Genomic DNA, 112,811 nt, shown 5'->3' with positions numbered 1-112,811 from the left:
CCGGTGCTCGAGCATCCGTATGGCGTGCCGTCGCCGCGCGAAGCCGGCGTGGTGCGCCGAAGTGCCCGCCAATGGCCGCTGCCCGGCGCGGCTTCGTCGATGACGCCGCTTGCGGATCTGCATGGCACGATCACGCCGAACGGCCTCGTCTACGAACGTCATCACGGCGGCGTGCCCGACATCGACGCCGATCAGCATCGGCTCGCGATTCACGGCCTCGTGCGCACGCCGAAGCTCTTCACGATGGACGACCTGCTGCGGCTGCCCGCTGAATCCCGCATCCATTTCCTCGAATGTTCCGGCAATACCGGCAGCGAATGGAATGGTCCGAGCGGCTTGCCGGTGCAACTGACGCACGGTCTGCTGTCGTGTTGCGAATGGACAGGCGTGCGTCTTTCCGCCTTGCTGGAAGAGGTCGGCGGCGTGTCCGTGCAAAGCAACGCTAACGGCGGCGCGTGGCTGCTCGCGGAAGGCGCGGACGCCGCCGCGATGACGCGCAGCCTGCCGCTCGATCGCATACTCGAGCGCGCGCTCGTGGTCTATGCGCAGAACGGCGAACGCTTGCGGCCCGAGAACGGTTATCCGTTGCGGCTCATCGTGCCCGGCTTCGAGGGCAATACCAATGTGAAGTGGCTGCGCAGACTCAAGGTGGTCGACGCGCCGCTGCAAACGCGCGAGGAGACGTCGAAATATACGAGCCTGCTCGCGAACGGCACCGCGCGTCAGTTCGTGTTCGAGATGGATGCGAAGTCGGTCATCACGCGGCCGTCGCCGGGGCATCGTCTCACCACGCACGGTTATTACGCGATTAGCGGCATTGCGTGGTCGGGGCGCGGCACGATCCGCAAAGTCGAAGTTTCCACCGATGGCGGCGCGTCATGGCGGCTCGCGCGTCTTGATGGCGCGGCACGCGACCGTGCGCTGACTCGTTTCGAAGCGGATTGGCGCTGGGACGGCGCGCCGGCCGAGATACTTTCGCGCGCCACCGATTCCACCGGCTACGTGCAGCCCACGCGCGCGCAACTCGTCGCCGCGCGCGGCCTGAATTCGCAGTACCACTACAACGCGATCCAGCAATGGCGCGTGGATGCGAGCGGCGAGGTGCGCAATGCGTGAACGCCCTTCGACGCGCATCGCCGCGCTTGTTTTCATGACGACGCTCGCCGCTTGCTCGTCCATCAAGCCCGATTCCCGCGATGCAAGCGCGACCTACGGCATCGGCACGCCGCTTAACGAAACGAGCATCGCTGCCTGGAACATCGACATCGCACCCGACGGGCGCGGCCTGCCCGCCGGCAGCGGCGACGTGGCCACCGGCGCGCGCGTGTTCGCCACGAAATGCGCGGCGTGTCACGGCGCGCGCGGCGAGGGCGGTCTCGGCGACCCGCTCGTGGGCGGCCTAGGCACGTTGTCGGGCGCGAAGCCGAAGCGCACCGTGGGCAGCTACTGGCCGTACGCCACGACGCTCTTCGACTATATTCGCCGCGCGATGCCGTACAACGCGCCCGAATCCCTTTCCGCCGACGAGGTCTATGCGGTCAGCGCGTTTCTGCTGAACCAGAACGGCATTGTGCCCGCGGACACGCGGCTCGACGCGGCATCGCTGCCGCGCGTCGCGATGCCGAATCGCGATGGCTTCGTGCCCGATCCGCGTCCGGGCCAGCTCTGACATGGAGCCGTAATATCGCTCGTGCGCGTCGTCGCGCGTTAAAACATCGGGTTTATCACTCCAGCAGATAAACGTATCGGATTTGCTTCGTTGTCGTCGGGTGCGCGCGCCGGTACATTCATCTGACTGCGACCCGATACGACGAAGAGTTTCCCGTGACGACAGCCTTTGCTTCCACCGCCGCCCAGCATTCTCACGATTCCCACGCCGCCGGCGGCGCCATTGCCGGTCAGCCCATCGAGATTCGCGCTTTCGACGGCCCGCTCGGCGCCGAAGTGCTCGGCCTCGATCTGAGCAAGCCGCTTGCCCAGGCGGATTTCGCGCGCATTCATCGCGCGCATCTCGACTATCACGTGCTGGTGTTTCGCGATCAGCGCATTACGCCGGACGAGCAGATTGCTTTCAGCCGCCGCTTTGGTCCGCTGCAGATCCATGTGCTGCATCAGTTCCAGTTGCCGGACTATCCGGAAGTGCTGGTGGTGTCGAATATCGTCGAAAACGGCAAGCCAATTGGTCTCGGCGATGCCGGTCATTACTGGCATTCCGATCTGTCCTACAAGGAAAAGCCGAGCCTCGGTTCCTTGCTGCATGCGCAGGAATTGCCGGCCGAAGGCGGCGACACGCTGTTTGCCAACATGCATCTCGCGTGGGACACCTTGCCCGCGCATCTGCGCAGCGCGGTCGAAGGACGCACGGCCGAACACACGTATCTCGCGAAGTACGCTGAGTTGCAAAAGCGCAGCCCGTGGCGGCCGAATCTGTCGCCTGAGCAGATCGCGCAAGTGAAGCCGGTGGTGCATCCGATCGTGCGCACGCATCCGGAGACGGGGCGCAAGGCGCTGTTCGTGAGCGAGCATTTCACGACGCGTGTAATCGGCTTGCCCGAAGACGAAAGCCGGCAATTGCTCGAGGAAATCTTCGCGCACAGCGTGCGCGCCGAACATGTGTACCGGCATCGCTGGGCGGAACACGACATGGTGTTCTGGGACAACCGTTCGTTGATGCACCTCGCGGCCGGCACGCCGGATGACCAGCGGCGCAAGCTGTATCGCACGACGATCGAAGGCGACGTGCCTTTCTGATCTTTTGCGCGCAACCAGCGCGCCGTGCCATTCACACAACTCAAATACTTAAACGCCACTCGCCGATCGGAGTTTCGATGTTCGCCAGGTTTCATTCGACCGCTTTCAGTCATACAGTCAATCGTTTCAAGCGTCGTTTCACCGCGACGTTGCTCGCCGTTTCTATCGGCGCGGCCGGCATGAGCGCCGCTATACCCGCGCATGCCGAAGGACAGATCCGCATTGCCGAACAGTTCGGCATTGTCTATCTGCTGCTGAACGTCGCGCGCGATCAGCAGTTCATCGAAAAGCAAGGGCGCAAGCAGGGCCTCGATATCAAGGTGGATTGGGTGCAACTCTCGGGCGGGGCCGCCGTCAACGACGCCTTGCTGTCGGGCGCCGTGGATGTCGCCGGCGCGGGCGTGGGCCCGTTGCTGACCATCTGGGACCGCACGCACGGCAAGCAGAATGTGAAGGGCGTCGCTTCGCTCGGCAATCTGCCGTACTACCTCGTGAGCAACAATCCGGACGTGAAGACGATTGCCGATTTCGGCGCGAAAGACCGCATCGCTGTGCCGGCGGTAAATGTGTCGGTGCAGTCGCGCGTGTTGCAATACGCGGCCGCGAAGCGCTGGGGCGACAAGGAATACAACCGCCTCGACAAGTACACGCAGGCGCTGCCGCATCCTGATGCGGCGGCGGCGATCATCGCGGGCGGCACGGAAATTACCGGTCACTTCGGCAATCCGCCGTTTCAGGATCAGGAACTCGCGGGCAATCCGAAGGCGCATATCGTGCTGAATTCCTACGATGTGCTCGGCGGCCCGAGCTCAGCAACGGTTCTCTATGCGACGGAAAAATTCCGCGACAACAATCCGAAAACGTACCGCGCGTTCGTCGATGCACTCGCTGACGCGTCGCGTTTCATTGCCGCGAATCCGGACGCCGCCGCCGATATTTATCTGCGTGTGAACAAGTCGAAAATCGATCGCGCGCTGCTCCTGAAGATCATCAAGAATCCGCAAGTGGAGTTCAAGATCGCACCACAAAACACGCTCGGTCTCGCGCAGTTCATGTATCGCGTGGGGGCGATCAAAAACGAGCCGAAGTCGTGGAAAGACTATTTCTTCGACGACCCGGCAACCGCGGCAGGCAGTTGAGCATGACGCTTCGTGTTTCTAACTTCAGCGGAGTGCGGGGCGGTGGTGAGCCGCTCGCGCAGTCCGCAACCTGGGAGCGATCCGATGGTGGCTAATCCCACGCTACTCTTTCCCGAACGCGCTGACCGCGCCGTGCGCAGCGGTCCCGCCGTCAGCGAAAAACTGCTCGCAGTCGAGAACGTCAGCCTCGAATATCGCACGCGCGAGCGCATTGTCCGCGCGACGCACGAGGTCAGCTTCGACGTCTACGGCGGCGACCGTTTCGTGCTGCTCGGCCCGTCGGGCTGCGGCAAGTCGACGTTGCTGAAGGCCGTGGGCGGTTTCATCGAGCCGAGCTCGGGCACCATCTCGCTCGACGGTCAGATCGTGCGCGGTCCTGGCGCCGATCGCATCGTCGTATTCCAGGAGTTCGATCAGTTGCCGCCGTGGAAAACGGTGCTGCAAAACGTGGCCTTTCCGCTGCGCGTCGCGAAGAAGCTCGCGCGTGCCGAAGCAAATGAGCGTGCGTTGCATTATCTCGACAAGGTCGGCCTCGCTGCGTTTGCGAATGCGTATCCGCACACCTTGTCGGGCGGCATGAAGCAGCGCGTCGCGATTGCGCGCGCACTCGCGATGCAGCCGCGTGTATTGCTGATGGACGAACCGTTCGCCGCGCTCGACGCATTGACGCGCCGCAAGATGCAGGAAGAACTGCTGCGCTTGTGGGAAGAGGTCAATTTCACGCTGCTCTTCGTGACTCATTCAATCGAAGAAGCGCTGGTAGTGGGAAACCGCATTCTGCTGTTGTCGCCGCATCCGGGCCGCGTGCGTGCCGAGCTGAACAGTCACCAGTATTCGCATGACAGTTTCGGGCGCAACGATTTTCAGCGCAGCGTCGCGCGTATTCATCGCCTGTTGTTCGAAGAGACGGAGGCCGCGCAATGAGTTCGCCCGCCACTTTACTGCCGCCGATTCGCGACGAATACGAACGCCCGCTCGAACCGCCTGGCGACTTCGTGCTCGAAGCGCCATTGCCGCTCGGCAAACGCGTCTTCGCGCAAAGCTGGGTGCGCAAGGTGCTGATCGCGCTGGTGTTGATCGCCGTATGGGAGATCGCCGCGCGCGTCGTCAATAACGATCTGCTGCTGCCCACCTTCGGCGCGACTTTCGTCGCGTTCGCGCAAGGCGTGTTGTCCGGCGAGTTGCTGCAAAAAACGGCGGTGTCGATGTCGGTGCTGCTGCGCGGTTATCTGCTCGGTGCGGCGCTTGCGTTCGTGCTGACGTCGCTGGCTGTGTCGACGCGTGTGGGCCGCGATTTGCTGTCGATGCTCACCGCGATGTTCAACCCGCTGCCTTCCATCGCGCTGTTGCCGATCGCGTTGCTCTGGTTCGGTCTCGGCACCGGCAGTCTGTTATTCGTGCTCGTGCATTCGGTACTGTGGCCGCTCGCGCTCAACACGTACTCAGGTTTCCAGTCGGTGCCGGCGACGCTGCGCATGACCGGACGCAACTACGGCCTGACGGGAATGCGCCACGTACTGCTGATTCTGATGCCGGCCGCGTTGCCGTCGATTCTCGCCGGCTTGCGGGTGGGCTGGGCGTTTGCGTGGCGCACGCTGATCGCGGCCGAGCTGGTATTCGGCGCGAGTTCCGGCAACGGCGGACTCGGCTGGTACATTTTCCAGAATCGCAACGAGCTTTACACGGACCGCGTTTTCGCGGGACTTGCAGCGGTAATCGTGATCGGGCTGTTGATCGAACATCTCGTGTTCGATACGTTGGAACGGGTGACGGTGCGGCGCTGGGGCGTGCAGCACTAGTCAAGCGAAAGCGGCCGCGAGGCCGCTTTTTGTTTTGCAATGCGCGTTTTAACCGCGCGAGCGCGCCGCGCCTACGGACAATGGCCGGTCTTTCTCCTCGTCTTTTACTTCATTGCGTCCCGCGAGTTCGGCTGTCGTCTCCGCGCCGAACAGAAACACCGCCGCCGAAAAATACAGCCACATCATCAGCACGGCGAGCGAGCCTGCGGCACCGAAAGAACTCGCGGTGCCCGCATGCGTGAGATAAAGCCCGAACAGATGCCGTCCGACCGAAAACAGTATCGCCGCCGTCATCCCGCCGACCGCCGCATGGGGGAGACTCACCTGCGCGTCTGACATCCACCGAAGCAGGGCGGTGAACGCGGCGCCCAGCACGATCAGGCCGAGTACCGTTTGCACGATCGCGGTGACGACGACCAACGGCGAATCGCCGAATATCGCGTGTCCGGCGAACGTGATCGCCGTGTCTAGCACGAGCGACACCACGAGCAAGAAGCCGAGGCCGAGCACCATGCCGACCGACACCAGCCGCGTGCGCACGAGCCACGTAATGCTGCCCTTGCTCTTGACGTTTTTCTCCGCCTCGAGCACCACGTCGAGCGCGGTGTTCAGCGAAGTAAAAGTCGCCGACGCACCGATGATCAACAACACGACCGACACCACGGCGGCAATGCCGCTGCCGCTCGCGCGATGCGCGTGTTCGACGATGGTCTGCATCGCCTCCGCGGCGTCCTTGCCCATAATGCCGCGCACCTGCTCGAACAGACGTCCGCGCGCGGCGTCCTCGCCGAAGAACCAGCCGGCGACCGCGAGCACCATCAGCAGCGTCGGCGCAAGCGAGAACGCCGAGTAAAAGCCGACGCTCGCGGCCATCATCGGGCAGCGGTCCGACATGAAGCGCTTGCCTGCGTTGACCACGGTGGTGAAAGCGCCGCGCAGCTTTCCGTGTTTTTTTGGCGCCGCAGCGGGTGAAGAGACCTTGTTCATAAACGCCTCGCCATTGAGCGTGATTGCGCGCCGCATTCGATTCGACTAGCCGATGACCGGGCCGCCGAAGCCGCAGCGCTGGATTGCACGCCGCATGTCGCGTGCCCGCCAGGCGGGCGTGTCACGGTGGCCGGTGCGTTCGGCACGACCGTTTAGCCATCGGCATCCAGAACCGCCGTAGTTTTTCTTTCCCGCCGACGCAAATCTTCTCGTTTGTTTAATGCCTGCGCAAAGCCGATAGTTCAGTCACCGAGGGCGCACTGCAAGACTCGCGGCACACAGCGGCAGCCGGCCAGGCAACCGCTCTCATTTCTGAATTGCATGACAACAACTCTGGAGCACAACATGAATACGTCGGAAAAAGTGGCGATCGTTACTGGCGCATCGCAAGGCATCGGCGCGGAACTGGTGAAGGCGTTTCGTCAGCGCGGCTATCGCGTGGTTGCGACGGCTCGCGGCATCACACCGTTCGACGATCCGAACATCGCGACGGTGGCGGGCGACATCGCCGATCCGGCCACCGCACGCCGCGTGATTGCAGAGGCGGTGACGCGTTTCGGGCGCGTCGATACGCTCGTCAACAACGCGGGCGTGTTTGTCGCGAAGCCGTTCACGAGCTATACGTCTGAAGACTACGCATTGGTGAAGGGCGTCAACCTCGACGGCTTCTTCAATATCACGCAGCTCGCGATTGCGGAAATGGAGAAGCACGAAAGCGGCCACATCGTCACGATCACGACGAGTCTCACCGATCATGCGATTTGCGGCGTGCCTTCGGTGCTGGCGTCGTTGACGAAGGGCGGGTTGAATGCGGCGACGAAGTCCATCGCGATCGAGTACGCTAAAGCCGGGATTCGCGCGAACGCGGTCTCGCCTGGCATCATCAAATCGCCGATGCACGCGCCGGAAACGCATGCGGGGCTCGGCGCATTGCATCCGATGGGTCATATGGGCGAAATGGACGACATCGTGCAAGCGGTGCTGTATCTGGATTCGGCGCCGTTCGTGACGGGCGAGATCCTGCACGTCGACGGCGGCCAGAGCGCCGGCCACTAAGCGCGGCCTTTAACAACAGCGGAACAACGGGCGCCGATTCGCGGCGCCCGCCTTTGCCACGGAGAACGACATGCCTATCGTCACGATTCAGGTCACGCGCGAGGGAACGAAGCCTGGCGCAACCGCCGTCACGGCCGAAGAAAAAGCGCGCTTGATCAGCGGTGTCAGCCATGTACTGCTCGATGTCCTGAACAAGCCGCTCGAAGCGACGTTCGTCGTGATCGAAGAAGTCGATATGGATAACTGGGGCTGGGGCGGCTTGCCTGTGGAGCAATACCGCAAGCAACTGGCGCTGAAGGTGTCGGGCGGCGAGAAAACGGATTAGAGAGTACTAACGCGGCGCGCGGCTATCGCGCGTTCGCCTCGGCAAGCAGCCACTCCTTGAACGCGACCACAGCCGGCTCGTTGCCGTTGTCCTTTCTATGCACCACGTAATAGGCGAGCTCGCACGTCTGCGCGTCGGGGAACGGCCGCACCAGCCGGCCTTCTGCGATGTCGCGCTCGACGAGGCACGTTCTGCCGAGCGCGACGCCGTTGCCCGAGATAGCCGTATGAATCGCGGCGGCGGAGTCGTTGATCTGCAGACCGCGATCGCAATCGACACGCCCTGCGTTGCCCGTCTTTTGCACCCATGATCGCCAGGTGGGAAACGTGGGCGCCGCGCGCATCGATATGTCGTGAATCAACGGATGGTAGTTGAGATCCGCCGGTGTTCTGAGCGGATGCTCGCCTTCGAGCAGCGCGGGGCTGCACACAGGGAAGAACTCGTCGCGCATCAGGAAGGTCGCGGCGAGATCCGGCCACTGACCGGTGCCGTAGCGGATGCCGGCGTCCACTCTATCCGCGACAAAGTCGACGAGTTTCAGCGACAGGTCGATGCGCAAATCGTAGCGCGGATACTTGCGCTGAAACCGCTCCACGCGATGCAAAAACCACTTGTCGGCAAGCGCTGGCGGCACTGTCACGGTGACCGTTATGCGCGCCTTGCTGGCCTTCAGCCTTTCGACCGCCTGCGCGAGCAGTTCAAAGCCGCCCTGCAATTCCGGCATGGCGGCGCGCGCCGCGTCGGTGAGCACGAGGCGCGACGCACCCGACGTTGAGCGATGAAACAGCTCGATTTCCAGCGTCTCCTCGAGTCCGCGAATCATCTGGCCGATTGCCGCGGGCGTCACATGCAGTTCTTCCGCAGCGGCGACATAACTCAGATGCCGGCCGACGGCCTCGAAGGCACGCAGTGCATTGAGATGATTGGGTGCTCGCATGGGCCGCTCGACAGGCTGATTGATTTCGATTGCCGCATGCTCGCAGGCGGGCATGGCGGCGTCAACACTTCAATGCGGCGCTGCATCAGCCCGGTTGCGCCAACAGCTCGCGAATCTTCGCTTCGGTCTGCGCATAGTCGCCCTCGCCGAAGTGGCTGTACACGACATGTCCTGTCTTGTCGAACAGATACACCGCGGGCCAATACTGGTTATTGAACGCGTTCCAGGTCGCGTACTGATTGTCGAGCGCGACCGGATACTGAATATCGAACTTCTTCACGGCAGCGCGCACATGCCCGGCATCGCGTTCGAACGGGTACTCCGGCGTGTGCACGCCGATCACTTGCAGCCCCTGGTTGCCGTACTGCTTATACCAGTTCTTCACGTACGGCAGCGTGTTCACGCAGTTGATGCACGAGTAGGTCCAGAAATCGACCAGCACGACCTTGCCGCGCAGTTGCGAAAGCGTCAGCGGCGAGCCGTTGATCCATGTGTCGATGCCGGTTATTTGCGGCGCAACCGGCGTATTCCGTTCGGCGGCAGTGAGCGCGCTGCCGCGCGTCGCAAGCAGGCTGGCGAGCAACGCGAGCGCGATGAAGGAGCCGATAGTGGCGAGGGTTTTGAGTCGGGCGTGCATGATGGAATCGTCCTTTGCATGAGAGGCGCGGTGCGCGCGAGGGTTGATCGGCAAGCGCGATGTCTTTGGATAGTCATTGGACGCCGTGGACGTATCTGGCGTGTGTCGCTTGCGGCTGCCTGTGCAACGTTCTGTGTCCGCGCCGCTGTGCGATACGTTGGGATACAAACCCGTGTGTGCGTGTGTGCGTGTGTGTGCCGCTCGTATGCCTCGCCGGACGCGTTTTGTATCGCACTGTATCTACGCAGCAGGCCGATACACGAGCTTGCACAACGCCGCGTTCGCCGACACAAGCGCGATACGTCCCGGTAGTTCAATGCATGAATGCCGTAACACGCTCATTGAACAAAAAGGACACCGTTATGCTGCTCACACTTCTCGCCTTCGCCGGCGGCATGCTTACCATCCTGAGTCCGTGCATTCTTCCGGTCGTGCCGCTCGTGTTCGCGCGCGTCGATCAGTCGTTCGTGCGTCACGGCGTGCCGCTTCTCGCCGGCATGGCGCTGACGTTCGCCGCCGTCGCGAGCCTCGCGGTGGCCGGCGGCGCGTGGGTCGCGCACGTCAACGAATACGGCCGCTGGATCGCGCTCGCGTTCTTCGCCGTGTTCGGCGCGTCGCTGCTGTTTCCGTCGATGGCCGAGCGGCTCACGCATCCGCTCGTGAACCTCGGCAATCGTCTGGATGGCGCGGTGCGCCGCGACGGTGGCGAGCCTCGCGTGATGTCGTCGGTGGTACTCGGCGTTGCGACCGGCTTGCTGTGGGCGCCGTGCGCGGGACCGATCCTCGGTCTTGTGATGACGGGCGTGATCCTGCATCGGCCAGGCGGCGCGGGCGTGTTGCCGTTGCTCGCGTTCGCAGCGGGCGCGGCGGCATCGCTTGCGATCGTGCTCGCAATCGGCGGACGCGTCGTCGCGTCGCTCAGGCGCTCGTATGCGGTGAGCGAGCGCGTGCGTCAGGTGCTCGGCGCGGCCGTGGTGCTGTCCGCTGCGGCCATTGCGCTCGGCTTCGATACGCGCGTGCTGGCGCTGTTGCCGTCGCTGAATACGACCGGTATCGAAGAGAAACTGGTGCAGCGCTGGTCGCCGCGTGCGGGTTCGCGGGGTGTTCAAGCGGAGAAGGTGAATGCACAACAGGTCGATTCAAAGGCCGGCGATTCACAGGCTGCTGATTCACAGGCTGCTGATTCGCAAGCCATGAATGCAGAGCAGCCAAACGCTGGCGCGCTTCTGAAAGTGAGCATGACCGCAGAACCCGCGGCCGCGACAAACCCGGTGCCCGCAGCCGCAAAACTTTCGTTACCGGCCGAAGGCGCGATGCCGTCGCTGTCCGGCGCCGTCGACTGGCTCAATTCGCCGCCGCTGAAAACCAGCGATCTGCGCGGCAAAGTGGTGATCGTCAATTTCTGGACGTACTCGTGCATCAACTGTCTGCGCACGTTGCCGTATCTGAAGGCGTGGTCGAACAGGTATCGCGATCAGGGGCTCGTCGTGATCGGCGTGCACGCGCCCGAGTTCGCGTTCGAGCACAACATCGCCAATGTGAAGCGCGCGGCGGCCGATCTGCATATCGACTATCCGATTGCCATCGATAACAAACTCGCCGTGTGGCAGGCCTTCGACAATCAGTATTGGCCGGCCTTTTATATCGTCGATGCGCGCGGCGAGATTCGCTATCACCATTTTGGCGAAGGCGGATACGACGAGTCGGAACAGGTCATCCGTCAATTGCTCGCGGACGCCGGGCATTCGAAACTGCCGGCATCCGCTGGCGCCGCGAAAGCGTCGGGCGTCGAGGCCGCCGCCGATCCGCAGGATTTGCGCTCGGGCGAGACGTACGTCGGTTATCGCCAGGCAGAAGGTTTTGCGTCGCCGGAAACATTGGCGCCCGACATGCTCCGCGCGTACAGCAGCCCCGCGCGGCTGCGTACAGGAAGCTGGAGTCTCGACGGCGAATGGAACGTTGCCGGCGAGCGCGCGCAATCCGGCGCGAGCGGCGCGAAGATCGCGTACCGTTTTCACGCGCGCGATCTGCATCTCGTGCTGGGGCCGATGGCGGACGGCAAGCCGGTGCGTTTCAGAGTGACGCTCGACGGCAAGCCGCCGGGCGCTTCGCACGGCGCCGACACGGATGCAAACGGCGTGGGCGTCGTCGATAAAGAGCGGCTTTACCAGCTCGTGCGCCAAAGCGGCGCGGTTCAGGATCGAACGTTTGAAATCGAGTTTCTGGATGCCGGCGCGAGCGCGTATGCGTTCACGTTTGGTTAGCCAAACGCGACGAGCCGTGCGCTACTCGCATACGGGCTAATGCGCCGACGGCTTATGCAGGGACTGCGCGTGCGCATAGGCCGGATGCCAGCCGCCGAGCAGACGGTCGACCGCTTCGCGCGCATCGCGCAGGGCGTTGGTCAGCAATTCATGCGAGGTGTCAGTCGAATACGCAGTCGTGTCGCAACGCGTATCGACGGTAAGCATGCGCTCGCCGAGCTTTCGCGTAATCGTGCGTTTTACGCGAATGCGTTGCGCGTCATCAGCGGGAAGGGCTTCGATCAGCAGATCGAAGCCGCGATAAATTTCGCTGAGGGGTTGCGTCATGTCGTGCCGTTTCATGTCACGCACGCTTTGCCGTCGAAGAGAATCGACCCTCGCGACGTTCGCGAAGTTCGCGCCGCTCACGCCGCCACCTGAACCGGCCGCTTAAGCACACCGACCGCAAGCGCCGTGACGACGGTGCCCACCGCGATCGCCAGCACATACATGCCGAGATGCGTGACCGCGTTCGGAATCGGCAGCACGAAGATGCCGCCGTGCGGCACTTTCAGATCGACCGCCGACGCCATCGAAATCGCGCCCGTAATCGCCGAGCCGATCACGCACGCCGGAATGATCCGCATCGGATCGCGCGCGGCGAACGGAATTGCGCCTTCGGTGATGAACGCCATGCCGAGCACCGCGGCCGCGTTGCCCGCTTCGCGCTCGTCGGCGACGAAGCGGTTGCGGAAAATCCACGTCGCGAGCGCGATGCCGAGCGGCGGCGTCATGCCCGCGGCCATCGCCGCCGCCATCGGCGTGTAGACCTGGCTCGCAATCAACCCGGTGCTGAACGCATACGCGGCCTTGTTGACCGGGCCGCCCATGTCGAAGGCCATCATCGCGCCGAGCAGCAGGCCGAGCGTGACGGCGCTGCCGGTTTGCATCGAGCGAAGCCAGTTTTCGAGGCCGTGCAGCGCGGTCGCGACGGGCGTGCCGACCACGTAGATCATCAGCAGACCGACGACGAGCGTCGAGACTAGCGGGATGATGAGCACCGGCTTGAGACCCTCCAGGTTGCGATGCAGCTTGAGCTTGCGGCTGATCAGCAACGCCGTGTAGCCCGCGAGAAAGCCCGAAATAATGCCGCCGAGAAAACCCGCGCCGAGGCTCGCGGCGAGCATGCCGCCGACCATGCCCGGCGTGATGCCCGGACGGTCCGCGATCGAATACGCGATGTAGCCCGACAGCACCGGCACCATCAGCGCAAACGCGGACTTTGCGCCGATCTGGAACAGCGCCCACGCGAGTGTGCCTTTGTGCGCGTCGTCGAATGCGTAGATGCCGCCGAGCGCGAACGAAATCGCAATCAGCAGGCCGCCCGCCACCACGAACGGCAACATGAACGACACGCCGGTCATCAGATGCCGGTACGGTCCCGACGCTTTCGCCGAGCGCTGCTTCTTCGCTGCGGCGACCTGATCGGCGAGCGCGCCGCCCGCCGCCGATTGACCGTTTGCGCTTGCGCTTGCGCTTGCTTGCGAAGCGGGCGCGTTGCCATCGACGGACGCTTCGGCAATCGCACGTTCAATCAACGCCGCGCCTTTGCCGATCGCGCCCTTCGTGCCGGTTTCGTAGATGGGCTTGCCGCGAAAGCGGCTTTTGTCGACCTGCGTATCGGCGGCGATCACGACGAGGTCGGCAACTGCGATCTGCTCGTCGCTCAGCGTGTTTTGCGCGCCGACCGAGCCCTGCGTTTCGACGTGAATCTCGTGACCGAGCGACTTCGCGCCTTGCGCCAATCCTTCGGCGGCCATGAAGGTGTGCGCGATGCCGGTCGGGCACGATGTGATCGCAACGATTTTCAGCGCGCGTGGCGAGGCTTGCGGGCCTTGCGCGGCGTGTGCATTGCCTGCGCCTTGCGCCGTATTCGAAGCCACATTCGCGCCCGCGTTCGCCGCGACGCGTGCGAGCACCGCATCGGCTTCGCGGATCGCGTCGTCGAGCGACACGCGGTGAATCGTCTTGCCCGCAAACGGCGTTTCGTCGATGCGCTCATCGGCGTCCGCGGCGATCAGTACCGCTTGCGCCGCGTCGATCTGCGCCGCATTCAACGGATGCTGGACGCCGAGCGCGCTGCGCGTTTCGACGGCGAGCGAAGCGCCGCGTCTTTGCGCCGCGCGGTTCAAGGCCTGCGCCGCGACCATCGGCGACGCGCTTTGTTGCGGGGACGATACCAGTCCAATCAGCTTGTCCATTGCTCTTCCTGGCTTACACGGCTTGATGTTGGGTCACGCGCAGCGGGTTCGCGGCGACGCTGAAGGTGCGCAATTCGACTTGCGCGGCGAGCGCGTCGAGCGTCGCGCGATCCGGCAGATGCGGACCGACGCGCGCGAGCTTGCCCGCGGCGAACGCGGTGGCGCGCCGGCCGACCTCGTGCCACGGACGCTTTTCCGCGAGACTCGCGACGAGCCCTGCGACGAGCGCGTCGCCGGCACCGACGGTGCTTGCCACCGGCACGCGCAGCGGCGCGGCGCGCCAGCCTTCATAGGCTCCGGCACTTGCCGCTGCTTGGGAGTGCGCTTGCGAAGAATGCGCTTCGGATTGCAAGCGCGTCACGCCGAGCGCACCACGCTCGCCGAGCGAAACGACCACGTACTTGACGCCGCGTTCGGCCAGCTCGCACGCGGCCTCGATCAACGCGTCGTCGTCGGCGAGCGAACGGTCGAGCGCGGCTTCCAGTTCCGCGCGATTCGGCTTGACGAGATCCGGCAGCGCGCCGGGCTCGTTCGCCGCGAGCGCGTCGGCGAGCGGCGCGCCGCTCGTGTCGAGCGCGACCTGCGCGCCCGCCGCGTGCAATGCGCGCGTGAGCCGCCGATAGAACGACACGTCCACGCCCGGCGGCAAGCTGCCCGCCAGCACGAACCAGCGGCCCGGCGCGGCGAGTTCGATCACGCGCCGTTCCAGTGCGTCGACGTCGGCCGCGTTCGGCAGCGAGGTCGCGAGATTGATGTCGGTGGTTTGATCGCGTGCGGTATCGACCAGCTTCACGTTAATGCGCGGACGCCCCGCGATTCGCACGAAGCGGTCGACGATCTGCTTGTCGGCGAACATCGCGTCGAACGCGGTTGCGTCGTCGCGACCGAGCAGGCCCGTGACGATGGTCGCGATGCCGTAGTCGGCGAGACAGCCCGCGACATTCACGCCCTTGCCGCCCGCGTTGAATTCGAGCGATGCCGCGAGATTGACCTCGCCGAGCGCGAGATTCGCGACGCGCACGGTCTGATCGAGCGCCGGGTTCGGCGTGACGGTGACGACCGTGTTCATGCGGCCGCCTTGATCTCGGTGGCTTCGAGCGCGCGAACCGCGTCGACGTCCTCGCAATCCAGCGCGCGGCGCGCGAGCGCCTGCAATGCGTCGAGACGCGACGCGCGCAGCCGCGACTTCACGGCGGGAATGTCGCGCGAGCTCATCGACAGTTCATCGACGCCCAAGCCCGCGAGAATCGACGCGCCGAGCGGATCGCCCGCAAGGCCGCCGCATACGCCGACCCACTTGCGATGGCGCCGCGCGCCGTCGACGGTCTGCTTGATCATGCGCAGCACGGCGGGATGCAGGCTCTCGGCCATGCGCGCGAGTTCGGGATGTTCGCGGTCGACGGCGAGCACGTATTGCGTCAGATCGTTCGTGCCGATCGAAAAGAAGTCGACGAGCGCGGCGAAGTGATCGGCAAACGCGGCCGCCGACGGCGTCTCGACCATGATGCCGAGCGGCACCTTCGGCGCGTCGAGTTCGGCGCGCACGGTCTCGGCGAGCGCGAGCGCCTGACGCGCTTCGTCCAGCGTGGAGACCATCGGGAACATGATCCACAGCGGGCCTGTTTTGGCCGCGCGATAGAGCGCGCGCAACTGCGGCACGAACAGGTCGGGACGGCGCAGGCACAGACGCAGCCCGCGCACGCCGAGAAACGGATTCGATTCGTGCGGCAGGTTCAGATACGGCACCTGCTTGTCGCCGCCGATGTCGAGCGTGCGAATGATCAGATGACGTCCGCCGCTCGCTTCGACCATGCGCCGATAGCAGTCGTACTGTTCGTCCTCGCTCGGCGCATCGTGGCGTTCGAGAAACAGGAACTCCGTGCGCATCAGGCCGACGCCGTCCGCGCCGTTCGCGATCGCGTCGCGCACCTGATCCGGGCGCGTGATGTTCGCGCCGATTTCGAGCACGTGGCCGTCGAGTGTCGCGGCGGGCAGCGCGCGATTTGCCGCTGCGCGTCGAGCCTGTTCCGCGAGTTCGGCTTGCGTTTGACGCGCTCGCTCGAGGTCGTGCGCCGACACGCCGGCATACAGACGGCCGCTCGTGCCGTCGAGCACGGCGGCGCTGCCGTCGTCGATATTCATCAACGCGGCGCCGCACGCGACCGCCGCCGGCACGCCGAGCGTGCGCGCGAGGATCGCGGTGTGCGAGGTCGGGCCGCCCGACACCGTGCAGAAGCCGAGCGTGACGGCGGGGTCGAGCATCGCCGTGTCCGATGGCGTGAGATCTTCGGCGATCAGGATGGCGGGCGTGTCGAAGCGCGTGTCTGCCGCGACGTTTTCGCCGAGGTGCTTGAGCACGCGCCGCGCGACGTCGCGCAGATCGGTCGCGCGCGACGCAAGCAGCGGATCGGGCAATGCGGCGAGGCGCGCGGCCTGACGTTCGGCGGCTTGATGCCACGACCACGCAACGCCGTGTCCGTCGAGCAGCAGGCGTGCGGCTTCGGCGAGCAAGTCGGTGTCGTTGAGCAGTTCGCGGTGCGCCGCGAAGATCGCGCCTTCTTCCGCGCCGAGGCGTGCGGTCGTGTCGCGTGTGAGCGCGTCGAGTTCGCCGGCGGTATGGCGCAATGCCGTGTCGAGCCGATGCGTCGCTTCGACGGTTTCTTGCGGTTGGTCCTGAATGTCGAGCTGCGCGGTGCGCATCACGCGGATCGGGCCGATGGAAAAGCCGGGCCCGGCGCTGACGCCTTCGAACACCGTCGCCGGATCGGCCGGTTCCCACGACACCGGCTGCGTTTTCTGCCGACGCGCGCGCGCCGCGGCGGCGCGCTCGTGCTCTTCGGCGGACAGCGCTTCGATGGTGCGCTTGAGGGCCGCGAGCGCGTCGGCGGCGTCCACGCCTTGCGCCGACAGCACCAGTTGCGCGTTCGCGGTCGCGCCGAGTTGCAACAGGCTGACGAGATTCTTCGGATCGGCGGCGAGCTTGCCGTTGCGCACGCGCAAGGCGGCCTGATAGCGCTTCGCCGTGGCCACCCATGCGCTTGCCGGCCGCGCGTGCAGCCCGTGCGGATAGTCGAGCACCAGTTCCACGCGCTGCGCGAAATCGGCGGGCGTACTGTCGACGACGCTCGTCACCGGATCGACTGAGGCGCCGTTGAGCGCATCGACGATCAGGCCCGGATCGCGTGCGTCGATGAGCGCGCGCAGCTTGTCCGCGTCGCCGATCAGACGCGTGAGGCGTTGCAGCAGCGCGATGTGTTCGTCCGACTGAGCGGCAATCGCGACGACCAGGTTGGCGCGCTCGCCGTCATGCCACTCGACGCCCTCGGGCAATTGCAGCACCGCGACGCCGGTGCGCCGGATCAAATGGCGGTCTTCCTGCATGCCGTGCGGAATGGCGACGCCGCTGCCCAGATACGTATTCGAGACTGTTTCGCGAGCGTGAAGACTGTCGACGTAGCCGGGCTCGATATAGCCGGCCGCGGCCAGCAGTTCGCCCGCCTGTACGATCGCGTCGTGTTTCGAACTGGCCCGTGCGTTCAATCTAACCAGCTCCGCGGTAAGCAGCGACGGCATCGCGTCTCCTGAAATCGAATCGTTGAAGTGGGTGTTATTGGAATCGATACCACTTTGTCCGTCAAGCGTTGCCCGCAAGCGGCATAGTTCACTTGAAATGGCATGAACGCAGGTAGAATGGCTCGAAAGAGCCGAGCAGCCTGTGTCCGGCGACAGCGGGCAAATGCCGAGGTCGTCGGGCAATCCAGGGAAAATACCGAGCGATTCGAGGAATCGATACCACTTTAATGAATCTACGAATCAAGGATGTTGCGGAAGCCGCCGGCGTGTCGGTCACGACGGTTTCGCGCGTGCTGTCGAACAATGGGCCGGTGCGCGATGCGGTGCGTCAGCGCGTGCTGGGCGCGATCGAGCAATTGGGTTATCGGCCGAATGCGGCGGCGCGGCGTCTGCGTTCCGGCGATACGGCGACCATCGGCCTGATCGTGTCGGACGTGCGCAATCCGTTCTTCACCGAAGTCAGCCGCGCCGTCGAAGACGCCGCCTATCAGCAGGGCTTGCGCGTGATCCTCTGCAACACGGACGAAAACGCCGAGAAAGAGGCCATGTATCTGCGGCTGATGGAAGAGGAGCGCGTCACGGGTTGCATCTATTCGCCGACGCACGACGCGGCGCAGCGTTTCAAGGCGCAGGCCTATGACTTTCCCGTGGTGATGATCGACCGCGCCGGGCCGGCGGGCAGCGCGGATGCCGTCGTGCTCGATAACCGCGACGCGGCGGCGCGCCTCGTCGAGCATCTGGTGGAGCGCGGCTACCGGCGCATCGCCGGGCTATTCGGCAACGCGAGCACCACGGGCCGCGAGCGTCACGATGGTTTTGCGCACGCGCTTGGCCGACACGGTTTGCCGGTGCTGGCGGAATTCGTCGAACCGAACCCGGCGAGCGCGCTCGAGCATGTCGGCGCGTGGCTCGCGCGCGACGCGGATACGCGGCCCGATGCGATTGTCGCGAGCAACGGGCTGTTGCTGCTCGGCGCGTATCGCGAGATGCGCGCGCGCGGCGCGACGCCTGGAACCGACATCGCGCTCGCCGGTTTCGACAACGACGCGTGGACCGACCTCGTCACGCCGGGCATCACCGTCGTCGCGCAGCCGGTGTATGAAATCGGCAAGATCGCCATGCAATTGCTTACCCAGCGTCTCGCCGATCCTTCCATGTCCACACGTTCGCTCGTGCTGCCCGGCGATCTCGTGGTTCGCGGGTCCACCGCGGCGCGCTAGCGCTTCGCGCTTCACCGGCCACGTTCATGGTGGCGCTCATGACCGAGCTAACGGCCATTTGGTATGCCACTTGCTGGATCGCGATGGTTTTTCTCTCGCAGATCGCCATACATGTCAGCAACAACGAGTACCTGTCAAAGGTGGAGCGCCCGCCAGGTGCGGGTATTACACGAGGTGCCGCGTGTCCTCGTGGTCGACGACAACGAGGATGCGGCCGAAGCGCTCGCGACGTATCTATCGTATGAAGGTGTGGAAGCGCGCTCGGCGAACGGCTGTGACGAGGCGCTCGCGTGCGTAAAAGACTGGGTGCCCGACGTGGTCGTGCTCGACATCATGATGCCGGGGCGCGACGGCTACGAAACAGCAAGCGCGCTGCGCAGCTATCTGCCCACGCCGAGCCTCGGCATTGTTGCGTTCACTTCGCTCGATGAGGAACACGTGCGGGAGACCGGCCGCGGCCGACACAATTTCGACGGCTATTGTCAGAAGGGCACCGCGCCTAACGTGCTGCTCGCCTTGATGCGCACGCTGTGGCGCGAGAGAAACTGAGCATGCGATCGATCAGTGCAAGGCGAGCGTGACGATGCAGCACAGCACGAACACCAGCAACCCGGCGGCGACGGCCACATCGACTGGATAGCGCATGCTTCACCCGCACTGACGTTTAAACAGTCCTTATCCTAATCAACAGAGGGAAGACGAAAAAGCGGCCAGTGAACAGCAATGTGGGAGAACCAACGCTGCGCGAAGAACGTCGGCGCGAGCGTGTTTGCGGTAGCGCTTCCAGTTGCCGATGCGTGTGTGCTAGGGCTTGCTTTGCGGCGCGCGGTCGAATGGCGGGCGCGGCATCTTGTCGATTGCCGCGAGGTCTTCCGACAGGCTCATGCGCAACGTGGCGATTGCCTGCTCGGGATTGGCGGGCTTCAACTGCTCGCGCGCGAGCGAGTCGTACACGTAGTGGCGCAGCATCGGGTCCTGCGTCTTGTTCAGCACGTCGTGATAGACCGCGACGATGTCGCCCGGTCGTCCGCTCAGCGCGTAGAGACGGCGCAACTGTTCGAGATCGTTGACGACTGCGAAGCCGGGACCCATCGGCCCGATTGAACCGGCGGGCTCCATCGCGGCATGCGGTCCATGCGGTCCATGCGGCGCATCGCCTTGCGCGTGCGCGGGCGGCGGCGCGTTTTCTTCTGCCGATGCGGTTGTTGCCGTGATTGCGGCGAGGTTTATCGCGGCGGCCAGCGCCGCGCCCAATATCTGTTTTTTCATCACGTCGCTCCCATTCGACAAATGCCGGCGCGACAGGTGCGCCGGTTCATCGAAAAGATAGACGAGACACCGTCGCCGCGGGTTACGAACGCGTGTCCGCACACTTACGAACTCTTGCTGCCGATGCGCGTGTGCATGCGGATGGAGACGCGCCGCGAAGAACTTCGCACGGCGCGTGGAACGGCGCATGCGCTGGCGCAATGACGTCGGATGGCGCATGATGGACGCAATGTGCCGTCCGACCCCGCAACCGCGCAGCGCGGCCGCAGGGGCGCGGCGCACCGGGAGCGCCTGCGTTTGCGTGTGTGTCTGTGTTTGCGTCGCGTGAATCATGCGGCGCAGCGCCGCCGGCGATCGTTCAACCGTAAAGGAGGATTTCGCATGGACCGACCTGATACCGCCAATCCGTTTGGCGATTTCACCAAAATGCTCGAGCAGTTCAAGCTGCCCGGCTTCGACGTGCCCGCCATCATGGAAGCACGGCGCAAGGACGTCGAAGCACTGGTTCAGGCGAATCAGACTGCGTTTCAAGGCATGCAGTCGCTCGCGCAGAAACAGGCGGAGATGTTGCGCACGACGCTGGCCGAGTTGCAATCGCTGACGACGCAACTATCGGCAAGCGGCAGCACGCCTTCGCCAAAAACCGCGGAGCTGATCCAGCAAAGCCTGCACAAGTCGCTCGCGGACATGCAGCAGCTCGCGCAGGCGGCGTATCAGACGCAAGCGGAGTCGTATGCGGTGATCGCAAAACGCGTCGAAGAAAACGTGCAGGAATTGCGCTCGCTTTTGCAGCAGCAACAGCAGAAGACGTAATTGCCCAGTAGTCTGCCGCTCGCGGACGGCTGATGCCGTTCGCAAGCCAGGCCGCGGAAGGTCGTCGAAATCCGGCGAACCTTTCGCGGCTTTTTCATGCGCCGCGCTCGTCGTTGCTCGTTTAAAGCGGCGGAAATTTCAGCGCGCGCTTACATCGTTCGCTTCGCTGCGCGCCACGGGGCTCCTTTTCGGAAGCAGCGTGTTGCCGGTTTGCGCGAGTCCGAACAACGCGTATTACTGCCCGTCTTCGACACAGCAGTTGAGCGCGATGATCGAAGGCGCGAACGGCGCGACGAGCGCGGTGAATTTCAGCGTGGCCAATGCAAATGCCGTTGCGCAAACCTATGCCGGCGATTCCGCGTTGCCGCTATTGGCGGGACCCGCTTTCGTGACATCGTCGATTTTCGATTGGGGCTTGCCGTTCTTCTATGGACGCAACGTGTACGCCGCCATCGAGCAGCAGGCCACACCGAGCGGCGTCGGGCCTTACGTCGCGTATTGAACCGTTGCGAGAGCCCGCCAATAAAAAAAGCCACACCGGCTTATAGGCCGGTGTGGCTCTCGTTTGACCTGCTGTTCTTTATTGCTTGTCCAACTCTTGTAGCAGCTTGAGTACGGATTTGCCGAATGCCTGCGGGCGGCCCTTAAAGATCCGCTCGACGGCTTTATCTTCGATCAGCCGCCGGCGCAGCGCTTCCCGTTCGTCGTGCTGTTCTGCGAGACGTGCCGCGGCTTTCACGTATTCGTCTTTGGAGTAGGTCGTGAGCCAGTCTGGCAGACCCGCGCGCTCGAAAAGTCCGCGGTCGATATGTTCGAAGACTTCCGGCCCGCAAAGATTGACGCCCGGCAGACCCATCGTGAATGAATCGACGATACCGTTGGTGTTGCCGAACGGGAAGGGGCTCACGAACATGTCCAGGCCGTTCAGTACTTTCAGATAGTTCGGATAGGAGAGCGAGCCGTACACGTCCACGTCGGATTCGGGCAGCGTTGCATGAATCGATTTCCTGACGTAGGCGAGATCGATGCTTTCGCTCCAGGCGGTCATGAAGTGGAAGTGCACCGGCACACGCGCTGTCTGCACGATCGCTTTACATGTCTCGAGAAAGTCCGGGTTGATTTTCATGGCGCTTGCTGTCACGCCGATATGCACGACGTCGCGACGTTCGGGAACGGATGCCGTGATGGGCGTCAGCAGTTTTGAAGGCACATACGGCTGTCCATCCTTCGGAAGACGAAGCAACTTCTCGCTGAAGCACGCCGGGTCGCCCACAAAATCGTCCTCGACACTCACATAGTCGATGTGCGCGGAATGCATGGTCGCGGGATGGCCGAGTCCGGCAATCTGCAACGGCGCAACGCGCAGGTTCGATAGAAAGATGGTGTGCGCGAACATGCCGACGCTCGGCATATACAGCACGTCGGGTCGTTCCCGCTCGGCGAATTCCTGAATCTGCCGAATGCAGTCGCCGATAAACTCCGGATGCTCGAACTCGATGAAACGGTCGAAAACCGCGCGCCCGGTTTCGTCCACGTGCTGATCTTCGCCGAACGCGACGACTTCGAAATGTTCGCGTGCGGCGAGCATGGTGCGCGAATGCGTCCGGTAAATAGAATGGCCGCCGGAAAACCATTCGAGCACGACAAGCATGATTGGCTTACGTCCTTTAACTGGCCTATGGGTAACGCTGGATTCCGGTCCCAACAACTCGAGGGTCTCCAGCTTTTTGCGTACCAGACGACTGATGCTGCGCTTGAGCTCATGCCGTTTCGGCGAAGTGGAATAGCTGCAGTGCATATACGAGCCGAAAACCGCGTTGGCCGGCAGATCGTCCAGGTCTTCCACCAAGTCGACCTTTGCCGGAAGCCATTCGAGCAGACGTTCGCGCTTGTCGTGCGCGGCGGGCGAGATATGTACCGCGGCACTGACGATTGAAATGGCGAGACTCGTCGCAAGCACGGGGTCGCACTTGTGAAGTTCCTCGAAATCGATGTCGTACTTCGAGCCGGACGTGTAGAGCACGAGTTGCTTGCGGGTCAATACGTCGCGAGCCGCGGCGTCGTCGCTGTCACGCGACGTCTCGAGCAGTTTCTCGACGATGTGGTCCGTCGAACCGTACGAGCTCACCGCGAAAATCATATCGATCCAGGAACGGCCGCAGAACATGACGTTGATCCTGTCGGCGTCAAGCGCGTATTCCGGTGCCGAGAGCAGCGCTGTGAAGGCGTCCGCGATGCGCTGCAGCGTTTGCCGTGCGGCTTCGTCGTCGGCGGGGTTCGGACGGTTTTTCGCAAAGCGCTCGATACCGAGCCCGCCGCGATTTTGCCGCAGGGTGTCCAGCAGTGCGGCGAACTCTTCATGCGCGGCGTCGTAGTCGCCGGCCTGGACCTGGGATTCGAAACGATCGAGGGAAAATTGTGTGCTCATGGCCGTGGTCAGTAGTGAGCGGCTTGCGGTGTTCTGCGCGGCCGTCGTAATCAATGGAAAACGCGAGCGGCGGAAATGCGGGCAGCCTGGATCAGACTGCGACGCATGTCTCGTCGGCTAAATACGATTTTCAGAGATTTGAGCGGGCACGTATCTAGGAGCAGTCTTATTTTTGAGACGGAGCTCCTGGACGACTCCTGCAGGCCGGCGCGGCTGTGAGCGCGGACTCCGGCGCTGCTAGTGCTGTGCTGGCGGCGAAGCCGGCGATTTGTCCCCCGCTTCCGCGATCACTCGATGCACGAAGCGCAGTTTGTCCACCACGGGCGCGGCCAACGCGAACGGATAGCCGTCCGGCATGCCGAGGCTGCGATTCAGGCCGTTCAACGCGTAGGTGAGCGGAAACCAGCGCTTCATGAGCGTATCGAAGCTCGCGTTTTCAACGGGCGTGCGGTCGGTCAGCGTGGGCTCGCGCGGATCGTCGGAAAGCAGCGCGATGCCATACGCGGTCGACGTGTCGAGCACGTCGACGATCATCAGATAATGCGCCCATGTCTCCGCCCAATCTTCCCAGGGATGCATCGTTGCATACGCACTGATGTACGACGCCTGCCAGTCGGCCGGCGCACCGACACGGTAGTAGGCGTCGAGTGCGTCGCCGTAATTCGCGCGCTCGTCGCCGAAAAGCTCGCGGAACGCTGGGAGCCAGCGCGGGTTGTTCTCTATCAGCCGGCTGAAATAGTAGTGCCCGGTTTCGTGGCGGAAGTGGCCGAGCAACGTGCGATACGGTTCGCCCATCGCAGTGCGGACTTTCTCGCGATGCGCGTCGTCGGCCTCGGCGATGTTGAGCGTGATAAGCCCGTTGTCGTGGCCTGTCATCACACGCGAACCGTCGCCACTGTCTTCGAGAAATTCGAACGCGAGACCTTGTTGCGGATCTTGCCGACGCGATTTGACGTCGAGACCGAGTTCGGCAAGCGTGTAAAGCAGCCGCCGTTTCGCCACTTCCAGACGATACCAGTAGAGCCGGTTATCCGGCGTGCTGAGATTCGGAATGGTGCGGGTCAGTTGGCAGGCGCGGCATAGCGTGTCGGGCGAATCGGCCGGAATCATCCAGTTGCAGACGTTTTCCACCGCGTAGTTGTGGCATTGCTTGTAAAGCGCACCGTCCGCTTGGGGATGCAGGCTGCGCCAGCGCGCTTCGCCCGCATCTTCAAACGCGCTGATTGCACGCAGTTGCGGCAGATAGCCGAGCAGTGCCTCGCAGCGTTCACAGCGGACGTTTTCGAAGAACACTCGTTGCGAGCAGCGGTTGCAGTGGAACGTTTTCATGACGAAGCTCGAGCGGTGAGTGGCCTGAAGTGCCAGTAAGAAGCCTGGGCATTGCGCAATGTCCGTGCCGCGTTTCGCTGACGTCGCCGGTTTCGGGCATGGCTGATGCGTGCTGAATGTGCAGCGAGTCAGGTAATCGGCCAACGCCTTGCTGGCAATATAATCCTTTGCATACTGCGAAGTCACGAGGTGATCATGACGCGGCCGTTTTTCACGATCGGGCATTCCACGCGCGCGCTTTCCGAGTTCATCGGTCTGCTGGAAAATTCGGACGTCGAAGTATTAGTCGACGTGCGCAGCATTCCGCGTTCGCGAACGAACCCGCAGTTTAACCGCGATACGTTGCCGGAGTCGCTGGCGCCGGCTCATATCGACTACGTGCATCTGGAGGAACTGGGTGGGCGGCGCGGCCGCCGCAAGGAAGAAGGTCCGTCTGTGAACGACTACTGGACGCATCCCGCGTTTCGTAACTACGCCGATTACGCAATGACGGACGCTTTTCAGAAGGGACTGGCGGAACTGCGGGAACTGGGGCATCGCCGACGTTGCGCGATCATGTGCTCCGAAGCAGTCTGGTGGCGTTGCCACCGGCGCATCATTACCGATTACCTGCTGATGCACGGCGAACCGGTGTGCCACATCTTGAGCGCGCAGCACGTTGACACCGCAACCATTACGCCGGCTGCACAGGCGCAGCCTGACGGCCTGCTGATCTATCGTGCGGATTCCGCTTCGCATTGAAGCGGAATCGTTGCGCTAGCCGGTTGCGCTTAGCCGGCCTTGCCGATAGGAGCGAAGCGGCGTTTCGCGCGCGTCGGCGTCAGACGACGGAACCGCTCTTTCTTGTGCTCTTCTTCGAAGTAAGTGAGCGACGGCTTGACGAGATCGCTGCGCGAGACGATGCCAACAAGGCGCATGGACTTCGAATCCGCCACGACGGGCAGCCGTTCGAGGCTGTGCACAGCAAGTCTCGTTGCAACCAGTCGACACGTTTCGGTCGGCAACGCGAACACCGGCGAGCGCCGGTCGAAGACACTCTCCACGTTCATGGCAGTCCGCAAATCAGGGTTCTCATCGCGGAACTGTTCGAGCAATGCGCGATCGGCCACGCCGATTACCGCGCCTTCACGCACAACAGGATACGCGCGGCGAGTCTGCTTCGCGCCGAAGAAGGTGTCGAGCGCCGCGCCGACTGTCATGCCGGCATCGATCGAGTCGACCGAGGCGGTCATCACTTCATCCACGTGATGGCGCTCGAGCGGATCGACGCCGTACTCACGGTAGATGTGATAGCCGCGCCGCGCGATTTTTTCCGTCATGATCGAGCGGCGCATGGTCACGGTGGCGAAGCCATGCGCGACGAGCGTTGCAGTGAGCAGCGGCAGCAGCGCGTTGCTGTCGTGGGTGAGCCCGAAAGCGAACACGATTGCGGTGAGCGGCGCGCCGAGCGTGGCGCCGAGCGTCGCGGCCATGCACACGAGCGGCCACAACGCAGGCTCATTGCCCGGCAACCAGTGCGAAAGCACGGTGCCGAGCCCCGCGCCGAGCATCAGCAGCGGGGCGAGCACGCCGCCCGACGTGCCCGAACCGAGCGCGACCACCCACATGACCGCCTTCACCGCGAGCAGCACGATTGCGATCTGCAACGCGATATGCTGATGCAGCAGATCGCCGATCACGTCATAGCCCACACCGAGCGCGCGCGGTTCGAGCCATCCGCCGATACCGACGACGATGCCGCCGAGCGCGGGCCACCACATCCAGTGAATCGGCAGTTTGCCGAAAAGATCTTCGGTCTTGTAGAGCGAGGCGGACAGTGCCGACGCCAGCGCACCGGACAAAAGCCCTGCAATCAGGCAGGAAAATAGCGACCAGCCATCGGGCGCGGCTGTTTCGAGCGGGAAGAGCGGACCCGTGCCAAAGAACGCCGCGCGAGCAAAACCGGCCACCGCGCACGCCACTGCGACCGGCAGGAAACTGCGCGGGCGCCATTCGAACAGCAGCAATTCGACCGCCAGCAGCACGGCCGCCAGCGGCGTGCCGAACACGGCGGTCATGCCCGCGGCGGCGCCTGCGACGAGCAGCGTCTTGCGTTCCGCCGCCGTCACCTTGAAGCATTGCGCGATCAGCGAACCGAGCGCGCCGCCCGTCATGATGATCGGCCCCTCGGCGCCAAACGGACCGCCGCTGCCGATCACGATGCCCGACGACAGCGGCTTGAGCACCGCCACTTTCGGCGACATCCGGCTCTTGCCGAAGAGAATGGCTTCGATTGCCTCGGGAATGCCATGACCGCGGATTTTTTCGGAGCCGAAGCGCGCCATCAATCCGACAATCAGTCCACCGACTACCGGCACGCCAATGACCCAAACGCCCAGGCTGTTATGCGCCGGCGAATGTTCGGCGAATGACAGCGTGCCGAAGAAGAACAGGTTCGTGAACAGATGAATCAGATTGAGCAGCACGAATGCTGCCAGCGTACTGACCGCGCCGATGCACGCAGCGAGCGCGAAGATGCCTGGCAGCCGTGCGTTCGCGGAGAAGTCGCGCTTGTGGGAGTCCATGGTCATAGTTAGTCGAGGTCGATCTGGGGAACCTGGAACGCGCCTTTCAGCGATTTCAGCTCGGCGCGGTGCAGCTCCGCGAGTCTCGCAAGCACCCGCTCGCCGGCTTTTTCAATGTGCACTTCAACCTGGCGGCGGTCGGTCTCGCTAGTCTGGCGGCGCACGAGCTCGAGCGCCTCGCAACGCGACACCAGCGCGACGACGCCGTGATGCTGAGCCTGAAGCCGCTCGGCCAGTTCGCCGACCGTTGCCCAGTCGCGCTCCGGATAGCCCTTGATATGCAGCAGCAACAGATACTGCAGCGGCGTAATGCCTTCGCTCTGCGCGGCCTGTTCCGAGAACCGCTCGAAGCGCCGCATCTGATAGCGGAACTCCGACAGTTGCTCAAAGTCGGCTTTGCGCAGCCCGCGAGCCCGTTCTTTCATTGTTCGTCTGCCTGCTTGAAGAAGACAAAAATTATATCACAAATTGATGTAATCGACCGGTGCTATTCGTCTGCCGATAGCTTGCCGCAATCCTTAGGCGGCCTGCTGCGCCTTCACCACGGTCTGACGATAAAGACCGGAAATCAGATCGACTTGCGTAATCATGCCGACTACATGTCCGGCGGCATCGAGTACAGGAATATGGTGGTGGCCGTAGTCCGCGAACATCGGCACGAGGTCCGTTATCGGCGCATTCACTTTGACGGTGCACACGTCGGTCGTCATCACGCTGCCCACGGTCGGCGCACGCAGTGCATCGCCGCGCAGCCAACCGTCGAAATAGGCGACGAACGGCACGAACTGGCCAAAGATTCTTTTATCGACGAGGTCGGCACGCGTCACGATGCCGACCAGCGTGTGGTCCGCGTCGATCACGGGCAGGGCTTTGACCTTGTTGCGCTTGAGCAGCGCCCAGGCGGCGACCGCGCGCGTCGCCGCCGATACCGACACGACGTGGCGCGACATGATGTTCTCGCAGGTCAACTCGTTAAAGCTGCGCGAGAAGGCCTGAAGCTGCGTTTCGCGCAGCAGCGATTCGAGGTCGTCCGGATCGATGTCGAGCATTTCGCTGCGCCGCCTGAGCACCGCTTCCAGGTCGGCGCGCGTGAAGCCGGCGCGCGACGACGCGTCGGCCGCACTGCCCGGCGCGCTGCGTGCCGCGCGCACCGAATGCGGATAGCGGTGGCCCGTCGCCGCGTGATAGGCGATCGCGGCGGCCAGCAACGCGGCGGATTGCACGGCGATCGGCTCGAGCACGAAGCGGTAGCCGAGCGCATGAATTGCCGGCCCGCCGAGCACGGCGGTCAAAGCGACCGCGCCCGAGGGCGGATGCACGCAGCGAAGCGCGAACATCCCGCATATCGCCAGCGCGACTGCCAGCGCGGCCGCGAGTGTCGGGTCGGCAATCACGTTAGCGCAGGTGACGCCGATCGTCGCCGAAACCAGATTTCCGCCGATGATCGACCACGGCTGCGCCAGCGGACTTGCCGGCACCGCGAATAGCAGCACGGCCGAAGCGCCCATCGGCGCAACCAGCAGCGGAATGTTCGCGCCGGGTCCGAACAGCAGGTACATCGAGCCGCCGGTGAACGCGATGCCGATCAGCGCGCCCAGACAGGAACGCGCGCGCTCCTGCCATTGCACTGTGACTGGTACGGGGACGAAGCTGGACAGCCAGCGCAGGACGAGAGAGCGGGACAAGGTGCGAAAAAGGCGAGTGAGTGGATTGTGCTGGAGTGCGACGATACCAGGGAAACCCCGGGCAACGCGAATACCGTCTGGTCATGATTATATTTCAATATGATATAAACGGCCCGCACGCCGACGGACGATGACCGGTTCCGATTCAGCAGGGCAGCGTATCAGTACGGCGTTGGGCTCCATTCGCCAGCCGCGCTAGCGGCGCGATTTCACCTGTCATTTAAATCATGTTGTGATATAAATGGGACGAGCGCCTAACCGGCACTCAACCGCGCCGCGTGCGTATGCGAAAAGGAGCCATCATGCTGATCACTTTTCAATCCAGTGCGTCACCTGATGTGGTGATGCTTCGCGACCTCGCCCAATATCTATTGGGGCTGATCGGTAAGCGTCTGAACGAGCGGGGCGTGATCATGCACGACGAATTGCCCGCCGCGATTAACCGCCTGGAATCGGCCATTACCGAAGACGCCAGCGCCGAAGTCGCGCTCGAGGCGTTGCATCGCTCGCCTGGCAATCGGCGTGAGCCGAGCAACGGGCTTTCGCAACGTGCATGGCCATTTCTGGATATGTTGCGCGAGGCGCGCAAACGCGGCGCGGACATTATCTGGGGGCTGTAACCCCCGCCGTGCCGACGCGTTCTTCAGATGTTGCGGCCGCGTTTATCGGCTAGGTGAATAGCGGCACGGCTTCGATCAGCGCGAAGCCGACTAGCGCTCCGACCGTCGCGCCTATGAGCCGGGGATGCAGGCTCTGCAGGTGCAGCGTGTCGAGCAACGCGCCGATCAGAATGATGCCGAGCAGCGCAAAGGCGACCAGCAGAAAGCCGATTTCGAAATCGTTGCCAATGATCATTTGATCCTCCCACGGAAAGCGCGACCGGCATCGACAACATGTTGCGCAGATCACGCTCGCCTTTATTATATGTCATATTATGATGTATCAGGCGATGAGTAGTTGAAGGCCGTGTACAGCAGCGTTGCGGTCTACCTCGCTTATGCCGCAAAGCGGCATATACTGAATTGCGCAGGTTCGTTTTCCTTAGAGGAGGAACGACATGTCGGCCTTTAACCGCATTCTTCTCTGTTATGACGGAACCCGCGAAGGGCAGCACGCGCTTGCGGACGGTGCCCGTCTTGCGCAAGAACTCGCAGCGCAAGTGCATGTGCTCTCTGTCATCGACAATTCCGCGTGGGTGCAAGGCGCGGATATTACGTCGGCAATACCGGTGGATATGATTAACGATTCGGTCAAAAGCGTGCTCGACGAGGGCTTGAAAAAGCTGGCCGCCAAGGGCATTCACGCGACCGGGCACTTTGCGATCGGCGATCCGCTCGATCAGATTCCTTACTTCGCCAAAGAACTGAACGTCGATCTGATTGTCGTGGGACATCATCGGGCCGGCCGGCTCGCACGGTGGTGGGGCGGCAGAACCGATGGCCTGTTGCTCGACAGGGTGAGTTGCAGCGTGCTCGTCACGATGGGGCCGGAAACCGAATCGGCCGCGGAATCGCGCGGTGCCGCGAGTCCCGGCGAAACGACGTCTCCCGTCGAGCATTCGTGACGCCTCAATCGATCTGCTCGCCGCCGTTCGCGTGTTCCAGTTCATTCACCTGATCGATAGCAGCGTTGCGGGCATACATGTACGCGCGATTGAATGGATAGTCGCTGCGGGTCCACGGCAGGCGGCCGGCCGATTCGTCGTGTATTGTCGCCGGCTCTGCGGGACGCGATGCAACGATCTGAAACAGCGACGTCCAGCCGCGTTCGAATCCCATTGCCGATCCGGCGAGATAAAGCCGGTACGCGCGAATGATCTTTTCCGCGTGCTCGCCGAGAATGCGGCGCGCTTCGTCGATATGTGCGTCGAGCGCATCGGCCCAATGCCAGAGCGTGCGCGCGTAATGCGGGCGCAGGCATTCCGCGTCGACCGGTTCGAGATTGCCGCGCGTCATCGCATCCATCATGACGCTCACGTGTACCAGTTGGCCGCCGGGGAAAATATATCGGTCGATGAAATCGCCCATGCCTCCGCCGACTTCTCCGTTTTCCACGCCGCCGGCAGTAATGCTGTGATTCATCATCAGACCGCCGGGCCGGAGCAGCCGCCGCATCTTTGCAAAGTACAAAGGCAGGTTAGGGCGGCCGACGTGTTCGCACATGCCGACCGAAGCGATTTTGTCAAAGGGCGCCGATTCGTCGACGTCGCGATAGTCCTGAAGCAGCATCGTGACGCGCCCTTGCAGTCCTTTTTCCTCGATGAGCCGGTTGACGTACGCATGCTGATTCCTCGACAGCGTAATGCCGGTAGCGGCAACACCGTAGTGTTCCGCGGCCCACAGCAACAGCGCGCCCCAGCCCGCGCCCACGTCGAGAAAACGTTCGCCGGAGCGCAGCATCAGTTTCTTGCAGATGTGATCGAGCTTTGCCTTCTGTGCGTCGGCAAGCGACATATCCGGTGAAGAAAAGTAGGCGCACGAATACACGCGCAGCGGATCGAGCCACAGCGCGTAAAAGTCATCGGAGATGTCGTAATGGTGCTGAATCTGCGCGGCGTCTTTTGCACGGCTATGATGCGTGCGCTCCCACACGGCGCGTCGCGTGCGGCTCACGCGATCGAGCAGCCATCCATGCGATTCGTGCGTAGGGTCGCCGCGCAGCAAAGCCGGCGCGGCGGCCATCAGGTCGTGCATGTCGCCTTCGATTTCCAGCCGGCCTTCCACATAGTCTTCCGCGAGCCGCCCGATCGCGCCCTGCCGCAGGTGCAGCAGCGCCCGCATGTCGCGAATCTCAAACGACAGACGCGCCTCTCGCGCGCCGATACGATGGCCGTCGGGCAGCGCGACGGCGCAGGGCACCGGCATGCCGGCTATCTGCTGTTCTGCGGGCGAACGCAAAAGGCTCCAGAGCGTCATGGCGTCGACTCCTCGTGAGAACTTTCGTGTTTCTGGGAAGCATCATTCGTGCCGCGACAAACGAGCCAAGCAACGCTGTATAAGCAATCGAAAACGTTGACATAGCAACCAGCGCATTCGCTATTAGCCCGCCTTTCCCCTCATTGCAAAGCTTTCATTGCAGTGACAGGATGCTTACATGCAGGGCGTCGATGCGGACGCCCCGCGCATTTCATCAGACGTCGACACATCATGCAGCGCAGGGACTTTGTACTCGCAGCGTTAGGCACGGCCGGCATGCTCGGCCGCCCGCCCACCATGTCGACAGCCGACTTCGAGATCGTGTATCCGCGAATCCGCACTGGCGGCGAGCTGCACGCGGCATTCGCACTTGCGGTATTGGATCTGGCCATGAAGACGGCCAACGTCACCTACTCGATTCGTCAGGCCGATGTCGCGATGGAGCGCCGCCGCGCGTTAGCCGAATTGGCCGACGGCAATTCGATCAATCTTCTTTGGACGAGTATGGACAGGCGCGCCGAAAGCGGCCTGAACGTGGTCCCTATTCCGGTGAATCGCGGCTTGATCGGCTATCGCCTCTTCGTCATAAGAAAAGACCGGCAAGCCCAATTCGACCGCGTCCGAAACCTCGCCGATCTGCGGCAGTTGACGGCCGGCCAGGGGCTCGGCTGGGTCGACACCGACGTTCTGCTCGACGCCGGTTTGAAGGTCGAAACATCGAGCACCGACACGCTCTTCGCGATGACGCGCGCCGGGCGAATAGATTATTACCCCAGGGGACTCATCGAGGCATTCCCCGAAATTGAAGCGCACAATCGGATCGACCCTGAATTGACGGTGGAAAAACGTTTGCTATTGAAGTACCGGTCCGACTTTCTCTTTTATGTCGCTCGCCGGAATCCGGCTTTGGCATCGACAATCGAGCGCGGCTTCATGGCGGCTTATAAAAACGGCTCGTATATGCGGCTGTTCAATGCGCATCCGTACATTCAGGGTGCGTTGGCGCAGGCCGACTTGCGCGAGCGGACAGTGATTGAACTGGAGAATCGCTATCTTTCCGCAGCAGACCGAAAGATTCCGGAAGAGTACTGGATGCAGTGGCCAATTGTGGCGCGCAACCGCTAGGGCAATGGCAATGTGCGAGCGGGGTCAGGATTTCCTTACCAGCGAATCGGGATACCCCTGGCGCATTCTCCGCGCTGACTGACTGCCGTGCGATGCGCTTCGTTCTATGATGAGCGGGTCAAAATGGCCTAACCGGATGAGCAGAAATGATTCCGTATCTGTCGCAGCGCGAAAACGAGGTGGAGCATATCAATTCGATCTGCTTCCGGCTATTCGATATCTGGTGCGAACGACGCTGCATCACGCCGCTGGGGTATCTGCTGCATTGCTGGCCGCTGGTCGACAGCGGACCGAAGGCGATCAGGCGAGTAGGCGAAACACTGCGGGAATTGCGCAAGTCTCATCATACGGAACTGGATGGCGACGTCGCGGCAATGCTTCGCGAACTGGCCGATTGCGTGGACGATCTCCTGCTTCGCGCAGTGCACGAGCCGGCAGGGGCAACCGGAATCCGCCTGTCGTCGTGAGTCGAATACAGCACGCTGGGCACGTAATCCGGCAACGCTCTCGCATGGCGTCATAACGTAATAACCGCTTGTTTAAGGCGGGTGCCGTAAAACCGCAGTCGCTGCACGAGCGCGCAACACGAACTGACATCACCATGCTTGCGGGGGCAATATGGCTGTCGACCTCATGGGACAGTGGCGGTATCCGCTCAGGCGGTTGCGGCACAGTGTCGTGCTCCGGCTTCTCGCAGTCGTGATTCTGTTTAGTTGCGTGCTCACCTTGTTGTTGACCGCGCTGCAGATCGAGCGCGATTACAGCGCCGGTGTTGCGCTGATCGAGAACCGTCTCGCGGATATCGATAAAAGCTACCGCGATAGTCTCGGCGAGGCGCTGTGGCGGTTAGACGATGCGCAATTGCGGCTCGAACTGGGCGGCATTGTGCGTCTCGCGGACGTCAGCACGGCTCAGGTGCGTCAGTCCGGAAGCGGCACGGCGCCGCTGCTCGTGTCCGCCGGCAAGCCCGCAAGCGGACCCGCAATCACGCGCGAGTACCCGCTCGTCTATCGCGTGCTCGGCAAGGAACAACGCATCGGCACGCTGTATGTGCAGGCGACGTTGAACGATCTCTACGACGATCTCACGCACACGGCGCTGCTCATTCTCGTTACTCAGGCCGCCAATACCTTCCTCGTTTCTCTTTTCATCTTCTACGTACTCACGCGGCTCGTGACGCGTCATCTCGCGGTACTCGCGCATACTGTCGAGGACTACGATTTTCGGGAGCCCGCGCAGCCGTTGAAACTGAATCGGCGCGCGCCCCGCGAGCCCGACGAACTGGAACGCGTGGTGACGGCCTTTAATTCGATGGGCGCGCGCCTGCACCACGCCTATCTCGACGAGCGCGAAGCCGCCGCCGAGCGCGAAGCGCGTCGCTCGGCCGAGGCGGCGAATCGCGCGAAAGGGGAGTTCCTCGCCAACATGAGTCACGAATTGCGCACGCCGTTAAACGCCATTCTCGGCTACGCGCAGATCTTGCGGCGCGACGCAAGCCTGAGCGAGCACCATCGCGAAGGCGTCGGCGTGATTCAACGCAGCGGCGAACATCTGCTCGCACTGATTGGCGACGCGCTCGATTTCGCGCGGGTCGAAGCGGGCCGCTTGCGCATTGAGATGAATGACGTGCCGCTCGCCGGCACACTCGACGCAATTCGCGAGATCATTGAAGTGAAGATTGCGCAGAAGCACGTCGAGTTTATCTGGCGCGTTGCGCCCGATGTGCCCGATGCAGTACGCGCGGACGAACGGCGCTTGCGTCAGGTCCTGCTGAATCTGCTGGTCAACGCATTCAATTACACGGATCAGGGCAGCGTGAGCCTGTTGATCGAAATGAGCGCGGCGGGCAAGGTCTGCTTTGAAGTGCGCGATACGGGCATCGGCATGGATGCCGATCAGCTCCAGACTATCTTTGAGCCTTTCGAACAGATCATGCATACGGACCGTGGCGCGAGCGGCACGGGGCTTGGCCTCACGATCAGTCAGCAGCTGCTTCGCGCAATGGGCAGCGAGATTCATGTGCAAAGCCAGCCTGGCCGCGGCAGTCTGTTCTGGTTCGAACTCGACGCGGCGGCAGTCGTCGCGCCGCTCGCGGCGCCTGCCCGCACGGACGCGCGCATGGCGACGGGTTACAAAGGGCCGCGCCGCAAGGTCGTCGTGATCGACGACGTCGCGATGAACCGCGCGGTCATGGTCGAGTATCTCGGCCGGCTCGGCTTCCAGATCGTCGAGGCGACAGGCGGCCGGCAAGGACTTGCGAGGATCTTGAGCGAGCGTCCCGCGCTGATCGTCACCGACGTCGTGATGGCGGATATGGACGGACTCGAAGCGACCCGCCGATTGCGGCAGATTCAAGGCTTCGCGAACGTGCCGGTCATTGCGACATCGGCGAGTCCTTCCGGCGTGGGCGAACAACGCAGCCTCGCGGCCGGCGCGAATGCGTTTCTTTCGAAGCCGATCGACTTCGACAAACTGCTCGCGCAACTCGCGCGTTTGCTCGACCTCGAATGGACTTACACGCAGGCCAACGATCCTGCAGTGGCACTCGATGCACCCGCTGCACCGCTTGTCCCCGTGCCCGAAAAAGAACTTCAGCAATTGCATCTGCTCGCGCGCCGCGGCGATATGCAGGAAATCGCGCTGTGGGCCGAGCGCGTCGGCAGACATGCCCCGCATTACCACGCGTTCACCGCGCGGATTCTTTCTCTCGCGAAGGGCTATCAGTCGAAGACGCTGCTGCATCTTGTCGAAGAGCAACTCGAACGTCAGGCGGTAAGATGAGCGAGATGACTCTTCCTGGCGACGCTTCGCCCACTGTTCTGATCGCCGACGACAACCCCGCGAATCTCGCGGTCGTCGTCGAAAGCCTGGTCGCGCGCGGCTTCAAGGTACTGGTCGCGCTCGACGGTCCGGAGGCGATTCAGCGGGCGCAATTCTCGCAGCCCGATCTGATTCTGCTCGACGTGAGAATGCCGGGCATCGACGGTTTCGAAACTTGCCGGCGCCTGAAATCCGACGAGCGCACGCGCAATATCGCCGTGATCTTCATGACGTCGCTAACGGGCAGCGATGACATGGTCGAAGGCTTCTCCGCGGGCGGCGTCGATTACCTCACAAAACCCGTTCACGTCGATGAGATGATGGCGCGCATCAGCACGCACCTTGCGTTAAGAGGCATGCACCAGAAGCTGATTGCGCAGAACCGTCAATTGCAGGAAGAAGTATTCGTGCGCCAGCGGGCCGAAAGTGCATTGTCGCGCGTGCGCGACGGTCTCGAAGAAAGCGTCGCTCAGCGCACCGACGAACTCGCGCGGGCCAATGCAACGCTGCAAGCGCAGATCGAGGAGCGCAGACGCGCCGAAGCGCGGCTCGTTGCAAGCGAGTTCCGTTTTCGCACGATTGTCGAGACGAGCCCCGTGCCGCTTTGCATTACGTCGATGCCGGAAGGGCGCATTCTCTATACCAACAAGCCGTTGCGCGAACTATTCGGCGTCGACTACGTGACCACGCACATCACGAATATCGGCGAGCTTTATGCGGACACTGACGACCGCGACCGGCTGGTCGATCAACTGCGTCATGAAGGAAACTTTCGCAATACCGAGGTCAAGTTCAGGCGGCCGGACGGCACGATGTTCTGGGCGATCGCCACCGCGCGCGTCGCGACTTACGACGATGCGCCGGCTATCTTCGTCGGCCTTAACGACATCACGGAACGCAAACGCATCGAACAGGAACTGGTCGAGTCGCGCGAGCAATTGCGAGAACTTTCCGCCTATATGGAAGCGATTCGCGAGGAAGAGAGAAAGCGCATCGCGATGGAAATTCACGACGAATTGGGCCAGCTTCTCACTGCGCTAAAAATGGATGTGTCGTTGCTCAAGATGCGTCTTCCCGGCGATCAGGAAGTGGCGAGAAGAGCCGACGATATGCGTGAACTCGTTGAGAGAACCATCTGGATGGTGCGCAACGTCGCGAGTCATTTGCGGCCGGCCGCGCTCAATTACGGTATCGTGTCGGCGCTCGAATGGCTCGTCGACGATTTCGGGCGGCGCAGCGGACTCGCCTGCCAGTTCCGCCTGAACGGCAACGAGCCCATACTGTCCGATGCGCACGCAACCGCCATGTTCCGTATCGTGCAGGCTTCGCTGACCAACGTCGCGCGGCATGCCAGCGCGACGCGCGCGGACGTCACGCTCACGAGTACGCAGGCCGCGTTGGACCTGCATGTGAGCGACGACGGCTGCGGTTTCGATCAGGAGGCGGTGCGCCGCGATTATTCATACGGACTGCTCGGCATGAGCGAGCGGGCGCGTCTGATTGGCGGATCGTTGCTGATCGACAGCGCGCCGGGCACCGGCACTTCGGTTTCGATTCATATACCGCTTCAGGATGGGCTTCAGACATGATCAACCTTTTGATTGCCGACGATCACCCTTTGGTGCGCGGAGGTCTCAAGCAAATAATCGAAACGACGCCCGACATTGTGGTGGCCGGCGAAGCGGCGCAAGGCTCCGAAGTAATCGAAAAACTGCGCACCTGTCAGGTCGATTTGCTGTTGCTCGACATGACGATGCCCGGCATTAGCGGTGTCGATCTGATCCGGCGCGTGCGTGCCGAGCGTCCATCGCTGCCGATACTCGTGCTGAGCATCCATAACGAGGCACAAGTCGTCTCTCGCGCGCTGCGCGCGGGCGCAACCGGTTATGTGACGAAAGACAGCAACCCCGACGTGTTGCTCGCGGGGATTCGCAAGCTCGCCGAAGGCGGGCGCTTTATCGATCCGAAGCTCGTTGAGGGGATCGTGTTCGAAACCTATTCGGGCGATGCGCCGCCGCACGAAATTCTTTCCGATCGCGAGTTTCAGGTTCTGCAGATGCTCGCGCTCGGCAAGAGCCTGAATGACATCGCCGACGCGTTCGCGCTCAGCGCGAAGACGATCAGCACGCACAAGATGCGGCTCATGCAGAAGCTCGGCCTCGCCAATAACGCCGATCTGATTCGCTATGCGATCAGACACGGACTCGTCGCCGAGTAGGTCACGAACACGTAATTTTGACGCGTCAGGAAAACCTGAGCCTCAAAACAGGCATTCCTGAACCGACATTCCGCCGCCGCCGATGGAGGCGTTGCCACCGCCGACTTACGATGCATGATGGGAACCGGCGGAGGACCTAATGGCAGCGTCAGAGCGATCATTGCGTGACCTTATCGAGAAGTGGCTCGACGCAACAGGTGCCGCATCGGCACGCGTGCAGTTGCAACCGTCCCCGCGTCGTGGGATGAAGCGCTGCGTCTGCGTCGAGGCGCAACGCGAGGCCGGCGCACTCACGCTGTTTTTCTTTCGACACGGCGACGGCCTTTGGCACGTCTTTCCGCCTGACGAGCGGCCGGCCATGAGGATCGCCATGATGGCCGCCTAAACGGCAGTTTGCGCAACGGAGGCAGGATCATGACCCGACAGGAATGGGGTTTAGTGTCGCCGGAAGTACTGGCGCTGCGCATGTGGATGAGTGTGTGGTACGACCATGCAGTGGTGTCTGGTTTCATTCGCGCGCCCTTCGAACTGAACGACGCCGATGCAGAGCGGCTCGAAGGTTATTTCAGCCTCGGCCTTACGCCGCAAGAAGGCGCTGTCGTGTTCTTTTCCAAATCTCACTGATTCGCGCTTTAAACATTTCTCTCCCGCAGCAGTTTCGTTTAGCATCAGTGCCACTTTCATATGAAGAACAAGAGACATGGCACTTATCGCTCGCGACGTACTCGGCATTGCCGTACTGCTGCTCATCGCCTTTATCTTTTCGACCAATCGTCGCGCCATTCGCTTACGGACTGTAAGTAGCGCGTTGCTCGCGCAATTCTGCATTGGCGCATTCATTCTGTTCGTGCCGCTCGGCAAGACGATTCTCGCGGCCGCCGCGGCCGGCGTGAATAACGTGCTCGGCTACGGCAATGCCGGCATTGAATTCCTGTTCGGCGGACTCGTGCAGGCGAAGATGTTTCAGGTATTCGGCGACGGCGGCTTTGTGTTTGCGGTGCGCGTGCTGCCGGCCATCATCTTCGTGACGGCGCTCATTTCCGTTCTCTACTACCTCGGCGTGATGCGCTGGATCGTGATCGTACTCGGCACTGTCTTCCAGAAACTGCTTGGCGTGTCGAAGCTCGAATCGTTTTCCGCCGTCACCACGATCTTTCTCGGGCAAAGCGAAATGCCCGCGGTCGTCAAACCGTTCACGCGCGACATGACGGGTGCCGAACTATTCGCGGTGATGTCGAGCGGCATGGCCGCGGTCGCGGGCTCGGTGCTCGCAGGTTATGCGGGACTCGGCGTGCGAATCGAATATCTGCTCGCCGCGTCGTTCATGGCCGTGCCCGGCGGACTGCTGTTCGCCAAGATCATTCATCCGTCGACGGAACCGAGCCGCGTTCATCTCGACAACCTCAACTTCGACGAAAAGCGTCCCGCCAATGTGATCGAAGCGGCGAGCTCGGGCGCGACCGTGGGACTCAAAATCGCCGTGATGGTGGGCGCGATGCTGATCGCATTCGTCGGACTCATCGCATTGCTCAACGGCCTGGTGGGCGGCATAGGCGGCTGGTCTCGGCCACCCGGATCTGTCCATGCAATCCATCCTCGGCATGGTGTTCGCACCGCTCGCGTGGCTGATCGGCGTGCCGTGGAGCGAGGCCGCGATTGCCGGCAATTTTCTCGGGCAGAAGATCATTCTCAACGAGTTCGTTGCATACGCATCGTTGTCGCCCTATCTGAAGGATGCCGCGAGCGTGAGCGCAGCGGGCCTGCAGGCGCTCGATCCGCGTACGCTTGCTATTCTGTCGTTTGCGTTATGCGGCTTTGCGAACTTTGCGTCGATCGCGGTGCTGACGGGCGGATTTAGCGCCGTCGCGCCGGAACGACGCGCCGAAGTCGCGCGCTACGGCTTGCGTGTGGTGCTCGCGGCAACGCTCTCGAATCTGATGAGCGCGACCATCGCGGGCATGTTCATTACGCTCAATTGATTCGAGGACGTCTCGCATGAACATGGAACAACTGTTGGAGCGCGCGGGTGCCGCGCGAGAAAAGGCCTATGCGCCGTATTCGAAATTCAAGGTCGGCGCTGCGTTGCTGACGAAAGACGGCCGCGTATTCGACGGCTGCAATGTGGAGAACGCGTCGTATGGTTTGTGCAATTGCGCTGAACGTACCGCGTTTTTCAGCGCGATTGCAGCGGGCTACCAGCGCGACCAGTTTGCCGCGCTAGCCGTGATCGGCGACACCGATGGCCCGATTGCGCCCTGTGGTGCGTGCCGCCAGGTGATCATTGAACTCGGCGGCCCCGAGTTGCGCATTCGACTCGGCAACCTGCACGGCGCGACGCGTGACACGACCGCGCGCGAACAACTGCCGGACGCGTTCTATCTATGAGCAGGCACAAGGTGATTTACGACACCGACCCCGGTGTCGACGATGCGATGGCGCTCGTCTTCCAGGCGCTGCATCCGGATATCGAACTGCTCGGATTGACGAGCGTGTTCGGCAACGCGACGATCGAGACGACCACGCATAACGCGCGCTTTCTCGCGGGCCGCTTCGCGCCCGGCGTGCCGGTCGCGCGCGGCGCCGCGGCTCCGCTCAAACGCGCCGCGCCGCAGCCGCTCGCGTGGATTCATGGCGACAACGGGCTCGGCAACATCGTGCTGGGAGACTCGCCGGCTGCACCGCTCGACCCGCGGCCCGCGCACCGGTTCATTATCGACAGCGTGCGTGCGCATCCCGGCGAAGTCACGCTGCTGGCCGTCGGCCCGCTGACCAATCTCGCGCTCGCGCTCGCCGACGATCCGCAGATCGCGCCGCTCGTGAAGCAGGTAGTCGTGATGGGCGGCGCGTTCGGCACCGAGGGCGTGCTCGGCAACGTGACGCCCGCAGCCGAGGCCAACATTCTCGGCGATCCTGACGCCGCCGACATCGTGTTCGGCGCGCCGTGGCCTGTCGCCATTGTCGGGCTCGACGTCACGCAGCGCACCATCATGAGCCAGGAGTATCTTGCGTCGATCCGCGATCGCGGTGGCGCCGCGGGCCAGTTCATCTGGGACGTATCGCGGCACTACGAGGCGTTTCATCACCAAAGCGCGCAGTTAAAGGGCATTTATGTGCACGACTCGTCGGCGGTCGCGTATGTGCTGGCGCCGCATCTGTACACCACGCGCAGCGGTCCGGTGCGGGTGTTGACGGAAGGCATCGCCGTCGGCCAGACGATACTGAAGCCGTCCACGATGCCGGTGCCCGCGCCTGCGTGGGACTCGCGGCCCGCGTGCAAGGCATGCGTCGGCGTCGACGCGGCCGGCATGCTCGCGTTATACGAGAACACCGTCTGCGCGAAGCCGTGAGCATGTGCGCTTGTCCGGTGCATTGCGCCAATCTTTGCTACATTGCTTCGAGCGACGACATTCATTCGAGAGGCCAAAGATGCGAATTCTGGTTGTAGGCGCGGGCGCCGTGGGCGGCTACTTCGGCGGACGGCTCGCAGCGGCGGGACAGGACGTCACTTTTCTCGTGCGCGCGGGCCGGGCGGACAGGCTTCGGCGCGACGGACTGGTGATCAAAAGCGCGCGCGGCGATCTTACGCAGCGTGACGTGAAGACGATTCTGGCCGGCGTGAACGCCGAACCGTTCGATGTCGTGCTGCTGAGTTGCAAGGCATACAGTCTCGACGATGCAATCGATTCGTTTGCACCGCTCGTCGGCGAATCGACTGTGATTCTGCCGATGCTGAACGGCATGCGTCATATCGACGTGCTCACGCAACGATTCGGCGAAGCGCGCGTGCTCGGCGGCCAATGCGTGATTGCGGCCACGCTCAACGCCGATCAGCAGATCGTGCATCTGAACGACACGCATGCGGTCACGTTCGGCGAACTGGCGGGCGGCGTCTCCGAACGCGTGCAGGCGATTGCCGACGCGATGGCCGACGCGAACTTCGACGTCGTGGTCAGCGAGAACATCTTGCTGCGCATGTGGGAAAAGTGGGTGTTCCTTGCGACGCTCGCGGCGAGTACATGTTTGATGCGCGGTTCGATCGGCGAGATTCTTTCCGCACCGGACGGCAAGCGCGTGATCGAGAATCTGCTCGCCGAGGCCCGCGCCGTTGCGCAACATCACGGCTTTACGATGGCGCCGGATTTCGATGCGCGTGCCACGCAAATGCTTTTCACGCCGTCGCCGCTTACCGCTTCCATGTTGCGCGATGTAGAGAACCACTCGCACACCGAGGCCGATCATATTCTCGGCGATCTGATCGCGCGCGGCGGCGAAGCGCAAAAAAGCGAGCAGAGTTTGTCGTTGCTGCGCATCGCGTATAGCCATCTGAAGACGTATGAGGCGAGGCAAACGCGTACATCGTGACGTAGAGAATTTAAGCGGTGAGCGTGAGTGGTGAGTCGTACCCCATGACCGGAGGAGGTCAACATGCCGGCTCCAATCGGATCGGTGCCCGCGCTTAGCGCTGCGTCGGCGACTATCTTCTCGATCGGTATCGCGTTTCTCGGCTATTGGGGAATGTATGAGCCGACCGGCTGGCGGGTAGCGGACGTGATCGTGTTCATCCTCGCGCTACTCGGCTTCGGCTGCCTCGGGCTCGTACCGTGGATGGCAACGACGCCTGTCGAACCCGAAACGAGCGACGCGAAAATACGCATTGCGCGACATCTGTTTCTCGGCGGCGTAGCGGCGATCTGGCTTGCGGTGGCGGTGTCGGTCATCTTCTAAAACGCATTCGCGCGCAAGAAAATCGCGCGCCTCTATGCAACGAGGCGCGCGATTTTTCATTTATGTCGAAGCACGAACCGCTGCGCTCAGCGTTCGATCTGCCGGTTCCAGCGCGTGTCCCACTGCGCGCGATGCGCGTTGATCGTGTCCCAATCCACCACCGTCACCTTGCGCACGAGGTCTTCCAGATTGCCGAGGCTTTGCTGCATTGCCGGCGTCATCTTCGCGAGGCGGTTGGTCGGAATCTGCTTGCCCGCTTCGGCGGCTTTGGTCTGCGCCGGCGCGGACAGCAGGAATTGCGCGAGCTTTTGCGCAAGCTGCGGATCGGGGTTGTTGTTGACCACGCACAGATCGACGAGCAACAGCACCGGACCTTCCTTCGGATTCACGTAAGCGACCGGAATGCCCTTGTCGGAGAGATCGCCGACGGCAGTCGGCGTCAACGGAAAGAGACCTGCTTCGCCGGTCTGCACCATTTCCGAAATCTTCGCCGAGTTCGGCACGTATTCGACGACGTTCGGGCCCACCGTACTCGCCCATTTCGTGAAGCCGGGTTCGACGTTCTGCTCGCTGCCGCCCATCAAACGGTTGATCGCGAGAAAGCCGTGCAGGCCGAACGTGCTGCTCGACGCCGACTGGAACACCACCTTGCCCTTGTACTTCGGATCGGCGAAATCCATCCATGAAGTGGGCGGCGCCCAGCCTTTCTCGGCAAACAGCTTCTTGTTGTACGCAATGCCCGTCATGCCGAGTTGCACGCCCGCGCCCATGTCGTCCTTCATGCGCGCAAACGGATAGAGTTCCTTGAGCACCGGCGAATCGTCGAGCTTCTTGCATACGCCCATGCTCACGGCGCGCGCCATCACGCCGTCATCGAGAAACACCACATGAATTTGCGGACTCGCCTTGTTCGCGAGCAGTTTGGCGAGAATGTCCGACGACGTGCCCGGCACAACCACCACTTTCACATTGTTCGCTTTCTCGAAGTCGGGCAGTACCTGGCTCGTATAAGCCTTTTCCATCGGCCCGCCATTCATGCCGATGTAAATGGTCTTGGTCTGCGACCACGCAGGCGCTGCCGCGCCGAATGCACACAAGGCGGCGAGGGCCGCGATCGTTCGGAACAGTTTCATTGATGATCTCCAGGTTTCGTGAATGTGGTGTTCAAGCGTGGTTCTATGCGACGGATGACGCAGCAAGCTGCGCAAAGCGGCCAATCGAAAACGCGTCGAGAGGCGTGGCCGTGGCGCCGTCGATGACGAGATCGGCGAGCACTTCGCCGACACCGGGCGCGAGCAGAAAGCCGCCGCCCGAAAAACCGAATGCATGCAGAAGACGCGGCACCGCGCGGCTCGCTCCGATGATCGGATTATTGTCGGGCGTCTCGCCCTCCACGCCGCTCCATGTGCGGATCAGGAGCGCCTCGCGCAACGCGGGCAGCAGCGCGCACGCATCGCGCATTACGGCCCGCGTGGTTTCCGTCGACGGCCGGCCATATTCGCCGTCGCCACTGCCGCGTCCGCCGCCGATCACGCAATTGCCGCGCGCCACTTGCCGCGCGTAGATGCCGCCGCCATACACGCCGAGGTTGTGCGTGATGAAAAGCGGCAATGGCTCGGTGACCCACATGTTCGGATAGATCGGCTTCATCGGCGCTCTTTCGCCGAAGCAGCCCGCGACTGTATTCGCCCACGCGCCCGCGCAATTGATCAGCCAGTCCGCGCTGATTTCGTTATTGCCGGCGCGCATCTGAAAGCGTCGGCCGTCGTGACGAATGTCGCCCAGTTCGGTTTGCTCGCGCACGTCGGCGCCCGCGGCACGCGCGGCGCGCGCGAACGCGGGCGAGACGAGACGCGGATTCGCATGACCGTCGCTCGCGCACAGCGAGCCGCCAATCGCCGCTTCGCCAAGCCACGGATAACGCCGTCGAAACGACTCGCCGCTTAGCAACTGCGCATGCAGTCCGTATTCGCGCGCCATGCCGGCCCATTGCTCGAGCGCGGCGAGATCGCTTTCGCTGCGCGCAAGCCGCAAATGTCCCGACACGGTGAATTCGCCGTCGATGCCGATCAATTCCGGCAAGCGGTCCCACACGCGCCGCGCGCGCATCGCGAGCGGCATCTGTTCGACGGGACGGCCCTGGCAACGCACGCCGCCGTAGTTCACGCCGCTCGCCTGCGCGCCGCAAAAACGCCGCTCGATTAGAGCCACGCGCAAGCCGCGTTTCGCAAGCGCCAATGCCGCCGACGAACCGACGAGTCCGCCGCCTGCAATCGCGACGTCGTAGTGGACGGCGTCACTCATCGCGCGCCTCCTCGGGAATCTCCGCGACGTCGTCCGCATAGAGCGCGGGCGACAGCGGAATCGGCTTGACCGGCGGCTGGCTGCGCAGACGGCCAACCGCTTCGAGCGGCCGGCCGGTTTCCTCGGCGAGCAGTTGAAGCGCCGCCTCGCCGCACATGCGGCCCTGGCAACGTCCCATGCCGACGCGAGTGAGCGCCTTCAGCCGATTGATCTCGCTCGCCTCGCCGCCGCGGATACAGTGCCTCAAGGTGCCCGCGTCGATTTCTTCGCAGCGGCACACCGTCATATCGTCGGGCCACTGCGCCGCGCAGTTCGCGGGCGGCGCGAAAGCTGTTTCGATGCCCGCGCGAAACACGGCGATACGTTGCAGGCCGCGTTCGAGCGATGCGGCATCGGCCATGCCGGGTCCGCGCGGATGCGCGATGCCGAGGTCGTCGAGCAAGGCTAACGCGGCGCGGCGTCCGGCGAGCTCGGCGGCGTCGGCGCCCGCGATGCCCGCGCCGTCGCCGGCCAGATAGATGCCGCGCACGGAGCTGCGTCCGGCGGATTCGAGTTCGGGCAGCCAGCAGCGATTGAGCGCGTCGAAGCGGAAGCGGCAGCCCGCGAGATCCGCAAGCTGCGTTTCGGGCTTCAGGCCGAAACTGACGCCGACCGCATCGCATTGTATTGATTCGGATGGCGAACTAACAGAAGAGCCGCGCCATTCAATCGACTCGACATTCAGTGCCCCGCGAATGCCGACCAACTGCACGCCGCGCTCGATGCGTATCCCGTGTGCCTTCAACCAACCCACGTAATACAGACCCTTTGCGAACGTCGACGGAACGCGGATGAGTTTCGGCGCGGCTGCGATCTGCCGCGAGAAAGGGCTTGTGTCGAGCACGGCGGCCACCTGCGCGCCGGCCTTTGCATACTGATAAGCGACGAGATACAGCAACGGTCCCGTGCCCGCCAGCACCACACGTCGGCCGATTACACAGCCTTGCGCCTTCAACGCGACCTGCGCCGCGCCGAGCGTGTAGACGCCGGGCAACGTCCAGCCAGGAAGCGGCAGAACGCGGTCGGTCGCGCCGCTTGCAATGATCAAATGCGAGAACGGCACGCTGACTTCGCGCCCCGCGGCGAGCGTATCGAGGCGGCCCGCTTCGCAAGCCCATGCCAGTGTGTCCGGGCGATAGTCGATGTGCGGCAGCAGCGCGGCCATCGTCGTATGCAACGCATCGGCCTTGTGCGCCTCGAAACCGTACAGTGTTTTTTTCGAGCGCTCGAAGCCGCCGTTGCCGGGCGGCTGGCGATAAATCTGTCCGCCCCAACGCGCGTTTTCGTCGATTACGATAGGGCGCACGCCTGCCGCGACCAGCGTTTCGGCGGCGCGCACGCCGGCCGGTCCCGCGCCGACAATCACCACGCGGCGAGCGTCGTTCATGGCGCGTCTCCGCTGATTGCGGCATCCGCCGAACGGTTGCGTGTGAGCACTCGCATGCCGTCCGTGACGAGCGTCGAACAGGCGCGCACGCGCTTGCCTTCCTCGGTGCGCATCCAGCAGTCCTGGCATGCGCCGATCAGACAGAAGCCCGCGCGCGGCGCGCCGCTGAATTCGCTGTCGCGCACGCGGCGCTGTTGCATCAGCACGGCGGTCAGCAACGTATCGCCTTGCAGCGCGGAGACTTCATCGCCGTCGATATAAAAGCGCAGCGGTTCGCGCCGCGTTTCGGCCACGCGCACGAATTGCGGCTCGCGCGCGGACGTTGAAGGGTGAGATGACGGCAAGTTGGACGGCATGAGAGCGTGAGCGGAAGAAGACATCAGTGCTGGCCGATCAGAATGCGATTGAGCCCATACACGCGATCGAGCAGCAGCATCGCGCCCGCGGTAATGAAGATCACGAGCGCGGACACGGAGGCCATCATCGGGTCGATGGACTCGGTCGCGTACATGTACATGCGCACCGGCAGCGTGACCGTTTGCGGCGAGGTGACGAAGATCGACATCGTCAGTTCGTCGAAGCTGTTGATGAACGCAAGCAGCCAGCCGCCGGTGATGCCAGGCAGAATCATCGGCAGCGTAATGCGGCGGAACGTGGTCCACGGGTCTGCGCCGAGCGAATGCGCGGCGTGCTCGACGCTGCGATCCAGACCGCTGACCGAGGCGAGCACGAGCCGCATCACGAACGGCGTGATGATGATCATGTGCGCGACGATCAGCCACGTGAACGAGCCGGTCGCACCGATCATCGCGAAGAAGCGCAGCAACGCGATGCCGAGCACGAGGCCGGGAATCACGAGCGGCGAGAGCAGCAAGCCATTCAGAAAAGCGCGGCCCGGAAAGCGCGCGCGGCCGATCGCGAGCGCGGCGGGCAGCGCGACGATCAGCGAGAGCGTCGCCGATGCAAACGCGAGCTTCAGGCTATTGACGAATGCCGCGATGAAATCGGGGTAATTGAGGATCGCGCGAAACCAGCGCAGCGACACGCCGTGCGTCGGCAACGTGAGCGTTTCGTCGGGCGTGAACGCAACCAGCACCACGATCACGAGCGGCGCGAGCACGAACGCAATGACGAGCGTGTGGAAAATCAGCGCAACAGGACCGTTCTTTCTCATGATGTTCTCGCGCAGCCGTTGTACGTTGTATCAACCGAGGCTTCTGGTGTACCTGCGTTCCAGAACCCGGTAGTAAGTGAGCATCACGATCAGGTTCGCGACCAGCAACAGCAGCGCGATGGTCGCGCCGAGCGGCCAGTTCAGCGAGCCGAGGAATTCGTCGTAGACGGCGGTCGCAGCCACCTTCAGACGACGTCCGCCGAGCAAGCCCGGAATCGCAAATGCGCTTGCCGACAAACCGAACACCATCAGGCTGCCCGACAGAATGCCCGGCGTGAGTTGCGGCAACACGATGCGGCGCAGGGTGGTCGCGGGCGACGCCATCAACGACAGCGCGGCGTTTTCCGTTTGCGGATCGAGCTTTTGCAAGGCGGTCCACACGGGAATCACCATGAACGGCAGCATCACGTGCACAAGTGCGATGACAATCGCGAACGTCGTGTATTCGAGCTTGTACGGTCCAAGGCCGATCAGAGCGAACGCCTGGTTCACGAGACCGCTGCTGTTGAGCAACATGCTCCAGCCGAACGCGCGCACTACAACAGAGACGAGCAGCGGCGCGAGAATCACCAGCAGAAACATCGAGCGATACGGATCGCGCATGCGCGACAGCACGTAAGCCTCGGGCGTGCCGATCACGACGCATAGCAGCGTGACGAGAAACGCAATGCCGAACGTGCGCAGAAAGATCGTGTGAAAGTACGACGAGCCGAGTACTTCCGCGTAATTGCCGAACTGGAATGCGGCGATCGGGCCACTCGCCGGATCGAAGCGATAGAAGCTCAGCACCAGTGTCATCAGAAGCGGCACCAGCACGAGCGCGACGAACAGCAGGAATGCGGGCAGGCACATCAGCCAGAGCGGCACGAATGCGCGCCACGGCGCGCGCCTTCCGCTTGCGGATTCCGTCTTGCCGTCTTCCGTTGCGGGCAGCGTGCTATCCATGCTGCGCATCCCGTTGAATAAAGCGGATCGCTTCGCTGTTCCAGTCGACGCCGACCGCCGCGCCTTCGGGCAGCGGCTCGTTGCCTTCGTTCTGGCAACACACGAGCACTTCTCCGAGCCGGCTGTCCAGCCGGTAAAGCCACTGGCTGCCGAGGAAGAAGCGGCTCGTCACGGTGGCGCTTACACGTCCCGCATCCGGCGCGCACAGGCGCAGTTTTTCCGGGCGAATGCACAGCGTCACGGCGTCGCCTGGGGCGATTACACGCTCGCGCGCCGGCAGTTGCTCGGTGCGTCCGGTTTCGCACAGATCGTGTCCGAGGTCGATGCGGATCGCGTCGCCGTCGCGCGCGATCACCGTGCCGGACAGCATGTTCGCCTTGCCGATGAACTGCGAGACGAAGCGATTCTCGGGCCGCTCGTAGGCTTCATACGGCGTATCGATCTGCGTGATGCGGCCCGCTTCCATCACGACCACGCGGTCGCTGATCGACAGCGCTTCGGACTGATCGTGCGTGACCATGATCGTCGTCGTGCCGATTTTGCGTTGAATGCCGCGCAGTTCGAACTGCATGTCCTCGCGCAGCTTGGCGTCGAGATTCGACATCGGTTCATCGAGCAGCAGCACCGGCGGCGCGATGACGATGGCGCGCGCAATCGCCACGCGTTGCCGCTGACCGCCGGACAATTCACGCGGAAAACGATGCGCTAGCTGATCGAGCCGCACGAGCGACAGCGCTTCGCGCACGCGCTCCTTGCGCTCCGCCCTGTCGACGTTGCGCATTTCGAGCCCGAAGCCGACGTTGTCCGCGACGCTCATATGCGGGAACAGCGCGTAGCTTTGAAACACCACGCCGAGGCCGCGCTTGTTCGGCTTCATATGCGTGATGTCGCGACCGTCGAGCGTGATGCGTCCGCGTGTCGTTTCGAGGAAGCCGGCGATCATCTGCAACGTGGTCGTCTTTCCGCAACCGGACGGCCCGAGCAGCGAAACGAACTCGCCTTTTTCCACCGACAGATTGACGTCCGCGACCGCCTGAAGCTCGCCGAACGATTTGCCGACGTCTGTGAGTGTGAGGAAAGACATGGGTGTGGCCTTTGAATGCCTCGATGGAGCCGACTCTAGCCAGCCAAATTACCGGGCGTCAATTGCGAATTCCGATTGACGATATAAGTTTTGGAAAAATTCCGGTAAGCGGAATAGCGGCGATGGAATCGAGCCAAATCGTTCCGCTGCGTGAGCTTGGGAGAATCCCTACATTTCCACGTTAACGTACAACACGGAACGAAACTCGGGCATCATTCCGCTGCCGGACGACACGCCTTATAGTGTTCCGGTCAATGGAATAAACGAGAGTCTGAACGATGAATGCGGCCGTCAAACGAGATCTCAGCCAGAACGTCGATGAAACCGGCGCGGCGCCCGGCACCGGAATGCTGGAGCGCGCCTTTGCCGTGATTCGCGCGTTATCCGAAGCGCAGCCCGACGGCGCCCGCGTCACGCGTCTCGCGAAAGCGGTCGGGCTCACGCAAGGCACGGTGCATCGCATCCTGCAGGCGTTGATCGCGGAGGGCATCGTCGAACAGGACGAGGGCTCGAAGCTTTATCGGCTGAGCGTGAACTTCTTCGCGCTCGCGGCCCAGGCGGGCAATCCGAGCGGCATGCGTACGCTATGCCGTCCCGCATTGCTGAGATTGTGCGCGAGCCTCGGCGATACGATTTTTCTGCTCGTCAAAAGCAGTTTCGACGCAGTGTGTCTCGACATCTGCGAAGGGCCGTTTCCGATCCGCTCGTTCACCGGCGATATTGGCGGACGTGTGGCGCTCGGCGTGGGGCAAGGGAGTCTCGCGATTCTCGCGTTTCTGCCCGAAGCGGAGCGCGAGGAAATCATCCGCTTTAACGTGCCGCGCATTCGCGGCTATGGCGTGCTGGACGAAGTGTATTTGCGCACCGAGATCGAACGCGTGCGGCAGTTGGGCTACGCGGGCCGCAATAGCGGCGTGCTCGACGGCATGGCGGGCGTGGCCGTGCCGATTCTCGACCGCACCGGCGTGGCTGTTGCCGCGTTGAGCGTCGGCACGCTGGCGGCGCGTTTGAGCGACGACCGCCTGCCGATGGTGGTGGAGTTGCTGCGCCGTCAAGCCGAGGCGATCGGCCCGCAAACCAATCCGTTCGACGTCGCATTGCGCCGGCCCATGCACGGCCTCTCTCGCGCGATGACGAGCGTGCGTATTGCGGGCTCGGAGCAGGAATAAAAAGTACGACGCGCCGCGCCCGCATGGTCGGCGTCACGTGCCGACATGCGCAACGTGACGCCTTCTATCGCAGCGCAAACGCGCGGCGCTCAGAACACTTTCACCGGCACATTCACCACGAGGCGGTACTCCATGTTGTTACCGTCCGAGTAGTAATTGCTGCCGTTGTGCCACATCGCGATGAACGTGACCTTGGTGTCCTTGAAGCGGCCGCTCTGCAGCGTATAGCTCGGAATGAAGCCGAACTCGTGATGATGGCCGTGCACCGGCTGTCCGTTCTTCCAGTACAGATCATGCAGCGCGGCGCTCGGCGACGCGTTCTCCGCAGCTCCCGCCGATGCGTCCGCGCCCCAGCCATATGCACCCCACAACATCGCCTTGAGTCCGGACACGCCCGCGTATTTTCCGTCGAACGTATAGCGCAATTGCAGCGATTGCTCGTGCGGTGCGTTGTAGTCGACATCCATCGAATTGGTCAGGTAGATGCCGTTGGTCTCGTTCACATAGTCGAAGAACTGGTCGCCGAGCACCTGCTGATAGCCGAGCAACAGCGCATGCGGCCCATGCTGCGCGGACACGGAAAGGCTATACGCATTGCTGTTGATGTGCCCCTGACGCGACGCGCCGGTATCGTGCGTCGAGTAGATGTTGGCGAGCCCGCTCCACTTGATCGTGGTCGGGTCGCCGAACGACTGCGCGACCGAACCGTAGTACTGGCGCCAGACATCGTCGGCCTGATCGACGTAGAGCGCCATCTCGCCGTTCTTCGCATAGTGCCAGGTGCCGCCGAGATACGTCACCCGGTCGATGCGCGTGCCGCCATACGAAGTGGTCAGATTGCTCAGATTCGTGTGGCCGCGTGCATCGACCTTGGTGAAGCTGCCGGCCTCGAGCGTCGTGTGAGCAAGATCGTTGCTGACGAGCGAGACGCCGAGAAAAGTCGGCGGCAGCGCGCGGTTGTCGTGCGGTTCGAGAAACGGATTCGTTACGTCCTGCAAACCATATTTGACGACCGTTTCGGAGATGCGTCCCTTGATGTCGTACATGCCTGGATAGGCCCACGCGAGCTGCTGCGAGCCGCCGCCGCTCTTGCCCACATGCACCATGTTGCCCGCGCCGTTGCCGCCGTCGAGCTTGAGCGCGCCGAACAGCGACGCATCCACGCCGAAGCCGACGAGCCCTTGCGTGAAGCCCGATTCATAATTGACCTGCGCGCCTTGCACCCACGCATGACGATAGGTGTTAGGCGGCGCCTGGAAGTAGTCCGCGTAGTTGCGGAACTGCAGATTCAGATGACTATCGGCGATGAAGCCCTTGCTCGCCGCCTGGCTCGACGGCGGTGTCGGCGGAAGAACGGTTTGCGAAGCCTCGGCGTTGACGATGGCGTTCGTCGTATCCGGCTGGTCGTTGCGAAGCTGGCCGCCCTGATCCGCGCGGCGCTTGTTCGCGGGCTGGGCCTGCGTCACTTGCGCGGGCGACGACAACGTTTGCGCGGCAGGCGCAGCGTTGCTTGCGTCGGGCGCGGGCTGCGTCACGCTGTCGTCGGCGTACGCGTTGGCCGCGATGGCGAGCGCGGGAAGGGTGAAGGCACAGCAGATCGCGGCAGTGACTCCGGACTTTTTTGACCGGTTTTTTGTTGGGTTATGTTTCATTGGGAATGTCTCGACAGTTGTTATTGAAACTCTGGCTGGCGCTTAGCCAGTCCATGCTGATCGCTCGTCATGCTGATGACATGACGAGCGAATCCCACGGCGTGACGTAAGCGCCGCGCCGGTGAATGAGGTCGTTGTCTTAAAGGCCGCTGGCTTTAGCCGTCGCCGACGCGAATGCAGGCCACCCGTGTCGCGCTCGCGCCGTGCGTGACGGGCTGGGGAATTTGCGCCGCGCAGGCGTCGATCGCGTCCGGGCACCGTGTTCGAAATGCGCAGCCCGACGGCGGATTCAACGGCGAAGCAATCTCGCCGCGCAACAGCAGATGGCGGCGCGAGCGCTCCACCGTCGGGTCAGGCACCGGCACGGCGGAGAGCAACGCGCGCGTATACGGATGAAGCGGCGTGCGATAAACGTCGCGCTTATCGCCGAACTCCATTACGCGTCCGAGGTACATCACGAGCACGCGGTGGCTGATGGCTTTCACGACCGCGAGATCGTGCGCGACGAACAGCAGCGAGAGCGACAACTCGCGTTGCAGATCGCGCAGCAGGTTGACGATCTGCGCCTGGATCGACACGTCGAGCGCGGAAACGGGTTCGTCGCAGATCACGAGTTGCGGCTCCGAGATCAGCGCGCGCGCAATGCCGACACGCTGACACTGGCCGCCGGAAAACTCGTGCGGATAGCGGCGCAAATGCTGCGCGTTGAGACCGACGCGTTCGAGCATCGTCAGAACGCGGCGCTGCACGTCGGCGCGCGCGAGATTCCTGCCATGTGCGATGAGCGGTTCGGCGACGATCTGTTCGATCGTCATGCGCGGATCGAGCGACGCGAGCGGGTCCTGGAAAATCATCTGCACGTTGCGGCGCAACAGCGTGGTGTCGCGACGCGAGCCGGGCAGCACCGTTTCGTTGCCGAGCCAGCGCACGCTGCCGCTTGCCACCGGCGCGAGTCCGATGATCGCGCGCGCGAGCGTCGACTTGCCGCAACCCGATTCGCCGACGAGGCCCACGGTCTCGCCGCGCCGCACGTTGAACGACACGCCGTCCACGGCGCGCAGCATGGTCTTGCCCGACCACGGGTACGCGCCGCGCGGCACGCCGAATTGCACCTTAAGTTGCTCGACCGAGAGCAGCGTCGTGGCTTCGCCGCTTGCAATGGAAGTCGCGTTCATACGTGTTGTGCCTCCAGAATTTCGCTCACGGGACGATGACAGGCGCGACGTGCTTCTGGATAACCGTCCGCTGTAACGAGTGACGGACGCGACTCGCGGCACACGTCCGTGCAATACGTACAGCGCGGCGCGAATGCGCAGCCCGCGACGATTTCGCCAGGCAGCGGCGGATTGCCGGGAATGGTTTGCAACGGGCGATCGTCGTCGCTGTCGCCGGTGCCGCTGATGTCATCGCTCGTCAAACGCGGCAATGCGTTGAGAAGGCCGCGCGTGTATGGATGCGTCGGCGCCGCGAAGAGCGCTGCGGCGCTCGCCTGTTCGACGGTCTGGCCGGCGTACATCACCATCACGTCGTCGCACAGGCCGGCGACGACGCCCATGTCGTGCGTGATCAGGATGATCGCGGTGCCGCGCTCGCGATTCAGTTCGCGCAGCAGCTCGATGATCTGCGCCTGCACGGTCACGTCGAGCGCGGTGGTGGGCTCGTCGGCGATCAGAATTTCGGGCTCGGACAGCAGCGCCATCGCGATCATCACGCGTTGCCGCATGCCGCCGGAAAACTCGTGCGGATACATGCCGATGCGTCGCGGCGCATCGGGAATCCGCACCGATTCGAGCGCTTCGACCGCGCGGCGGCGCGCTTCGCGGCGCGTCATCTTACGATGCAGTTGCAGCGTCTCCGTCATCTGCCGCTCGATGGTGAGGAACGGATTGAGCGACGTCATCGGGTCCTGAAAGATCATGCCGATGCGGTTGCCGCGAATCCTGTTGAGCTCGCTTTCCTTCATCGCGAGCAGATTGTCGCCGCGATAGCGCGCTTCGCCGGACACCTTGCCGTTGCCTGCGAGCAGTCCGAGCATGGCCATCACCGTCTGGCTTTTGCCCGATCCCGATTCGCCGACAATGCCGAGCGTGCGGCCCGCTTCGAGTGAAAAGGACACGCGCTGCACGGCGTCGACCGGCGCGCCTTCGCGGCGCGTAAAGCGCACGCTGAGATCTTTGACTTCGAGTAGCGGCATGTCAGCGGTCCTTCGGATCGAATGCGTCGCGCAGACCGTCGCCGACGAAATTCACGCAGTAGAGCGTCACGCACAGCATCACAGCCGGGCAGAGCAGCAGCCACGGCATGGATTCGAGCTTCTGCGCGCCGTCCTGAATCAGCACGCCCCAGCTTGTCATGGGTTCCTGCACGCCGAGGCCGAGGAACGACAGCACCGACTCGGTGAGCACGATGTTCGGCACGGTGACGCTCGCGTACACGACCACGACGCCGAACAGGTTCGGCACGATGTGGCGCGCGATGATCGAGCGCGAACTCACGCCGATCGCTTTCGCGGCGTCGATGAATTCGCGCGAGCGCAGCGACAGCGTCTGCCCGCGCACGACGCGCGCCATGTCGAGCCACGAAAACGCGCTGATGGTGAGCACGACGAGATAGAACGCGCGGCCGAACATCGTCATCATCAGAATGGCGATCAGCATGTAGGGGATCGCGTACATCATGTCGACGATGCGCATCATGACCGCGTCGACGCGTCCGCCGAGATAGCCCGCGGTCGCGCCGTACGCGACGCCGATCAGTCCCGACACGAGCGTGCCGAGCAGGCCGACTTCGAGCGACACGCGCCCGCCTTGCAGTGTGCGCGCGAGCAGATCGCGGCCGAGTTCGTCGGTGCCGAACCAGTGCATGTTTTGCAGCGTGGGCGGCAGGCTGATCGCGGACCAGTCGCTGTCGATGGGACCGTTGGGCAGCAGCCACGGACCCGCGACGCACGCAATCACGATCAGCAGCAGCACGACCGAGCCGGCGAATGCGGCGCGGTTGCGCACGAAGCGCGCGGCGGCGGTGGCGAGCGGGCCGCGCGAACGCGGAGCGTTTGCAATGGCCGCGAGCGGATCGAGCGCCGCGGCAGCCGGTTGAAGAGAGCGGGCCATGATCAATACCGGATACGCGGATCGAGCCACGCATACGCGAGGTCGACCAGCAGATTGAAGAGCACTGCGACGGCCGTGGTCAGCACCACGAGGCCGAGCACGAGCGTGTAGTCGCGATTGATCGCGCCGTTGACGACCAGTTGCCCGAGGCCCGGCAGCGCGAACACCGATTCGGTGACGACGGCCGCGGTGATCGACGAAATGCACACCGAGCCGAGCAGCGACACCACAGGCATCAGTGCCGGCTTCAGCGCGTGGCGCAAGACGATCGTGCGGCCGGGCAAGCCCTTCGCGCGTGCTGTGCGAATGAAGTTGCCGGTCAGCACTTCGATCATGCTGCCGCGCATCACGCGCGCAATGGCGGCCACGTTGATGAACGTGAGCAGCACGATCGGCAGCACGCGGTAACGCCATTCGCCTTCGCCCCAGCCGCCGGCAGGCAGCCAGCCGTGGCCGTCGGACGTCTTCAGCAGGACCGCGAAAATCCACACGAGCACGGGCCCGAGCACGAACGGCGGCACCACGTTGCCGATATTGCCGAGCACCATCACCATGTGATCGACGAAACGATCGCGCCGCACGGCGGCGAGCGTGCCGAGCGTGACGCCGATGACCAATGCGATCGGCACCGACACACCGCCCACGCCGAGGCTAACGGGCATCGCTTTCCACACGAGGTCGTTCACCGACCAGTCGGCATAGCGGAACGACGGCCCGAGATCGCCGTGCAGCAACGAACCGAGGTAGTGCAGATATTGCAGCCACAGCGGTTCGTCGAGCCGATACTTCGCGTTCAGGTTCGCGAGCACGGCCGCCGACAGTTGCTTGTCGGTGTCGAACGGCCCGCCCGGCGTGAGATGCAGCAGCAGATAGCACGCGGTGATCACGGCGAGAATCGTCGGGATCGCCCACAGCGTGCGGCGCAGCGTATAGGCCAGCATGTCGATGCTCCGCGCTTAGTGCTTGATCAGATACATGTCCTGCGTGGCGCGCTGATCGACGTAGTTGGTCGACGTGTAGCCGCCTACATACGGCTTCACGAGCCGCACCGCCGAGTACTGAAAGAGCGGCACCATCGGATAGTCGTTCATCGCCATGTCGTGCGCCTTGGTGAGCAGCGCAGTGCGCTTCGCGTCGTCGAGCTGCTGGTTGGCTTCGTCGACGGTCTTGTCCACTTGCGGATTGCAGTAGCGCTGATCGTTCTGCACGCTGTGGCAGCGGATCAGATCGAAATACGACATCGCGTCGTTGTAGTCGACGAACCAGCCATCGCGCGAAGCCTGCACCTTGCCGTCGTGGCGCTGTTTAAGCAGCACCTTGTATTCGACGTTTTCAAGCTTCGCGGTAACGCCGAGCTTGCTGCGCCATTCGGATGTCGCGAAGAGCGCGACCTTCTTGTGCAGATCGTTCGTGTTGTACGTGAGCGTGAAGGTGAGCGGCTTCGCATCGGAATAGCCCGCGCTTTTCAGCAGATTGCGCGCATAGTCGACGCGCTTTGCCATCGGCCAGCTTGCCCATTCGGGCTTGAAAATGTCCGCGCCTTGCGTGCCCTTCGAGATGAGACCGTACATGGGCAGCTCGCCGTCGGCGGTCAGGCGCTGCGTGAGCAGATCGCGGTCGAGGACCATCGACAGTGCCTGACGCACGCGCTTGTCCTTGAACAGCGGATCTTCGTTGTTCAGGCTGTAGTAGTACGTCGCGATCTGCAGGCCGGTCTTCAGCTCGCCGCCGAACTGCTTGCTCACCTGCGCGTAGATGCCCGACGGAATCGAATACGTGTAGTCGAACTGGCCGGCCTGATACATGCGCATTGCCGTTTCGTCGTTTTCTATCGGCAGATAGGTCACTTTGGTGATCACGACCTTGCTTGCGTTCCAGTACGTCTTGCTCTTTGCGCCGACGAGCCGGTTACCCGGCTGCCAGTCGGCCAGCATGTACGGACCATTGCCGACGAAATTGCCCGGCCGAGTCCAGTCGCCGCCGAACTTGGTCACGACGTCGCGGTTGACCGGCGCCATTGTCGTCATCGCGGCCAGTTGCGGGAAGAAAGCGGCGGGCACCTCGGTGGTGACTTCGAGCGTGTACGGGTCGGCGGCTCGAACGCCGAGGCTCGAGAGCGGCGCCTTGCCCGCGAGAATCGCCTTGCCGTTCTTCACGAACTCGACCAGCACTGTGTATTTCGAGCCGGTCTTTGGATCGAGCACGCGCTGCCACGCATAGACGAAATCGTTTGCGGTGACGGGCTGGCCGTTGCTCCAGCGGGCGTCGTGGCGCAGCTTGAAGACCCATGTGTCGGGCCCCGTGCGCGTCCACGATTGCGCGACGCCGGGCACGATCGCGCCGGCCGCGTCGATGCGCGTGAGTCCTTCGAACATGTCGAGCCCGATGGTGTTGCCGGTCCACGATTCGATGTGCGCTGGATCGAGTGACTCGGTTTCGCCCGGCACCTGGCGGGTCATTTCCTGGCTGGCGGCGAGCGTGACGCCGGCCGGCACGGTGACGGCAAACGCCGAAGAAGAAAGCGAAGACGTCAAGGTAAGGACGAGCGCACTCAGCGCCGTCGCGTAAACAAACGGGGTTTTCATCGGTTCGGAATCGCAGGAAAGGTCGGGAGAAGAACGCGCCGGCGCTAAAGCGCCTTGCTATCTGCTTTGTTCGGGCCGGGGCGGCCCTTGTTGTTTGTCAGACATGCAGGAATCCTTACATTTAGTAATGCAGGCTGTCCTGCCGGATGAACCGGAAAACTAGCCTGCTTCTTTAAAACAGTCTCGGTGTGCCGACCCAGACGACCACCGACTCCACGCGTGCGGTATTCGCCCAGCTATGCGGCACAGTCGATTCGTAATGCGCGCTGTCTCCTGCGCGCAACACGAAGGTCTTGCCTTCCAGCGTCAACGACACTTCGCCGTCGATCACATACATAAACTCTTCGCCGGCATGCGTCGTGACTTCCGAACGCTTTTGTCCGACCGGCATCTTCACGAGGATCGCCTCGAGCTGACGGCCGCCCGTCACGTTCGTCAAACGGGCGAACAGATTCGCCGAGTCCGCGAAGCCAAAAAACTTCAGCTGATCGCCGCGGCTGACCGAACGCTCTTCGCTGGGCGTATCGACGAAATACTGCACCGTCACCCCGAGCGCGTGAGCGATGCCCGCCAGCGACGTGATGGAGGGTGACGCGAGGCCCCGCTCCACCTGCGACAAAAACGGCTTGGAGATACCCGCCGCAGTTGCCGTGTCGTCCAGCGTGCGCTTCAGCCGTTGCCGCAACGCGCGAATCTTGCTGCCTACTTCGAGTGCCGAATTGCTCTTATGAATTGTCGTGACCATAGCAGGAGGAAATTAGCCCGTCAAAATTTGTTTGATATAAGCAAATATGGTTTGATGGCGCCTTGCCGGGACTGCGGGCCTGAGATCCCGGCTTCAGACGCAACGCCTTTTTCGAGACAACACGCTATGTTGCCAGAAGCTAACAGCCGGTCCGCCGATCCGACGGGCGACGCGAAAAGCCGCGCTTCGATTCAGACAGACGTGCGGCGACTTTAGGCAGTGTCCGCATCCATGCATTGTGGATATGAGCGCGGCCGGCGCACGACACGAAACGCAAGCTTGCGCATGCTGCCGAACAACGCATCGCCGTCCGGCCGTTTTTGCAATCCGATGATTCACGGCGCGCGGCAGTTTGCCGACAGCCCCACTATTTGAAACAAGAGGTACTCGATGGATTCACCACAACGCCCTGAAGCGCAGGTCTCGCAGACGCGCTCGTTTTCCACGGTCTTTCTGATCGAAATGTGGGAACGCTTCGGCTATTACGGCATGGCCGCGTTGCTCGTGCTGTTCATGATCGACAAGCTGCATTTCGCGGACAGCCACGCCACGCTCACGTGGGGCGCGTTCACGGCGCTCGTGTACGCGTCGCCGTCGATCGGCGGCTGGATCGGCGACAAGATTCTCGGCACGCGACGCACGATGATCTTCGGCGCCATCGTGCTCGCGGCCGGCTATCTGATGCTCGCGCTGCCGAACGACCAGCTCGCGTTCATGTATGCATCGCTGGGCGTGATCGTCGTGGGCAACGGGCTTTTCAAGGCGAACGCGGCCAATCTCGTGCGGCGCATCTATGAAGGCGACGACGCGCGCATCGACAGCGCGTTCACGATCTACTACATGGCGGTCAATATCGGCTCGACGGTGTCGATGCTCGCCACGCCGTGGATCAAGGACCATTGGGGCTGGCATGCCGCGTTCGCCGTCTGCTGTGCGGGGATGCTGCTGTCGGTGGCGAACTACTTCGTGATGTTCCGCACGCTCGCGCATATCGGCTCCGCGCCCGATGCCGAGCCCGTGCGCTGGAAGCGCGTCGGCGCGATTGCGCTCGGCGGCATTGCGCTTGGCGCAATCGCGATGTTCGTGCTGCAGCACAAGGCCATTGCGGTGGCTTGCGTGTACGCGGCGGGCCTCGCGATTCTGGCGATTTTCGGCTACATGCTGCTCAAGTGCGAGCGCTCCGAACGCGCGGGTCTGGTGGCCGCATTGATCCTCACGGCGCAGGTGATCCTGTTTTTCGTGTTCTATGTGCAGATGTCGACGTCGCTCACGCTGTTCGCGCTGCGCAATGTCGATCCGCGCTTCTCGCTGTTCGGCGCGACGCTGTTCACCTGGAGCGCGGCGCAGTTCCAGGCGCTCAATCCGATCTGGATCATGCTGCTGAGTCCGCTGCTTGCGCTGCTGTATACGCGGCTCGCGAAGCGGGGCAAGGACGTTCCCGTCGCGGCGAAATACGCGGTCGGCTTTGCGGTGGTGGCGGCCGGCTTCTTCGTCTACGCGGCAAGCGGCCGCTATGCGGTGGAAGGGCGCGTGTCGTCGTGGTTCATGGTCGGCGGCTATGGCTTGTACTCGCTCGGCGAACTGCTGGTGAGCGGCCTCGGCCTTGCGATGATCGCGCGCTACGTGCCCGCGCGCATGAGCGGCTTCATGATGGGCGCGTACTTCGTGGCAACCGGCGTGTCGCAGTATCTGGGCAGCGTAGTCGCGAATTTCGCGCAGATGCCGGCCGGCGACATGCATCCGCTCGAATCGCTGCCGCTCTATACGAAGCTGTTTACCGGCCTGGGATGGCTCGCGGCCGCGGGTGCGCTGGTCGCCGTGCTGCTGTTGCCGCTGATGCGCAAGCTCTCGCGCGAGCATCAACGATGCAGCGACGCTTCGCGTGACGACGCCAAAGAGCACGCTGCACGAAGCGGCGCGGTGGCGCAGTAACAAGCCCGCCGGCGCGTTCAACTGGCGCTTGCCATACGTCTCGCGGAAGTATCATGGCGATGACATAACAGGTAGCCAGCAGGTAGCAGCCAGAATGGAAATTCACATCGCCGTCGAAGGCCATCACGATCTCTCCGGACAGATCTATCGGCAACTGCGGGCCGGCATACTCGAAGGGCGTCTCGCCGGCGGCACGCGCCTGCCGTCCACGCGCGATCTCGCGACGCAACTGGGCGTGTCGCGCAAGACGACGCTCGACGTCTTCGAGCGGCTTCTCTCCGAGGGTTATCTCACCGCGCGGGCCGGTTCGGGCACCTTCGTCGCCGACGGACTCGAGCGCTTGCCGACCGAGCGCTCGCCGCATGCGCGCGCGGCCGACTCGTCGCGCGATCGTGAGCAGGCGACGAAGGACGCCGTGCGCGCCCAACCGCTGTGGGACCAGATGCCCGACAGCTTGCCGTTGCCGCGGCCTTCGGTTGCGTCGCCCTACGATTTCGTCGGCGGCGCGATCGACAAGACGCTCTTTCCGTTCGACGTCTGGCGCCGCTGCGTGAATCACGCGCTGCGCGCGCAATCGCGCGGCCCCGGAACATACCGCGACGCTGCCGGCGAACAGGAACTGCGGCTCGCGATTTCACGCTACCTCGCATTTAATCGGGCGGTGTCGAGCAACTGGGAAGAGGTGATCGTCACGCAAGGCGCGCAGCACGCGCTCGATCTGCTCGCACGCGTCACGCTCGGTCCGGGCGAAGTCGCGGCCATCGAAGACCCTGGCTATCCACCTGCGCATGCGTGCTTCGCCGCGACCGGCGCACAGGTGGCGCATGTGCCGGTGGATCGCGAAGGTTTGATCGTCGGCAAGCTGCCGGACAATGCGCGGCTCGTCTATGTGACGCCGTCGCATCAGTTTCCGCTCGGCATGCCGATGAGTCTCGAGCGTCGCGTCGAACTGCTGGAATGGGCGCAAAAACGCGGCGCCGTGATCATCGAAGACGACTATGACTGCGAGTACCGTTTCGAAGGCCGGCCGATGGAGCCGTTGAAAAGCCTCGACCGTGCGGGACTCGTCGCCTACGTGGGCACCTTTTCGAAAACCATCTTCCCGGAGTTGCGGGTCGGCTATGTGGTGCCGCCCGCGTCGCTATACAAGCCGCTTTTCAAGGCGCGGCAAATCGCGGACTGGCACGGCTGCACGCTCACACAAACGGCGCTTGCATCGTTCATGCTCAACGGCGATTTCGCCAAGCACCTGCGGCGCATGCACAAGACCTACGCGGCGCGGCGCGCGACGTTGCTCGCGCATCTGCAAGGCGATCTCGCGCCGTGGTTCGAGCCGATCGTGCCGACGGCCGGCATTCACCTGGCCGCGCACCTGAAGGCGCCGTTGACCGAGCAGGTTCTGGTGGCGGCGGCGAGCGAGGCGTCGATTGGTCTGTATGGACTCGCGCCGTTTTACCAGCGCGCAAAACCGCGGCCCGGTCTGATTTTCGGCTACGGCAGCATCGCCGGGCAGCATATCGACGCGGCGTTGACGAAGCTCGCGGACATCCTGCCAGGCATCGCCTGATAGCGCGCCTGGACCGCCGGCGCGACGTCATGGCGTTGCAACGGCCAACATCGCGCGGCCAATGCGGAGTTACCCGAAGCGTTAAAAAGGTTGCGGCAATCGTGTGTCCCGCACAAGCCGGTCACGCAGAATATGCCGCTATACATGGGTTGAAACGGCTTGTAACGCACTTTACGAATCGACGCCGCCAGCTCCGCCGAAGCAGTTTAGCCCCTGAAACAAGGCTCAAAATGTGTTGCGCAGTCTGCGCCGCGCAACAAACCTGCGCTGTTATACATAAAAGAGTCGCGCAAATCGCTTGAGCGCTTGTAGAATCCGGCGTTGAAGCGTGCGCATACCGTGTGCGCTTCGTGCAATTCACTGACCACAACAGGTAGGAGAAACATGCCGACTTCCGCAAAAAAGGTGGCCAAGAAGGCTGCTGCCCCGGTACCGACCAAGAAGGTTGCTGCAAAGAAAGTCCCTGCGAAGAAAGCTTCCGCAGCTAAGAAGGTCGCCGTGAAGGCGTCCAGCGCACCGTCGCCGATCAAGGACACCTTCACGAAGGCCTCGCTGGCTACTCACGTTGCTGAACGCGCTGGCGTGGAACCGAAGGCTGCCAAGGCCGTCCTGGCCGCGCTCGAAGACACGATCCTCGGCGCTGTTCACAAGAAGGGCGCGGGCGAATTCACGCTGTCGGGTCTTCTGAAGATCGTCGTGCAAGCTGTGCCGGCCAAGAAGAAGCGCTTCGGCAAAGACCCGTTCTCGGGCGAAGAGCGCTGGTTCCCGGCCAAGCCGGCTAGCGTGCGCATCAAGGCACGCCCGCTGAAGAAGCTGAAGGACGCTGCAGCAGGCTAATCGCGCTTCTGCGTCACTTGATGCGTCGCTCACGGCTACAGTTGACGTAGCGTATTTCGAGCCTCGCACTGCAAGTAGTCTGAATCCCCGTGGATGCAAATCCACGGGGATTTTTTCATGGCGAACAACGGCGTGGTGCATCGTCGATCGATCCATGCACTCTACTAGCGCATCGTGGGCCGCAGCAGTACGATGGCAGCGAGGCGCCAGGCTTTTCGATGCGCGCTTCATGTGCATGTCGGTCGGATTCCGCGCTAAAAGCCCAATGGCATAGCGCTTGCTTGAATGAAGTCGAACACCGAATGCGCAGCGCATTCGCCTTCTATCCGACAACAAGAGCGGGGCGTGACATGCGATGCTATGACGAGATGCGTCATCATGACGATGCCGTGCGGCCACACTACGCGCGCTTTGAGCGGTGGCTAGAGAAGCAGGGCAACGAAGCAATCGCGCGCAAGCGTGCGGAAGCGGACCTGCTGTTTCGCCGGGTCGGCATCACGTTCGCCGTGAATGGCGACCTCTCCGGCACTGAGCGGCTGATTCCCTTCGATCTGATTCCACGCATCATTCCGCGCCACGAGTGGCAGACGCTGGAAGCCGGTTTGCGTCAGCGCGTGCAGGCGCTGAACCTCTTCATCCACGACGTCTATCACGATCGCAAGATCGTGCGCGCCGGCATCGTGCCCGCCGAGCAGGTCTATACCAACGCGCAATACCGGCCCGAAATGCAGGGCGTGAATGTGCCGCTCGGTGTTTACGCGCACATTGCCGGCGTCGACGTGGTGCGTGCGGGCGACGACGGCGAGTTCTACGTGCTCGAAGACAACCTGCGGGTGCCGTCGGGCGTCTCGTACATGCTCGAAAACCGCAAGATGATGATGCGGCTTTTCCCCGAGCTGTTCGTGCGCAACCGCATCGCGCCGGTCGCGCATTATCCCGATCTATTGCTCGATACGTTGCGCTCTGTGTCGCCCGAAGGCGTCGACGATCCGGTCGTCGTCGTGCTCACGCCTGGCATGTACAACTCCGCGTATTTCGAGCACACGTTCCTCGCGCAGCAGATGGGCGTCGAACTCGTGGAAGGCAAGGACCTGTTCGTCGACGACAACTATGTGTTCATGCGCACGACGCAGGGACCGAAGCGTGTCGACGTGATCTATCGCCGCGTGGACGACGACTTTCTCGACCCGCTCGCGTTCCGCAACGATTCGGCGTTGGGCGTGCCTGGCTTGCTGACCGCGTATCGCGCGGGACGCGTCGCGCTCGCGAACGCAATGGGCACCGGCATCGCCGACGACAAATCGATCTATCCGTACGTGCCCGACATGATCGACTTCTACCTGGGCGAGAAGCCGATCCTCAACAACGTGCCCACGTTCCAGTGCCGCAAGCCGGACGATCTTGCATACACGCTCGCGCATCTGGCGGAGCTCGTCGTCAAGGAAGTGCATGGCGCGGGCGGCTACGGCATGCTCGTCGGACCCGCATCGACGAAGGCCGAGATTGAAGCGTTCCGCGAGCGTCTGATCGCGCGGCCGGCGGGCTATATCGCTCAACCGACGCTCGCGCTGTCCGCATGCCCGACCTTCGTCGAAGCCGGCATCGCGCCGCGCCATATCGATCTGCGGCCGTTCGTGCTGTCGGGCAAGACCGTCACGATGGTCGCAGGCGGACTGACGCGCGTCGCGTTGCAGGAAGGCTCGCTCGTCGTCAATTCGTCGCAGGGAGGCGGGACCAAAGACACGTGGATGGTCGACTGAAGCGGTTGCCGCACGGCTCCCGATAGCCGCGCGTGCAACCCAGCGCGCCGGGGCATTTGTCAGATGCCGCGGGCGCATAGGAAACCAGCGGGATAACCAGCGCGAGCCTTTAACTCAACATCTCGCGTCATCAGACACGGAACGCCGTCATGCTAAGCCGCACCGCCGATCACCTCTTCTGGATGGCCCGCTACATGGAGCGCGCGGAGAACACCGCCCGCATGCTCGACATCAACCTCAAGGCGCTTTTGTTGCCGCAGACGCCCGAACAGGAGGCGCGCGCGCAACGTTCGGTGCTGCGCATCTCCGAACTCGAGGCCGCTTTCGCCGAGCGTCATGACGAGCCGACGCGCGAACACGTGCTCGACTTCATGGTGGCGGACGCGACCAATCCGTCGAGCATCCACTCGTGTCTGCATGCGGCGCGCGAAAACGCGCGTGCGGTGCGCGGCACGTTGACGACCGAATGGTGGGAGACCATCAACGATACGTGGCTTGAATTCAACGAGCGCATTTCGTCTGGCCAGGCGTCCGGCAATCCCGGCGCGTTGTTCGAATGGGTGAAGTTTCGCTCGCACCTTTCGCGTGGCGTAACGATTGGCACCGCGTTGCAGGACGACGCATTTTTCTTCACGCAGCTCGGCACTTTTCTGGAGCGCGCCGACAACACCGCGCGCATTCTCGACGTGCGCTTTGCCGACGTCGAGCCGAATTCACGCGACGCCGCGCGTCAGTTGGAGGACTTCTATTACTGGACGTCGATCCTGAGTTCGGTGTCGGCGCTCGAGATCTATCGCAAGGTTTATCGCGACGTCGTGACGCCGGCGCGCGTCGTCGAATTGATGATCCTCAATCAGCAGATGCCGCGCTCGCTGCTGGCTTCGCTCGAAGGCGTCTGCGCGAATCTGGCGATGCTGCGCACGCCGGGCTCGAACCAGTGCGAACGGTTTGCCGGCAAACTGCGCGCCGAATTGCTTTACTCCGACATCCGGCAAATTTTCGAAGCCGGCCTGCACGCGTATCTGACGCAGTTCCTGGCTCGCGTGTTCGAGCTGGGCAATCTCGTCGCGCGTACTTATCTGATGCTGCCAGTCGCCTGACGGAGTGCTTATGTACCTGACGATCCGCCACGAGACGTCCTATCGTTATGAAGCGACTGTCCATTACTCGATCCAGCAACTTCGGCTGACGCCGGCAAGCGGCGCGTCGCAGGTCGTGCGGCGCTGGAACATCGACGCGCCGGGCAAGCTCGACGCGGCCGTCGACGCCTATGGCAACGCGCTGCACACGCTCGTCATCAACAAGCCGCATAACGAGATCCGCCTTCACGTATCCGGCGAAGTCGACACGATCCCGCTCATCGACGGCCGTCTTCGCGACGATGCCGGCCCGATTCCGCTCGAGCATTTCACCTGCGCGACGCGTTTGACGGAGGCCGATGCGGCGGTCCGCGAACTGGCCGGATCGGTTCCTGACCTCACGAGCACGTCGAGTCTGATCGCGCTGTCCGAGCGGATTGTGGAGCGAGTCGGCTACCACCCCGGCGTGACGGAAGTGACCAGCACGGCGGCGCAGGCGCTCGAACTCGGCAACGGCGTGTGTCAGGACCACGCGCATCTGATGCTTGCATGCTGCCGGGCGCGCGGCGTTCCGGCGCGCTACGTGAGCGGCTATATCGAACCGGGCGACGTGCCGCACGCGGCGAGCCACGCGTGGGTGGACGTGTGGCTCGACGGCTGGGTTTCCGTCGACGTTACGCATGCGGCTTTTGCCAGCGAGATCTATTGCCGCCTGGCCGTGGCGCGTGATTACGAGGCCGCGGCGCCGGTGCGCGGACGGCGCATCGGCGGTAGGGAGGAGCAACTGAACGTGTCGGTGACGGTCAGCGCAAGCACGCCGCAGTAGCCGGCGAGGAGGTAGCGGCGGCGCTTCGCCCACCCAACGCGGCATCGCTATCAAGAACATAACCGCAGACGCCGTAATACGAGAAAGGGCGCATCGGCGCCGCATTACAATAGCGTCGTTCAAGTCTTTTTTTGCGGGTACGTTTCACTATGACTTACTGCGTAGCGATGACCGTCGAGGAAGGTCTCGTGTTCCTTTCCGATACACGGACCAATGCGGGCGTCGATCACATCAGCACCGCGCGCAAGATGGCGGTGTTCGAGCAGCCGGGCGAGCGCATGCTGGTCCTGCTGGGCGCGGGCAATCTGTCGCTCACGCAAGCGGTGCTGCACGAACTGTCGGAACCGGCCGATGCGTCGCAGCCCACGCTGTGGAACGTGCCTACCCTGGGAGACGCCGCGCGCGTGATCGGCCAGGCGGTGCGCACCGTGCATCAGCGCGAGGCGGAGGCGCTGCAGGAATTCGGCGTCGACTTCAATTGCAGCTTTATCCTCGGCGGGCAGATTGCGGGCAACCGGCCGCGTCTTTTCATGATTTACGCGGCGGGCAACTTCATCGAGGCGTCGGCGGTGAATCCGTACTTTCAGATCGGCGAGGCGAAGTACGGCAAGCCGATCATCGACCGCGTGCTGACGCCGTCCACGCCGCTCGACGAAGCCGCGAAATGCGCGCTTATTTCAATGGACTCGACCGTGCGCTCGAACCTGTCGGTTGGGCTGCCGCTCGATCTGCTCGTCTACGAGAAGGACACGCTGCGCGTCACGCGCTTCGTGTCGATCGATCACGACAACGCTTACTTCCAGATGATTCACCGCACGTGGGGCGAGCGGCTGCGTCAGGTGTTCGGCGAGATTCCCGATCCCGACTGGCAGGAGTCGCAGCAGGTGCCGACGTTGCAGCGCGAACGGGCGCTGGTGCTGCATCGCGCGCCGGTGGGCGCGGACGGCGTCGAGCATGAATTCGACGCCAAGCCGGCGCAGACTCTGGCGCAGGCGGAAAAAGGCAAGGCGCAGCGGTAGGCTCAACCGCTGCCCGCCACAACAAAACCTACGGACGAAAAAAAAACCAGCCACCGGCTTGCGCCCGTGGCTGGTTTCGAACTGCGTAAGCTTCAGCAGTCCGTCAAGCCCATTTAGAACTTGTGGCGAATGCCCAGGCTGATGATTTCCTGGCTGCTCGAACCGGCCTGGTAGCCATACGAGCCAACCGATGCACCGGCGTTGACAATGCCACCGGTCGCTGCATCGCGCTGATGACCGCTTGCGTGCTGGTATGCGCCAACGAGGTACAGGTCGGTGCGCTTCGACAGGAAGTAGTCGCCGCCCAGCGAAACCTGGTGGTAGTTCGCCGACGTGTCGCCTGCGCCGTGCGTGTACGTATAGCCCAGACCAAGCAGCATTGCCGGCGTGAGCTGGTAGCCAGCGTACGCGCCTGCAACGTGATACTTCTCTTGCTCTGTGAAGCCCGAGAACGCGTCCGGCTTGTATTGCGCGAAGCTATAGCGAACGTTGAACGTGAACGGACCGGTCACGTACTGTGCAGCCGCCGACGTGATGTCGATCTGCTTGGCCGATGCGTACGCGCCGTTGATGTTCGAGCCGTCGAACGTACCGTCAGACGTCACGCCTGCGTTCCACGTGCCACCCTGGTTGCCCGGAGCGACGCCGCGGCTGGTCAGCGTGTTCGCGTTCTGCATGCGGAAGTAGCCAGCTGCAACGCTGAACGGACCGCCCGACCACGTTGCTGCACCTGCCCAGGATTGGCCTGCGCCGGTTGCGCCCGCAACGCCGCCCAGTGCGTACATGCCTTCGAACTGGAAGCCGCCCCACACCGGCGAAACGTACTTGATTGCGTTGTTCGTACGCGAGCTGTTGTCGTTGTTGTCAACGTCGCCCGGCGTCGTGAACGTGCTGCCGAAGAAGTTGTCACCCGTCAGCGGCTGAACCAGGTCGACCAGCGGATCGTACTGGCGACCCAGCGTGAGCGTACCGTATGCATCTTGCGTCAAGCCGACGTATGCCTGGCGACCGAACAGCTTGGTGCCCGTGCCGTACGAACCCATCTTGCCGTTGTTCGGGTTGAAGCCGCTTTCCAACTGGAAGATCGCCTTCAAGCCACCGCCCAGGTCTTCCGAGCCCTTCAGGCCCCAGCGGCTGCCCTGCAGGTTACCCGCTGCGAGCTGCCACAGATTGTTGTTAGCCGGGTTGGCGTTGTGAACGTACTGGACCGATTCATCGATCAAGCCATACAGGGTCACGCTGCTCTGAGCGTGAGCGACGCCCGTTGCGCCCAGGAGCGCCAGCGAGAGGGTAGACAGTGCGATTCGTTTCATCCATTTCTCCACGCAGATGATTAGTTTACTTGTTGCGGAAAGGAGAATAGCTCACTGCGTCAATCGGCAAGAACTGGAAAAAAAAGAGTGTCGCCAAAAACCGACAACCCGCGCAAACCCTTGTATTTAAAGCTCATCCGGGATTGTTGCCTTTTCGGCAATATTGATTCGTTGCATTCGCATTATTGTTGTTTCGTTGACGATGAACGTTTGAGTGTGCCTACTTCCGGCATTTATTTGTAATAATTATGTAATGAAGTCGTCTAGCGAAGCGACGGCGGCGCGAGCACGCCCAAGCGGCGCCATGCATTTTGGCCGAAAAGGGGAGTAGACAGACGGGTGCGATTGTGATCCACACGCACCAACAAGGTGCGGCGCTGATTGTGCAACCGCCGGGCTATTTGGAACCGTCGTCGTCCGCGCGCGTGTGCCGCGCCATGCGGGCCGCCGCGAGGCCGGCGGCCGCGGCCAGCGCGACCGACTTCCACGGATGCTCGCGCACGTAGCGATTCGCCGCAACGGCTTTGCGGCTCGCGCCAAGCAGCGTAACGGCCGCCAGATGCGTCGCGCCCGCTTCGGCGGAAAGCACCGAGCGTCCGACGCCGAGCGCCTTCGCGCCTACCGATGCTTTTGCGTGTGTCTCGAACCGCGGCGGTTCAACTCCGGCGGACACAGCGCCAATCCTCGAAGCCCGCGCGTCGCCCGAATCGGACGAACCGGCGTGCAACGCCGCGCCGCCCGGGACCGTCGACGCCGCCAGCACCGACGCCAGCTTCGCGCGGCTGCCCGGCGGCGCGTCGGACTGCATGCCCCAACCGCCGCGCGGATCGTTCAGCCGGCCGCGCGCCGCCGAAAATTCCGCGCCGAGCAGCAGCACCGCCGCGGAAAAGTACAGCCACATCAACAGCACCGCGAGCGATCCGGCCGCGCCGAACGAACTCGCCATGCCGGCGTGCGCGAGGTACAGCGCGAACAGCTTCTTGCCCGCCGAAAACAGCACCGCCGCGACCACGCCGCCGACCAGCGCATCGCGCCAACGCACGCTCGCGTCGGGCAGAAACTTTAGCAGCCCGGCGAATGCGAACGCCAGCACCAGCAAGCCGACGCCGAGTTGCAGCAGATTGCCGATCACCACATAAGGCGAGTCGCCCCACAGCCACTTGCCGACATACGTAATCACCGTATCGAGCACGAGCGAGACGATCAGCAGAAACGCGACGCCCAGCACGAGCCCGAACGAGATCAGCCGCACGCGCACCAGCGCAAGCACGCTCGACGTGCGCGGACCGGTGTACGGCCATACGACGTTGAGCGCGCTGTTCAGCGAAGAGAAAGTGGCCGACGCGCCGATGGCCAGCATCGTGAACGAGATGATCGCGGCCACGCCGCCCGCGCTGCCGCTGTGATGCGCGTTTTCGACGATGGTCTGCACGCCTGCCGCAGCCTGGTCGCCGAGCAATCCGTGGATGTGGTCGAACAGTTCGCCGCGCGCGGCCTCGGCGCCGAAGAACCAGCCGGCCACGGCGATCACCATGACGAGCGTCGGCGCCAAAGAAAACGCGGCGTAGAACGCGATGCTCGCTGCCAGCGCAGTGCAGCGGTCTTCGGAAAACTGCTTGAGTGCTCCGATCGCCCAGTTCGCCTGCGTGCGAGCCATGTGCTGGAGGTTGCCGGCGGAAAGCGTGTCGATGTCCATGGTCGAAGTCTCACTGGTTCGGGCGGTGCGCACGCGCGAGCCGCTCGGGCCGGCCGGACGCAGCCTCCGTATGGCCGTCGTTCGCAAGCGTTGTGCCTGTGACTATAGCAAGCGCACTGGCCGCACGCCGCATTGCACACCCCGCCGCGCGCCGCATTGCATGCCGTACCGCGCGCATGCCGCTAGAATGCGATGGCCTTCCTCTCTACTTCTCTCGACCGCCATGCATTCGCACGAAGCCGTAAAGCAGTTGGACGTGATTCCCGCCGATGAACTCGCCACGCGTTTGCCGCCGCAAGTGCTCGCGCAGTTGCCGCAACAGGGCGTCACGGTTTTCTCCGTCACCGACGACGCGTCGGACACCGCCGCCTTCAGCGGGCGCTATGGCTTCGGTCTCGAGGACTGCGCGAATACGATCGTCGTGCGCTACAAGAAGGACGGCGGCGAGCACTATGCGGCGCTCGTTTCGCTCGGGTCGCTGCGGCTCGACATCAACGGCGCGGTGAAGGCGGCGCTCGGCGCGCAGCGGCTGTCGTTCGCGAAGCGTGAGCTTGCGGTCGAACTGAGCGGCATGGAGTTCGGCGGCATTACGGCTTTCGGCTTGCCGCAGGACTGGCGCATTCTCGTCGATGCCGCCGTCATGGAGCGCGCGCAGATCGTCATGGGCGCGGGCATTCGCGCGGCCAAACTGCTGCTCGCGCCGGACGTGTTGCGTCAATGGCCGCGCTGCGAAGTGGCGCAGATGACGCTCATGGCGGAGTAACTATCGCCGGTCAAGTGACTGAGTGACTGAGTGACTCACTGAGTAATGCAGAAGCGCCACGCGGTCCGCACAGTGGCCGCGTGGCTTGTCGACGATCAGATGATGAGGCGCGACACCTTCGTACCTTCCAGCGATACGCCCGCCATCAAGCCGCCGTTGGTCAGCACGAATGCTTCGACCGGGCTTGTCGCCGTCGACGTATCGATCGCGCCGTTCGCGCCGACCTTGAGCACCGCGACGGTTGCGTCGGCGCCCGCTGCCCAGCCCTGGCTATTGAGGAATTTGTCGAGTGCTTCCTGCGTCATGAACAGGAAGATAAGCGCTTTCGACTGCGCGCCGATCTGCAAGCCAAACGATCCCGCCACCGTGCTGTAGTAGCCGGTCGTGCGACCGCCTACGCGCAGCCCGCCTTCGCCGTATTGGCCGCCGACCCAGAAGCCCGCCGAGATCACCGACGGAAACACCAGCACGCCGCGCGCTTTCGCCACGAGTTCGCGCGAACCGCCGACGTTCGCGTAGAGACGCGAAAGCGTGGAGTCGATACCCGCGTTGATCGTGTCGCGCTTGTTGGCGTTCGCGGACGCCGACGTGCCCGACGACCCTGACGTGGTGGTGCAACCGGCAAGGCCGAGGCCCGCGGTAGCGAAAGCCGCGCCGGCCGTCGTGATGAATTGTCGTCTGCGCATGATAGTTGTCCTTTTACGTTATCGAGGCGGTTTTTGTTTATGGATCAAAGGTGATGCTGTGACGTTGGCCAATAGGGCCAGCATCAATGATAAAGCAGCATTTGCCGTGCCTGATCCATGCCGCCCGCGCAAAGGGACATTCATGCGTCGGGTGCGAGGAATCCGCGCTGAGACTCGCGCGGGTTCCTCAGCGGGTTCCTCCGCGGGTTCCTTTATTCGCTGCCACGCATTACATGGCGGGACGAATGTTCTGGTTATGACGGAAGAGGTTGTGCGGATCGTAGCGGCTCTTAACCGCGACGAGCCGTTCGAAGTTCGGGCCGTATGCATCGGCGACGCGGCCCGCTTCTTCCTGCGTCATGAAGTTCACGTAGACGCTGCCGAGCGAGAACGGCGCTGCCTGCTCGAAGAATGCGCGAGCCCACGCGATGCAACGTTCGTCGTCGGCGGGATCTTCCCAGCGGCCATGCACGTTCATCGCGTATTGCGTGTCGCGGCTCGAGTAGGCGGTCGCATTCACCGGCACGCGTTGCGTTTGCGCGCCGATCTGCCCGAAGAAAATCTCGCACTGTGGAGAAGGCAGATTCTCGATCGACTGAAGCAGTGCATCGATCAGACCATCGTCGATATTGGCGAGATTGTGCGACTTCCAGTAGTTGCGCGATCCGGGCGCGAGCAGCGGATCGAATGCCTGTTGCCACATTGCATACGGCATTTCGCCGAGATGTTCGCCGACGGGCGTGCCGAACGTCTTCACTTGCGCGACCGCCGAAGGACCGTTCGCGATCGGCCCGGTGTAGCACATCGGGAAGATGATCACCGGCTTGCCGTGTACTTCGGCGGGCAGGAACGGCAGCGGCGGCGCGAGCCGTAGCACTGCCCACACGCTCAGGTCGTCGGGCATCTGCGCGGCTGCCGCGCGATATTTGACGAGCGCGTCTCTCGCCTCGGCGAACGGCAGCACGACGAGCCCGCCGTACACCATCGGTCCGACGGAATGCAGCGCGAATTCGAACGACGTGACCACGCCGAAGTTGCCGCCGCCGCCACGAATCGCCCAGAACAGATCTTCATTCGATTCGGCGCTGGCGCGAAGCAGTTCGCCTTCGGCGGTGACCACGTCGGCTGAAATCAGATTGTCGATCGTCATGCCGTATTTGCGGCTGAGCCAGCCGAAGCCGCCGCCGAGCGTCAAGCCCGCGACGCCCGTGGTCGAATTGATGCCGAGCGGTGTTGCAAGTCCGAAGGCTTGCGCTTCGTGATCGAAGTCCGCGAGCGTTGCGCCCGGTCCCACATACGCGCGTCTTGCGATCGGATCGATTCGCACGGACTTCATCTGCGAGAAGTCCATCACGAGACCGTCTTCGCATAGCGCACTGCCGGCAATGTTATGACCGCCGCCGCGAAGCGCGAGCGGCAGATCATTCGCGCGCGCGAACGCGATGCCGCGACGCACGTCGGCGACGCCGGCGCAGCGCAGAATCATCGCCGGGCGGCAGTCGATCATTGCATTCCAGATGCTGCGGGCTTCGTTGAAACCGGGATCGTCGGGCAGTACTAGCTGCCCACGTATGGCGGTTTTCAGTTCTTCGATGGCGCTGCTCGACACTTGAGCCATGGCTTGTCTCCTGGTGTTGTAAGGGCGCTTTTTCAAGCGCTGTCGGCGTGACCCAAGCAGACCGAAATAATGTTGACAGCCTGGTTCAGCGTCCAGTAAACGGCGAGCTTCGCGCTACTCAAACGCACGTAAACCCGCGTGCGCTTCGCTGTTTGCTGCGAAGCACGCGCAGCGTGCCTTTGCGAGCGTGTATCGCCGACAACGGAATGCCGGCGCCGCGAATGGTGCATGTGCTTGCGGAAAAGATCGCGTGTGAAAGTGTTGGCGAACTCTGCTAATAGCGGAGTTCTGGCGTGACAGGTATGACGAAACTCGCGTGAGTCGCGCGTTGCGTGAAAGGCTCAGCGCGGCACTTCAATGACCTTGTCGTGAGCCACGACGAAAACCCTTTCTCCACTCACGCGGCCGTCGTCGCGCGCACCGCCGGTAAAGCTGCCGAATGCGGGCAGCACGCCGCCTTGCACGCCGAAACGAAAACACGGCACGCGAACCGAGTCGTTGCGCGTCGCGATTCGATAGACAGGATGCAGATGGCCGGCGAGCGCGTACGCGCCGTCGACGGTCTGCGGGTGATGACACAGCGCCCACGGTCCAACGCGCCACGGCTCCAGCACAAGTTCCACATTGAGCGTACCAGGCAACGCGCCCGCATGCCGATCGTGATTGCCTTCTACGAGCAAGATTCGCAAACTCGGATGCCGCGCGCGCCAGACATGCAATGCATCGAGAATCTCTTCGGCGTGCGCCTCGCGTGCATGCAGCAGATCGCCGAGAAAGACGAGCGTGGACGGTTCGAATTCGGCGATCAGTATGTCCAGACGCATCAGGTTGTCGGCAGTGGAACCGATGGGCACCGGCACGCCGCGCGCACGAAATACGGCGTCCTTGCCGAAATGCGCATCGGCGACGAAAAGACAGCGCAGCGCGGGATCGAAGGCCGCGCGCAAGCTCGACAGCACGAGCGGATGGCCGGCAATTTCAACGGGCAACGACGCAGGCTTCATACGCGGGCCGCCTTCTCGAGTTCCGCGAGCATGCGCTGTACGCGATCCGCGAGCTTCTCTGTGCTTACTTTCTCGCGCAGGCGTCCGACGATAAGCGGAAACGCAAAGGGAGTCGGTTTTTTCGGATGCGTGAGAACGAGGCGGCTCGCATTCATTCGTTCGAGCGCGCTACGAATGCGTTTAGCGTCGAGTTCCTGCAATAGCACTTCGGTATCAGCCTGATCGAGTAACAGATTGCCGCTGTCATGATTGCGGAAGATCTCATAGAAAAGGCCGCTGGAGGCCTGCAATTGCCGGGCGCTTTTCTGCTGCCCTGGATGTCCCTGAAACACGAGCCCCGACACGCGCGCAATTTCGCGGAAACGTCGTCGAGACAACTCCGACGAATTGAGGCTCGCCAGAATGTCGTGATCGAGTTGTTCCGCCGAGAGCAATCCACTCTCCAATGCCGCGGCCCAGTCGAATGGTTGCGCGGACAACAGCTCGAAACCGTAGTCGTTCATTGAAATAGAAAAAGTACCGGGCTTCTCTCGCGCGATTCTCCAGGCGAGCAATGCGCCAAGACCGATATGCGCGGTGCGCCCGGCAAATGGATAACAGAAGAAGTGATGCCCTTCGCGCGACTTGAGTACTTCGGCCACCAGCAAACCGGGCTGCGGCAGAGCCGACCATTTCTGCTGCAATTCGAGCAGCGGCCGAACGGCGCGCATCTCGGGTTCGTCATAGATGCCGCCGGCGGCACGCGCGAGCATCGTCAACGTGGCCTCGGCGAGTTCCGAGGAGAGCGGCATGCGGCTGCCTGCCCATTGCGGCATCGCGCCGCGTGCGGACGTCGCGCGTTTGACCCATGCAGTCATGTCCTGCACGCGAATCAATTCGAGCGCACGTCCGCCGAAGGTAAAAATATCGCCGGGTTTCAGCCGCGAAATAAACGATTCTTCGATTGCGCCTATGCGGCCGCCCGCCAAATACGCGACATTCAGCGTGCCGTTCGCGACGATCGTGCCGACGTTGTTGCGATGGCGCCGCACGAGATCTTCGCGCGGCACGCGGTACAGGCCGTCGTTTTCGCGCACCACGCGGTGGTAGTCCGGATACGCGCGCAACGCGGTGCCGCCGCCTTCGACGAAACCTAATGCCCAATCGAATTCATCTTGCGTTAGTTGCCGGTACGCGTACGTCGTGCGAACTTCGTGGTAGAGATCGCGCGCATCGAAGCCCCCGCCAATTGCCACTGTCACCAGGTGCTGGACGAGTACATCAAACGGTTTGTCCGGCGTTTCGCGGCTTTCTATTTGCCGCTTCGTGACTGCCTCGCGCGCGGCGGCCGCTTCGACGAGTTCCAGCGCGTGCGTGGGCACGATGGTCACGCGCGACGGCCGTCCCGGCGCATGACCCGAGCGGCCCGCGCGCTGCATCAAACGCGCGACGCCTTTCGGCGAGCCGATCTGAAACACGCGCTCCACAGGCAGAAAGTCGACGCCGAGATCCAGGCTCGATGTGCATACAACGACCTTTAGCAAGCCGTTCTTCAAGCCGCGCTCGACCCATTCGCGCACTTCCTGATCGAGCGAACCATGATGCAACGCAATTGCGCCGGCCCATTGCGGACGCGCTTCGAGCAGCGCCTGATACCAGACTTCGCATTGCGAGCGCGTGTTGGTAAATACGAGCGATGTCTGCGCCTCGCCGATTGCATCGGCCACGGCCTCGACCTGGCGCATGCCCATATGACCTCCCCACGGAAATCGCTCGATGGTCTCGGGAATAACCGTGTCCACGATCAATGCCTTCGGCAGCTTGCCGTGCACGCTGACACGCGGGGTTCTGACCGGGGAGAGCAATACATCGGCGGCGAAGGGAAGGTTGCCGAGCGTCGCCGACAAGCCCCATATCTGCAAATCGGGCCGCCAATGCGCGAGCCGCGCCAGCGCCAGTTGTGTCTGCGTGCCACGCTTGTTGCCGAGCAGTTCATGCCATTCGTCGACGACCACGAGTTTTACGTGCGAGAGTACTTCGCGCGAATCGGATCTCGTGAGGATCAGCGACAGGCTCTCGGGCGTCGTAATCAGCGCTGACGGCATGCGCCGGTTTTGCCGCGCGCGTTCCGCGGAGGACGTGTCGCCGGTTCGCAAGCCCACCGTCCACGGCACGGCCAGTTCGATCGCCGAGCTTTGCAATGCGCGCGCCGTATCGGCGGCAAGGGCGCGCATCGGCGTGATCCAGAGGACGGTGAGCGGCTCGGGCTGCATGCTTGTGGCGCGCCGACGCGTCGCCGCTGAATGGGAAGGTACGGCTCGCGCGAACGCGGCAAGCGCGCCGAACCAGATGGCCCACGTCTTGCCCGCGCCCGTGGTTGCATGCAGCAAGCCGCTCGCGCCTCGCTCCATCTCGCGCCACACCTCGCGCTGAAAATCGAACGGCTGCCAACGCCGCGCTTCGAACCACGCATGCAGCTTCCCGGCGAAAGGGCGCCGCGCCGCCTCTTCGTCGATGGAAAACGGCAGCGGCTCGAATGCCGGCTCGCGAGCGTCGAGCCGCGCCTGTTGCTCGCGGCTGCGCGGAATGCGTCGCGGCCGTGGCGCGCGGGGTCGCTCCGGCACGGCCGAAGGCGGCGCACTGTCCTGCTTGTCGGGATCGACCGGCTCGTTCATTGAAAGTTGAAAGCGCTCGTTGGCATCGGGTCGCGCACGACGATACTTCGCCGTGCCTCATCTACGTGGACCGCGCGCGCAAAGCGCTGGTTCAAGAGAATTGCGCTGACACGCCGCCGCAGTCCATGTTTAAATGCCTCGCTTCAGACGCGCGGGCTCCCGTCATTGGCCATCGGCAAGCGGGTCCGCGCTGAACCTGCGCTCGATTCAATAACGGAGTTGACGGTGAATAACAAGTTCGCAGCGTTGCCCCGATCACCCCTGCAAATTGCGGCCGCGCAAGCGCAACCGGTTTGCGGAGACGTGACGGCAAACATCATGAAGACGGTCGAATTGACCGGTCTTGCCGCCGATCGCGGTGCCCAACTGGTGGTTTTTCCCGAGAAGTTCCTGAGCGGCTATGAACCCGGCCTGATCGCCGGCGACCCAGCGCAATATGCATTCGAACTCGCCGATGCACGTCTCGATCCGATCCGCGAGATTTGCCGCCGACGCGGCATTGCGGCAATTGTCGGCGCGGCCACGCGCGGCGCGGACGGCCTGCATATTTCGTCGCTCGTATTCGATTGCCGCGGCGAGGACGCAAAGCCGTATCACAAGCAGTATCTATATAGAAGCGAAGCGGAAATCTACCGGCCGGGCACGCAAGGCTGCATGCTCGAACTCGACGGATGGCGGCTCGCACTTGGCGTGTGCTACGACTCGGGCTTTCCCGAGCACGCGCGCATGGCGGCGGTAAACGGTGCGCACGCCTACCTAGTGAGCGGGCTCTTTAGCGTGAAGTCCGGCTATCACCAGTCGCGCATCTGGTTCCCCGCACGCGCGTTCGACAATACGATGTATGTGTTGCTGTCGAATCATGTCGGCATGACCGGCGGCTGGGACACATCGCGGTGCGAGCGCAGTCTGGAGTCCCTATGGCGATGTGATTGAAGAAGCCAGCCGCGAACGGGAAGAAGTCATCGTCGCGCGGCTCGATCCGGCCGTGCTTGCCGACGTTCGCGAACGGGAAACGGCGCTGGCGGATTTCGTCGCGCATGGCGATATGGCGGCCGATAACGTTGCGGTGCTGCGGCTGGATTAGCAGCGCGCTCTATTCCGTGCGCTAGAATGAACCGTACTACCCATCTGGAGATTCGTTTTGAAATCTATCGTTGCTCTGCTTGCCGCTACTGTACTTTCGTCGACGGCGATGGCTGCCGCTTCTACTGAGAAGCTGCCTTCGGGCGTGGTTGTCGAACACCTCGTGCAAGGCACCGGCGCGCAGCCGGCCGCCACCGATGTCGTGAAGGTCAACTATCGCGGCACGCTTGCGAACGGCACTGAATTCGACGCGTCCGCGAAACACGGCGGTCCGGCAACGTTCCCGCTGAACCGCGTGATTCCGTGCTGGACGCAGGGCGTGCAAACCATGAAAGTGGGCGGCAAGGCAAAACTGACGTGCCCGGCCGCCACCGCCTACGGCAGCCGCGCCGTGGGCACGATTCCGCCGAACAGCGACTTGACGTTCGAAGTCGAGCTGGTCGACATCGTCAAATAAGGCGCGACGTGCGCTGAAACGCAACCCCGCGACGGATAACGTAGCGGGGTTTTTTTTATGGGCTGCAGTGGCCCGCCGTGGCCCGCAGTCGGATAGAGGATGGAATAAAACACGACAACACCGCGTAGGGCAATAAAGAACGACGTCTTTTCAACTCGCCGCCTACTCGCTCGTTTACCAGTGCTGTTGTAGTCATTCATCGTGCATGAGGAGAATCTGCCATGAATATCGACTTTCATTACGGCGTGGTCTATATCGTCGCGCGAGTTGGCGGAATGACGCCGAGCCAGGCGCTGACCGTCGCCCATGCGTGCCAGTATGTCGACGATGCAACCACGCCGGGCATCCTGCGTTTTCAGGGCGGCGAGACGTTCGAACGCTTCGCCACCGCGCACAAGACCTTCGACTATGCGAATACAGAGAACGACCAGAACCGGCTCGTGTGGGCGCCGTTTCATTTTCTGCCGGCAGGAGAGGGCGCGACGCTCGACGAAAAAGCCGTGTGCCGCGCGGACAGCGCGGTCGCGCGCGAGGTGGTGCGGCGCGCCATCCGGCAGCGCAGCACGGAGATGGGCTTGCATCGTCTCGGCGTGACGCTGCATACGTATGTGGATACGTGGGCGCATCAGGGGTTCGCGGGCATCGAAAGTCCGGGCAACCGGGTTCATTCTCTCGAGGCGCAAGATTGCACGCGCACGGGCTGGCTCGAGAATCTCACGCTCGCCATGCAGCACCTGGTGCAGCACGTCGAAGCCGATGTGCTGACGCTTGCGCTACCTGTGGGCCACGGCGCCGCGTTGCATTATCCCGATCAGCCGTGGGCGAAGTGGCATTACATCGACGGCAGGAATATGTTCATACAGCGACACAACTTGCCGGAGTTTGTCGAAGCCGCCGACATGGCGTGCCGCGCGGTTCGCGCGTATGTGGCCGGGCGCGAAGACTTCGAAAACGAAGAGGGCATGCCGCAAAACGTGAAAGCGACGCTCACCGAATTGCTCGATACCAACCGGATCATGGACGACAACGAGCGGTTGCGGGCGATCTGCGAGTTCGTGAAGGAGGGCGGCATTCCCGGCCTGAAAGAGGCCATTCCGGACTACGTGCCGAAGGGAGTCGGCTCATGGAAGTACAAAGCCACCGGTCTTCGCGCGGAAGACGACTCCGGCGAAAAGCCCGTATGGAGCGAGGCATTCGAAAAGAGCGACTACCGGCTCTTTCATGACGCGGTAAAACAGCACCGTTTCGTGACGACTCAGGAAGTGCTGCCGGCTCACGGCTTGCGAATCGCATGATGCGTTCATGCGCGAATGAGTAGAGACCGCCACGCGGGCGGCCTCTTTATGTCTTTATGGCCCGGTTTCAGATGAAAGTACTGACCGCCACAACGCTCAAAGCGATGGCGCCGCCTCAATAACCCCAGCGTTGCCGCTCGCGCCATTCATGCTCGCGCCAGTGCTCGCGGCGCCATTCGCGTTCCCGCCATTCGCGGCGTTCGCGCCACGCGTCGCGGCCGTCATAAGCGCGATAACCGCCATAGGCTACCGCGACCGGGGCAGGGCCGTACGCAACCGGAGGCGCCACATAAACGGGCTGCGGCGCATAGACGCCGACCGGAATGCCGACGCCGACGGCGAGATTCACATGGGCAGAAGCAACCGACGATGCGGCGAGAACTGCCAGACCGAGTGCTGCGCCAACGATCTTCTTGTTCATTTCCCTTCTCCTTGCACTTGAAGTGCGCTGCCAAAGCTTTGTCTCGATGGACGGTTGAAGTGTAGAAGCGTGCCCACGACACAGGTGAAACAGCGCTGCGAGATTGGTAACGCACGGTTACGGCCACTGCGGCGTTAAAAAATGAACTCGAAGCCTTTGAATCTCCGAATGCTTGCCTATAGTAGAAGCGGCTCTTGCCGCAATGCACAGTGCCGCCTTTTCTCGATACAGGTGACGGGGAACCGACATGACGCCATCGAATGCCGCGATCTATCAGGCCCAGACTTGCACGCCCGAGTCGCTGCGAATTCTGGCGGCCTATCTTGAACTGGCGCTCGACGAGGGCGAAAGCGTCGTTCTCATGAGAATTGGCGCGCACGTGCGCAGTGTTTATATAGGCGATCCGTCCGCTTCTCTGGAAGATTTGCGCGATGAGGGCGTGGTACAGGCCGAGCAGGCTGACGAGATTCTCGCGCTGACCCGCATAGGACTTAACCGGATCACCGCCGATGGCCAGCAGTATCGCTTTTTGCGCAGCGTCAGATACATTGCGGACCGTCAGGTTGTCGTTTTTACCCCGACCTGAGCTATCCGGCAACAATTGGAAAGAAAGAGAGTGTCGGAATAAACAAAGAAGCAACGCGTAATAAAGAGTCCATAAAAAGTGGCACAGGCAAAGAACGAATGCATGCTAAAGGCGTCTATCGATTGCATCGAAGAGAACTTTTTGTATTCCGCACGCGTAGAGCAAGTCAGAATTCGGTTTTTTATGGCCATCCGGCTATGCCGTTCCCACGTTATTCATGGCATAGTTCGTTCGATTACCACATAAGGAGCAATTCAATGCCCACGTTAGAGCAAATCCAGGCAAAGCTTAAGAAGCTCCAGGCGCAAGCTGACGCCCTTATTGCAAGGAAAGCGCAAGTCGCAATCGACCAGATTCGCGAATTGATGCTTAAGCACGGCCTGACTACCGCCGACATCGAAGCGCAAGCAAAAGCGCGGCGCGCGGCCAAGGGCCTTAACGGCCATGCCGGCAACGCAAAAGCCGCGGCGGCCGGACAGAAGATTCCGAAGTATCGCGATCACAAAACCGGTGCGACCTGGACCGGACACGGCCGCGCGCCCGGTTGGATTGCAACCGTGAAAGACCGCAGCGTGTTTCTGATCGACGGCGCAAGCGAATCGAAGTGGGGCAGCGTTGCCGCTAACAACGCGAAAGCCAAAGGTCAGCCGAAAGGCGCGCAACCGCCGAAGTATCGCAATCCGTCAACCGGCGCGACCTGGAGCGGACGCGGCCCGGCGCCTGCATGGCTTGCATCGGTGAAGGATCGCAGCAGGTTTCTGATCGACGGCGGCGCAGCGTCGGTGGCGGGCAAGGCCGGCAAAGTGAAATCCGCGGCTGTGAAAAAGGTTGTGGCGAAAAAGGCGCGGGCGGGTAGTCAATCTGTTGCCACTAAAAAAGCTGCGGTAAAACCCGCTGCAAAGAAAACCGCCGCGCGAAAAGTCACCGCAAAAAAGGCAGCAAGCAAAGCCGCGAGCAAACTTCCGGGCCGCAAGAAAGCCGCAAGTTCGCAACCCGCAGTGACCGCTGCGGCACCGGTCGCGTCGACCGCGGCGAGCGCATAAGCGCACTGCACTGGCACAGCGAAGTACATGACGAGCGTACATGAATCGCCCCAGCAGGAGGATCAGGTTCTCCTGCTGGACTCAGTTCCTCATCCCGCAGCCGACGCAGCGGAGCCGTTCATTGTCGCGAGCGATCGCCGCGTGATTCTCGCTTATCCGATTGCGGAATCCGACTTCGAGCGGTTCGGTCCGTTCGATCCCGACGACGATCCCTTCTGCGCAGTGTTATTCCCCGACACGGTGTTTCATCGGCTAGGGCCGCCGGGCGATGGCGATCTCGAGATTCATCCGCTCGCGTCGCAAGGTCTGGCCGCTTTTGCCGCACAAGAAGTGATCAACTCTTCTCTTGTCGATGAACTCGCCGCAGTGTCATTGCCGGAACTGGCGAAGCGTCATTTCGTCATTACGTTTCTGGAGTCCACGTTCGAGTGCATAGCGTCCGATTACACGCTGGTCGGTGTATACGGCGCGGCTGAAATCGCAAGCCGCGAGGCGTTCGCACTCGTACGGTAGATCCATCCAGAGCGGCGCTGCCTGTTTGCCGCGCGCCAAGTTAGTTGCCCGGATCGAGTACCGGGCGCTCCGGTTCTGCAAGTGTTCTATAAGGCAATTGCGGGGCGCGCGGGTTAGTCGTCGTATTGTCGATTACGCGCTCGACGTCCGCAGTTTTGGCGAGTTCGCTGAGGAACGCCTGCGTGTCGAAGCGAGGCGATACGCAGCCTTCCACATAGACAAAGCGACGTTGCAGCGTGAGCCAAAGCGTCGAATGTTCGCGCCAATGAGTCGCGGCATTGATATTGGCGAGACGCCGCTGCACGGCCTCCGCAATTTCCTTGTCGTACAGATAAGCGTTGGGTAAGCGGCAACGGCCTTCTATCCAGCAACTGTTGCCGCGTTCAATGCGGTAATGACTGTCGGCGAGCCATTCCTGTTCGGTTTCGAGTGGACCGAGCGGCGCTGGGCATCCGTCAATGGCTTTGGAAATCTGAAGGAACGGGTCGTGTCCGCGATTGATCCGCTGTTTTTCGCCGTGAGCGAAAGACAGAGCGGAAAGCAACGATAGACATAAAGCCGCGCATTGCAATGCACTCGCCGGCCGCGGCGTGAATCGTCTCAGTGTCATGCTGATTGTCTCCACTCGTTGCGCAGCGAGACGTTCTTCTTATTAGCGGCTCGTGCGCCGGTTCTCGACCGCAAACTTGATCAATTCGGCCTGGCCTTCAATATCGAGCTTGCGTTTCAGATTCAGGCGATGTGTCTCGACAGTACGCACCGACAGATCGTTGCGTTGAGCAATCTGCTTGCTCGACAAACCCTCGGCGAGTGCATCGAGAATATCGCGTTCGCGCGGCGTGAGCCGTTCAACCGGCGATTGCATCGCCGAAGCCTGAATCAATCGGGCGCCGAGTCCCGCGCTGAAATACGTCTTTCCGTCGAGCACGGCGCTAATCGCCTGAATGATCTCAGTCGACGGCGAGTCCTTCAGCACATAACCGCTCGCGCCCCGCGCGTACTGCCTGCGTGACGTATTCGAGGTTGTCGTGCATCGACAGCATCAATACGCGAATCGCGGGGAATCGCTCATGAAACATGCCGGCAAGCGCAATGCCGTTCATTCCGTTCATGCCGACATCCATCAGCACGAGGTGAGGCTCCAGGCTCGCGGCGAGCGCGAGCGCTTCCTGTGCATTGCCTGCTTCGCCGACTACCTCCAGGTTGCGTACCGCTTCGAGCCGCGCACGCAAGCCGTCGCGAACGAGCGGATGATCGTCGACCAGAATCAGACGGGCAATGGGGTGTGAGATGTCGTTCATGAAGACGCTTCCTGCAGGCTCTGCTTATGAGGCTCCGTTGTACCGGCGACGAGCGGAACACGCGCGGTGACGAGCGTATGGCCAGGCTGCGAGTTGAGCGCAAGCGTGCCGCCTAACGCTTCCACGCGCTCGCGCATATTGCGCAGCCCAACGCCCGAGCGGCGGCCGACAAACGCGTGCGCGACATCGAAACCGCTGCCGTTGTCGGCGATTGTGAGCGTGACGGCATCGTTCGACACTTCCAGCGAGAGCGCCGCGTTCGACGCACGCGCATGGCGCACGATGTTGGTCAGCGCTTCCTGAGCAATGCGGAACAGAACGGTGTTTACCGCATCCGTTAAAACCGCGGCGTGAGTATGCGTGATCTGCGCGAAGCCGATTTCAATGCCCGACTGTTCGCTCAGTTCGCGCGTGAGTTGCTCGATGGCTGCCGCGACGCCCAGGTCGTCCAGCATCGACGGGCGCAGCGCATGAGAAATACGCCGCACTTCGCGCAACGTGTCGCCGAGACGCGTGAGACTGGTCGACAGCGCGGCTTCCGCGGCGGGCACGCGCGTTTCGCTGCGCTCGAAACGCGCGAGCGCCGATTCGAGCAGCAGCTTCACCGACACCATCATCTGGCTGATGCCGTCGTGCAATTCCCGCGAGAGACGCGCGCGTTCGTTCTCCTGCGATTCGACCACCTGCTGCGCGAGCCGCTTCAGCTTTGCGTCGGCGCTGCGATATTCGGTGACGTTGAGCACGAGCGCGCACAGCGCGATAGCGGCGAGCCCCGCAAGTGCGATCGCGTCGATCCACATCATCGTGCGATCGATATTGATCGCCGCGCGCTCGTCGATATGCGCGAGGGTCGTGTCGACGTCGTCGAGATAGATGCCGGTGCCGATCATCCAGCCCCAGCGTTCGAGAGGCACCACGTAGCCGAGTTTCGAAGCGAGCTTGCCCGTCGACGGACGATGCCACAGATAGCGCACATAGCCGCCGCCTTGCGATGCCGCGGCGAGCAGCTTCTGGATGGTGAGCACGCCTTGCGGATCGCGCAGTTCCGACAAATCGCGTCCCACGAGATGCGGCTCGCGCGGATGCATGAGCGAACGGCCATGCATGTCGTAGACGAAGAAATAGCCGTCCTTGCCGAAGTCCATCTTCTCGAGCACGTCGAGCGCGCGCGTGCGGCGCAGCGCGTCGTCGCGCGCGTTATCTTCGCCGGCTTCGTAAAGCGGCGCGATCGCGGACGTGGCCAACTCGACGTAATGCTTGAGCTCGATTTCCTTGCTCGCCATGTACGCGGCCTGAGTCGTCGCGTGCTGTGTTTGCGCGAGCGCGGTCGCTTCGCGGCGCACGCCGATTTCGATGCTGGCGATAGCCGCGAGAAAGGGCACGATAGCCAGCAAGACGATCTTGGCTTTGAGTTTCATCGTTGAAAAGACGGCCAGTGGACTACGTAGTAATACGTAGCCGGCTTACGTAGTTGCGCGCTTGTGAGGACGCTTACGAAGGCGAATACTACATCCCCGCGGCGCATTGCGTCTTGCGGACGTTTTCGCGCTCATGCGTCGGCAGTGCGCAAAAGCAGATTCCGGTTTCGGCAGATGACTGCGCGGGTATTTCACACGAATACCCGTTACCGGATTTCCGCGCGCCGGATCACAAGTCCGGATGCGTGGTGTCAATAATAGACCTAGGAGATGTACATGGAGACCTCCCCATCCGCCGGCCGGTCATGGCTATGGCTCATTCTTTTGCTTCCGTATATCGCGCTCTTGTGGCTGCCGTTCTATAACGACACGCGTCCGTCGTTCGCCGGTTTTCCGTTCTTCTACTGGTATCAGTTCTTGTGGGTGCCGTTGACCTCGCTACTGATTTACGTCGTGTACCGAGGTGTCAAATGAGCGACCTGAACCCCGTCAATCCGGTGGCGATGACCGTCTTCATCGCATTCTTCGTGCTTGTCACGGTAATCGGTTTCTTTGCCGCCCGCTGGAAACGCGGCGACCTCACGCAGTTGCACGAATGGGGTCTGGGCGGCCGGCAGTTCGGCACGGTCATTTCCTGGTTCCTCGTCGGCGGCGACTTTTATACCGCCTACACGGTGATCGCCGTACCCGCACTCGTGTATTCCGTCGGCGCATATGGTTTCTTTGCGTTGCCGTACACGATCATCGTTTACCCGTTCGTGTTCGCGGTGATGCCGAAGTTGTGGAAAATCGCGCATGCGAAGAACCACATCACGGCAGCGGACTACGTGCACGGCGAATACGGCGGCAAGTGGTTTCCGGCCGCGGTCGCGTTGACCGGTATCGTGGCGACCATGCCGTATATCGCGCTGCAACTGGTCGGCATGCAAGTGGTGATCAAGGGACTCGGCGTGACCGGCGAATTGCCGCTGATCGTCGCGTTCGTGATTCTCGCGCTGTACACGTATGCAAGCGGCTTGCGCGCCCCGGCGATGATCGCGTTCGTGAAGGACATCATGATTTACATCGTCGTGATCGCGGCGGTGTGGCTGATTCCCGCGAAACTCGGCGGCTACGCGCATGTGTTCGACGCAGCGGATACCTACTTCAAGGCGAAGGGCGGCGCGACCGGCATCATTCTCAAGCCGACGCAATTCACCGCGTATGCATCGCTCGCACTGGGTTCGGCGCTCGCGGCCTTCATGTATCCGCACACGATGACGGCGGTGCTCTCGTCCTCTTCGGCAAAAACGGTGCGCAAGAATGCGATCTTCCTGCCGGCTTATACGCTGCTGCTCGGCTTGATCGCGCTGCTCGGTTATATGGCGATTGCGGCCGGCGTGCATGTGAAGTCGGCTTCGGATATCGTGCCGGCGCTTTTCAATACGCTGTTCCCGTCGTGGTTCGTCGGCTTTGCGGCGGCTGCAATTGCGATTAGCGCACTGGTTCCGGCAGCGATCATGTCGATCGGCGCGGCGAATCTGTTCACGCGCAATTTGTGGCGCCCGCTGGTGTCGCCGAACATCACGCCTGAAGCCGAGGCGGCGAACGCGAAGGTCGTGTCGCTCGTGGTGAAGTTCGGCGCGTTGCTGTTCATCGTGTTCCTGCCGACGCAATATGCGATCGACCTGCAACTGCTCGGCGGCGTGTGGATCTTGCAGATCTTCCCGGCTATCGTGTTCTCGCTGTACACGCGGCGCCTGAATACGCCGGGTCTGTTCAGCGGCTGGCTCGTCGGTATTTTGCTCGGCACGTCGCTCGCGATTTCGCAAGGGCTCAAGCCGGTGTTCGCACTGCATCTCGGCGACGCCGTGTATCCGGTTTATATCGGCCTGATCGCACTGGTCGCGAACATCGTGGTGGCGTTCGTCGTGTCGGCGCTGTCGCCGCGGCGAGTGGCCGTGACCGCCTGATCGTTCTTTACGGATCGAGTGTTATTGACGCCGCGGGCCTTCGGGCTCGCGGCGTTTTTTATTTAAAGCGAGCGAGGCGCGCTAAACGAGCACTTCCACCGATTGCATGGCGCGGCGAATCTCCGTCGTGCGGCCCCACGATTCATCGCGGATCGTTTCGAGCAGGCAATCGATAAAGCACTGCGACGCTGCATCGGACGGCTCGCCCGTGCGCGTGATGATGCCGACTGTCGAGTCCTCGAGTTCTTCGCGCAAGGGGATCGCGCACAAACCGTCGCGCGCCGCGCAGAGTTCGACGAGCGGCCACGGAAAAATGCTCACCATGTCCGTGCGCTTGAGCAATGCGACCGCCACGGTGAGCGAATGGAGAAAGTGGATGCTGCGCGGCACCGGCAATCCGTAGCGGGAGAACATCTGATAGGGCGCATGCCCCTCGGTTTCCGGATCGAGCGCAACCAGCCAGTCGTCGTCGAGCAATTCAGCGAGAGAACGCGATTCCGCGCGCGGATGACCCAGGCGTGCGACGACCGCGCGGCTCGTGGCGAACAGCGGCTGATAGTTGAAATCGCATGCAGAGACACTCGGCGATTGACGCCCGACATAAATGTCCAGACTGCCGTCGCGTAAGCGCGGTGTCGCGATCGCGAGTAAGCCTTCGAATAACTCCAGTTGTATTGCCGGCATTCTGGCGCGAAAGCGCGCGACTGTTTCGGGCAGAAATGTCAATGCGACCCACGCGGTCACCGCAATCGAAAGACGCCCGCTTGGCTCGCCGCGCATTGCGTCCATCGCCTGATGCGCACGCACCATTTGCGCGGCGACGAGCCGTGCATGCAGAAGCAGGGTTTGCCCGCATTCGGTGAGCGTCACTCCGGACGATGTGCGCACAACGAGTTGAACGTGTGCCGCTTCTTCCAATTGCTGAATATTTTGCGTTACGGCCGCCGGCGACGAATTGAGCGTTCGCGCGGCACCCCTGACACTTCCCGCATCGGCAATGGCGATGAGGGCGCGTAGCTGATGAATTTTCATTTGTGGCCCAGCGGTTTATACCGCGTGTGGTAAAGCGTTTGCCGTTGCTTTACGCGTTCACCGGCGTGGCGCGTTCTCAAGCGGCCTATGCGGGAATATCGTGGAGGCACGGCTACCGCATGGCGGCGCGTGTTTTTTCTCGCGCGATAAAGCTCTACACCTCGTAGTCTCGACGGCTATAAAAATTTAGCTGCATGCATAAAACGGCAAGCTGTCTGCTGAATGCGTAATGCCTAGCATAGGAGTGTAATGATGACCGAGCAAGTTTCCGTGCCGGCAAGCGCTTCCGGCGTTCCATTGCACTTCGCACATGACGACGCGACATTGAAAAGCCCTACTGTGCAAAGGGTGGCGGTTGGACGGCTCGTGCATGCTTTGTTTGTCGATTCGCTCACGGGTGTCTATAACCGCGCGTACGCGACAGGGCGCGCTCAACAGCTTCTGAAGTCTGCGCGGGCGGCGCGTGTGGCAATGCTGGTGGTCAACGTGGATGGCTTCAGCAGGATCAACGACATTGCTGACTACGATCTCGGCGACCGCCTGTTGCGCAGCGTCGCCCAGCGGCTCGCGCGCGCGCTCGCCACGAACGATCTGCTTGCGCGGATCGGCGGCGACGAGTTTCTGATCGTTACAGAACATCACGGTCACATGCCGATGCTAGCTGCCTTCGCGCAACAGATGCTCGCGTTATTCGCCGAGCCGTTCGTGATCGCGGGGCGCGAGTATCGCGTGAGTGCGTCGGTGGGCGTTGCGCGCTCCAACGACGGCGCTCGCGATGCGTCGCTGCTGATGCGCGATGCCGGCGCCGCGATGCGTCGCGCGAAAGTCCATGCACCCGGCAACGTGTGCTTTTTCACGCGCGATATGAAAGAGGCTGCGCAGCGCCGCTTTGCGATCGAGAACCGGCTGCGCGATGCGCTCAAGGCGGGCGAATTAACAATTGCGTATCAGCCAGTCGTGGCGGCGGCGTCGCGCGAAACCATAGCTGTGGAGGCATTGTTGCGCTGGACCAGCAGCGAACTTGGCGACGTGGCCCCCGCCGAATTCATCCCGATTGCCGAACAGGCGGGCTTGATGGAAGACATCGGCGATTGGGTACTCGAGCAGGCCTGCGCACAGGTCGCGAACTGGCGCTGGAGCATCGCGCCGGATGTCAGTGTGTCCGTGAATATTTCGCCGGTGCAGTTCAACGCGCGGCTCGTGCAACGTGTCGCTGCGTGCCTTGCGAACAGCGGGCTCGACCCCTCCGCTTTGCAGCTCGAAATCACCGAGGGCATTCTGCTGCCGGACGATGCCACCGTGCGCGCGACGATGGCCGCGCTGGCCAAACTAGGCGTCACGCTCGCAATCGACGACTTCGGCACGGGCTACGCGTCGCTGTCGTATCTGAAGCGTTTTGCGCTGCATGGCCTGAAGATCGACCGCTCGTTTGTCGCCGGTTTGCCGGACGACACGGATTGCGCTGCCATTGCAGAGGCGCTCGTGAAAATGGCTCATGCATGCGGAATGTGCGTCACGGCTGAAGGCGTGGAAACTGAACAGCAGGCAGTCATGCTGCGCGAGATGGGCTGCGACGCGCTGCAAGGTTATCTGTTCGGCCGCCCTGGAACCGCGGCCGATTGCGCCGGCAGATTATCGGACGGGGACCGCTTCAGGAGAAAGCGTATGCCGAGATAACGAATGCGCGAGAGGGCTGGCGTTTTCGGCCATGACTTCTAGAATGATTTCATAAAAATGACGAGCTTGAACGCCACCGGCATGGGAGGTGTCGCGTTAGTCAGTCAGGAGAGAGAGAACATGTGTGATGCAGAAATCGCTGCTGTGCTGTTGAACCGTTGCACCGCTCAGCCATTCGATAACGAGGAGCCCGCCTATCTCGACATATTGCGCGAAGGCAATCTTTCGTTCAAACATGTCGTGAGCTTTGTGGGTCCGCGCGATATTCCAGACCCCGAAGCATGTCATGCCGAATCGATCATTTTCGCCGACGGCTCGCGCGCATTGCGGATCAGCGCCGTGGAAGGCGACAGCGGCTGGACGCGCTGGACCGCGCTGCAACCGCTGCACTAAATGAAGCGGCAGCGCGCTTCCCGCACGAAGCGGCAGGCGCGCTGCCCGCGTTTGACGTTAGAACCTGTCCACTCTGAACGGATGCGTGTCCACGAGCGTTTCTTCACCCGTCATCATTTCGGCGATCAGGCGGCCGGTCACCGGCCCGAGCGTGAGTCCATGATGCGCGTGACCGAATGCGAACCACAAGCCCTGATGTTTTTCGGCGCGGCCAATCACGGGCATCATGTCCGGCGTGCAGGGCCGCGCGCCCATCCACGGTTGATCGTCGAGGCGTTTGTCGAGTGGGAACAGCGTGCGTGCAATCGGTTCGACGGCGGCGAGTTGCGTGGGCGTTTTCGGCGCATCGAGCAATGCGATTTCAGCGCCGGTCGTCAGGCGGATGCCGCGCGCCATCGGCGCGAGCAGATAGCCCCGCTCGGCGTCGAGTACCGGATGATTGAGGCGCGCGCCCGCGCGTGCCGCGTAATGCATGTGGTAGCCGCGCTTGACGCCGAGCGGCAGCCGATACCCGAGCCGCGAACTGAGCACGCCGGACCACGGCCCCAACGCGACCACCGCCGATGAAGCCGCGATCGTCCCCGCGTTTGTCGTGACCTCCCAGCCGTTGCGCAGCGTATTGGCGTCGCCGGTGAAGAACCGTCCGCCGAGCGCCTCGAAGTATTTCGCGTAGGCCGTGACGAGCGCGTTCGGATCGCTCACCGAATCCGCTTGCGTGTAGCGCAGGCCGCCGAGCAATGCCTTGTCGAGATCGGGCTCGATGTGCTGCAGGCGCGCGGCGTCGAGCGCTTCGAATTCGACGCCGTATTCGCGGCTCCATCGATCGGCGACTCGCAGTTCCGCGTCCTGAGCGGCGTTGCTGCGAAACACCTTGATCCAGCCCGTGGGGCGCAGCAAAGCACTCGCGTCCGCTTGCGCGGCCAGCGTGCGATGCTCGCTCACGCAATGTTCGATCAGCGTCGAATATGACTTTGCAATCGCGGCGTGTTTCGCCGGATCGGAATTGCGCCAGTATCTCCACAGAAACGGCGCCGCGTGAAATAGCGCATCGGCGTGGTAGCGAACGTCGAGCGACTGGTTGCGCGCATAGCGAAGCAATGCACCCAGTCCGCGCGGAAATGCGTACGGGTACACGCCTTCTCGCTGAATCAATCCGGCATTGCCGAACGAGGTCTCGTTGCCTGGCGCCTTGCGGTCGACCAGCGCGACCTGTCGGCCGCGCTTTTGCAAATGCACGGCCACGCACACGCCGACAATGCCGGCGCCGAGTACGACGGTATCGAACTTCATTGTTGTCATCGTTAAACTGCTGAGAGGCCCGAGCCGTTCGCGTCGGCGTCGTTAAAAAGAGGGGGCGACGTCACGATCGATTTCAACGACGCGTCCGCTTTCGTGAGCTTCGACAGATCGGGTCGCGGACGGCGCAACGCAGGCGACTGCGCGAACACCTGCTCCATCGCATGCGCGACGGCGAGCGTCTTGCGGTCGCCATGAAACGGCCCGACGATCTGCAAGCCGAACGGCATGCCCGCGTGATCGACACCGCACGGCAGCGACAGCGCCGGATGCGTCGTCAGCGTGACGACATAGGTGAGCGCGAGCCAGCGGTAATAGTTGTCCTGCTCGCGCCCGTCGATTTGCGCGGCGTACAACTGCTGCCACGGAAACGGCGACACGGGCGTGGTCGGCGAGAGGATCACGTCGTACTGCTCGAACGCGGCCTGAAAGCGTTTGAAGATGCGCGTCTGTTCGGCCTGGGCCCACGCGCTGTCCGCGAGGCTCATGCTTGCGCCGAGCTCATAGTTGGCGCGCGTGTTCGGGCCGAGTTGCGCCGGATCGCGCGTGTAGGCATCGTGCAGACCGGCGACGAAGCTCTCCGCGCGGATCACGTCGAAGCAGCGGTGCACGTCGCCGAGATCGAAGCTCACTTCCTCGCATGAACGGAAAGACGGCGCGATCAGCGCGATGCGTTCACGAAACACGTTGCGGATCGACGCATCCACGTCGCAACTGCCGAAGTCTTCGGTCCAGCCCACGCGCAATGTGGCGAGGTCGATGTCGGCGGGCGCGGCGAAGCTGAGCGGATCGGCGGCAAAGCTGAGCGGGTCGCCCGCCGAGATGCCCACGGTAGCGGCGAGCTGCAAGCACGCTTCGGCGACGCTGCGGCCCATCGGTCCAACCACCGAGATCGGCGACCAGCCCACCAGCTTGCGCGAATTCGGCACGAGTCCCGGCGTCGGACGAAAGCCCACCACGCCGCATTTGGAAGCGGGAATGCGCAACGAGCCGCCGGTGTCCGAGCCGGTGCACACGGGCAGCATGTCGCACGCAAGCGCGGCCGCCGAACCGCCCGACGAGCCGCCTGCATTCAATGCTGTGTTGAACGGATTGCCGGTCGCGCCCCACACCGGATTGCGCGTGTTCGCGCCGGCGCCGAGTTCCGGCACGTTGGTCTTCGCGGTGACGATCGCGCCGGCGGCACGCAGACGCTCGACGAGCACCACGTCTTGCGTGGGCACGTTGCCGCGCGACATCGGCGAACCATAAGTCGTCAGGAGTCCGGCGGTATTTTCGAGGTCCTTCACGCCGAGCGGCAAGCCGTGCAGAAGGCCGAGCGGCTCGCCGTCGAGTACCTGCTTTTCCGCGCGTTTCGCGGCGGCGCGCGCGGCCACAAAGTCGGTTGCGGTGATCGCGTTGACTGCCGGATTCACCGCCTCGATTCGAGCGATGCACGCCTCCAGCAGTTCGACGGGCGAGATCTCTTTCGCGCCGATCATCCGGCGCAACTCGACCGCGCTGCGGCCGGGCAAATCGTTGTCTCGACTCATATCGTCTCCACTCATTGTGCTCATTGTGTCTTTCTTGGTCAGCCGAGCGCTTCGCCGGTGCGGTCCTTCAGCCAGATTACCGGCACGAGGGAAATCGCGCATGCGGCGGCCACATACCAGGCCGGCGCGAGCGGATTGCCGGTGCGCGCGACCAGCCAGCTTGCGATAAACGGCGAGAAGCCGCCGAAAAACGATGCGCTCACAACATACGTCAATGCAATTCCGGTTGCACGCACATGCTTCGGGAACAGTTCCGGGATCATCACGAGCACGGGCACGATCTGCCCGGACACGAACACGGCGAGTAGCGCGGACACGATGCAAAGCGCCGTCATCGACGGATGCGCGCTCAGGAATGCAAACGCCGGATACACGAGCAACAGCATCACGACGCGCGAAATCACGAGCACGCGCTTGCGGGTGTAGCGGTCCGCGAGCATGCCGGCGAGCGGCGCGGCGACGAACAGCGCAAGCGAACTGACGATACCGGAGATCACCGCCGACGTCGACGAAAGATGCAGCGCGCGCACCGCATGACTCGGCAGAAAAAAGGCGGTGATGTAGACCGACACGGAGCCGCCCAACTCGGCGAAAGTGCCGAGAATCGTCAGCTTGAGATGCGTGGTCAGCGCGGCCTTCAGCGCGCCGCTCGGCGCGGCTTCGCCGGGCTTGCGCGCGGTCAGCGTTTCTTCGAGGCGCCGGCGGATCAGCATGCCGGCCGGCGCCGCGACGATGCCGAGCACGAACGGAATGCGCCAGCCCCATTCGAGCACGGCCTGCTTCGGCAGCAGCACGTTGACGAGCGTCGCGACCAGCGCGCCGAGCACGAGGCCTGCCGCAGTCGCCGCGAAATTCCAGCTCGCGAAGAACGCGCGCGTGTTGTCGGTAGCATATTCGACGAGCAGCGTCGTGCCCGGTCCGAACTCGCCGCCCGCCGCGAAGCCTTGTATCAACCGCGCGGCGAGCACGATGAGCGGCGCGGCGAAGCCGGCGACCGCGTAAGTGGGCGCGCACGCGATCATCGCGCAGCTAAGCGCCATCAGCATGATCGTAAGGACCATCGCGTTCTTGCGGCCCGCGCGATCCGCATACGCGCCGATCACGACGCCGCCGAGCGGCCGCACCACGAAGCCCACGCCGAATACGCCGATCGACAGTAAAAACTGATTGACGGGCGACGCGCCCGGAAAGAACAACTGCCCGATCTGGATCGCGAAGAAGCTGTAGATCGTGAAGTCGTAGAATTCGAGCGCCGTGCCGATGGTCGTGGCAGTGATGACGCGGGTCTTCGTCAAACGGGACTGACTAAGCGCAAGGGTAGACACGATACGGGCCCCACATAAAGGTGGAATCGACGTGAGTTATCATATACGAGAAAAAAATAATTTCTCGCATACGAGAAATTTTTATGGACAGGTGGGAAGCAAGGAAGCCAGGCGGAATCAGTGACATGGTCAAAGCCGTAGCCGTAGTGAAACAACCGAAGGCGCACGCGCATGAAGCGCCGCCGTCGCTCGATCACAAACTGGTGGGCGGGCATTTGCGGCAGGCGCGCAAGGCGCGCGGGCTGACGCTCGCCGAATTGTCCGAGCGCTCGGGCATTGCGGTATCGACGATCTCGAAGGCCGAGCGCGGGGACATCGCGCTGACGTACGACAAGTTCGCGGCACTCGCGCATTCGCTCGAGCTCGAGTTCGACGCGATTTTCGGCCGGCGCCGCAAGCCGGCGGCCGGCGCGATGAAGCCGTCGTTCACCGCGGCGGGCAAGCAGCAGGTGTACGACACGCCGAACTACGAGTACGGGATGCTCGCGAACAACCTCACGGGCAAACGCATGATGCCGATGCGCGCGCACATCCATGCGCGCGCCGTATCGGACTTTCCCGAGTACATCCGGCATTCGGGCGAGGAGTTCGTCTTTCTGCTCTCCGGCAAGCTTGAATTGCGCTTCGAGAACGGCAAGTCGTTCAGGCTGATGCCGGGCGACAGCCTGTACTTCGACAGCTCGGTCGGGCACATCTATGTGAGCGTCGGCGAAGAAGATGCGGATGCGCTGGTGTGCTGCGTCGATACGGACGAGCATCGGCCGCGCGGAGCGATTTGAACGCCTATTCTCAAGCGCCACGATGTCTGCGTGCGAGGACGTTGTAATGGGGAGCGAAGCCGTCGTGCGCGTCAGCGTGTAAACTGCTGACTTTTTTGCATCCGGTGGTATGTTGCAAGCCCCCCAGCGCACAGCTCTCAGCGGCCCGGCGCTCGTTCGCCTGCTGGCGCGCTTCGCCAATGTCGACGTTCCCGAACCACGGCAATCGCTATCCGACCGGCTGAGCCAGTGGCTCGGCTGGACGGATGCGATCGCGCTGTCGTCGGCGCTCAGCGGCGCGCCGCCCACGCCGGCCGCGGGCGCGCGAGCGTTCGGCAGCGCGGAGGAGGCGGAATGCGCGCGCGCGCGGGCCGCGCTCGTCGCCACGATTACCGGCGACAGCGCGTTCGCGACCGCCAGGCGCCGCGGTCCCGCGTATGTGGAGCCGCAGGCCGCGCCCGTCGACTACGCGCTCTTTCGCCAGCGCTACCAGGCCATGCAGCAGTCGATGGAAACGGGTGTCGGCAATCTGCGCGGCCGGCTGCGCGCGTTGCTTGCCGCCAGGAATCCTGCGATGGGCCGTCTCGCGGTGCTCGATGCCGTGATGGAACGTGCGCTCGGCGAACGCGAGCGAAGCCTGCTGGCCAATCTGCCGGTGCTGCTCGCCGGACACTTCGAGCGTTTGCGCGACGCCGCACAGCCGCTGCCGGACGATGGCGATGGCGAAGGCGCGCAAGCCGCCCCCGGCGCGCCCGGCCCCTGGCTCGACGTGTTCCGCAAGGACATGCAAAGCGTGTTGCTTGCCGAGCTGGATATTCGTTTACAACCAGTCGAAGGGTTGCTTGCCGCCCTTCGTACTCGCTAACCGGGACGCCATGTCCAGATATCGTATTGATCTCGTTGTGTTCGCGGCAGGTCTCGCCGCGGTGTGCGGCATTGCCATCGGCTATGTCGGGTCCAACTGGCTGGCGCTGGCCGTCACGCTGCTGATCGGCGCGTTCTATCTTGCGGGCGCGCTCGAATTGCGGCGCTATAGCGCGGCGACCGCGACGCTCACTAGCGCCGTCGCGCGCCTCGCCGAGCCGCCGCCGCGGCTTGGCGCGTGGCTCGAGGAATTGCATCCGGGCTTGCGCAATACGGTCCGTCTTCGCATCGAAGGCGAGCGCGTCGCGTTGCCGGGGCCTGCGCTCACGCCTTATCTCGTCGGCTTGCTGGTGCTGCTCGGCATGCTCGGCACGCTGCTCGGCATGGTCGTGACCTTGCGCGGCACCGGCATGGCGCTCGAAAGCGCAACCGATCTGACCGCGATCCGCGCTTCGCTGGCCGCGCCGGTGAAGGGCCTGGGCTTCGCGTTCGGTACGTCGATCGCGGGCGTGGCGAGTTCCGCGATGCTGGGCCTGTTGTCGGCGTTGTGCCGTTGCGAGCGGCTCGAAGCGGCGCAGCAGCTCGACGTCAGGATCGCCACGAGCCTGCGCATCTATTCGCAGGCTCATCAGCGCGACGAGAGCTTCCGGCTCCTGCAGCGGCAAGCGGAACTGATGCCGACGCTGGTCGATCGCCTGCAAACGATGATGGCCGCGATGGAGCAGCACAGCCTCGCTTTCAACGAGCGCCAGCTTGCAAGCCAGGAGACGTTTCACAACAAGGCGCAGGCCGCGTACACGCGGCTCGCCGCATCGGTCGAGCAGTCGTTGAAGCAGAGCGTCGCGGACAGCACGCGTGCTGCCGGCGCGGCGCTCGAACCGGTCATGCAGGCGACGATGGCCGGCCTCGCGCGCGAAAGCGCCTCGTTGCACGAGAGCGTCTCGCAGGCGGTGCAGCGGCAACTGGATGCGCTGTCGAACGGTTTCGAGTCGGCTACCGGCAAGATCGCGGGCATCTGGAACGACGCGCTCGCCGGCCAGCAACGTTCGAACGATGCAATGACGCAGCAATTGCAGGCTTCGCTGGAGCGCTTCACGCAGACTTTCGACGAGCGCTCGGCGGGACTTGTCGACGGCGTTTCCGCGCGCCTCGAAACCGCGGCGGGCAAGCTTTCGCAGACGTGGAACGACGCGCTGTCGCGCCACGAGCAGTCGGGCGCGACGCTGGCGGCGCGGCACGAGCAGGCGCTGGTTGCGGCGGCGGCGGCGTTCGCGGAGCACTCGGCGTCGCTGGTGCGCAACGTGGGCGAGTCGCATGCGGACTTGCAGACGCAACTGGCCTCGCGAGACGAAGCGCGGCTCGCCGCGTGGACGGCGAAGCTCGAGTCGATGGCGGGCATGATCGGCAAGGAGTGGCAGCAGGCGGGCGAACAGAACGAAGCGCGGCTTGCGGCATGGACCGCGAAGCTCGATTCGATGGCGACCACGCTTAGCGAGAAATGGCAGCAAGCCGGGGAACATAACGAAGAGCGGCTCACGGCGTGGACGTCGAAGCTCGATTCGATGGCGAGCGCCCTCGGTAAGGAATGGCAGCAGGCGGGAGAGCACAACGAAGCGCGGCTCGCGGCGTGGACGTCGAAGCTCGATTCGATGGTGGCGATGCTCGGCAAGGAATGGCAGCAAGCCGGCGAACACAACGAAGCACGTCTTACGGCATGGACGTCGAAGCTGGACTCGATGGCGAGCGCCCTCACCAAGGAATGGCAGCAAGCCGGCGAACACAACGAAGCGCGTCTTGCGGCATGGACATCGAAGCTGGACTCGATGGCGAGCGCTCTGAGCCAGGAATGGCAGCAAGCCGGCGAACTGACGGCCAACCGTCAGCAGCAGATTTGCGACACACTCGAGCAGACCGCGCGCGATATTTCGGCTCAGACGCAGGGGCATGCCAGCGAAACCATCGCTGAAATTTCGCGGCTCGTGCAGGCGGCGTCCGAGGCGCCGAAGGCCGCTGCCGAAGTGGTCGCCGAGTTGCGGCAGAAGCTGTCGGACAGCATGGTGCGCGACACGGCGATGCTGCAGGAGCGCAGCCGTCTGCTCGAAACACTGGAAACGCTGCTGGACGCGGTCAACCATGCATCCACGGAACAGCGCACGGCGGTCGATGCGCTCGTCGCGACGTCAGCGGATTTGCTCGAACGCGTCGGCACGCGTTTCACCGACAAGGTCGAGGCCGAGGCCGACAAGATCGGCACGATAGCCGCGCAGATCGCGGGCGGCGCCGTCGAAGTGGCGAGCCTCAGCGACGCGTTCGGCGCGGCGGTGCAGTTGTTCGGCGAATCGAACGACAAGCTCGTCGCGCATCTGGAGAGAATCGAAGCGGCGCTCGACAAGTCGCTCACGCGCAGCGACGAACAGCTTGCCTACTACGTGGCGCAGGCGCGCGAAGTTATCGATCTGAGCGTGATGTCGCAAAAGCAGATTGTCGAAGATCTGCAGCAGCTTGCGGCGCGGCGCTCGGCTGACGGAGTCGAGGCGGCATGAGCGGGATGAGCGAGGACATCGACGGCGGCGTCGAGCCGGGCACGCCGATCTGGGCGGCGTTCGGCGACATGATGTCCGTGCTGCTCGGCGCGTTCATGCTGATTCTGGTGGCCGTCATCGGCGTGCAACTGGAACTGTCGAACAAGCTCGAGCAGGAGGTCAAGCAGCGTCAGGTTGAAACGCAGCGCCGCAAGACGCTCGAAGAGGCGCTCGCCGGCCCGCTCGCGGCCGGGCGCGTGACGCTCGTGAACGGGCGCATCGGCATCAGCGGCAATGTGCTGTTCGCGCTCAACTCCGACCAGTTGCAGCCGCAAGGGCGCGATCTGTTGAAGAGCCTGGCCGGCCCGCTGTCCGCCTATCTGCGTGCAAGCGACCAGATCCTGATGGTGAGCGGCTTTACCGACGATCGGCGGCTGCGCGAAGGCAATCGCCGTTTCGCGGACAACTGGGAGTTGTCGGCGCAGCGCGCGCTGACGGTGACGCGCGCGTTGATCGAGGCGGGCGTGCCGGCGCCGTCGCTGTTCGCGGCGGCATTCGGCTCCGGCCAGCCCGTCAGTTCGAATGCCGACGAGCAAGGGCGCGCGCGCAACCGTCGCGTGGAAATCGCGCCGGTGCCGAGACTGCCGGCGGCCGCGGGAAAGCCTCGTGAATAACGGCGCGAGCGATCCCATGACTGAAGCCGCAGGCGACGCACAGACGCCGCGCGCCACGCTCGACGCGTGGCGCGAGCGCGGCGCCGATCGTGTCGATCCGCCGCGGTTTCGTTTCATCGACGCGTTGGAGCGGCGCGCCGCCACGCAGTGCGGCGAGACTCGCCGCGTGCTCGACGAGAGGCTCGCCGTGTTGCTTGATGCGTATGCGCGGCAAATAGCTGCGGCCGAGCGCGACGCATGCGGCGCGATGAAAACCGATAACGCTGCCCGCACAGCCGAATCGACAACAGGCGCGGGCCCGCTCGTCCAGCTCATCGCCGAATTGCAAAGCGCGCCGCAACACCGCGAGCGCAATCACGCCGCCTATCCCGAACTCCCCGAACTCGATTATTTCCGGCAGACGTGGGCCAAGGTGCGCACCGACAAGCAGTTGCGGCAGTCGCTGCAACCGGCGCCCGGCAACGCCGGGCCGCTCAATTCGAGCAGCCTCGTGCATCGCTCGCTGTCGCTGATGCGCGAGTTGTCGCCGGGCTATCTGAAACAGTTTCTCTCGTATGTCGACGCGTTGTCGTGGATCGAGCAATTGAACGGCGGCGCCCCGCCCAGCAAGGAGCCGCCGCGCGCGGCGACGGCCGGCAAGGGCGGGCGCGGCAAGACGCGCTGATGCCTCGCGGCGCTTGACGTGGCATATTGGCGGGTAGCCATCGAAAGGAGCCCACCATGCGTATCCAGACCTCATTTCTGTTCGATCTCGACGGCACGCTCGTCGATAGCGTCTATCAACACGTGCTGGCCTGGAAAGAAGCGCTCGACAGCGAAGGCATTTCGCTGTCGGTGTGGCGGATTCATCGAAAGATCGGCATGAGCGGCGGTCTCTTCACCAATCAGCTTCTGCGCGAGACGCACGGCGACATCAGCGCCGAGCGCGGCGAGCGTCTTCGTCATGCGCACGCGGCGGCGTATAAAAGGTTGCGCGCGCAAGTATGTCCGCTGCCTGGCGCGCGCGAACTGCTCGATGCGCTCACGCAGGCGGGCACGCCGTGGGCCGTCGCCACCAGCGGCCGCATGGAAACCGCGGCGGTGAATCTGGAGGCGCTCGGCGTCGATCCGTCAAAAGCAGTCGTCGTGACGCGCGACGACGTCAAATACGCGAAGCCCGATCCCGATCTTTTCATCGCGGCCGCCGAACGTCTCGGCGTGCAGATCGAACATTCGGTCGTGGTCGGCGACAGCATCTGGGACATGCTCGCGGCGCGCCGCTGCCGCGCGCTCGGCGTGGGCCTGCTGTCGGGCGGCTACGGCACGGAAGAGCTCGAACGGGCCGGCGCACTGCGCGTCTACGACGACCCCGCGGCTCTGCTCGATCATCTCGACGAAGTAGCCTCGCGACCGTAGTCGCGCGCATTGCGGCATGACGCGGCCGCGACGAAATGCGCTGGCCGCGCCGCGTTTTTTGCATCGCCATTGGTTTCATTCAGGCCGCATACGCTGCTGCAAACACACGGAACTTTGTACTGTTGCAGCCAGGAGCCCTGCACTCCCTGTACTATATGGATCAACGGGAACCGGCCCGGCAACAGCGATAGAAAGACCGGCGTGTACGCAGCGGCGGCGCGCCCGGCATGTTCCACGTGAGCGCATGCGGCGACCGGCGAGCCTGTCACGGCGATCCCGCCTGCGGCGGGCTGACGAACCACGTGAAAATATGAACAAGTTTATTCGACCACCCGTCTCCTATCCGACCACGGTTGTTTTCGTCGACGACAACGACAACTACCTCGACGCGCTGCGCCGTTTCTTCCCGGATGTTTCCACCAATCTGTTTTTCTCGCGTCCGCAAACGGCGCTGGCTTTTATCCGTCAGCACGCGCGCGAAAACTCGCTCGAGTTCGCGCCGGCTTCCGCGTGTTTGAGCGAGACGGGCTTTGAACGCTTCGTCGAAACGTCGCCGCAGCGCGACGTGCTGGCGCGCGATTCGCGTTTCTCCGAGGTAGCCGCGGTCGTGGTGGACTACGACATGCCCGGCATAAGCGGCGTCGAGTTTCTGTCGTCCATCTCCAACCTGCATTGCGCAAAAATCCTGCTGACGGGCGTCGCCGACGAAACCGTCGCCGTCAAGGCATTCAATGCGGGCATTGTCGATTTATATCTGCGCAAGACCGACGCGGATTCGGCGAACCGGCTCGTGCATTTTCTGAAGGACGCGAAGAGCCGCCATTGCTCCGAGGCGGGCTGGCTCGCATTGGGCGAGAACGGCATCACGTATTGCGATCCGCGCACGCGCAGCGTGATCGATCAGGTCGTGAAGGACAAAGGCATCGTCGAGTATTACTGGCGTCCCGAGCAGAATGCCATTCTGATGTTCGATCGCGAGGGAAGGGCGAGCGTGTTCGTCGCGTGGGCCGAGCACGACTGGATTGCGCAAGGCGAAATCGTCGCGGACGAAAGCGGCCCGGCCGAGTTGCTCAGGCAGATGGCCGTGCGCGAGGTCATGCCGCTCTTCTGGCCGCATCTTGCGTTCCGGTCGAATGTCGAATTCAGAATGCTTAAGCCGCAGCCCATTCCCGGTTGGGGTGACGCGTTCTACTGCTGGAGCCAGGTGGAGTCGCCGGAAGTGGCGCAAGCCGGCGTCAGGCCGCTGACGTTCGCGCAGTGGCGCAGCGACCGGGCACGCTAGGGCTGCCGGCACGACGAGACATTCCATGCTGTTGGGGAAATGCGCGATGTGGCCATTCATGCGCGACAAGAGCCGTGCAATTCGGATAGGGCTCGCGTAACGGCGCCTGGATGACGACGCATTGGCGCGGTTTTATTCATCGCCCATAAGGCCCATGCGAATACGCCGCTCAAGCCGCTCCGGCGTTCGCGCACAGAAAGCGGCACACTTCGTCATGCATGGCTTGCACGCCAGGGCTCGATTCGATGGCGCGCCAGCAGCCATGCACGAGTCCCGCGCCGATCCATAGCCGCGCTTGTCCGCCCGCCGCCTGAATGCGTTCGGCGAATACGCGGGCGTCGTCTCTGAGCGGATCGTGCTCCGCGCCGATCGCGAGCGCACGCGGAAGGTTGTCATAACGTGCGGCGTCGAGCGGCACCGTCCACTCGGGATACGGCGCGCTTTCGCCCCAAGTTCCGCCCCGACTTTCGCCACAACTTCCGCCCCAATACATGTCGCGAAACGCGTGGACGTCGGCGAGCGTCAGCATGGGCGCGCGCGCTTCGGTATCGCGTGCGGGCGGCTGCGGGTCGGTGCCGAGCATCGGATAGATCAGCGCAACACCGCGTATGCCGTCGATGCCCTCGTCGCGCAAACGCATCGCCACGCTGGCCGCGAGCGTGCCGCCGGCACTGTCGCCGGCCAGTTGCAGCGCGGCGTCGGCGGGAAGATCGAAGGGCAGCCTGCGTTGCAGGGCGGCGCGCGTGATCTCCAGGCAGTCGTCGTGCGCGGCCGGCGCGCGGTGTTCGGGCGCGAGCCGGTAATCGACGGCGATCACGTCGAGGCCCGTGTCCGCAGCAAGACGCGCCGTGATCAGTTGATGGCTGTCCAGCGATCCAAGCACGAAGCCGCCGCCGTGGAAGTACAGCACGACGCCGCGCGGCATGTCGTCCGCTTTGGCACGGTTGCGATAGAGCCGCAACGCAATCGGATGAGCCGCAGCGGCCTCGAATTGCGCATCTTCGGTGACGACTTCCGGCGGCAACGGCGGAGTGAGCGCGGCCGCGTAGCGGTCGTAAGCTTCGCGTTGCTCGGGCGGCGCGATGGACGCGCCCGACGTGTTATGTCCTCCGGGATACAGCGCGGCGGCTCGCGCGATGAACGCCGCCATTTGCGGCTCAAGCATGCTGTTGGCTCCGGCTGCGTTGCGCGGCGGCGGGCAGGCCGATCATGCGGCCCGCGTAGGCGGCGGCGGGTAATGCGGCGTGTGCGTCGGCCAGTTCTTTTACGCGCGCGGCGACATCGGCGTCGAATGCGACGGAGCGTGGCCCGCTCGTATCGACATGCAGCAGCATTTGCTCGCCGGCGGCGACCGGCGTGTCGCCTTCGTCGGCGAACATTTCGAGGTAGAGATGCAGCCGCTTCGTATCATGCGCGAGCACGCGCATATCGACACGCACGCGCGTGCCTTCCTTGATCTCATGCAGATAGTTGATGTGCGCTTCGAGCGTGTAGATCGAGCGGCCGCGTTCCATGCGCACGGCGTCGGGCAAACCGATCCGGTCGATCAGCTCGTCGGTCGCGAAGCTGAAAATCAGCATGTAGAACGCGTCGCGCAAATGGCCGTTGTAGTCGACCCATTCCGCGCGGACCGTGTCGCGATAGCAGGGCAGGGAAGAAGCGGTTTGCGGCATGCTGCGGGTCTCCGTGGTCTTGGGTTTGTGTGCGGCGTGCGGCGTGCGACGCGCGAATCGGGTCGCGCGCCGCGCCGGCGTCAATCCGCAGCCATCAACCCATGCCGCGCCTTGGCCTCGCCAATCGCCGCGAGCACGCTCGTGATGCAGTCGTCGCGATAGCGCTCCAGTTGCTTGATCGAGCGCGGGCCGACCTGTTCGGCGGTGCCGTCGACAACGCGGTCGATCAGTTCGTCCGTCAGCTTCGGCGCTATCAGTTTAGTCCACGGAAGCTCCAGCGCGGGACCGAATTGCTGCATGAAATGGCGCATGCCCGCGTCGCCGCCCGCGAGCGTGTAGGTCAGGAACGTCCCCATGAAAGACCAGCGGATGCCCGCGCCGAAGCGGATCGCGTCGTCGATTTCGCCAGTGGTCGCGACGCCCTCGTTGACCAGATGCAGCGCCTCGCGCCACAGCGCTTCGAGCAGCCGGTCGGCGATGAAGCCGGGCACTTCCTTGCGAACCCGCAGCGGGCGCATCGACAGCGAGCGATAAATGCGCAGCGCGGCGTCGATGGTCTCAGAAGCCGTGCGCTCGCCGCCGAGCACTTCCACGAGCGGCAGCAGATAAACCGGATTGAACGGATGCCCGACGATGCAACGCTCCGGGTTCACAGCGCGTGCATAGAAATCGCTCGGCAAAAGCCCCGACGTCGACGACGCGATGATCGCGTCGGGCTTCGCCGCGCGGCTGATCTGTTCGTGCAACGCGAGCTTCAATTCCTCGCGCTCGGGCGCGCTTTCCTGAATGAAGTCGGCGTCGGCGACACACGCCTCGATCGTATCGACAAAGCGCAGCCGCGATCGCGACGCGCCTTCCGCGAGGCCGACGCGTTCCAGCGCCGGCCACGCATTCGCGACGTTCTCGCGCAACTGTTTTTCCGCGCCCGGCGCCGGATCCCACGCGATCACGTCGAGCCCGTGCGCGAGCGCGCGCGCCACCCAGCCGCTGCCGATCACGCCCGCGCCGATCGCGGCGAATGTTTTGATGTTGACGATCACTGCCATTGCTGACGTTTCCTTGTTTGCCTATGCGTTGCTGGTTGTCGCGATCACGCGTATTCGCCGGCTGCGCGCCGTTCGAGTTGCCGTTCGCCGCGCGCGGGCAAGCCGAGCTTGCGCCGGCCTTCGGCGGGCGTCAGTGCGCGTCCGCCAAGACGCTCGATGATTTCCACCGCGCGCTGCACGAGGGTGCCGTTGGTTGCGGGCACACCTTTATCGAGCCAGATGTTGTCTTCGAGGCCGACGCGCACGTGGCCGCCGAGCAGCATCGCCTGCGCGACCATCGGCATCTGCATGCGGCCGATGCCGAAGCCGGCCCATTGCGCGCCGGGCGGCAGGTTGTCGGCCATCGCTTTCATGGTCGTCGTATCGGCGGGCGCCCCCCAGGGAATGCCGAGGCACAGCTGAAAGAGCGGCGGCGCGTCGAGCAGCCCTTCCTTGAGCAACTGCTTCGCGAACCACAAGTGCCCCGTGTCGAAGATCTCCAGTTCGGGTTTTACGCCCAGTTCCTGAATGCGCGCTGCACCGGCGCGCAATTGCGCGGGCGTCGATACATAGATATAGTCGCCGTCGCCGAAATTGAGCGTGCCGCAATCGAGCGTGCAGATTTCCGGCAACAGCTCCTCGACGTGCGCGAGGCGCGTCAGGCCGCCGACCAGGTCCGTATTCGCACCGAAGCGCATGGGATCTTCGCCGGGACCGATTTCCAGATCGCCGCCCATGCCCGCGGTCAGATTGATGATGACGTCCGTGCCCGACGAGCGGATTCGGTCGACCAATTCGCGATACAACTGCGGATCGCGGCTGCCGCGTCCGGTCCTCGGATCGCGGACGTGGCAGTGCGCGACGGTCGCGCCCGCTTTCGCGGCTTCGATGGCGGCCTCGGCGATCTGCTTCGGCGTAACCGGAATCGCGGGATGCTTGCCGACGGTGTCGCCGGCGCCGGTGACCGCGCAGGTCACGATGACTTCATGGTTCATGCGTGCAAGTTCCTGTAGATGTTCAATGCGCGACGCTTCGGGAATCAAAGCCCGAGATAGGCTTTCACCGCAGGCAAACCGTCCTTGCCGTCGTAGGTCTTCACGCCGGCGAGCCACGCGTCGAGTATTTGCGGGTTTTTCTTCAGATAGGCTTTCGCGGCATCGGCGGGCTTTTGCTTGTTCATCACCGATTGCATCACCACGTTTTCGAGCTGCGTCGAAAAGCGCAGGTTGCTTACGAGCTTGCCCGCGTTGGGGCAACGCGTCAGGTAGTCGGGCGACGTCAACGTATAAACGCGCGCTTCGCCGTCGTTGGGGCCGAACACGCCGTCGCTGCCGGACAGGTACTTCATGTCGATCTGAATGTTCATCGGATGCGGTTCCCAGCCGAGAAACACCACCCATTTCTTGTCGCGGATCGCGCGTTCCACTGAAACGAGCATGCCCGCTTCGCTCGATTCGATCAGCTTGAAGCCGCCAAGGCCGAACTTGTTGGTGGCGATCATCTTCTGAATGGCCGCGTTGGCGCTGCTGCCAGGCTCGATGCCGTAGATCTTGCCGTCGAGCTGATCGCGGTGCTTCGCGATGTCGGCGAATGTCTTGAGGCCCGCGTCGTACGCATAGCCCGGCACGGCGAAGGTTGCTTTTGCGCCGGTCAGGTTGGGCGGCTGCAGCACGTCGATTGCCTTCGAGTCGACGAACGGCGCAATCGCTTTCTCCTGCACCGGCCACCAGTAGCCGAGCGACACGTCGAGCTGTTTCGTCTTCAAACCGGCAAACGAAATCGGCACAGAAGCAACGGTCGTGACCGGCTGATAACCGAGCCCTTCGAAGACCGTGGAGGCGAGCGCGGTGGTCGACGTGATGTCCGTCCAGCCGATGTCGGCGAAACGCACCGCGCGGCACGCGGGCGGGTCCTGCGCGAACGCGGGCAGCGCGGCGACGGCGGCGCTGCCCGCGGCCGCGAGGCAGGCAAGCCGGGTAAGTTGGGCAAGCAAGGTGGTGATGCGTGACTTCATGACCTTCCCCTATTGACGCTTATGCACGTCTGACAGCGCGTTTTCGAAAGGGCCGCTTTGATGCGCGAATGCGAACTGCGGCCCACCGGCAAGTGATAAGTGATGCGTGAGGTGCTATGTGAGTCCATCGACGATGCGGTTGGAATGGCACTAACGTTAATGCCCCATATTGCCGCCAAAGCGACCATCAGCGACCCGTTCTTGCTTCCACGCGACAACGAGGGAAAACCAGCATGCGCGAGCGGGCGTCGGCATTGCAGCGCGGCATCGGCTATGGACCAATTTTGGCGCGCCTTGTCCGCTCGCAGTCTGCTTGCTACGCTCGCCGGGAACCGCGCGTTCGCTTGCGCTTTTCGCTGCTTTCGACTGCTTGTCACTTTCAGCCGCCTTTCACCGGATTCCCGCGACATGCCTGAAGAAATATCGTTTTTGCTGCTGCCGGGCTATTCGGCGATCGGCTTCATGTCCGCCGTCGAGCCCTTGCGCGTGGCGAATCGCTTTCGCGGCGAGTTGTACCGATGGCGCATTCTCAGTCTGGACGGCGCGCCGGTTGCAGCGAGCAACGGGATTTCGATCAACGCGGACGCGGCCATCGGCGAGGCGGCTATCGGCGACCTGCGTGGCGCGGACCTCACGGACAGCACGGCGACGCTCTTCGTCGTAGCGGGCTTCGAGCCGCTCGCCTGCTACACGCGCGAACTCGCCGAATGGTTGAAGCGGCTCGAGCGCGCGGGCGCGACGCTCGGCGGCATCGACACGGGCAGCTTCGTGCTCGCCGAAGCCGGGCTGCTGGGCGGCGCGGACAACGTGACCGTGCATTGGGAGGCGCTCTCGGCATTTCGCGAGCGTTATCCGTCGCTGGATGCCAGTCAGGAACTGTTCGAGATCGGCGCGCGGCGCATCACGTGCGCGGGCGGCACTGCGTCGATCGACATGATGCTCGACCTGATCGGACGCAAGCACGGCGCGGCGCTCGCGTCGGCGGTGTCGGAGCAGTTCGTGGTGAGCCGCATCCGTCAGCGCTCCGACCATCAGCGCATGGAGATTGCCGCGCGCTACGGCGTGCACAACCGCAAGCTGATCCAGGTGATCGGCGTGATGGAGCAGCACATGGAAGAGCCGTTGACGCCCGACCGGCTCGCGCAGGAAATCGGCGTGACGCGCCGGCAACTGGAGCGGCTCTTTTGCGCGTCGCTGAAGGACACGCCGACGCACTTCTATCTGCAACTGCGGCTCGGCCGCGCGCGCGAGCTTTTGCAACAGACCGACATGTCGATCACGTCGATTTGCGTCGCCTGCGGATTCGAGTCGCCGTCGCACTTCTCGCGGACTTATCGTGCGCGATTCGGTGCAAGCCCGAGGAGCGACCGGCAGGCGAGCGGCGGTTTGGTGCCACCCAAAGCGCTAATTAATGCGCGTGTTGAAGGATTATCACAAGCGCAGCAACAGTGAATTCACCGATTCGGGGTTTACCCTAGGTCGCCGACCTCCTAGACTGTGTTCATCGGCTGAAGACACAACGCCTTCAGCGCCTGACAAAACAATCTCTGGAGGTAGGTCATCATGAAATCGCTGATCGAAGCTGCTGTTATCGCCGCTCTTATTTCCGCACCGCTTGCTGCTTTTGCGCAATCGAACCAGCCGGTCACGCGCGCTCAGGTTCGCGCCGAACTGGTTCAACTGGAGAAGGCCGGTTACAACCCGGCAACGTCGAACGACTACGACTACCCGGCGAACATCCAGGCCGCCGAAGCGCGCGTCGCCGCGCGGAACGGCACCGCTCAGACGAGCGGCTATGGCTCGGCGACCAACGGATCGTCGCAAGCGGGCAGCCGTGCTGAGGTCACGTCGAGCTCGTATTCGGCGCCGGTTTATGTCGGCCACTGATTGACGGCGGCGCGGCGAGGTTCGTCGCGCGATGGGTAAAAAAACGGCACGCCTCAGCCTGCCGTTCCCCCCTTCAAACCCCACCCACACACATATACTTGACGACCACATAATCGTCGATGCCATAGTGCGAGCCTTCGCGCCCCAGCCCCGACTGCTTGACGCCGCCAAACGGCGCCACTTCGTTCGAAATCAGTCCGGTGTTGATCCCTACCATGCCGTACTCGAGCGCTTCCGCGACGCGCCATACGCGCCCGATGTCGCGGCTATAAAAGTACGACGCAAGACCGAACTCGGTATCGTTCGCGAGCCGGATTACTTCGTCATCCGATGAAAAACGGAACAGCGGCGCGAGCGGCCCGAAGGTTTCGTCGCGCGCTACTTTCATGTCGGGCGTGACATCCGCGAGCACGGTCGGCTCGAAGAAGCCGTGACCGAGCGCATGACGCTTGCCGCCCGTGAGCACGCGCGCGCCTTTGGCGAGCGCGTCCTCGATATGCGACTCGACCTTGAGCACAGCCGCTTCGTTGATCAGCGGACCTTGCGTGACGCCCGCCTCGGTGCCGCGGCCCACCTGCAATTGTTGGACGGCGGCGCGCAATTTGTCGGCGAAGGCATCGTAGACCTTGTCGTGCACGTAGAAGCGGTTCGTGCACACGCAGGTCTGGCCGCTGTTGCGATACTTCGACGCAATCGCGCCGGCCACGGCGGCGTCGAGATCGGCGTCGTCGAAAACGATGAACGGCGCGTTGCCGCCCAGTTCCAGCGATACCTTCTTCACCGTCGGCGCGCACTGCGCCATCAAGAGACGCCCAACCGGCGTCGAGCCCGTGAACGACAGCTTGCGCACGACCGGATTGCCGGTCATTTCCGCGCCGATCGCTTTCGGCTCGCCCGTCACCACATTGAACACACCGCGCGGCACGCCCGCACGTTCCGCGAGCACGGCGAGCGCGAGCGCCGAGAGCGGCGTGGCTTCGGCCGGTTTGACGATGATCGGGCAGCCCGCCGCGAGCGCCGGGCCGACCTTGCGCGTAATCATCGCGGCGGGGAAATTCCACGGCGTGATGGCGGCGCACACGCCGACCGGTTCCTTCGTCACGACAATGCGCTTGTCGCTCGCGGGCGTTGGAATCGTGTCGCCATTCACGCGCTTGCCTTCTTCCGCGAACCATTCGAGGAACGACGCGGCGTATTGAATCTCGCCCTTGGCCTCGGCAAGCGGCTTGCCTTGCTCGGTGGTGAGAATCAGCGCGAGGTCGTCGGCGTTCTCCAGCATCAGGTCGTGCCATTTGCGCAGAATCACCGCGCGTTGCTTCGCGGTGCTTGCCCGCCATGCGGGCCACGCGGCGTTCGCCGAGTCGATGGCGCGGCGTGTTTCCGCCGCACCCATGCGCGGCACCGTCGCGATCACCTCGCCGGTCGCGGGTTCACGGCGTCGAAGGTCGCGCCGTCGTCGGCGCCTTGCCATTCGCCCGCAATGTAGGCGGCGGTCTTCAGCAGGGACGGGTCTTTCAGAGTCAGCGTGGTCATCGGTCGATTTCCTCAGGCTGCGACAGCAACGCTGTCCTTGATGACGTCCTCGAGAATGGCGAGCGCCTCGTCGAAGACGGCGTCCTGAATCGTCAACGGAAACAGGAAGCGCACCACGTTTGAATAAACGCCGCACACGAGCAGCAGCAGGCCGCGTTCGAGCGCGCGCGCCTGCACGCGCTTCGTGAAGTCCGCGTCCGGCTCCACGCTGCCCGGCTTGCAGAACTCAACGGCCACCATGCCGCCAGGGCCACGCACATCGGCGATTTGCGGCGCATCTTTTTGCAGTTCGATCAGCTTGGCCTTGACGCGATCGCCGAGAACGACAGCGCGCTCGCACAGCTTCTCTTCGTCGATGATGTCGAGCACCGCATGCGCCGCCGCCAGCGCGAGCGGATTGCCCGCGTACGTGCCGCCGAGTCCGCCGGGCGCCGCGGCGTCCATCACGTCGGCGCGGCCGATGACGCCCGACAGCGGCATGCCGCCCGCGAGGCTCTTGGCGACCGTCATCAGGTCAGGCACGACGTCGTAGTGATGCATCGCGAACAGCTTGCCGGTGCGCGCGAAGCCGGTTTGCACTTCATCGGCGATCAGCAGAATGCCGTGCTCGTTGCACAGCTTGCGCAGCGCGCGCACGAACTCGGCCGACGCGGGATAGAAGCCGCCTTCGCCCTGGACCGGTTCGAAGATGATCGCGGCCACGCGCTTGGGATCGATGTCGGCCTTGAACAAAAAGTCGATGGCCTTCAGCGAATCGGCGGTGGTCACGCCATGCAGCGGATTCGGAAACGGCGCATGAAACACGTCCGACGGGAACGGCCCGAAGCCGAGCTTGTACGGCGCGACCTTGCCGGTCAGCGCCATGCCCATCAGCGTGCGGCCGTGAAAGCCGCCGGTGAAGGCGATCACGCCCGGACGCCCGGTCGCGGCGCGCGCGATCTTGATCGCGTTTTCGACGGCTTCGGCGCCGGTCGTGAAGAAAGCGGTTTTCTTCGGATGATCGCCGGGCGCACGCTCGTTGAGCTTTTCAGCGAGTTCGACATACGACGCGTACGGCACGATCTGATACGCGGTGTGCGTGAAATGATCGAGCTGGTCGCGAATCGCGGCCACGATCTTCGGATGACGATGGCCCGTGTTGCACACGGCGATTCCGGCGGCGAAGTCGATGAAGCGGCGGCCTTCCACGTCCCAAAGCTCCGCGTTTTCGGCCCGCGCCGCGTAAAAATCGCACATTACGCCGACGCCGCGCGGCGTGGCTGCGTCCTTGCGGCTCTTCAGTTCTGCGTTCTTCAGGTTCATCACGTGGCTCCTCGCTGTCGGCGGACGCCGCGCGGCAAGGCGCGGCACATGCAGCGACTATAGTGAGATTTGGCTCTGAGCTTCAGAGCCATTTCTATAAAAATGTAGGAGCCAATTTGGCCGGCGAGCGGATTCACCGGGCGCGGCGGATTTGCGTCAGATGCGAATCAGCACTGCCCCGAGCGTAACAAGCGCGCACGCCACGATGCGCCGCGCGGTCAGCTTCTCGCGCATGAACAGCCAGCCGATCAACACCGCGAAGATCGAGCTCAATTCGCGCAGCGCGGAGACCATCGCGATCGGCAGATAGCGGTAAGCCTCGATGATCAGGCAATACGCGAACAACGCGAGCGCGCCCGACGCGATGCCCTTGAACACCACCGCGCGGCCGATGAACAGCCCCTTCGCCCCGCCGCGCCAATGCCACGCGAGCAGAAACTGCGGCACGTTCCAGATCAGATAGACCCACATGATGTAACTGAGGCCATTGCCCGCGACGCGCGCGCCGATTCCGTCGACAACCGAATAGGTGGAGATGAAAAAGCCGGTCAGCAGCGCGAACGGCACGCTCTCGCCGGAGAAGCGCATGCCGCGCCGAAACGCGAGCGAAACGATGCCGCACGACACCAGCGCGACGCCGATCGCCGCGAGCGGTTTCAGCGATTCATGAGCGAACACGAGCGCGCCGACGAACACCAGCATCGGCGACAGGCCGCGCGCAATCGGATAGATCTGGCCGAAGTCGCCGCTTCGATAAGCGCGGATCAACGCGAGCAGATAGCCGAACTCGA

103 protein-coding genes and 4 pseudogenes (2 of these 107 only partly in view) are annotated in these 112,811 nt (G+C 63.1%); 56 read left to right on the top strand and 51 right to left on the bottom strand.

From position 1 onward, the window contains the following. From soxC to ABIE53_RS20550, 6 genes are all read left to right on the top strand, one after another. A protein-coding gene (gene soxC, locus ABIE53_RS20575; RefSeq protein ID WP_192699717.1) for a sulfite dehydrogenase crosses the window boundary here: on the top strand, positions 1-1,116 show its 3' portion. It extends 180 nt beyond the left edge of the window; 1,116 of the gene's 1,296 nt are visible here — the last part of the coding sequence; its start codon lies beyond the left edge, outside the window; its stop codon occupies positions 1,114-1,116. Continuing rightward, complete coding sequence (locus ABIE53_RS20570) at positions 1,109-1,669, top strand: c-type cytochrome (RefSeq protein WP_192699718.1); 561 nt, start codon at positions 1,109-1,111, stop codon at positions 1,667-1,669. Before soxC ends, ABIE53_RS20570 begins: the two co-directional genes overlap by 8 nt. A 155-nt stretch (positions 1,670-1,824) precedes the next feature. Continuing rightward, positions 1,825-2,751 (top strand): TauD/TfdA dioxygenase family protein, encoded by a 927-nt coding sequence (locus ABIE53_RS20565; protein ID WP_192699719.1) that lies wholly within the window; start codon positions 1,825-1,827, stop codon positions 2,749-2,751. Between the two features lie 77 nt (positions 2,752-2,828). Beyond that, positions 2,829-3,890, top strand: a complete 1,062-nt coding sequence (locus tag ABIE53_RS20560) for an ABC transporter substrate-binding protein (protein ID WP_192699720.1) — start codon at positions 2,829-2,831, stop codon at positions 3,888-3,890. A gap of 84 nt (positions 3,891-3,974) precedes the next feature. Next, positions 3,975-4,814, top strand: coding sequence for an ABC transporter ATP-binding protein (locus ABIE53_RS20555; RefSeq protein ID WP_114157673.1), 840 nt, complete (start codon positions 3,975-3,977; stop codon positions 4,812-4,814). After that, positions 4,811-5,689, top strand: coding sequence for an ABC transporter permease (locus ABIE53_RS20550; protein WP_192699721.1), 879 nt, complete (start codon positions 4,811-4,813; stop codon positions 5,687-5,689). The genes ABIE53_RS20555 and ABIE53_RS20550 overlap by 4 nt, the downstream gene beginning before the upstream one ends. A 48-nt stretch (positions 5,690-5,737) precedes the next feature. Here ABIE53_RS20550 and ABIE53_RS20545 read toward each other — a convergent pair whose 3' ends face one another. Next, positions 5,738-6,676 (bottom strand): YihY/virulence factor BrkB family protein, encoded by a 939-nt coding sequence (locus ABIE53_RS20545; protein ID WP_192699722.1) that lies wholly within the window; start codon positions 6,674-6,676, stop codon positions 5,738-5,740. Positions 6,677-7,021: 345 nt separating this feature from the next. Between ABIE53_RS20545 and ABIE53_RS20540 the strand changes: the two genes are divergently transcribed. Further along, the gene (locus ABIE53_RS20540; RefSeq protein ID WP_192699723.1) at positions 7,022-7,732 is read left to right on the top strand and encodes an SDR family NAD(P)-dependent oxidoreductase; all 711 of its coding nucleotides are present in this window, start codon (positions 7,022-7,024) and stop codon (positions 7,730-7,732) included. A 70-nt stretch (positions 7,733-7,802) separates the two neighbouring features. After that, positions 7,803-8,057, top strand: a complete 255-nt coding sequence (locus tag ABIE53_RS20535) for a tautomerase family protein (RefSeq protein WP_192699724.1) — start codon at positions 7,803-7,805, stop codon at positions 8,055-8,057. A gap of 22 nt (positions 8,058-8,079) precedes the next feature. On the opposite strand, the gene ABIE53_RS20530 is transcribed toward ABIE53_RS20535, so the two are convergent. Next, positions 8,080-8,994: a LysR substrate-binding domain-containing protein gene (locus tag ABIE53_RS20530; protein WP_029966736.1), complete on the bottom strand. Its 915-nt coding sequence runs from the start codon at positions 8,992-8,994 to the stop codon at positions 8,080-8,082. Positions 8,995-9,079: 85 nt separating this feature from the next. Continuing rightward, the gene (locus tag ABIE53_RS20525; RefSeq protein ID WP_029966735.1) at positions 9,080-9,631 is read right to left on the bottom strand and encodes a thioredoxin family protein; all 552 of its coding nucleotides are present in this window, start codon (positions 9,629-9,631) and stop codon (positions 9,080-9,082) included. A gap of 362 nt (positions 9,632-9,993) precedes the next feature. Between ABIE53_RS20525 and ABIE53_RS20520 the strand changes: the two genes are divergently transcribed. Then, positions 9,994-11,895, top strand: coding sequence for a cytochrome c biogenesis protein DipZ (locus ABIE53_RS20520; RefSeq protein WP_192699725.1), 1,902 nt, complete (start codon positions 9,994-9,996; stop codon positions 11,893-11,895). Between the two features lie 36 nt (positions 11,896-11,931). Here the strand turns inward: ABIE53_RS20520 and ABIE53_RS20515 are convergent, their stop codons facing one another. From ABIE53_RS20515 to ptsP, 4 genes are all read right to left on the bottom strand, one after another. After that, a complete protein-coding gene (locus ABIE53_RS20515) occupies positions 11,932-12,222 on the bottom strand; it encodes a DNA-binding protein (protein WP_310032630.1) in 291 nt (96 codons plus the stop codon). Between the two features lie 77 nt (positions 12,223-12,299). Then, positions 12,300-14,135: a PTS fructose-like transporter subunit IIB gene (locus ABIE53_RS20510; RefSeq protein ID WP_192699727.1), complete on the bottom strand. Its 1,836-nt coding sequence runs from the start codon at positions 14,133-14,135 to the stop codon at positions 12,300-12,302. Between the two features lie 13 nt (positions 14,136-14,148). After that, on the bottom strand, positions 14,149-15,204 hold the full coding sequence (locus ABIE53_RS20505) for a 1-phosphofructokinase family hexose kinase (protein WP_192699728.1): 1,056 nt from the start codon (positions 15,202-15,204) through the stop codon (positions 14,149-14,151). Then, entirely contained in the window at positions 15,201-17,708 is a 2,508-nt protein-coding gene (gene ptsP / locus ABIE53_RS20500; protein WP_192699729.1) for a phosphoenolpyruvate--protein phosphotransferase, read from the bottom strand. The genes ABIE53_RS20505 and ptsP overlap by 4 nt, the downstream gene beginning before the upstream one ends. Positions 17,709-17,935: 227 nt before the next feature. Here ptsP and ABIE53_RS20495 point away from each other — a divergent pair, with 227 nt between their 5' ends. Both ABIE53_RS20495 and ABIE53_RS20490 read left to right on the top strand, forming a co-directional pair. After that, positions 17,936-18,928, top strand: coding sequence for a LacI family DNA-binding transcriptional regulator (locus ABIE53_RS20495; protein WP_029966727.1), 993 nt, complete (start codon positions 17,936-17,938; stop codon positions 18,926-18,928). A 156-nt stretch (positions 18,929-19,084) separates the two neighbouring features. After that, positions 19,085-19,477, top strand: a complete 393-nt coding sequence (locus tag ABIE53_RS20490; RefSeq protein WP_006049535.1) for a response regulator — start codon at positions 19,085-19,087, stop codon at positions 19,475-19,477. A gap of 255 nt (positions 19,478-19,732) precedes the next feature. Here ABIE53_RS20490 and ABIE53_RS20485 read toward each other — a convergent pair whose 3' ends face one another. Then, positions 19,733-20,197 carry a hypothetical protein gene (locus tag ABIE53_RS20485; RefSeq protein ID WP_192699730.1) on the bottom strand — a complete coding sequence of 155 codons (465 nt, stop codon included), beginning with the start codon at positions 20,195-20,197 and terminating at the stop codon, positions 19,733-19,735. Between the two features lie 381 nt (positions 20,198-20,578). Here ABIE53_RS20485 and ABIE53_RS20480 point away from each other — a divergent pair, with 381 nt between their 5' ends. Both ABIE53_RS20480 and ABIE53_RS20475 read left to right on the top strand, forming a co-directional pair. After that, a complete protein-coding gene (locus tag ABIE53_RS20480; protein WP_006049533.1) occupies positions 20,579-21,010 on the top strand; it encodes a phasin family protein in 432 nt (143 codons plus the stop codon). 160 nt (positions 21,011-21,170) lie between these two features. Beyond that, positions 21,171-21,512 (top strand): annotated as a pseudogene (locus tag ABIE53_RS20475) (DUF3443 family protein); the annotation flags it as partial. A 78-nt stretch (positions 21,513-21,590) separates the two neighbouring features. Here the strand turns inward: ABIE53_RS20475 and ABIE53_RS20470 are convergent. Then, complete coding sequence (locus ABIE53_RS20470; RefSeq protein ID WP_192699731.1) at positions 21,591-23,438, bottom strand: adhesin; 1,848 nt, start codon at positions 23,436-23,438, stop codon at positions 21,591-21,593. A 237-nt stretch (positions 23,439-23,675) separates the two neighbouring features. Continuing rightward, the gene (locus ABIE53_RS20465) at positions 23,676-24,767 is read right to left on the bottom strand and encodes a zinc-binding metallopeptidase family protein (protein WP_192699732.1); all 1,092 of its coding nucleotides are present in this window, start codon (positions 24,765-24,767) and stop codon (positions 23,676-23,678) included. A gap of 195 nt (positions 24,768-24,962) precedes the next feature. Between ABIE53_RS20465 and ABIE53_RS20460 the strand changes: the two genes are divergently transcribed. Further along, a complete protein-coding gene (locus ABIE53_RS20460) occupies positions 24,963-25,508 on the top strand; it encodes a DUF488 domain-containing protein (RefSeq protein WP_192699733.1) in 546 nt (181 codons plus the stop codon). A gap of 29 nt (positions 25,509-25,537) precedes the next feature. On the opposite strand, the gene ABIE53_RS20455 is transcribed toward ABIE53_RS20460, so the two are convergent. The 3 genes from ABIE53_RS20455 to ABIE53_RS20445 all read right to left on the bottom strand — a co-directional run bounded on the left by ABIE53_RS20455 (position 25,538) and on the right by ABIE53_RS20445 (position 29,016). Continuing rightward, positions 25,538-27,337: a chloride channel protein gene (locus ABIE53_RS20455; RefSeq protein ID WP_192699734.1), complete on the bottom strand. Its 1,800-nt coding sequence runs from the start codon at positions 27,335-27,337 to the stop codon at positions 25,538-25,540. A gap of 2 nt (positions 27,338-27,339) precedes the next feature. Beyond that, on the bottom strand, positions 27,340-27,756 hold the full coding sequence (locus ABIE53_RS20450; RefSeq protein ID WP_029966714.1) for a MarR family winged helix-turn-helix transcriptional regulator: 417 nt from the start codon (positions 27,754-27,756) through the stop codon (positions 27,340-27,342). 93 nt (positions 27,757-27,849) lie between these two features. Next, complete coding sequence (locus ABIE53_RS20445) at positions 27,850-29,016, bottom strand: HPP family protein (protein ID WP_006049526.1); 1,167 nt, start codon at positions 29,014-29,016, stop codon at positions 27,850-27,852. 302 nt (positions 29,017-29,318) lie between these two features. On the opposite strand from ABIE53_RS20445, the gene ABIE53_RS20440 reads away from it, so the two are divergent. Next, positions 29,319-29,636: a DUF1840 domain-containing protein gene (locus ABIE53_RS20440; protein WP_006049525.1), complete on the top strand. Its 318-nt coding sequence runs from the start codon at positions 29,319-29,321 to the stop codon at positions 29,634-29,636. A gap of 49 nt (positions 29,637-29,685) precedes the next feature. On the opposite strand, the gene ABIE53_RS20435 is transcribed toward ABIE53_RS20440, so the two are convergent. After that, positions 29,686-29,871, bottom strand: a complete 186-nt coding sequence (locus ABIE53_RS20435; RefSeq protein ID WP_114157662.1) for a hypothetical protein — start codon at positions 29,869-29,871, stop codon at positions 29,686-29,688. A gap of 202 nt (positions 29,872-30,073) precedes the next feature. On the opposite strand from ABIE53_RS20435, the gene ABIE53_RS20430 reads away from it, so the two are divergent. Continuing rightward, positions 30,074-30,580, top strand: a complete 507-nt coding sequence (locus ABIE53_RS20430; RefSeq protein ID WP_192699735.1) for a universal stress protein — start codon at positions 30,074-30,076, stop codon at positions 30,578-30,580. A gap of 4 nt (positions 30,581-30,584) precedes the next feature. Here ABIE53_RS20430 and ABIE53_RS20425 read toward each other — a convergent pair whose 3' ends face one another. Further along, positions 30,585-31,931, bottom strand: coding sequence for a class I SAM-dependent methyltransferase (locus ABIE53_RS20425; protein ID WP_192699736.1), 1,347 nt, complete (start codon positions 31,929-31,931; stop codon positions 30,585-30,587). A gap of 231 nt (positions 31,932-32,162) precedes the next feature. On the opposite strand from ABIE53_RS20425, the gene ABIE53_RS20420 reads away from it, so the two are divergent. The 11 genes and pseudogenes from ABIE53_RS20420 to ABIE53_RS20370 all read left to right on the top strand — a co-directional run bounded on the left by ABIE53_RS20420 (position 32,163) and on the right by ABIE53_RS20370 (position 42,819). Next, a complete protein-coding gene (locus tag ABIE53_RS20420; RefSeq protein ID WP_192699737.1) occupies positions 32,163-33,056 on the top strand; it encodes a transporter substrate-binding domain-containing protein in 894 nt (297 codons plus the stop codon). 146 nt (positions 33,057-33,202) lie between these two features. Next, entirely contained in the window at positions 33,203-33,523 is a 321-nt protein-coding gene (locus ABIE53_RS20415; protein ID WP_006049520.1) for a hypothetical protein, read from the top strand. 151 nt (positions 33,524-33,674) lie between these two features. Next, complete coding sequence (locus ABIE53_RS20410; protein ID WP_192699738.1) at positions 33,675-35,837, top strand: hybrid sensor histidine kinase/response regulator; 2,163 nt, start codon at positions 33,675-33,677, stop codon at positions 35,835-35,837. Next, positions 35,834-37,465 carry a hybrid sensor histidine kinase/response regulator gene (locus tag ABIE53_RS20405; RefSeq protein ID WP_006049518.1) on the top strand — a complete coding sequence of 544 codons (1,632 nt, stop codon included), beginning with the start codon at positions 35,834-35,836 and terminating at the stop codon, positions 37,463-37,465. The genes ABIE53_RS20410 and ABIE53_RS20405 overlap by 4 nt, the downstream gene beginning before the upstream one ends. Next, positions 37,462-38,094, top strand: coding sequence for a response regulator (locus ABIE53_RS20400; protein WP_029966706.1), 633 nt, complete (start codon positions 37,462-37,464; stop codon positions 38,092-38,094). Before ABIE53_RS20405 ends, ABIE53_RS20400 begins: the two co-directional genes overlap by 4 nt. Positions 38,095-38,508: 414 nt before the next feature. Then, entirely contained in the window at positions 38,509-38,718 is a 210-nt protein-coding gene (locus ABIE53_RS20395; protein WP_006049515.1) for a hypothetical protein, read from the top strand. A gap of 76 nt (positions 38,719-38,794) precedes the next feature. Then, a pseudogene (locus ABIE53_RS20390) lies at positions 38,795-40,073 on the top strand (NupC/NupG family nucleoside CNT transporter). Further along, positions 40,069-40,479: a cytidine deaminase gene (locus ABIE53_RS20385; RefSeq protein WP_482811981.1), complete on the top strand. Its 411-nt coding sequence runs from the start codon at positions 40,069-40,071 to the stop codon at positions 40,477-40,479. Before ABIE53_RS20390 ends, ABIE53_RS20385 begins: the two are co-directional and overlap by 5 nt. Further along, entirely contained in the window at positions 40,476-41,441 is a 966-nt protein-coding gene (locus tag ABIE53_RS20380) for a nucleoside hydrolase (protein ID WP_192699739.1), read from the top strand. The genes ABIE53_RS20385 and ABIE53_RS20380 overlap by 4 nt, the downstream gene beginning before the upstream one ends. Before the next feature lie 79 nt (positions 41,442-41,520). Continuing rightward, positions 41,521-42,456 (top strand): 2-dehydropantoate 2-reductase, encoded by a 936-nt coding sequence (panE, locus tag ABIE53_RS20375; protein WP_053860028.1) that lies wholly within the window; start codon positions 41,521-41,523, stop codon positions 42,454-42,456. A gap of 63 nt (positions 42,457-42,519) precedes the next feature. Further along, positions 42,520-42,819, top strand: coding sequence for a hypothetical protein (locus ABIE53_RS20370; RefSeq protein ID WP_006049509.1), 300 nt, complete (start codon positions 42,520-42,522; stop codon positions 42,817-42,819). An 86-nt stretch (positions 42,820-42,905) separates the two neighbouring features. On the opposite strand, the gene ABIE53_RS20365 is transcribed toward ABIE53_RS20370, so the two are convergent. Genes ABIE53_RS20365 through ABIE53_RS20335 form a run of 7 tightly spaced genes read right to left on the bottom strand, consistent with a single transcriptional unit; the run spans position 42,906 to position 49,752 of the window. Beyond that, a complete protein-coding gene (locus ABIE53_RS20365) occupies positions 42,906-43,952 on the bottom strand; it encodes an ABC transporter substrate-binding protein (protein WP_006049508.1) in 1,047 nt (348 codons plus the stop codon). Between the two features lie 43 nt (positions 43,953-43,995). Next, positions 43,996-45,123: an NAD(P)/FAD-dependent oxidoreductase gene (locus tag ABIE53_RS20360; protein ID WP_192699740.1), complete on the bottom strand. Its 1,128-nt coding sequence runs from the start codon at positions 45,121-45,123 to the stop codon at positions 43,996-43,998. Beyond that, on the bottom strand, positions 45,116-46,549 hold the full coding sequence (locus ABIE53_RS20355; protein WP_192699741.1) for an NAD(P)/FAD-dependent oxidoreductase: 1,434 nt from the start codon (positions 46,547-46,549) through the stop codon (positions 45,116-45,118). Before ABIE53_RS20355 ends, ABIE53_RS20360 begins: the two co-directional genes overlap by 8 nt. Continuing rightward, the gene (locus tag ABIE53_RS20350; RefSeq protein WP_044021109.1) at positions 46,546-46,905 is read right to left on the bottom strand and encodes a (2Fe-2S)-binding protein; all 360 of its coding nucleotides are present in this window, start codon (positions 46,903-46,905) and stop codon (positions 46,546-46,548) included. Before ABIE53_RS20350 ends, ABIE53_RS20355 begins: the two co-directional genes overlap by 4 nt. Positions 46,906-46,928: 23 nt before the next feature. Further along, the gene (locus ABIE53_RS20345; protein WP_029966695.1) at positions 46,929-47,723 is read right to left on the bottom strand and encodes an ABC transporter permease; all 795 of its coding nucleotides are present in this window, start codon (positions 47,721-47,723) and stop codon (positions 46,929-46,931) included. Positions 47,724-47,753: 30 nt separating this feature from the next. Continuing rightward, entirely contained in the window at positions 47,754-48,668 is a 915-nt protein-coding gene (locus tag ABIE53_RS20340; RefSeq protein WP_192699742.1) for an ABC transporter permease, read from the bottom strand. After that, the gene (locus tag ABIE53_RS20335; RefSeq protein WP_192699743.1) at positions 48,661-49,752 is read right to left on the bottom strand and encodes an ABC transporter ATP-binding protein; all 1,092 of its coding nucleotides are present in this window, start codon (positions 49,750-49,752) and stop codon (positions 48,661-48,663) included. Before ABIE53_RS20335 ends, ABIE53_RS20340 begins: the two co-directional genes overlap by 8 nt. A gap of 278 nt (positions 49,753-50,030) precedes the next feature. On the opposite strand from ABIE53_RS20335, the gene ABIE53_RS20330 reads away from it, so the two are divergent. Continuing rightward, positions 50,031-50,921, top strand: a complete 891-nt coding sequence (locus tag ABIE53_RS20330; protein WP_006049501.1) for an IclR family transcriptional regulator — start codon at positions 50,031-50,033, stop codon at positions 50,919-50,921. A gap of 89 nt (positions 50,922-51,010) precedes the next feature. On the opposite strand, the gene ABIE53_RS20325 is transcribed toward ABIE53_RS20330, so the two are convergent. From ABIE53_RS20325 to ABIE53_RS20295, 7 genes are all read right to left on the bottom strand, one after another. After that, on the bottom strand, positions 51,011-52,573 hold the full coding sequence (locus tag ABIE53_RS20325; RefSeq protein ID WP_192699744.1) for an OprD family outer membrane porin: 1,563 nt from the start codon (positions 52,571-52,573) through the stop codon (positions 51,011-51,013). Positions 52,574-52,728: 155 nt separating this feature from the next. Continuing rightward, positions 52,729-53,748, bottom strand: a complete 1,020-nt coding sequence (locus ABIE53_RS20320; protein ID WP_192699745.1) for an ABC transporter ATP-binding protein — start codon at positions 53,746-53,748, stop codon at positions 52,729-52,731. Further along, on the bottom strand, positions 53,745-54,767 hold the full coding sequence (locus ABIE53_RS20315; RefSeq protein WP_192699746.1) for an ABC transporter ATP-binding protein: 1,023 nt from the start codon (positions 54,765-54,767) through the stop codon (positions 53,745-53,747). The genes ABIE53_RS20320 and ABIE53_RS20315 overlap by 4 nt, the downstream gene beginning before the upstream one ends. A 1-nt stretch (position 54,768) precedes the next feature. Beyond that, the gene (locus ABIE53_RS20310; RefSeq protein WP_107706856.1) at positions 54,769-55,683 is read right to left on the bottom strand and encodes an ABC transporter permease; all 915 of its coding nucleotides are present in this window, start codon (positions 55,681-55,683) and stop codon (positions 54,769-54,771) included. Positions 55,684-55,685: 2 nt separating this feature from the next. Beyond that, positions 55,686-56,624 (bottom strand): ABC transporter permease subunit, encoded by a 939-nt coding sequence (locus ABIE53_RS20305; protein ID WP_192699747.1) that lies wholly within the window; start codon positions 56,622-56,624, stop codon positions 55,686-55,688. 15 nt (positions 56,625-56,639) lie between these two features. Then, positions 56,640-58,268, bottom strand: coding sequence for a peptide ABC transporter substrate-binding protein (locus ABIE53_RS20300; protein WP_192699748.1), 1,629 nt, complete (start codon positions 58,266-58,268; stop codon positions 56,640-56,642). 172 nt (positions 58,269-58,440) lie between these two features. Next, the gene (locus tag ABIE53_RS20295) at positions 58,441-59,013 is read right to left on the bottom strand and encodes a helix-turn-helix domain-containing protein (RefSeq protein WP_006049494.1); all 573 of its coding nucleotides are present in this window, start codon (positions 59,011-59,013) and stop codon (positions 58,441-58,443) included. Positions 59,014-59,403: 390 nt separating this feature from the next. Here ABIE53_RS20295 and ABIE53_RS20290 point away from each other — a divergent pair, with 390 nt between their 5' ends. The 7 genes from ABIE53_RS20290 to ABIE53_RS20260 all read left to right on the top strand — a co-directional run bounded on the left by ABIE53_RS20290 (position 59,404) and on the right by ABIE53_RS20260 (position 68,033). After that, positions 59,404-60,945, top strand: a complete 1,542-nt coding sequence (locus tag ABIE53_RS20290) for a peptide MFS transporter (protein ID WP_029966682.1) — start codon at positions 59,404-59,406, stop codon at positions 60,943-60,945. Between the two features lie 94 nt (positions 60,946-61,039). Beyond that, positions 61,040-62,512, top strand: coding sequence for a MocR-like pyridoxine biosynthesis transcription factor PdxR (gene pdxR / locus ABIE53_RS20285; protein WP_029966681.1), 1,473 nt, complete (start codon positions 61,040-61,042; stop codon positions 62,510-62,512). 384 nt (positions 62,513-62,896) lie between these two features. Beyond that, positions 62,897-63,349: an HU family DNA-binding protein gene (locus tag ABIE53_RS20280; RefSeq protein WP_006049491.1), complete on the top strand. Its 453-nt coding sequence runs from the start codon at positions 62,897-62,899 to the stop codon at positions 63,347-63,349. A 350-nt stretch (positions 63,350-63,699) separates the two neighbouring features. Continuing rightward, positions 63,700-65,109 (top strand): circularly permuted type 2 ATP-grasp protein, encoded by a 1,410-nt coding sequence (locus ABIE53_RS20275; protein ID WP_029966679.1) that lies wholly within the window; start codon positions 63,700-63,702, stop codon positions 65,107-65,109. 149 nt (positions 65,110-65,258) lie between these two features. Continuing rightward, on the top strand, positions 65,259-66,209 hold the full coding sequence (locus ABIE53_RS20270) for an alpha-E domain-containing protein (protein ID WP_006049489.1): 951 nt from the start codon (positions 65,259-65,261) through the stop codon (positions 66,207-66,209). A gap of 10 nt (positions 66,210-66,219) precedes the next feature. Continuing rightward, positions 66,220-67,014, top strand: coding sequence for a transglutaminase family protein (locus ABIE53_RS20265; RefSeq protein WP_006049488.1), 795 nt, complete (start codon positions 66,220-66,222; stop codon positions 67,012-67,014). Positions 67,015-67,163: 149 nt separating this feature from the next. Then, a complete protein-coding gene (locus ABIE53_RS20260; protein ID WP_029966675.1) occupies positions 67,164-68,033 on the top strand; it encodes a proteasome-type protease in 870 nt (289 codons plus the stop codon). 113 nt (positions 68,034-68,146) lie between these two features. On the opposite strand, the gene ABIE53_RS20255 is transcribed toward ABIE53_RS20260, so the two are convergent. Beyond that, entirely contained in the window at positions 68,147-69,346 is a 1,200-nt protein-coding gene (locus tag ABIE53_RS20255) for a porin (protein ID WP_006049486.1), read from the bottom strand. Positions 69,347-69,743: 397 nt separating this feature from the next. Continuing rightward, positions 69,744-71,042 carry a YihY/virulence factor BrkB family protein gene (locus tag ABIE53_RS20250; protein WP_192699749.1) on the bottom strand — a complete coding sequence of 433 codons (1,299 nt, stop codon included), beginning with the start codon at positions 71,040-71,042 and terminating at the stop codon, positions 69,744-69,746. A 223-nt stretch (positions 71,043-71,265) separates the two neighbouring features. On the opposite strand from ABIE53_RS20250, the gene ABIE53_RS20245 reads away from it, so the two are divergent. Beyond that, on the top strand, positions 71,266-71,805 hold the full coding sequence (locus tag ABIE53_RS20245) for a YbaK/EbsC family protein (protein WP_192699750.1): 540 nt from the start codon (positions 71,266-71,268) through the stop codon (positions 71,803-71,805). A 95-nt stretch (positions 71,806-71,900) separates the two neighbouring features. Here ABIE53_RS20245 and ABIE53_RS20240 read toward each other — a convergent pair whose 3' ends face one another. The 4 genes from ABIE53_RS20240 to ABIE53_RS20225 all read right to left on the bottom strand — a co-directional run bounded on the left by ABIE53_RS20240 (position 71,901) and on the right by ABIE53_RS20225 (position 77,767). Beyond that, positions 71,901-72,491, bottom strand: a complete 591-nt coding sequence (locus tag ABIE53_RS20240) for a BPSL1445 family SYLF domain-containing lipoprotein (RefSeq protein ID WP_006049483.1) — start codon at positions 72,489-72,491, stop codon at positions 71,901-71,903. 229 nt (positions 72,492-72,720) lie between these two features. Continuing rightward, complete coding sequence (locus tag ABIE53_RS20235; protein ID WP_029966670.1) at positions 72,721-74,109, bottom strand: FAD-binding oxidoreductase; 1,389 nt, start codon at positions 74,107-74,109, stop codon at positions 72,721-72,723. A 341-nt stretch (positions 74,110-74,450) separates the two neighbouring features. Further along, positions 74,451-75,113, bottom strand: a complete 663-nt coding sequence (gene pdeM / locus ABIE53_RS20230; protein ID WP_029966668.1) for a ligase-associated DNA damage response endonuclease PdeM — start codon at positions 75,111-75,113, stop codon at positions 74,451-74,453. Next, the gene (locus tag ABIE53_RS20225) at positions 75,110-77,767 is read right to left on the bottom strand and encodes a ligase-associated DNA damage response DEXH box helicase (protein WP_192699751.1); all 2,658 of its coding nucleotides are present in this window, start codon (positions 77,765-77,767) and stop codon (positions 75,110-75,112) included. Before ABIE53_RS20225 ends, pdeM begins: the two co-directional genes overlap by 4 nt. A 318-nt stretch (positions 77,768-78,085) precedes the next feature. Here ABIE53_RS20225 and ABIE53_RS20220 point away from each other — a divergent pair, with 318 nt between their 5' ends. The 4 genes from ABIE53_RS20220 to ABIE53_RS20205 all read left to right on the top strand — a co-directional run bounded on the left by ABIE53_RS20220 (position 78,086) and on the right by ABIE53_RS20205 (position 80,602). Beyond that, a complete protein-coding gene (locus ABIE53_RS20220) occupies positions 78,086-78,700 on the top strand; it encodes a carbon-nitrogen hydrolase family protein (protein ID WP_376915940.1) in 615 nt (204 codons plus the stop codon). Continuing rightward, positions 78,693-78,851 (top strand): hypothetical protein, encoded by a 159-nt coding sequence (locus ABIE53_RS20215; RefSeq protein ID WP_376915938.1) that lies wholly within the window; start codon positions 78,693-78,695, stop codon positions 78,849-78,851. Before ABIE53_RS20220 ends, ABIE53_RS20215 begins: the two co-directional genes overlap by 8 nt. A gap of 57 nt (positions 78,852-78,908) precedes the next feature. Continuing rightward, the gene (locus ABIE53_RS20210) at positions 78,909-79,307 is read left to right on the top strand and encodes an FKBP-type peptidyl-prolyl cis-trans isomerase (protein WP_029966664.1); all 399 of its coding nucleotides are present in this window, start codon (positions 78,909-78,911) and stop codon (positions 79,305-79,307) included. A gap of 221 nt (positions 79,308-79,528) precedes the next feature. Next, positions 79,529-80,602: a DUF6765 family protein gene (locus tag ABIE53_RS20205; RefSeq protein WP_029966662.1), complete on the top strand. Its 1,074-nt coding sequence runs from the start codon at positions 79,529-79,531 to the stop codon at positions 80,600-80,602. A 115-nt stretch (positions 80,603-80,717) separates the two neighbouring features. Here the strand turns inward: ABIE53_RS20205 and ABIE53_RS20200 are convergent, their stop codons facing one another. Continuing rightward, positions 80,718-81,023: a hypothetical protein gene (locus tag ABIE53_RS20200; RefSeq protein WP_053860044.1), complete on the bottom strand. Its 306-nt coding sequence runs from the start codon at positions 81,021-81,023 to the stop codon at positions 80,718-80,720. A 247-nt stretch (positions 81,024-81,270) separates the two neighbouring features. On the opposite strand from ABIE53_RS20200, the gene ABIE53_RS20195 reads away from it, so the two are divergent. The 3 genes from ABIE53_RS20195 to ABIE53_RS20185 all read left to right on the top strand — a co-directional run bounded on the left by ABIE53_RS20195 (position 81,271) and on the right by ABIE53_RS20185 (position 83,165). Then, positions 81,271-81,609 carry a hypothetical protein gene (locus tag ABIE53_RS20195; RefSeq protein WP_029966658.1) on the top strand — a complete coding sequence of 113 codons (339 nt, stop codon included), beginning with the start codon at positions 81,271-81,273 and terminating at the stop codon, positions 81,607-81,609. 257 nt (positions 81,610-81,866) lie between these two features. After that, on the top strand, positions 81,867-82,652 hold the full coding sequence (locus ABIE53_RS20190) for an H-NS family nucleoid-associated regulatory protein (protein ID WP_192699908.1): 786 nt from the start codon (positions 81,867-81,869) through the stop codon (positions 82,650-82,652). A gap of 27 nt (positions 82,653-82,679) precedes the next feature. Then, positions 82,680-83,165 (top strand): hypothetical protein, encoded by a 486-nt coding sequence (locus tag ABIE53_RS20185; RefSeq protein ID WP_053860047.1) that lies wholly within the window; start codon positions 82,680-82,682, stop codon positions 83,163-83,165. 40 nt (positions 83,166-83,205) lie between these two features. Here ABIE53_RS20185 and ABIE53_RS20180 read toward each other — a convergent pair whose 3' ends face one another. From ABIE53_RS20180 to ABIE53_RS20170, 3 genes and pseudogenes are all read right to left on the bottom strand, one after another. After that, on the bottom strand, positions 83,206-83,775 hold the full coding sequence (locus ABIE53_RS20180) for a hypothetical protein (protein WP_192699753.1): 570 nt from the start codon (positions 83,773-83,775) through the stop codon (positions 83,206-83,208). Between the two features lie 42 nt (positions 83,776-83,817). After that, positions 83,818-84,466 (bottom strand): annotated as a pseudogene (locus ABIE53_RS20175) (response regulator). Then, positions 84,463-85,884: a cache domain-containing protein gene (locus ABIE53_RS20170; RefSeq protein ID WP_192699754.1), complete on the bottom strand. Its 1,422-nt coding sequence runs from the start codon at positions 85,882-85,884 to the stop codon at positions 84,463-84,465. The pseudogene ABIE53_RS20175 and the gene ABIE53_RS20170 overlap by 4 nt, the downstream one beginning before the upstream one ends. Before the next feature lie 276 nt (positions 85,885-86,160). On the opposite strand from ABIE53_RS20170, the gene ABIE53_RS20165 reads away from it, so the two are divergent. After that, positions 86,161-86,358: a DUF3311 domain-containing protein gene (locus ABIE53_RS20165; RefSeq protein WP_006049469.1), complete on the top strand. Its 198-nt coding sequence runs from the start codon at positions 86,161-86,163 to the stop codon at positions 86,356-86,358. Next, a complete protein-coding gene (gene mctP, locus ABIE53_RS20160) occupies positions 86,355-87,836 on the top strand; it encodes a monocarboxylate uptake permease MctP (RefSeq protein ID WP_192699755.1) in 1,482 nt (493 codons plus the stop codon). Before ABIE53_RS20165 ends, mctP begins: the two co-directional genes overlap by 4 nt. Positions 87,837-87,917: 81 nt before the next feature. On the opposite strand, the gene ABIE53_RS20155 is transcribed toward mctP, so the two are convergent. Then, the gene (locus ABIE53_RS20155) at positions 87,918-88,868 is read right to left on the bottom strand and encodes a LysR substrate-binding domain-containing protein (RefSeq protein ID WP_006049467.1); all 951 of its coding nucleotides are present in this window, start codon (positions 88,866-88,868) and stop codon (positions 87,918-87,920) included. 252 nt (positions 88,869-89,120) lie between these two features. Here ABIE53_RS20155 and ABIE53_RS20150 point away from each other — a divergent pair, with 252 nt between their 5' ends. Further along, a complete protein-coding gene (locus tag ABIE53_RS20150; protein ID WP_192699756.1) occupies positions 89,121-90,545 on the top strand; it encodes a putative bifunctional diguanylate cyclase/phosphodiesterase in 1,425 nt (474 codons plus the stop codon). A gap of 66 nt (positions 90,546-90,611) precedes the next feature. Further along, positions 90,612-90,938: a hypothetical protein gene (locus ABIE53_RS20145; RefSeq protein WP_307259991.1), complete on the top strand. Its 327-nt coding sequence runs from the start codon at positions 90,612-90,614 to the stop codon at positions 90,936-90,938. Between the two features lie 57 nt (positions 90,939-90,995). Here the strand turns inward: ABIE53_RS20145 and ABIE53_RS20140 are convergent, their stop codons facing one another. The 3 genes from ABIE53_RS20140 to ABIE53_RS20130 are packed head-to-tail and all read right to left on the bottom strand — an operon-like array spanning position 90,996 to position 95,091. Further along, a complete protein-coding gene (locus ABIE53_RS20140) occupies positions 90,996-92,228 on the bottom strand; it encodes an NAD(P)/FAD-dependent oxidoreductase (protein ID WP_029970076.1) in 1,233 nt (410 codons plus the stop codon). 11 nt (positions 92,229-92,239) lie between these two features. Then, a complete protein-coding gene (locus ABIE53_RS20135; protein WP_053860052.1) occupies positions 92,240-93,766 on the bottom strand; it encodes an amidase in 1,527 nt (508 codons plus the stop codon). Between the two features lie 38 nt (positions 93,767-93,804). Beyond that, positions 93,805-95,091: an MFS transporter gene (locus ABIE53_RS20130; RefSeq protein WP_006049462.1), complete on the bottom strand. Its 1,287-nt coding sequence runs from the start codon at positions 95,089-95,091 to the stop codon at positions 93,805-93,807. 125 nt (positions 95,092-95,216) lie between these two features. Here ABIE53_RS20130 and ABIE53_RS20125 point away from each other — a divergent pair, with 125 nt between their 5' ends. From ABIE53_RS20125 to ABIE53_RS20095, 7 genes are all read left to right on the top strand, one after another. Continuing rightward, positions 95,217-95,870 carry a helix-turn-helix domain-containing protein gene (locus ABIE53_RS20125; RefSeq protein WP_029970081.1) on the top strand — a complete coding sequence of 218 codons (654 nt, stop codon included), beginning with the start codon at positions 95,217-95,219 and terminating at the stop codon, positions 95,868-95,870. A 109-nt stretch (positions 95,871-95,979) separates the two neighbouring features. Continuing rightward, on the top strand, positions 95,980-96,714 hold the full coding sequence (locus tag ABIE53_RS20120) for a DUF3348 domain-containing protein (protein WP_192699757.1): 735 nt from the start codon (positions 95,980-95,982) through the stop codon (positions 96,712-96,714). Between the two features lie 10 nt (positions 96,715-96,724). Further along, positions 96,725-99,256, top strand: coding sequence for a DUF802 domain-containing protein (locus ABIE53_RS20115; protein ID WP_192699758.1), 2,532 nt, complete (start codon positions 96,725-96,727; stop codon positions 99,254-99,256). A gap of 5 nt (positions 99,257-99,261) precedes the next feature. Further along, positions 99,262-99,909 (top strand): OmpA family protein, encoded by a 648-nt coding sequence (locus ABIE53_RS20110; RefSeq protein WP_192699909.1) that lies wholly within the window; start codon positions 99,262-99,264, stop codon positions 99,907-99,909. A gap of 16 nt (positions 99,910-99,925) precedes the next feature. Further along, complete coding sequence (locus ABIE53_RS20105) at positions 99,926-100,573, top strand: DUF2894 domain-containing protein (protein WP_192699759.1); 648 nt, start codon at positions 99,926-99,928, stop codon at positions 100,571-100,573. Positions 100,574-100,629: 56 nt separating this feature from the next. Then, positions 100,630-101,304, top strand: coding sequence for an HAD family hydrolase (locus ABIE53_RS20100; protein ID WP_029970088.1), 675 nt, complete (start codon positions 100,630-100,632; stop codon positions 101,302-101,304). A 310-nt stretch (positions 101,305-101,614) separates the two neighbouring features. Then, the gene (locus ABIE53_RS20095; RefSeq protein ID WP_192699760.1) at positions 101,615-102,586 is read left to right on the top strand and encodes a response regulator; all 972 of its coding nucleotides are present in this window, start codon (positions 101,615-101,617) and stop codon (positions 102,584-102,586) included. A 169-nt stretch (positions 102,587-102,755) separates the two neighbouring features. Here ABIE53_RS20095 and ABIE53_RS20090 read toward each other — a convergent pair whose 3' ends face one another. The 5 genes from ABIE53_RS20090 to ABIE53_RS20070 all read right to left on the bottom strand — a co-directional run bounded on the left by ABIE53_RS20090 (position 102,756) and on the right by ABIE53_RS20070 (position 107,298). After that, the gene (locus tag ABIE53_RS20090) at positions 102,756-103,751 is read right to left on the bottom strand and encodes an alpha/beta hydrolase (protein ID WP_192699761.1); all 996 of its coding nucleotides are present in this window, start codon (positions 103,749-103,751) and stop codon (positions 102,756-102,758) included. Continuing rightward, complete coding sequence (locus tag ABIE53_RS20085) at positions 103,744-104,259, bottom strand: thioesterase family protein (protein ID WP_192699762.1); 516 nt, start codon at positions 104,257-104,259, stop codon at positions 103,744-103,746. Before ABIE53_RS20085 ends, ABIE53_RS20090 begins: the two co-directional genes overlap by 8 nt. An 80-nt stretch (positions 104,260-104,339) precedes the next feature. After that, the gene (locus tag ABIE53_RS20080; protein ID WP_192699763.1) at positions 104,340-105,305 is read right to left on the bottom strand and encodes an L-carnitine dehydrogenase; all 966 of its coding nucleotides are present in this window, start codon (positions 105,303-105,305) and stop codon (positions 104,340-104,342) included. Between the two features lie 44 nt (positions 105,306-105,349). Further along, the gene (gene cdhC / locus ABIE53_RS20075) at positions 105,350-106,279 is read right to left on the bottom strand and encodes a 3-dehydrocarnitine:acetyl-CoA trimethylamine transferase CdhC (protein ID WP_192699764.1); all 930 of its coding nucleotides are present in this window, start codon (positions 106,277-106,279) and stop codon (positions 105,350-105,352) included. Positions 106,280-106,323: 44 nt separating this feature from the next. Continuing rightward, complete coding sequence (locus tag ABIE53_RS20070) at positions 106,324-107,298, bottom strand: choline ABC transporter substrate-binding protein (RefSeq protein WP_107706836.1); 975 nt, start codon at positions 107,296-107,298, stop codon at positions 106,324-106,326. Positions 107,299-107,706: 408 nt separating this feature from the next. On the opposite strand from ABIE53_RS20070, the gene ABIE53_RS20065 reads away from it, so the two are divergent. Together ABIE53_RS20065 and ABIE53_RS20060 are read left to right on the top strand one after the other, a co-directional pair. After that, positions 107,707-108,750, top strand: coding sequence for a GlxA family transcriptional regulator (locus ABIE53_RS20065; RefSeq protein ID WP_192699765.1), 1,044 nt, complete (start codon positions 107,707-107,709; stop codon positions 108,748-108,750). Between the two features lie 111 nt (positions 108,751-108,861). After that, a complete protein-coding gene (locus tag ABIE53_RS20060) occupies positions 108,862-109,185 on the top strand; it encodes a DUF4148 domain-containing protein (RefSeq protein WP_192699766.1) in 324 nt (107 codons plus the stop codon). 73 nt (positions 109,186-109,258) lie between these two features. Here ABIE53_RS20060 and ABIE53_RS20055 read toward each other — a convergent pair. From ABIE53_RS20055 to ABIE53_RS20045, 3 genes and pseudogenes are all read right to left on the bottom strand, one after another. Beyond that, a pseudogene (locus ABIE53_RS20055) lies at positions 109,259-110,718 on the bottom strand (NAD-dependent succinate-semialdehyde dehydrogenase). A 12-nt stretch (positions 110,719-110,730) separates the two neighbouring features. Next, complete coding sequence (locus tag ABIE53_RS20050; protein ID WP_192699767.1) at positions 110,731-112,020, bottom strand: 4-aminobutyrate--2-oxoglutarate transaminase; 1,290 nt, start codon at positions 112,018-112,020, stop codon at positions 110,731-110,733. A 156-nt stretch (positions 112,021-112,176) separates the two neighbouring features. Continuing rightward, positions 112,177-112,811, bottom strand: partial view of an EamA family transporter gene (locus ABIE53_RS20045; protein ID WP_029970103.1) — the 3' portion only. It continues 202 nt past the right edge of the window; the window shows 635 of its 837 coding nt (coding positions 203-837); the start codon falls outside the window, past its right edge; its stop codon occupies positions 112,177-112,179.

Source organism: Paraburkholderia sp. OAS925 (assembly GCF_040543975.1).
Taxonomy (GTDB): Bacteria; Pseudomonadota; Gammaproteobacteria; order Burkholderiales; family Burkholderiaceae; genus Paraburkholderia; species Paraburkholderia graminis.
Note: the sequence above shows the minus strand (reverse complement) of the source record. Positions and strands in the feature narration are given on the sequence as shown.

Excerpts from the sequence above, each read along its gene's own strand:
- ABIE53_RS20570 (WP_192699718.1), top strand. The coding sequence starts at position 1,109 with ATGCGTGAACGCCCTTCGACGCGCATCGCCGCGCTTGTTTTCATGACG.
- ABIE53_RS20560 (WP_192699720.1), top strand. The coding sequence starts at position 2,829 with ATGTTCGCCAGGTTTCATTCGACCGCTTTCAGTCATACAGTCAATCGT.
- ABIE53_RS20555 (WP_114157673.1), top strand. The coding sequence starts at position 3,975 with ATGGTGGCTAATCCCACGCTACTCTTTCCCGAACGCGCTGACCGCGCC.
- ABIE53_RS20550 (WP_192699721.1), top strand. The coding sequence starts at position 4,811 with ATGAGTTCGCCCGCCACTTTACTGCCGCCGATTCGCGACGAATACGAA.
- ABIE53_RS20545 (WP_192699722.1), bottom strand. The coding sequence starts at position 6,676 with ATGAACAAGGTCTCTTCACCCGCTGCGGCGCCAAAAAAACACGGAAAG.
- ABIE53_RS20540 (WP_192699723.1), top strand. The coding sequence starts at position 7,022 with ATGAATACGTCGGAAAAAGTGGCGATCGTTACTGGCGCATCGCAAGGC.
- ABIE53_RS20535 (WP_192699724.1), top strand. The coding sequence starts at position 7,803 with ATGCCTATCGTCACGATTCAGGTCACGCGCGAGGGAACGAAGCCTGGC.
- ABIE53_RS20530 (WP_029966736.1), bottom strand. The coding sequence starts at position 8,994 with ATGCGAGCACCCAATCATCTCAATGCACTGCGTGCCTTCGAGGCCGTC.
- ABIE53_RS20525 (WP_029966735.1), bottom strand. The coding sequence starts at position 9,631 with ATGCACGCCCGACTCAAAACCCTCGCCACTATCGGCTCCTTCATCGCG.
- ABIE53_RS20520 (WP_192699725.1), top strand. The coding sequence starts at position 9,994 with ATGCTGCTCACACTTCTCGCCTTCGCCGGCGGCATGCTTACCATCCTG.
- ABIE53_RS20515 (WP_310032630.1), bottom strand. The coding sequence starts at position 12,222 with ATGACGCAACCCCTCAGCGAAATTTATCGCGGCTTCGATCTGCTGATC.
- ABIE53_RS20510 (WP_192699727.1), bottom strand. The coding sequence starts at position 14,135 with ATGGACAAGCTGATTGGACTGGTATCGTCCCCGCAACAAAGCGCGTCG.
- ABIE53_RS20505 (WP_192699728.1), bottom strand. The coding sequence starts at position 15,204 with ATGAACACGGTCGTCACCGTCACGCCGAACCCGGCGCTCGATCAGACC.
- ptsP (WP_192699729.1), bottom strand. The coding sequence starts at position 17,708 with ATGCCGTCGCTGCTTACCGCGGAGCTGGTTAGATTGAACGCACGGGCC.
- ABIE53_RS20495 (WP_029966727.1), top strand. The coding sequence starts at position 17,936 with ATGAATCTACGAATCAAGGATGTTGCGGAAGCCGCCGGCGTGTCGGTC.
- ABIE53_RS20485 (WP_192699730.1), bottom strand. The coding sequence starts at position 20,197 with ATGAAAAAACAGATATTGGGCGCGGCGCTGGCCGCCGCGATAAACCTC.
- ABIE53_RS20480 (WP_006049533.1), top strand. The coding sequence starts at position 20,579 with ATGGACCGACCTGATACCGCCAATCCGTTTGGCGATTTCACCAAAATG.
- ABIE53_RS20470 (WP_192699731.1), bottom strand. The coding sequence starts at position 23,438 with ATGAGCACACAATTTTCCCTCGATCGTTTCGAATCCCAGGTCCAGGCC.
- ABIE53_RS20465 (WP_192699732.1), bottom strand. The coding sequence starts at position 24,767 with ATGAAAACGTTCCACTGCAACCGCTGCTCGCAACGAGTGTTCTTCGAA.
- ABIE53_RS20460 (WP_192699733.1), top strand. The coding sequence starts at position 24,963 with ATGACGCGGCCGTTTTTCACGATCGGGCATTCCACGCGCGCGCTTTCC.
- ABIE53_RS20455 (WP_192699734.1), bottom strand. The coding sequence starts at position 27,337 with ATGACCATGGACTCCCACAAGCGCGACTTCTCCGCGAACGCACGGCTG.
- ABIE53_RS20450 (WP_029966714.1), bottom strand. The coding sequence starts at position 27,756 with ATGAAAGAACGGGCTCGCGGGCTGCGCAAAGCCGACTTTGAGCAACTG.
- ABIE53_RS20440 (WP_006049525.1), top strand. The coding sequence starts at position 29,319 with ATGCTGATCACTTTTCAATCCAGTGCGTCACCTGATGTGGTGATGCTT.
- ABIE53_RS20435 (WP_114157662.1), bottom strand. The coding sequence starts at position 29,871 with ATGATCATTGGCAACGATTTCGAAATCGGCTTTCTGCTGGTCGCCTTT.
- ABIE53_RS20430 (WP_192699735.1), top strand. The coding sequence starts at position 30,074 with ATGTCGGCCTTTAACCGCATTCTTCTCTGTTATGACGGAACCCGCGAA.
- ABIE53_RS20425 (WP_192699736.1), bottom strand. The coding sequence starts at position 31,931 with ATGACGCTCTGGAGCCTTTTGCGTTCGCCCGCAGAACAGCAGATAGCC.
- ABIE53_RS20420 (WP_192699737.1), top strand. The coding sequence starts at position 32,163 with ATGCAGCGCAGGGACTTTGTACTCGCAGCGTTAGGCACGGCCGGCATG.
- ABIE53_RS20415 (WP_006049520.1), top strand. The coding sequence starts at position 33,203 with ATGATTCCGTATCTGTCGCAGCGCGAAAACGAGGTGGAGCATATCAAT.
- ABIE53_RS20410 (WP_192699738.1), top strand. The coding sequence starts at position 33,675 with ATGGCTGTCGACCTCATGGGACAGTGGCGGTATCCGCTCAGGCGGTTG.
- ABIE53_RS20405 (WP_006049518.1), top strand. The coding sequence starts at position 35,834 with ATGAGCGAGATGACTCTTCCTGGCGACGCTTCGCCCACTGTTCTGATC.
- ABIE53_RS20400 (WP_029966706.1), top strand. The coding sequence starts at position 37,462 with ATGATCAACCTTTTGATTGCCGACGATCACCCTTTGGTGCGCGGAGGT.
- ABIE53_RS20395 (WP_006049515.1), top strand. The coding sequence starts at position 38,509 with ATGACCCGACAGGAATGGGGTTTAGTGTCGCCGGAAGTACTGGCGCTG.
- ABIE53_RS20380 (WP_192699739.1), top strand. The coding sequence starts at position 40,476 with ATGAGCAGGCACAAGGTGATTTACGACACCGACCCCGGTGTCGACGAT.
- panE (WP_053860028.1), top strand. The coding sequence starts at position 41,521 with ATGCGAATTCTGGTTGTAGGCGCGGGCGCCGTGGGCGGCTACTTCGGC.
- ABIE53_RS20370 (WP_006049509.1), top strand. The coding sequence starts at position 42,520 with ATGCCGGCTCCAATCGGATCGGTGCCCGCGCTTAGCGCTGCGTCGGCG.
- ABIE53_RS20365 (WP_006049508.1), bottom strand. The coding sequence starts at position 43,952 with ATGAAACTGTTCCGAACGATCGCGGCCCTCGCCGCCTTGTGTGCATTC.
- ABIE53_RS20360 (WP_192699740.1), bottom strand. The coding sequence starts at position 45,123 with ATGAGTGACGCCGTCCACTACGACGTCGCGATTGCAGGCGGCGGACTC.
- ABIE53_RS20355 (WP_192699741.1), bottom strand. The coding sequence starts at position 46,549 with ATGAACGACGCTCGCCGCGTGGTGATTGTCGGCGCGGGACCGGCCGGC.
- ABIE53_RS20350 (WP_044021109.1), bottom strand. The coding sequence starts at position 46,905 with ATGCCGTCCAACTTGCCGTCATCTCACCCTTCAACGTCCGCGCGCGAG.
- ABIE53_RS20345 (WP_029966695.1), bottom strand. The coding sequence starts at position 47,723 with ATGAGAAAGAACGGTCCTGTTGCGCTGATTTTCCACACGCTCGTCATT.
- ABIE53_RS20340 (WP_192699742.1), bottom strand. The coding sequence starts at position 48,668 with ATGGATAGCACGCTGCCCGCAACGGAAGACGGCAAGACGGAATCCGCA.
- ABIE53_RS20335 (WP_192699743.1), bottom strand. The coding sequence starts at position 49,752 with ATGTCTTTCCTCACACTCACAGACGTCGGCAAATCGTTCGGCGAGCTT.
- ABIE53_RS20330 (WP_006049501.1), top strand. The coding sequence starts at position 50,031 with ATGAATGCGGCCGTCAAACGAGATCTCAGCCAGAACGTCGATGAAACC.
- ABIE53_RS20325 (WP_192699744.1), bottom strand. The coding sequence starts at position 52,573 with ATGAAACATAACCCAACAAAAAACCGGTCAAAAAAGTCCGGAGTCACT.
- ABIE53_RS20320 (WP_192699745.1), bottom strand. The coding sequence starts at position 53,748 with ATGAACGCGACTTCCATTGCAAGCGGCGAAGCCACGACGCTGCTCTCG.
- ABIE53_RS20315 (WP_192699746.1), bottom strand. The coding sequence starts at position 54,767 with ATGCCGCTACTCGAAGTCAAAGATCTCAGCGTGCGCTTTACGCGCCGC.
- ABIE53_RS20310 (WP_107706856.1), bottom strand. The coding sequence starts at position 55,683 with ATGGCCCGCTCTCTTCAACCGGCTGCCGCGGCGCTCGATCCGCTCGCG.
- ABIE53_RS20305 (WP_192699747.1), bottom strand. The coding sequence starts at position 56,624 with ATGCTGGCCTATACGCTGCGCCGCACGCTGTGGGCGATCCCGACGATT.
- ABIE53_RS20300 (WP_192699748.1), bottom strand. The coding sequence starts at position 58,268 with ATGAAAACCCCGTTTGTTTACGCGACGGCGCTGAGTGCGCTCGTCCTT.
- ABIE53_RS20295 (WP_006049494.1), bottom strand. The coding sequence starts at position 59,013 with ATGGTCACGACAATTCATAAGAGCAATTCGGCACTCGAAGTAGGCAGC.
- ABIE53_RS20290 (WP_029966682.1), top strand. The coding sequence starts at position 59,404 with ATGGATTCACCACAACGCCCTGAAGCGCAGGTCTCGCAGACGCGCTCG.
- pdxR (WP_029966681.1), top strand. The coding sequence starts at position 61,040 with ATGGAAATTCACATCGCCGTCGAAGGCCATCACGATCTCTCCGGACAG.
- ABIE53_RS20280 (WP_006049491.1), top strand. The coding sequence starts at position 62,897 with ATGCCGACTTCCGCAAAAAAGGTGGCCAAGAAGGCTGCTGCCCCGGTA.
- ABIE53_RS20275 (WP_029966679.1), top strand. The coding sequence starts at position 63,700 with ATGCGATGCTATGACGAGATGCGTCATCATGACGATGCCGTGCGGCCA.
- ABIE53_RS20270 (WP_006049489.1), top strand. The coding sequence starts at position 65,259 with ATGCTAAGCCGCACCGCCGATCACCTCTTCTGGATGGCCCGCTACATG.
- ABIE53_RS20265 (WP_006049488.1), top strand. The coding sequence starts at position 66,220 with ATGTACCTGACGATCCGCCACGAGACGTCCTATCGTTATGAAGCGACT.
- ABIE53_RS20260 (WP_029966675.1), top strand. The coding sequence starts at position 67,164 with ATGACTTACTGCGTAGCGATGACCGTCGAGGAAGGTCTCGTGTTCCTT.
- ABIE53_RS20255 (WP_006049486.1), bottom strand. The coding sequence starts at position 69,346 with ATGAAACGAATCGCACTGTCTACCCTCTCGCTGGCGCTCCTGGGCGCA.
- ABIE53_RS20250 (WP_192699749.1), bottom strand. The coding sequence starts at position 71,042 with ATGGACATCGACACGCTTTCCGCCGGCAACCTCCAGCACATGGCTCGC.
- ABIE53_RS20245 (WP_192699750.1), top strand. The coding sequence starts at position 71,266 with ATGCATTCGCACGAAGCCGTAAAGCAGTTGGACGTGATTCCCGCCGAT.
- ABIE53_RS20240 (WP_006049483.1), bottom strand. The coding sequence starts at position 72,491 with ATGCGCAGACGACAATTCATCACGACGGCCGGCGCGGCTTTCGCTACC.
- ABIE53_RS20235 (WP_029966670.1), bottom strand. The coding sequence starts at position 74,109 with ATGGCTCAAGTGTCGAGCAGCGCCATCGAAGAACTGAAAACCGCCATA.
- pdeM (WP_029966668.1), bottom strand. The coding sequence starts at position 75,113 with ATGAAGCCTGCGTCGTTGCCCGTTGAAATTGCCGGCCATCCGCTCGTG.
- ABIE53_RS20225 (WP_192699751.1), bottom strand. The coding sequence starts at position 77,767 with ATGAACGAGCCGGTCGATCCCGACAAGCAGGACAGTGCGCCGCCTTCG.
- ABIE53_RS20220 (WP_376915940.1), top strand. The coding sequence starts at position 78,086 with ATGAAGACGGTCGAATTGACCGGTCTTGCCGCCGATCGCGGTGCCCAA.
- ABIE53_RS20205 (WP_029966662.1), top strand. The coding sequence starts at position 79,529 with ATGAATATCGACTTTCATTACGGCGTGGTCTATATCGTCGCGCGAGTT.
- ABIE53_RS20200 (WP_053860044.1), bottom strand. The coding sequence starts at position 81,023 with ATGAACAAGAAGATCGTTGGCGCAGCACTCGGTCTGGCAGTTCTCGCC.
- ABIE53_RS20195 (WP_029966658.1), top strand. The coding sequence starts at position 81,271 with ATGACGCCATCGAATGCCGCGATCTATCAGGCCCAGACTTGCACGCCC.
- ABIE53_RS20190 (WP_192699908.1), top strand. The coding sequence starts at position 81,867 with ATGCCCACGTTAGAGCAAATCCAGGCAAAGCTTAAGAAGCTCCAGGCG.
- ABIE53_RS20185 (WP_053860047.1), top strand. The coding sequence starts at position 82,680 with ATGACGAGCGTACATGAATCGCCCCAGCAGGAGGATCAGGTTCTCCTG.
- ABIE53_RS20180 (WP_192699753.1), bottom strand. The coding sequence starts at position 83,775 with ATGACACTGAGACGATTCACGCCGCGGCCGGCGAGTGCATTGCAATGC.
- ABIE53_RS20170 (WP_192699754.1), bottom strand. The coding sequence starts at position 85,884 with ATGAAACTCAAAGCCAAGATCGTCTTGCTGGCTATCGTGCCCTTTCTC.
- ABIE53_RS20165 (WP_006049469.1), top strand. The coding sequence starts at position 86,161 with ATGGAGACCTCCCCATCCGCCGGCCGGTCATGGCTATGGCTCATTCTT.
- mctP (WP_192699755.1), top strand. The coding sequence starts at position 86,355 with ATGAGCGACCTGAACCCCGTCAATCCGGTGGCGATGACCGTCTTCATC.
- ABIE53_RS20155 (WP_006049467.1), bottom strand. The coding sequence starts at position 88,868 with ATGAAAATTCATCAGCTACGCGCCCTCATCGCCATTGCCGATGCGGGA.
- ABIE53_RS20150 (WP_192699756.1), top strand. The coding sequence starts at position 89,121 with ATGACCGAGCAAGTTTCCGTGCCGGCAAGCGCTTCCGGCGTTCCATTG.
- ABIE53_RS20140 (WP_029970076.1), bottom strand. The coding sequence starts at position 92,228 with ATGAAGTTCGATACCGTCGTACTCGGCGCCGGCATTGTCGGCGTGTGC.
- ABIE53_RS20135 (WP_053860052.1), bottom strand. The coding sequence starts at position 93,766 with ATGAGTCGAGACAACGATTTGCCCGGCCGCAGCGCGGTCGAGTTGCGC.
- ABIE53_RS20125 (WP_029970081.1), top strand. The coding sequence starts at position 95,217 with ATGGTCAAAGCCGTAGCCGTAGTGAAACAACCGAAGGCGCACGCGCAT.
- ABIE53_RS20120 (WP_192699757.1), top strand. The coding sequence starts at position 95,980 with ATGTTGCAAGCCCCCCAGCGCACAGCTCTCAGCGGCCCGGCGCTCGTT.
- ABIE53_RS20115 (WP_192699758.1), top strand. The coding sequence starts at position 96,725 with ATGTCCAGATATCGTATTGATCTCGTTGTGTTCGCGGCAGGTCTCGCC.
- ABIE53_RS20110 (WP_192699909.1), top strand. The coding sequence starts at position 99,262 with ATGAGCGAGGACATCGACGGCGGCGTCGAGCCGGGCACGCCGATCTGG.
- ABIE53_RS20105 (WP_192699759.1), top strand. The coding sequence starts at position 99,926 with ATGACTGAAGCCGCAGGCGACGCACAGACGCCGCGCGCCACGCTCGAC.
- ABIE53_RS20100 (WP_029970088.1), top strand. The coding sequence starts at position 100,630 with ATGCGTATCCAGACCTCATTTCTGTTCGATCTCGACGGCACGCTCGTC.
- ABIE53_RS20095 (WP_192699760.1), top strand. The coding sequence starts at position 101,615 with ATGAACAAGTTTATTCGACCACCCGTCTCCTATCCGACCACGGTTGTT.
- ABIE53_RS20090 (WP_192699761.1), bottom strand. The coding sequence starts at position 103,751 with ATGCTTGAGCCGCAAATGGCGGCGTTCATCGCGCGAGCCGCCGCGCTG.
- ABIE53_RS20085 (WP_192699762.1), bottom strand. The coding sequence starts at position 104,259 with ATGCCGCAAACCGCTTCTTCCCTGCCCTGCTATCGCGACACGGTCCGC.
- ABIE53_RS20080 (WP_192699763.1), bottom strand. The coding sequence starts at position 105,305 with ATGGCAGTGATCGTCAACATCAAAACATTCGCCGCGATCGGCGCGGGC.
- cdhC (WP_192699764.1), bottom strand. The coding sequence starts at position 106,279 with ATGAACCATGAAGTCATCGTGACCTGCGCGGTCACCGGCGCCGGCGAC.
- ABIE53_RS20070 (WP_107706836.1), bottom strand. The coding sequence starts at position 107,298 with ATGAAGTCACGCATCACCACCTTGCTTGCCCAACTTACCCGGCTTGCC.
- ABIE53_RS20065 (WP_192699765.1), top strand. The coding sequence starts at position 107,707 with ATGCCTGAAGAAATATCGTTTTTGCTGCTGCCGGGCTATTCGGCGATC.
- ABIE53_RS20060 (WP_192699766.1), top strand. The coding sequence starts at position 108,862 with ATGAAATCGCTGATCGAAGCTGCTGTTATCGCCGCTCTTATTTCCGCA.
- ABIE53_RS20050 (WP_192699767.1), bottom strand. The coding sequence starts at position 112,020 with ATGAACCTGAAGAACGCAGAACTGAAGAGCCGCAAGGACGCAGCCACG.